This is a genomic window from Streptomyces sp. NPDC003034 (genome assembly GCF_053591375.1).
Map to the genome: position 1 here is coordinate 1 of NZ_JBSFTS010000007.1, position 111,872 is coordinate 111,872.

Here is a 111,872-nt window from a genome sequence, read left to right on the forward strand (position 1 = left end):
ACCACCGTCCAGACCCTGCCCGCCCATCTGAAGCGGTCCCTGACCTGGGACCAGGGCAGCGAGATGAGCCGACACGGCGAGTTCACCGTCGCCACGGACATCCCGGTCTACTTCTGCGACCCGGCCAGCCCCTGGCAGCGCGGCTCGAACGAGAACACCAACGGCCTGCTGCGGCAGTACTTCCCCAAGGGCACCGACCTGTCCGCCCACACCCCCGAGTACCTCACCTCCGTCGCCGCCGAACTCAACGGCCGCCCACGCAAAACGCTCGGCTGGGAAACCCCAGCCGAGCGCCTGCATAAACTACTCGCAGCTTGATCAAACCAACCACGTGTTGCGACGACCGCTAGAAACCGCCTTCGGGGTCGCGCCCCTCACGCGTCCCCGGGGGCCGGGGTGATGGCTTGAAGTCGTCCGTCGGCCAAGGATCTTGACCTGTCTGCCGCGTGTCGAAGAGCCGCTCTGATCGTTTCTTCAGCCGTAACCCTCATATGTGCTGCGGAAACGGGAGACGCGCGGTGGTCGCTTGGCTGCACCTCACCGGGGCGGGTCTGGTCGCGGCGCTGTGCCCGCTGCACGGCCACGTGGCGGTCGCGGGCGACGGCGCCCGGGTCGACGTGTGCGTGCCGGCCGGGCCACCGCGGCCGGGCCTTGCCGCGCCGCCCTCGGTACGGCCCTCCCCGCGGCCCTCGCCGCCGATGGCCGCCCCCGGGAGCGCACGGCCGACCGTGCGCCACCCCGGCCGGACTCCCGAGCCGGAGCTTCCCGCCCGGCCGGAGCCGGCCGGGCCCGGGGCGAAGGCGGGGGCGGGGGATGCGAAGCCGCCGGCCCCCCCGCCGGCTGCCGCCGACGCGGCCGGGCCTCCGCCAAGCAGTGCACCCGCCCCGCCCGCCGCCAAGGCCGCCGCCGCGCCCGCGCGCGCCTTCCACGTGCGTCCGTACCGCGCTGTGGCCCTTGAGCGACGCGGCCCGGACGGCATGTCCACCATGATGCTCATGGTCGTCGTCACCACGCCGGCCGTCCTGGCCGCCGCCGCCCTGCGGCCGCGCTCCAAGAGTCGCGGCTGACCTCTGCGCATCCCTCCTCCACTGATCCGCAACGGAGAATCCACGTGTCCCAATGGGTGGTTCTGGCCATCGCCATGGCGCTCGTCTGCGCCCTCGTCTTCACCATCACCACGATCCGGCACCGCCGCGTCGCGGACGACGAGGACACCAGCGAAACCCCCGACGTCATCGAGTACATGACGATGATGGTGGGTGTGGTCTACGCCATCGTGCTGGGCCTGGCCATCGCCGGCGTCTGGGAGGCACGCGGCGCCGCCGAGGACAGCGTGCGCCGCGAGGCCCAGTCGCTGTACGAGGTCACCCAGCGCGCCGACGTCTACCCCGCCCCCGTCCGCGACCGCATCCGCGCCGAGGTGGACGCGTACGTCTCCCACACCCTCGCCGTGGACTGGCCGCTGCTGACCTCCGGCGAGAGCGCGTCCGCTGAAGGCGCCGAACTGCTCGGCAAGCTGCGCGGCGACCTCACGCACCAGAGCCCTGCCAACGAGCTGCAGGCGCAGGCCTATCAGCCGCTGCTCGATCACATCGCGGCCGCCGACGACGCCCGGCACGCGCGGGCGCAGAGCTCCGAGTCGACGCTGCCGGGGGTGGTCTGGTTCGGGCTGCTGGTCGGCGGGGTGGTCACCGTCGGGTTGATCTTCGCGCTGCAGATCCGCCGCTCCGGGCGGGAGTTGCTGCTCGCCGGGCTGTTCAGCGCGCTGATCGTGTTCCTGCTGTTCATGGTGTGGAGCTTCGACGCCCCCTACGGGCGCCAGGGCACCGATTCGGCGGAGCCCTTCCAGGACCTGTTCCCCAAGCCGGCGGTGGCGGCCGCGCGCTGAGCCTCGCGGGCCGTGCCCCCGGACATCCTCAGCCGGGCCCGCCGCCGCCCGACAGCACCACCTGCCGGCGCAGGGCCGCCACCACCGGTGAATGGCGCAGGGCGTGGGAGATCCGCAGCAGATCGCGCGGGCCGTCGGCGGTGTCGGACACGGTCTCCTCGGCGGCCGCCCCGATGACCGCGCCCTCGGGGTCGGCCGACCGGGCCCGTACGGCGGCCGCGACCATCGCCGCGTCGGCGACCGCGCGGGCGGTCTCCTCGTCCGAGCCCTCCGCGACGGCCCGCTCGTACGCGTCGTCGCGGTGGTGGCGGTCGAAGTACGGGCCGAGGTGGAGGAACCCGTCGTGGATGTCCGACTCCCGCTGGATCACCCGCAGTTCGGCGGCGGACCACCAGGACATCCGCACGCCGGGGGCGGCGCCGCCGGGCGCGGAGATCCGCACCTCCTGCCAGAGCGTGCCGAGCCGCCGGTACGTCGTCCAGCTCTGCCAGTTGTCCGACAGCCGCTGGCAGACCAGCGGGAGGACGAAACCGATCGCGCTGATCAGCGCGCCCACGGCGGCGAGCGGCGGGGCCACGAAGGTGCTCAGGCCGTCGAGGTTGTGGCCCGTCCAGCGGGCGACGACCGCGGAGATCTTGGTGGCGTCGTAGCTGAGGTTGAACATGTAGCCGCAGACGATGATCACCAGGCCGACCCGGAGCCAGCCGCGCACCTGGAGGGACCAGCGCCAGCACATGGCCACCATCACGACCGCGGCCACGTGGTGCGCCAGCAGGTACAGGCCGATCATCTGGCCGATGTAGGGCGTGTTCGCGTAATGCGTGTCGAAGTCGCGCAGCCGCTCGACGGGGGCCTCGCCGAGGACGAAGAGCACGATCAGAACCACGATGACGGCGCTGTAGCCGAGGATCCAGCGCCGCGAGACCCGCCGGGTCTGTTCGGGCGGCCCGCCCCGCCAGTTGACGACCAGCACCAGGCAGGAGGCGCTGAAGGCGGTGATCAGGCAGTAGACGAGGGGAGCGGAGACGTTGACGATGCCCGTCCAGCGGTTGACGGCCTCGATGGTGGGCGGGGCGGCGAAGGTGAACACCGCTCCGGCCAGGGTCAGCAGGGCGCAGACCGACCGCAGCAGCGGGTCGCGCCAGTTGTGCCGTAGCGCCGGCAGCTTGAAGGCGAGCGAGATCGCCATCGCGGCCGCCGGTATGTAGTAGTCCTCGCCGTTCAACGGTCGTTCCTGTGCCCCCGGTATCCGAGCGAGGCCTCGATACGGCCCGCCAACTGGTCGCGCTGGGCCGGAGCCCGGTGGCTCGCCGATCCGGCCAGCCAGGTCCGGCACCGGCTGCCCAGCAGTAAGCCGAAGGTTTCGGCCTCGGTCTCCTCCTGGACGTCGGCGCGCGTGCGCGCGGCGACGCGGCGGACCGTTTCGCCGAGATCGGCCTCGTCGGACAGCAGCCGCGCGGCGACGGCCGCCCCGTCGACGTGGTGACTGCAATGGCCGGCCTTCATGTGCCACAGCTCGTGACCCAGGATCACCAACTGGTGGTCGGGAGCGGTGCGTTCTTCGACCACCACGAGATCGCGGTCCGCCATGTCGAGCCACAGGCCGCTGGCCGTCCCCGCCGGGAACGAGGCCATCCGGAAGTCCACCCGGCGGCCGCGGTGTCTGCTCATGCCCTCGCAGAGGGCGGCGTAGAGGTCCACGGGTTCCACGGGCGCGGTCAGCCGGATGCCGGCCACCAGCTCCCCGCACAGCCGCCGCTGCTCTCTGCCTATGCTCACCGTTCTCCCCGTCGGCGCGGATCCGGATCAGGACTCAAGGATCAGACCCAGCTTTCGACTGGGTCAGGATTCATTCGGTTTGACGCTTTCGAGGAGCATGTCCAGCCATTCGGTCACCTTGTCCCGGTGTTTGTCGCTGGGCAGTTGGGCGGCGCGCCAGGCGATGCCCCGTACCCCGTGGTTCTGGAGCAGCCTGGCCAGCGGATCGCCCACCGAAGCGGCAGCGGCGGGTGCCGTCTCCCGCGTACGGCCCGCGAAGTCCTGGAGCAGCTGCTGCTCGGTCCGCTGGAGCGCGTCGGTGAGGGCGTCGGCGTCGTGGGCGGTGAGGAAACCGGCGTGCACCCCGAAGAAGCGCTGGATCGCGTCGCAGTGCTCCATGGTGGGCCGGCGGTCCCCGTTGATCAGGGCGCCGGCCTGCTGCCGGGACATGCCCGCGCCGTCCGCGATCTCCTGCTGCGTGTAGCGGCGGCCGTTGGGTTTGAGGCGGGTGCGCCGGAGCAGGTCGAGGCGCTGGAGGAAGCGGGTCTGCAGATCGGGCTCACCGGCCGGCCGTCCCTCCAGCAGGTTCCTGACCACGTCCGCGGGTACGCCCGAGGCCTCGGAGAGGCGCCGCAGGTCGAAGACCTGATTCAGATCGCGGCCCATCTTGCCCGCGAGTTCGGCGACACGCGTGACGGTGGCCGCCAGGGGTGCGTGGGCCACCGCGACGGGAGCCGGGAAGCCGTCTGTCACCAGTGGTTCTCCTAGATCGCGCGAAGTCGGTTCGGGCACATGGTCGGCTTCTGGAATCTAGCCGTTCTGCCTTGGAAGGGCTAGAACGTGCCACAGCTGTGGCGGGAATGAGCTGTCAAGAGGCTGGAACTGCCACAATAGTTGACACTCGAATGAAGTCGGTAGCAGGATCGCCACACGGAAATGAAGATCCAGACCGTGAGAAGGGGGAGCTCTCGGTGCCACATCTCGCAGCGGTGAGCCCGTCCGACGGCCTCGCCCCAGCCGGTGAGGACCGCCTGCCGGGCGACGAGTCCGCACGCGGCGCCGTGCGGTCGGAGCGGCGCAAGGAAATCCTGCGCCAGCGTCGGGAAGAACTGGGCCTGAGCCAGGAGGACCTGGCGGCGCGGCTGCGCATCAGCGTGCGTGCGTACGGCAATTGGGAGCGCGGCCTGGTCAAGGAATGGACCGACCGCAAACTGCTCGCCCTGGCCGAGGCGTTGGAGATGAGCGAGCGGCAGTGCTTCTGGCTCTTCCGCGTCATGGTGGACCGCGACCCGCCGCCGACCTGGCGGGCCGACGAAGGGAACCGGCTGCCGACGGACCCGGCCCAGCGCGACTACCTGTGCGACTACGCGGCGCTCATGGAGTCCCTGCCCCACCCCAGCTTCCTCGTGGACCACCGCTGGGACGTCGCGCTCACCAACTCCGCCTTCGACCAGCTGTTCCAGTCCGTACGGCCGCACCCGACGGCCCTGCCGGACGACAACTTCCTGCGCTTCGTGCTGTTCCACCCGGACGCGGCGGCCGTGCTGGAGGACCACGAACCGGCCTGGTGCGTACCGCTGCTGGCCCGCTTCGCGACCGCGCTCTCCGAGGCGCCCGAGGACGAGGGGCTGCGCAGCATCCGCCAGGAGGTGGCCCGCGATCCGTTCATGGAGGCGGCCTACCGGTACGGGGTGCCGCACTGGCTGAGTACGCACGGCGCCCACGCCGCCGAACAGGACGGGGCGGTGCGCACCGTGCGCCATCCCGACCCGCGGTGGGGCCTGGTCCGCTGCCGGATGGTGGCCGAAACCAGCCGGATGCTCGATGCGATGGGGCTGACCCGGATCACCCTGATCCTCTCCGCGCCGCAGGGCGCGCCGGTGGGTCCGGTCCGGGGCGGCGGGCTGCCGCAGCAGCAGGGGGCGCGGCTGCGCGCCGTGCCGTCGCTGGGGGAGTGAGCGGCCGGGGGACACTGGTGCCCTGAACGTGTACGCGGTGGTGCGCCCAGGGTGCGCCGCAGGGTGCGGACGCCGCGGATGCCGCGGATCGTGGCCTTTTCGCCGTGGCACGCGTCGTGGCACTGGTGAAGGGCGGTAGGGCGTGCGGCTGACGATCCTTGGCGGGGGCGGGTTCCGGGTCCCGCTCGTGTACGGAGCGCTGCTCGGGGACCACGCCGAGGGCCGCGTGTCCCACGTGACGCTGTACGACGAGGATCCCGGCCGCCTCGGCGCCATGGCCCGGGTCCTCGCCGACCAGGCGGCCGCCGCCGGAGTGCCGGACGCCCCCGTCGTCAACGCCACCGGGGACCTCCACGAGGCCCTGCGCGGAGCCGACTTCGTCTTCTCCGCCATCCGCGTCGGTGGCCTGGAAGGGCGCGCGGCGGACGAGCGGATCGCCCTGGCCGAGGGGGTGCTGGGCCAGGAGACGGTGGGCGCGGGCGGGGTCGCCTACGGGCTTCGCACCGTGCCGGTGGCCCGGGCGATCGCGCGGGCCATCGCCCGGATCGCCCCCGAGGCGTGGGTCATCAACTTCACCAACCCGGCCGGGCTGGTCACCGAGGCGATGGCCGAGGAGCTCGGGGAACGGGTGATCGGCATCTGCGACTCGCCGGTGGGGCTCGGCCGGCGCATCGCCCGGCTGCTGGGAGCCCGGCCGGAGGAGGCCTGGATCGACTACGTCGGCCTCAACCACCTCGGGTGGGTCCGCGGGGTGCGCATCGGCGGCCGGGACGAACTGCCCCGGCTGCTGGCCGACGCCGACGCCCTGGAGTCCTTCGAGGAGGGCAGGCTCTTCGGAGCCGAGTGGCTGCGCTCGCTCGGCGCGATCCCGAACGAGTACCTGCACTACTACTACTTCAGCCGCGACACCGTACGGGCCTACCAGGACGCCGGGCAGACCCGCGGCGCCTTCCTGCGCGAGCAGCAGCGCGGCTTCTACGCCGAGGCCGGCCGGTCCGGGCAGTCGGCCGGGGCGGCGCTCGCCGCCTGGGAGCGGACCAGGGCCGAGCGCGAAGCCACGTACATGGCCGAGAACCGCGAGGCGGCGGGCGTCGGCGAGCGCGACGAGAGCGACCTGGAGTCCGGGGGCTACGAAAAGGTGGCGCTCGCGCTGATGCGGGCGATCGCCCGGGACGAGCGGGCCACGCTGATCCTCAACGTGCCGAACCGCGGGACGCTGTCGGTCCTCGACGCGGAGGCGGTCGTCGAGGTGCCCTGCCTGGTCGACGCGAACGGCGCCCACCCGGTGCGCGTGGCCCCGCTGCCGCTCCACGCGGTGGGTCTGGTCACGGCGGTCAAGGCGGTCGAGCGGGAGGTACTCGCCGCGGCCGCGAGCGGTTCGCGGGCGACCGCGGTCAAGGCCTTCGCACTGCACCCGCTGGTGGACTCGGTGACGGTGGCCAGACGGCTGCTGGACGGGTACGCGGCGGCCCACCCTGGCCTGGGCTACCTGCGCTGACCTGCCTTCGCCGGGCGGCCTGGTGCCTCAGGAGCCCGTGCACGCCTCCGTGCCGGTGCCGGTGGCTGTTTCGCAGGCAGCGCTGATGTCCGTGGAGACCGGGCCGGGCGTGTCGATGTCACCGTCCGGGTGGAGGTCCGCGGCTGTGATCGGATAGTCGTACGAGGGCACGTGCGGCAGCTCCGGGTGACGTGGTCGCCATGTGCGCAGCACGGCCGCCGACGGAGGGTAGAGGGCCGAGGGGATCTCGGACGGGGAGAACCACCGCCAGTGGGCGATCTTGTGCGGCTCGGTGACGGTCGGGACGCCCTGCGCGGTGGTGGTGACGGCGGCCGCGGTCAGCCGGGGCACGTCGGACTCCGCCTCCATGTGGACGGCGAGGACCCGGATCCCCGAGGCGGCCGCCCGCAGGCCCGTTTCCTCGGTGAGCTCCCGCGCGGCGGCCTGCTCGAAGCCCTCCCCGGGGTCGACCTTGCCGCCGGGCAGCTCCCAGCGGCCGTCGTGCGCCTGGCCGAGCAGCACCCGGCCGTCCGGGGCGACGACGACGAGCCCAACGCCGACGACGGCGTTGGGCACGGGGACGGCCCGCTCGGGGCGCTCGGGGTGCTGGGGGCGCTCGTTGGGGACGGTCATGGCGATTCTTTGTTCGAGTCGAGTCGAGGCGAGTCGAGGGGGGTTGAGGCGAGTCGAGGGGGGGGTGAGTCGGGTCGGTGGCCTGGGTCAGGTGCCTGTGGTGCGGGTGGGGCTCGTGGAGCCCGAGGTGGTGGGCCTGGCCCGTACGTGGATCCGTTCGCCCTGCGGGCCGAAGAGGCTGAGGAACTCCACCGGCTGCGGACCCGCGTTCAAGAAGGCGTGCGGGGTGTGCGTGTCGAATTCCGCGGCCTCACCGGCGCCGAGGACGAGATCGTGCTCGCCCAGCAGCAGGCGGAGGCGTCCGGAGAGCACGTACAGCCATTCGTACCCTTCGTGCACCTTCAGTTCGGGCTCGGGCGGCGGGACCGCGAGGGGCGGGAGGATCTGCTTGAAGGCGTGTACCCCGCCGAAGTTGCGGGTCAGCGGGATGTACGTGCCGCCATTGCGGACGAAGGGGCGCGGGCGGATCCGCGGATCCCCGGTTTCGGGGGCGCCGACCAGTTCGTCCAGCGCCACCCGGTGGGCCTTGGCCAGCGGCAGCAGCAGTTCCAGCGTCGGCCGGCGCTGGCCGGACTCCAGCCGGGAGAGGGTGGAGAGGGAGATTCCGGTGATCTCGCTCAGCTGGGACAGCGTGGTGCCGCGCTGCTGCCGCAGGGCGCGCAGCCGCGGGCCGACGGCGGTGAGCACGTCCGCGAGTTCTTCGTCCCGCTCTTCGGTGGCCATGACTCCATTTGCCGCTTCGGCAATGACGTTTGTCAAGTGGGAGCCGAGGGGCGGAACGTGACCGGTATGGGAAACATGATGAGCGAACGGTTCGACGTCGTGGTCGTGGGCGGCGGGGCCGCCGGGCTGGCCGGGGCCCTGACTCTGGTCCGGGCCCGCCGTTCCGTACTCGTGATCGACTCCGGCAGCCCGCGCAACGCCCCCGCCGCGCACATGCACGGCTACCTCGGCAAGGACGGGGACAGCCCGGCCGGTCTGCTGGCCGAGGGCCGGGCGGAGGTCGTCGGTTACGGCGGGCAGATCCGGCCCGGCACGGCCATCGCCGCCGACCGGCTGCCCGAGGGGGGCTTCCTCGTCCGCTGCGGGGACGGCTCGACCGTACGGGCGGGGCGGCTGCTGGTCGCCACCGGTCTGGTGGACGAGCTTCCGGCGGTGCCGGGCCTCGGGGAGCGCTGGGGGCGCGACGTGCTGCACTGCCCGTACTGCCACGGCTGGGAGGTACGGGACGAGCCCATCGCGGTGCTGGCGACCGGGCCGCTCGCCGTGCATCAGGCCCAGCTCTGGCGGCAGTGGAGCGACCGCACGATGCTGCTGTCCCACACCTGGAAGCTCACCGAGGAGGACCGGGAGCTGCTGGCCGCCCGGGGCGTGGAGGTGGTCGAGGGCGAGGTGACCGGCCTCGCCGTGAGCGACGACCGGCTGAGCGGGGTGACCCTGGCCGGCGGGGTGGCCGTGGCCTGCCGGGCGCTCGTGGTCGCGCCGCGGTTCACCGCCCGTTCCGGCGTCCTGACCAGCCTGGGCCTGCCGACGGCCACGGTCGAGCGGGACGGCCAGGTGGTCGGCGTCTGCGTCCCGACCGACCCGGCGACCGGGACCACCGCGCTCGCGGGCGTCTGGGCGGCCGGCAATGTGACCTCCCCGATGGAGAAGGTCGCCGGCGCGGCGGCCCAGGGCGTGCGCGCGGCCGTCGCCGTCAACGCCGACCTGATCGAGGAGGAGACCCGGCGGGCGCTGGAGGCCCACCGCGCCGGCGCCGGCCGGCGCGACGCGGCTGACCACACCGGCTGATTCGACGGACCGGCCGATCGCACCAGCGTGCGCGGGCCGACGTACACAGGCCCGAGGTACGGGGCCCGGCCGCTCAGGTGACGGGGGGCGCGCCCAGCACCTCGGCGAGGTCGTACCGGACGGCCTCCTGCAACTGGGCGTAGGTGCAGCTGCGCGGCTCCCGGTCGGGGCGCCAGCGGCGGAACTGCGCGGTGTGCCGGAAGCGGTCCCCCTCCATGTGGTCGTACGCCACCTCCACGACCCGTTCCGGCCGCAGCGGCACCCAGGACAGGTCCTTCTTGCCGGTCCAGCGGCTCTGCGCACCGGGCAGCCGGGCGCTTTCGTGGGCGGCCTCCTCGGCCCACGCGGCCCACGGGTGGCCCTCCGGGTCGGGCATGCGGAGCGGTTCGAGTTCGTCGAGCAGTTCGGCGCGGCGCTTCATCGGGAAGGCGGCGCACACACCCACGTGCTGGAGCGTGCCGTGGTCGTCGTACAGGCCGAGGAGCAATGATCCGACAATCGGACCGCTCTTGTGGAAACGAAAACCCGCGACGACGACGTCGGCCGTACGCTCATGTTTGATCTTGTACATGAGGCGGGTGTCCGGCCGGTAGGGGAGATCGAGCGGTTTGGCGATCACCCCGTCGAGACCGGCGCCCTCGAACTGCTCGAACCACTCCTGCGCGAGCACGCGGTCGGTGGTCGCGGGCGCGATGTGAACGGGGGGACGAGCGGTGGAGAGTGCCTGGACGAGGGCGGTGCGGCGGTCGGCCAGCGGGGTGTCGAGGAGCGACTCGTCGCCGAGCGCGAGCAGATCGAAGGCGATGAAACCGGCGGGCGTCTTCTCGGCGAGCATGGTGACGCGGGACTGCGCGGGGTGGATCCGCTCGGTCAGCAGGTCGAAGTCGAGCCGGCCGCCGTGAACGATGACGATCTCCCCGTCCACGACGCACCGGGTGGGCAGGTTGGCGGTGAGGGCGGTGACCAGCTCGGGGAAGTACCTGGTCAGGCTCTTGCCCGTCCGGCTGCCGATCTCGATCTCGTCGCCGTCGCGGTGGACGATCGCACGGAAGCCGTCCCACTTGGCCTCGTACTGCATGCCCGGCGGGATCTTGGACACGGACTTGGCGAGCATCGGTTTCACGGGGGGCATCACCGGCAGATCCATACTGGAGATTCTGCGGTGGTACGTCCGGCCTCGCCCGGTATGCGCACCCGGCCAGGCGCGCCTACCGTGGCGCACATGGGTGCTGCCGGTAATGCGATCGAGCTGGAGGCGGGCGGGCGGACGGTTCGGCTGTCCAGCCCGGACAAGGTCTACTTCCCGGAGCGCGGCCTCACCAAGCGGGACGTGGCCGAGTACTATCTCGCGGTCGCGGACGGCATCACGCGAGCCCTGCGCAACCGTCCCACGACCCTGGAGCGGTATCCGGAAGGAGTGGAGGGCGAGTCCTTCTTCCAGAAGCGGGCGCCGAAGAACCTTCCGGACTGGATCCCGACCGCCCACATCGCCTTCCCGAGCGGCCGCACGGCCGACGAGATCTGCCCGACGGAACCGGCCGCCGTCCTGTGGGCCGCCAATCTTGGCTGCCTCACCTTCCACCCCTGGCCGGTGCGGCGCGATGACACCGACCGGCCCGACGAACTGCGGATCGACCTGGACCCGCAGCCGGGCACCGACTACCACCACGCGGTGGCGGCCGCCCATGAGCTGCGCGCCCTGCTGGACGAGCTCGGCTTGCGGGGCTGGCCCAAGACCTCGGGCGGGCGCGGGCTGCACGTCTTCGTGCCGATCGAGCCGCGCTGGACCTTCACCGAGGTCCGGCGGTGCGCGATCGCCCTCGGCCGGGAACTGGAGCGCCGGATGCCGGGCAGGGTCACCACGGCCTGGTGGAAGGAGGAGCGCGGCGAGCGGATCTTCGTCGACTACAACCAGACGGCGCGCGACCGCACGATCGCCTCCGCCTACTCCGTCCGCCCGCGTCCGCACGCGCCGGTGTCGGCGCCCCTGCGCTGGGACGAGGTGGGCGACGCGGAGCCGCGCGACTTCGACATCGTGACGATGCCCGCGCGCTACACCGAGCTGGGCGACCTGCACGCGGACATGGACGAGCACGCCTTCACCCTGGACGCGGTACTGGAGTTGGCGGCCCGGGACGAACGCGACCACGGCGTGGGGGACCTGCCGTACCCCCCGGACTACCCGAAGATGCCGGGCGAACCGAAGCGCGTACAGCCGAGCCGCGCGAAGCCCGAGTAGCCGCGTACGGGTGGAGTGGTTCGGTACGGAGGGCTACCGCAAGCCTGCTGGCAGGCCCGCCGGGAGCGGGCCGGCGCGTACGCCCCGGCAGGGTGTTGATCAGGCGTTGATCAGACGTCCATCGGCGGCGGCCAGGATCTCCGGCATGTCGATGAACACCGCCGCCAACGCCACCGCCACCGCCTGGTTCGACCTCGCCCTGTGCGCCCAGACGGGCCCCGGCTTCTTCTTCCCGGAGCCCGGCTCGTCACTGCGCGACGCGAAGCGGCTCTGCGGGGCGTGCGAAGGGCGGGCCGCATGCCTCGAATACGCCCTGGCCAATGACGAGCGCTTCGGGGTGTGGGGCGGCCTCTCGGAGTCGGAACGGCTCGCGCTGCGCCCTCGCCGCGGCTGACGGTCCAGCCCTCCCCCTCGGCACGACGCGAAGCCCCGGCAGAGCGGGGCTCTGCCAGGGCTTCGGTTTCACTCGCGCGGGCGGGTGGCGATCGGTCAGCCCTTGCGGGCCGCGATGCGCGCGGCGCGGGCGGCGAGGCGCTCGTCGAACTTGCGCGCCTCGGAGTCCAGCCCGTTCATGAACAGGCCGAGCTCCTCTTGGGCCTTCTGGCCGTCCGGGCCGAGGCCGTCGATGTCCATGATCTTCAGGAAGCGGATCACGGGGCTCAGGACGTCGTCGTGGTGGATCCGCAGGTTGTAGACCCCGCCGATCGCCATCTGGGCGGCCATCCGCTCGAAACCGGGCATGCCGTGTCCGGGCATCCGGAAGTTGACCACGACGTCCCGCACGGCCTGCATCGTCAGGTCCGGGGCGAGCTCGAAGGCCGCGCCCAGCAGGTTGCGGTAGAAGACCATGTGCAGGTTCTCGTCCTGCGCGATGCGGGCGAGCATCCGGTCGCAGACCGGGTCACCGGACTGGTGCCCCGTGTTGCGGTGCGAGATGCGGGTGGCGAGCTCCTGGAAGGCCACGTAGGCCACGGAGTGCAGCATCGAGTGGCGGTTGTCGGACTCGAACCCCTCCGACATGTGCTGCATGCGGAACGCTTCCAGCTTGTCCGGGTCCACCGCCCGCGAGGCGAGCAGGTAGTCCCGCATCACGATGCCGTGGCGGCCCTCCTCGGCGGTCCAGCGGTGCACCCAGGTGCCCCACGCGCCTTCGCGGCCGAAGAGCGAGGCGATCTCGTGGTGGTAGCTGGGGAGGTTGTCCTCGGTCAGCAGGTTCACGACCAGCGCGATCTTGCCGATTTCGGTGACCTTGGACTGCTTGGGGTCCCAGGCTTCGCCGTCCTCGAAGAAGCCGGGGAAGTTGCGGCCGTCGCTCCACGGGACGTACTCGTGGGGCATCCAGTCCTTGGTGACCTTCAGGTGGCGGTTGAGTTCCTTCTCGACCACCTCTTCCAGCGCGAACAGCAGCTTGGCGTCGGTCCACGCCTCCGAGCTGCCGAGGTGGGGAGAGGTGAGTGTCACGGGTACTCCTGGGTGCAAAAGCGAATTACCTACGGTTCCGTAGCCTACGGAGTCGTAGGTTAAACGCGACATCAAGGCAGAGCCAAGCCCCCACCACGCATATGTCTGGTTACCTCCAGTTATCTATGCAGTTCCGGCCCGGTTCCAGCGGCCGGCTGGGGAGGAAAGTCACGCGAGCAGGTGATCCGTCAAGCCTGCTTTGACGACCGCGTGCCCACCGCGCCGGTCGGTTACTCGTGCCACAGCGACTCCCGGACCTCCTCGGCCGTCGTCGGCCGCAGTCCGCCGTCCAGCAGCAGCCACCGCGTGATGCCGATCGACTCCAGGAACGGCACGTCATGGCTGGCCACCACGAGGGCGCCCTCGTACGACTCCAGCGCGTCCCTCAGCTGCCGCACGCTCGCCAGGTCGAGATTGTTCGTCGGCTCGTCCAGCATGAGCAGCTGCGGAGCCGGCTCCGCCAGCAGCAGAGCCGCCAGCGCCGCCCGGAAGCGCTCGCCGCCCGACAGGGTGCCGGCCGGCCGGTCCGCCCGCTCTCCCCGGAAGAGGAAGTGCGCGAGCCGCGCCCGGATCAGGTTGTTCGTGGCCTGCGGGGCGAAGCGGGCCACGTTCTCCACCACCGAGCGGCTTTCGTCCAGTACGTCCAGTCTTTGCGGCAGGTACCGCGTGGTCACGTGGCTGACGGCAGTCCCGGACACGGGCGCGAGCAGCCCCGCGACCGTGCGCAGCAGGGTGGTCTTGCCCGAGCCGTTGCGACCCACCAGCGCGATCCGCTCGGGACCCCGCAGCTCCCATTCGCCCGGCACGGTCGCCCCGTGCGCCAGGCGCAGATCGCTCAGGCTCAGGACGCGCCGCCCCGGCGGGACCTGGGTGGCGGGCAGCCGGATGCGGATCTCGTCGTCGTCACGGACCGCGTCCACGGCTTGGTCCAGCCGCTCCTTCGCCTGCGCCAGCTTCTCGGTGTGCATGATCCGGTGCTTGCCGGCCGACTCCTGCGCCGCGCGCTTGCGGGCGCCCATGACGATCTTCGGCTCGCGCTTGTTGTCGTACATCTTCTGGCCGTACCGCTTGCGCCGTGCCAGCTTGACGTGCGCGTCGGCCAGCTCGCGCTTCTGCCGCTGGACGTCTGCCCCCGCGACGCGGACCATCCGCTGCGCCGACTCCTGCTCGGCGGCGAGCATCTCCTCGTAGTCGCTGAAGTTCCCGCCGTACCAGCGGACTTCGCCGTCCCGCAGATCGGCGATCTGATCGACCCGCTCCAGCAGCTCCCGGTCGTGGCTGACGAGGACCATCACCCCGGCCCAGTTCTCGACCGCCCCGTACAGGCGGCGCCGGGCCCGCAGGTCCAGGTTGTTGGTGGGCTCGTCCAGCAGCAGGACATCGGGCCGGGCGAGCAGCAGGGCGGCCAGTCGCAGCAACGCCCCTTCGCCGCCCGACACTTCACCGACGGTGCGGTCCAGGCCGATCCGGGCGAGCCCGAGCTCGTCCAGAGCGGCCAGGGCGCGTTCCTCCACGTCCCAGTCGTCGCCGACCGCCGTGAAGTTGGCCTCGGTGGCCTCGCCCGCCTCAATGGCGTGCAGGGCGGCGCGGGTGGTGCGGATGCCGAGGGCCTCGTCCACACGGAGCGAGGTGTCGAGGGTGACGGTCTGCGGGAGGTAGCCGACCGTACCGGCGACAGACAACTGGCCGCCGGAGGGGCTCAGCTCACCGGCGATCAGCTTCAACAGGGTGGACTTGCCGCAGCCGTTGAGGCCGATCAGTCCCGTACGTCCGGGGCCGACGGCGAGCTGGAATCCGTCGAACACGGCAGTGCCGTCAGGCCAGTCGAAGGACAGGGCGGAGCAGGTGATGAAAGCAGGGGCATGACTCATGGAGGCCTCCAGGTTGCGTGAGTGGTGCGTGCAACGCGGGGAGACGGCCGACGGGGTCGGACGGTCAGGGCGCGGGGCGCTGACGGCGTGGCCGGGTCGGTGTCTCGAACCTCAGACGAGCAATGTCCTGCTCCGTTTCGACGGCGATGGGGCAGCTACGAAGTTACGGGCGGCCAAAACCGCCCGCAAGCGAATTGCGCGGCGCCAGAGCGGTCACCGGTAGCCACAGCGGTCATCGGCGGTCGCCGGGGGCGCGTCGGTCAGCAGCTGTCGCGCAGCAGCTCGGCCAGGCTGTGGTCCATGTCGAGGTAGAGGTGCTCCAGGCCGGGCGGGACCACGGTCGATGCCCGCTCCAGGAACCGGTACAGCTCGGCCGTCGCCATGAGCACGATCGCGACGCCCTCCGGCGCGTGGAATTCGATCGTGGTCCGGTCGCCGTCGTACGGGCGCACCCGGACGTCGCCGTCGCCCGAGGGGCGGTCGAGCCCGGACTCCAGCAGCTCGCGGGCGAAGGTCCACGAGACCTCCACGCCCTCCAGGGTGGCCGGCGCGGGGAAGGCCATGCGTACCGCGAAGGGATCCGCGCGATCGTAGCCGAGCGTGACGGGAACGGTCTCGACCTTCGGCGCGGCGGCGATCAGACGTGCCTGTACGGCCTGTTCGATGACAGTGATCAAGGCTCACTCCCTTGCGGCGGATCTGCTGCTGGACCTGTGGGTGGAGTCCGGCAACCCGATAGACGCGGGAATCGGCGAATCAGTGCACGCCCGCTCGCGTGAGCTGTGTCACCGACTGGCCGGAAGGTATCTGTGTGATCGCACCGAGTAACCATGTGAAGGGGTGTGCCGGAAGGGCGCCGGGTCGGCGCCCCAAGCCCCGGAGAGGACGAAGTACGGCCGGTTACCGATCACTCGACAGGCGCAAAGTCACGCTCAGCCGGCGACGGGAGGCGCAAACGCGCCCTGGACGGTCCATCGGGGGTGCGTTAGCTTCCGGCGCCATGAGACCTCTGGGAATGGGCATGTGCGCGGCGGTTCTGGCGATCGGGGTGCTTGCGGCGCCCGCCCACGCCGACTCCACCGGCGGGAGCGGACGGCCGGCCGAGGCGGACCGGGCCGGCAACCTGCGCGCGGCGGGCTGGGCGCTGAAGGAGACCGGCAAGGAGGCCCGCTTCAGGGGGCTGGCGGCGGTCAGCCGCTCGACGGCCTGGGTGGCCGGCTCCCAGGGGACGGTGCTGCGCACCGTCGACGGCGGCCGGAGCTGGCGGGACGTCTCGCCGCCGGGCGCCGTCGCGGAAGAACTGGAACTGCGGGACATCGAGGCCTTCGACGCGCGCCGGGCGGTGGCCCTGTCGATCGGGGAGGGCGAGGCGTCCCGGGTGCTGCGCACCGAGGACGGCGGCGCCACCTGGACCGAGACCTTCCGCAACCCGGACCCGCGCGCCTTCTACGACTGCCTCACCTTCTTCGACGCCCGGCACGGGCTGGCGATGAGCGACCCGGTCGACGGCCGGTTCCGCATGCTGTCCACGGACGACGGCGGGCGGAGCTGGCGGGTGCTGCCGAACGAGGGGATGCCGGAGGCGCTCCCGGGTGAGGCGGGCTTCGCCGCGAGCGGCCAGTGCCTGGTCGGTTCCGGCCCGCGCGACGTCTGGCTGGCCACGGGAGGCGGGGCCGCCGCACGGGTCCTGCACTCCGCGGACCGCGGGCTCACCTGGCGGGCCGCCGACTCCACCCTCCCGGCGGGCGACCCGGCGCGCGGCGTGTTCGCCCTCGCCTTCCGCGACCGTACGACGGGCCTCGCGGTCGGCGGTGACTACCGCACCGGGCAGGCCTCTCCGCGGGCCGCGGCCGTCTCCCGCGACGGCGGGCACACCTGGACCCAGGCGGCGACTCCGCCGCCGGCCTACCGCTCGGGGGCGGCCTGGTATCCGTACAGCCGCGGTACGGCGCTGGCGGTTGGCCCGACCGGGACGGACGTGACGACCGACGGGGGCCGCAGCTGGCGGGCGCTGGATACCGGCTCGTTCGACACGGTCGACTGCGCGGCGGACGCCGGCTGTTGGGTGGCGGGGGAGAAGGGCCGGGTGGGCCGACTGGAGCGGCGGTGATCACGCGCGGGTGCACCGACCGGATCTAGAGGACCGGGCTCTCCCGGACCGTCGACAGGTCCGCCGAGGTCTTCGTGGCGATGAACTCCGTGATGCGGTAGGTGCAGACGCCCGCCACCGTGAAGGGGTCCTCGGCCGCGATCCTCTCGATCTCCGCCCGCGAGACCCCGCCGGCCAGGATCACGCCTCCGTCCCGCGGGACCTTGCGGCCCGAGGCGAGGAAGACGCCGGCCGCGTAGTAGCCGTCCAGCCAGGCGATGTGGGCGTCCATCTCCTCTTCGACGGCTTCGACGGGCGCGGTGTAAGTGAGCTCCATGACGAACATGATCGCCAGGCTACTCTCGCACCATCATGACTCGTGAGAAGACCCCCGCCGACGAGGCCGAGGCCCGGGCGATACAGGACGAACTACGCCATCAGGTCGTGCTCACCGAGCCCGGCCCGCCGCCCGGCCGCGGGCTCGTCACGGGCGTGGACGTCGCCTACGACGACGCGCGCGACCTCGTCGCCGCCGCGGCCGTGGTGCTCGACGCCGCCACCCTGGAGGTGGTCGAGCAGGCCACCGCGGTCGGTCGCGTCAGCTTCCCCTACGTGCCCGGCCTGCTGGCCTTCCGCGAACTGCCGACCGTGCTGGCCGCCCTCGACGGCCTCACCACCCAGCCCGGGCTCGTCGTCTGCGACGGCTACGGACTCGCCCACCCCCGCGGCTTCGGCCTCGCCTGCCACCTCGGGGTCGTCACCGGCCTGCCGACCATCGGGGTCGCGAAGAATCCGTTCACCTTCACCTACGAGGAACCGGGGCCCCGGCGCGGGGACGCCGCCCCGCTGCTCGCGCCCGACGGCTCGGTCGTCGGCCGGGCGCTGCGCACGCGGGAGGAGGTCAAGCCGGTCTACGTCTCCGTGGGGCACCGCGTCTCACTGGACAACGCGTGCGCCCACGTGCTGGCCCTGAGCCCCCGCTTCCGGATCCCCGAGACCACCCGGCACGCCGACTCCCTCTGCCGCCGCGCCCTGCGCGAAGCGTCGTAGCAGGCGGCGGGCAGCCGGGGGAAGTCGTCGGTGTGCGGCCCTCAGCGTGCGTCCGCCACCCGGAAGGTGATCCCGGCCTGCTGGAGGCGGGCGATGAGGGCGTCGCCCATCGCCACCGCCGTCGTCAGCTGTCCGGCGGCCCGCGGCAGGGCGTCGTACGCGAGGCAGAGCGCCGACTCCGCCAGCATCTTCGCCGTCTCCCCGTAACCCGGGTCGCCGCCCGCCACCTCGGTGAGGACGCGCCGTCCGCCGCCCTCGCCCACGAACCGCACCGTGAACCAGCTGCGCGCCCGCCGCTCCGCGTCCGGGCCCCGGCCCGGCTCCCAGCGGTTCATGAACCACCGCCGGACCGGCGGGAGCTGGGCGAGGGCCGCCGTCGCGCCGAGCGCCGCCGTACCGCCCACCGCGACGGGGAGGTTCTCGACGGAGGCGTAGTGCCGGTAGCGGAAGTCCGGGCCGTACCGCTCCAGCGCCGCCGCGGACCGGGCCACGATCCGCGGGTCCAGTGTGGGCAGCGGCAGCGCCCAGGTGCCCGTCTCCCGGCTGAACCGCGGCGCCCCCACCGGCCCGCGCGCCCGCCGCCCCAGCAGCCGGGGCTCGTACAGCCGACGCGCCCGCGCGGCGGCCAGGGTCTGCGGGCCGCGGCTCAGCGCGGTCAGGGCGGAGGCCAGGGTGCCGCCCGAGAAGAGGGCGTTGGACCGCATGAACCCGTCCACCCTCAGCGGGACGCCCTCGGGGAGCCTGCGCACCGTGAAGTACGCCCCCAGGTCGGCCGGGATCGAGTCGAAGCCGCAGGCGTGCACGAGCCGGGCCCCGGTCTCCCGGGCGCGCGCGTCGTTCTGGACGTACATGCGGTCCACGAATTCCGGCTCGCCGGTGAGGTCCACGTAGTCCGTACCCGCCTCGGCGCAGGCGGCCACCAGCTCCGCCCCGTACCAGACGTACGGTCCCACCGTCGTGGCCAGCACCCGCGTGGAGGCGGCCAGTTCGCGCACCGCCCCGGCGTCCTGGGCGTCGGCCTTCAGCAGCGGCAGCGCGGCGCATCCGGGATGGTCCGCGGCCAGCCGCTCGCGCAGCCGCTCCAGCTTCGCCAGGTCCCGTCCGGCGAGGGCCCACCGGCAGCCCGCCGGGGCGTGCGCGGCGAGGTACTCGGCGGTGAGCGCCCCCACGAACCCGGTGGCGCCGAAGAGCACCACGTCGTATGGCCGTTCCGGATCGCTCGGGCGCGTCTCGTTGCTCATCACGGCTCCTCCAGGTGCGGTCGGAGGCTGAGGCTAGCGTGCGCTTCGGCCGGCTGTGCGAGCAGGTGCGGGCAGCGGCGCCCGTGCGGGCGCGCATCGCTTGGACGAGGTGGGCGGACCCGGACGAACCGCGCCCCGGGGACGGCCTGGACGGCCGTTCCCGGGGCGCGGTGGTCCCACCTGCCGGTGGATCAGTTCTTGTCGTAGTAGCCGAACAGGTCGACGATCAGGTCGATGTCGCCGTCGGACTGATTCCAGAAGTCGATGATGCCGTTGTCGCCCGTGCTCGCCTGGACGAGGTTCGGGACGGTCTTGCCGGCCGTGAAGTTCAGCGTGGACGAGGTCGGCGGAGTCGGCCGGACGGCCGTGCCGTTCTCGTACTGCTCGATGCTGTTGGGGTCCGGTGCGACCGCGAGGAAGCCGGGACCGTCAGGGTTGGTGACCGTGGTGTTCAGCACCATGCCCGTGATGTCGGGGTAGCCCACCGCGAAGTCCGACCCCACGTATTCGCGGCCCGGCACCTTGCCGTAGTAGCCGTCTTCGGGGTCGCGGGTGTCGAACCAGCGCAGCGGCTGCACGCTCATGTAGGAGCCCTCGCCGGCGGTGCTGTAGTAGCCGACGACGTCGACGATGACGTCGGTCGGCATCCAGGCGCCGTTGCGGATGTTGATCCGGCCGTCGGCGCCGACCGGGACGATCACCGAGTTGGCGATGGTCTGACCGGCGCTGAAGTTCACGTTGGAGGCGGTCGGCGCCTGCTGCCCGCTCGGGTAGGCGGTCAGGTGGCCGGCCTCGCGCGGGTTGGTGACCGTCACGTTGAGCGCCACGGCGGTGACGCCGGACGGCACGCCGCGGCTGCCGCCGATCTGGAGGCCGAACGAGGACTGGCCGGCGAGCTGGCCCCGGGCGGTGCCGAGTCCCTCACGGGTGTCGGCGAAGCGGACCGGCGCCATCGGGGTGTAGCCGCTGGAGGCGGTACGGGTGAAGTAGCCGGTGACGTCGGCGATGAGGTCGATCGACTCCCAGCCGCCGTTGTAGAGCTCCACGTAGCCGTCCTTGCCGACCGGCACGATGACCAGGTTGGGAACGGTCTGGCCGGGGGCGAAGTTGACGTTCGAGGTGGTCGGGCGCGTGGAGCCCGACGGGTGGGCCGTGACGTGGCCGCCGCTGGTGGTGTTGGTGACGGTCACGTTCAGGACCACGGCGGTGACGCCCGCCGGGATGCCGCCGTTCCCGCCGATCTTGACCCGGGAGGCGGAGTACGGGGCGACCTTGGCCCGCGCCGCGCCCGTGCCGTTGCGGGTGTCCAGCAGCCGGGTGGGGCCGTAGGCGGTGAAGTCCGAGCCGGCCGTGGTGACCGCGACGGAGTTGGTGGCCGAGGTGTTGTTCGCGGCGTCCGTGACGGTGACGGTGACCGTGTAGGTGCCGAGCTCCGCGTAGTTGTGCGGCGTGGCGAACTCGGCGCTGCCGACGATGTTCTGCTGGCTCGTCGTGCCGTCGCCCCAGGCGATGTGCACGCTGAGGGAAGCGCCGGGCGCGCTGTTGACGGAGACGTCCAGCTCCAGCCCGTGGGCGCTCGTGTTGTAGCCTCCCAGGCCGACCGCGAGGTCCGGGTTGCCGGCGCTCTCCGCCTGGGTGGTCGCCTTGTCCTCGGTGGCCGCGGGGGCCTTCCGGACGGAGCGGTCGGCCGGGCTCTTGAAGGTGCGGAAGTTCTCCGCTGCGGCTTCGGCGAGGTCGGGAACGCTCACTCCGCTGGGGTCGACGCGGGTCGGGTCGTCCGCGTGGGCGACACCCGGTATGAGACCAATGCCGGCCGCTATGAAGGCGGCGGAAACTGCGAGTCGGCGATTGAGCACCGGCCCCCCATTTTCTGTTGAAATGTTTGAGCAGGATTCGAAAGCCCGCTCAGGGTACATAGCCCTGGAGCCCGTGCCTTCACGGGTAGCCCCGTTGCTCCGCGGCGCGGAGGCGGGCCGCCGGGACAATTGGCGCAAGCCCGGTGCAAGCCGGGCAGCCGCCCGTGCGGCGGCCTCCCGCGCGGTGTCGGTGGCGAGGGCTAGCGTGAGGATGACTGACCGTCTGAGCAGGTCGGACCCGCGGAGTCTGGAGGTTTTCATGAAGGCCGGTGTGCGCAAGTGGGAGGCGGTGCGGGAGTTCGCTCTCGGACTGCCGGAGGCCGTGGAGGACCACCCCTGGGGGCCCGATGACTGCGTCATCAAGGTCAACAAGAAGATCTTCGTCTTCCTGGGAACGGTCGACGGGCCGCAGCAGCCCGGATTGTCCGTCAAGCTCAAGGACGAGGCGCTGCACGGGCATGCGATGACCGCACCGGGCGCCGAGCCGACCGGTTACGGCCTGGGCCGGTCGGGCTGGGTCACCGTACCGCTGGGGGAGAAGGGGGCGCCCACCGTCGAGGTGCTGAGCGAGTGGGTGGAGGAGAGCTACCGGAGCGTGGCGCTCAAGCGGCACATCAAGGAGCTGGACGCGCGGATCGCGGGAATCGAGTCAAACGGCTAAGCGCTTGCTCTTGTGCTGAGTGGAACACGTTCCTAGCATCACTGGTGTTACATCAGTTGTGTCACACAGGGTCCGGGCCGCGAAGCACCACGTGTGCACACCAGGTACACGCCGCGCACGGACGCAGACGGCGCAGACGACGCACACCAGAATGCTGGGGGCTCGATGGCAGTGACAGCGAACGGGAACGGGCACGCTAACGGGCACGACAGGGGCCGCAGCACCGGGACCGGGACCGGCCCGCTCACCGGAGTGCGCGTCGTCGAGCTGGCGGGCATCGGCCCCGGCCCCTTCGCCGCCATGCTCCTCGCCGACCTCGGGGCGGACGTCGTACGGGTGGACCGGCCCGGCGGTGGCGGGCTCGCCGTCGACCCCGCCTTCGACGTCACCAACCGCAACAAGCGCTCCGTGCTGATCAACCTCAAGGCGGCCGACGGCCCCGCCCGCGTCCTGGACCTGGCCGAGCGGGCCGACGTGCTCATCGAGGGCTTCCGTCCCGGGGTCGCCGAGCGGCTCGGCGTCGGACCGGCCGCCTGCCACGCCCGCAACCCCGGGCTCGTCTACGGCCGGATGACGGGCTGGGGCCAGGACGGCCCGCTCGCCCACACCGCCGGGCACGACATCGCGTACATCGCCGTCACCGGCGCGCTCGGCATGATCGGCCGTCCGGACGAGCCGCCGGCCGTCCCCGCCAACCTGGTCGGGGACTACGCGGGCGGCTCGCTGTACCTCGTCATCGGCGTCCTCGCGGCCCTCCAGCACGCCCGGGCCACCGGGGCCGGCCAGGTCGTCGACGCGGCCATCGTCGACGGCGCCGCCCATCTCACCGCCATGATCCACGGGATGATGGCGGCCGGGGGCTGGCAGGACCGGCGCGGGTCCAACCTGCTGGACGGCGGCTGCCCCTTCTACGGCACCTACGAGACCTCCGACGGCCAGTACATGGCGGTCGGCGCGCTGGAACAGCGGTTCTACGACGAGTTCACCGAGCTCCTCGGCATCGAGGACGGGGCCCCGGCCCGCAAGGACCTCGCCCGCTGGGGCGAGCTGCGCGAGGCCGTCACCGCCCGCTTCAAGTCCCGTACGCGCGAGGAGTGGGTGGCGGTCTTCGCCGGAAGCGACGCGTGCGTGGCGCCCGTGCTCTCGCTGCGCGAGGCCCCGCACCACCCGCACCTCGCCGCCCGCGGGACCTTCACCGACTTCGGCGGGATCGTCCAGCCGGCGCCCGCACCCCGCTTCTCGGCGACCCCGGCCGCCGTCACCAGCGGCCCCGCCCGGCCCGGCGCGCACGCCGCGGAGATCGCCCGCGACTGGGATCTGCCGAGCCTGAACGAGGCCGGAGGGGAAGGCTGATGGGAGGGTCCACGAGCCTCACCGGGCCGGCCCGCGAGGCCGGCGTCGCCCTGCCCGATCTCAGCCCGCTGGATGTCACCCTGCTCGGCGTCGCCCGGCACGATGCAACCCTGCTCGGCGTCGCCCGGCACGATTCAACCCTGCTCGACGTCGCCCTGCCGGACGTCACGCTGCTCGACGTCGCCCTGCCGGACGTCACGCTGCTCGACGTCGCCCCGCTCGACCTCAGCCCGGCCGGCCGGGAGCCGGCCCGGTTGCTGCTAACCGTGAAGAACTGGCCCCGAGGAGCCGACCGATGAAGCGCCAGATCTTCGATGCCGACCACGAGGCGTTCCGCGAGAGCGTCCGCACCTTCCTCGCCAAGGAGGTGCTGCCGCACTACGAGCAGTGGGAGCAGGACGGCATCGTCAGCCGCGCGGCCTGGCGGGCGGCCGGCCGGCAGGGACTGCTGGGCCTGGCGGTCCCGGAGGAGTACGGGGGCGGTGGGAACGCCGACTTCCGCTACGCCGCGGTCATCGCCGAGGAGTTCACCCGGGCCGGCGCCCCCGGGCTCGCGATCGGCCTGCACAACGACATCATCGGGCCCTACCTGACCTCGCTGGCCACCGAGGAGCAGAAGCAGCGCTGGCTACCCGGCTTCTGCTCCGGCGAGACCATCACCGCCATCGCCATGACCGAGCCCGGTGCGGGCTCCGACCTCCAGGGGATCCGTACGAGCGCCGAGGACCGCGGGGACCACTGGGTGCTCAACGGCTCCAAGACCTTCATCTCCAACGGCATCCTCGCCGACTTGGTGATCGTGGTCGCCAAGACCACCCCCGAAGGAGGGGCGCACGGCCTGTCGCTGCTGGTGGTCGAGCGCGGCATGGAGGGTTTCGAACGCGGCCGCAACCTCGCCAAGATCGGCCAGAAGGCCCAGGACACCGCGGAGCTGTTCTTCCACGACGTGCGGGTCCCCAAGGAGAACCTGCTCGGCGAGCTGAACGGCGCCTTCGTCCACCTGATGACCAACCTCGCGCAGGAGCGGATGGGCATCGCCATGGCGGGCATCGCCGCAGCCGAACACCTGGTGGAGATCACCACCCAGTACGTGAAGGAGCGCGAGGCCTTCGGCCGGCCGCTCGCCAGGCTCCAGCACATCCGGTTCGAGATCGCGGAGATGGCCACTGAGTGCGCCGTCACCCGGTCCTTCCTCGACCGGTGCATCGCCGACCACGCGAGCGGTGAACTGGACCACGTGCACGCCTCGATGGCCAAGTGGTGGGCCACAGAGCTCCAGAAGCGGGTCGCCGACCGCTGCCTGCAACTGCACGGGGGGTACGGCTACATGAGCGAATACCGCGTCGCGCGGGCCTTCACCGACGGCCGTATCCAGACGATCTACGGCGGCACGACCGAGATCATGAAAGAGATCATCGGCCGCTCCCTGCTCGGCTGAGCCCCCCTGACCCCCGACCCCGGCTCCCGCCCCCGACCCCAGGTCCCGACCCCAGGTCCCGGCTCCCGCTCCGCCCGCTTGCGCCCCCTTCCCTCCCGCCCAGAACCTCCGAAAGGCTTGACCAGTGAGCACCGAAGCTTACGTATACGACGCGATCCGCACCCCGCGCGGCCGCGGCAAGGCCAACGGCGCCCTGCACGGCACCAAGCCGATCGACCTGGTCGTCGGCCTCATCCACGCCCTGCGCGAGCGCAACCCCGGCCTGGACCCGGCGGCCATCGACGACATCGTGCTCGGCGTCGTCGGCCCGGTCGGCGACCAGGGCTCGGACATCGCCCGGATCGCGGCCGTCGCGGCGGGACTCCCGGACGCCGTGGCGGGGGTACAGGAGAACCGCTTCTGCGCCTCGGGCCTGGAGGCCGTCAACATGGCCGCCGCGAAGGTCCGTTCCGGCTGGGAGGACCTGGTCCTCGCCGGCGGTGTGGAGTCCATGTCCCGCGTCCCGATGGGCTCGGACGGCGGGGCCTGGTTCGCCGACCCCATGACCAACTGGGACACCGGCTTCGTCCCGCAGGGCATCGGCGCCGACCTGATCGCCACCATCGAGGGCTTCTCCCGGCGCGATGTGGACGAGTACGCGGCCCTCTCCCAGGAACGGGCCGCCGCGGCCTGGAAGGACGGCCGCTTCGCGGGGTCCGTCGTTCCCGTCACCGACCGCAACGGCCTGGTCGTCCTGGACCACGACGAGTTCCTCCGCCCCGGCACCACCGCCGATTCCCTCGCCCGGCTCAAGCCGTCCTTCGCCGACATCGGCGAACTCGGCGGCTTCGACGCCGTCGCGCTGCAGAAGTACCACTGGGTCGAGAAGATCGACCACGTCCACCACGCGGGCAACTCCTCCGGCATCGTGGACGGCGCCGCCCTCGTCGCCATCGGCTCCCGCGAAGCCGGTGAGCGCGGCGGTCTCACCCCCCGCGCCCGGATCGTCTCGGCGGCGGTCTCCGGCTCCGAGCCCACCATCATGCTCACCGGTCCCGCCCCCGCCACCCGCAAGGCCCTCGCGAAGGCCGGTCTGACCATCGAGGACATCGACCTGATCGAGATCAACGAGGCCTTCGCCGGTGTCGTCCTGCGCTTCGTCAAGGACATGGGCGTATCCCTGGACAAGGTCAACGTCAACGGCGGCGCCATCGCGCTGGGCCACCCGCTCGGCGCCACCGGCGCGATGATCCTCGGCACCGTCGTGGACGAGCTGGAGCGCCAGGACAAGCGCTACGGGCTCGTCACCCTCTGCGTCGGCGGCGGCATGGGCGTCGCCACCATCGTCGAGCGCCTCTAGGCCCTGTCGTCCCGTCCCCAGACCCCTTCTCCGTACGGACTTAACCGAAAGCAGCGACCATGAGCGAGTCCACCACGATCCGCTGGGAACAGGACGAGACCGGCGTCGTCACCCTGATCCTCGACGACCCCGGCCAGTCCGCCAACACGATGAACCAGGCCTTCAAGGACTCCATCGCGGCGATCGCCGACCGCGCCGAGGCCGAGAAGGACTCCATCCGCGGCATCGTCTACACCTCCGCCAAGAAGACCTTCTTCGCGGGCGGCGACCTCAAGGACATGATCCAGCTGCGCCCCGAGCACGCGCGGCTGGCCTTCGACACCGGCAACGCCATCAAGAACTCGCTGCGGCGGATCGAGACCCTCGGCAAGCCCGTCGTCGCCGCCATCAACGGCGCGGCGCTGGGCGGCGGTTACGAGATCTGCCTCGCCTCCCACCACCGCATCGCCCTCGACGCGCCCGGCTCCAAGATCGGCCTGCCCGAGGTCACCCTCGGCCTGCTCCCGGCCGGGGGCGGCGTCACCCGCACCGTACGCCTGATGGGAATCGCCGACGCGCTGCTCAAGGTCCTGCTCCAGGGGACCCAGTACAACCCCCAGCGGGCCCTGGAGAACGGGCTGGTCCACGAACTGGCCGCCACCCACGAGGAGATGCTGGCCAAGGCCCGCGCCTTCATCGACGCGAATCCCGAGTCGAAGCAGCCCTGGGACGTCCCCGGCTACAAGATCCCCGGTGGTACGCCGGCCAGTCCGCGCTTCGCCGCCAACCTCCCCGCCTTCCCCGCCAACTTGAAGAAGCAGCTGAACGGGGCCCCGTACCCGGCGCCGCGCAACATCCTGGCCTGCGCCGTCGAAGGGTCCCAGGTGGACTTCGAGACAGCGCTGACCATCGAGGCCCGCTACTTCACCGAGCTGGTCACCGGGCAGACCGCCAAGAACATGATCCAGGCGTTCTTCTTCGACCTCCAGGCCGTCAACGCCGGCCGCAGCCGCCCCGGCGGCGCCCTGCCGCGCCCGGTCCGCAAGGTCGCCGTCCTCGGCGCGGGCATGATGGGCGCGGGCATCGCGTACTCCTGTGCCCGCGCGGGCATCGAGGTGATGCTGAAGGACGTCTCGCCCGAAGCCGCCGCCAAGGGCAAGGCGTACTCCGAGAAGCTCCTCGACAAGGCGCTCACGCGCGGCCGTACCACCGAGGCCAAGCGCGCCGAACTGCTCGCCCGCATCACCCCGACCGCCGACGCCGCCGACCTGGCGGGCTGTGACGCCGTCATCGAGGCCGTCTTCGAGGACACCTCCCTCAAGCACCGGGTGTTCCAGGAGATCCAGGACGTCGTCGCGCCCGACGCGCTGCTCTGCTCCAACACCTCCACACTGCCGATCTCGGGGCTCGCCGAGGGCGTCAAGAGGCCCGCCGACTTCATCGGCCTGCACTTCTTCTCGCCCGTGGACAAGATGCCGCTGGTCGAGATCATCAAGGGCGAGCAGACCGGCGGGGAGGCCATCGCCCGCGCCTTCGACCTCGTCCGCCAGATCAACAAGACCCCGATCGTGGTCAACGACTCACGGGGCTTCTTCACCTCGCGCGTGATCGGCCAGTTCATCAACGAGGGCGTGGCGATGGTCGGCGAGGGCATCGAACCGGCCTCCGTCGAGCAGGCCGCCGCGCAGGCCGGGTACCCGGCCAAGGTGCTCTCCCTGATGGACGAGCTCACCCTCACGCTCCCGCGCAAGATCCGCGACGAGACCCGCAAGGCCTTCGAGGCCGAGGGGCGGACCGTGGCGGAGCACCCCGCCGACACCGTCATCGACCGGATGGTGGACGAGTTCGGCCGGCCGGGCCGCAGCGGTGGCGCCGGCTTCTACACGTACGACGAGGCCGGCAGGCGCGCCGGGATCTGGCCGGGTCTGCGGGAGCACTTCACCAAGCCCGGCTACGAGATCCCCTTCGAGGACATGAAGGAGCGGATGCTCTTCTCCGAGGCGCTGGACAGCGTCCGCTGCCTGGACGAGGGCGTCCTCACCTCGGTCGCCGACGCCAACATCGGCTCCATCATGGGCATCGGCTTCCCGGCCTGGACGGGCGGCGTGCTGCAGTACGTGAACGGCTACGAGGGCGGCCTGCCCGGCTTCGTCGCCCGGGCCCGGGAGCTCGCCGAGAAGTACGGCGAGCGCTTCACCCCGCCGGCCTCCCTCGTGGCGAAGGCCGAACGGGGCGAGACGTACGCCGACTGACGCCCCGGGGCGCGCCGCACGGTCCCTCCCGGTACGCGGGCGGCGTTCACTCCTCGCCGGAGACGAACGCCGCCCGCAGTTCCTCCTTCAGCGACCGCTGGAAAGCGGTCACCAGCGCCTGCACGACCATCGGCTGCATGTGCGCCGACAGAGCCTTCATCGACTCCACCCGCTCCGGATCGCTCTCGTCCCGGGTGAACGGCCCCCACACCTCGTCCCGGAACAGGGCCGTCAGCTCGTGCGCCGCCGACCTGGTGTGCTCCATCAGCACCGTGCGGGCCGCCAGGATCGTCTCGTGGGCGATCGGTACGTCGAGCAGCGCCACCCCCAGCCGCAGCAGCCCCACGTCCACCCGGAAACCGTCCCCCGAGGGCGCCAGCACGTTCATGGCCGTCAGCCGCCGGACATCGGTGTCGGACAGCCCGCGCCCCGCCCGCTTCTCGAGCTCCGCCCGCGAGACCTCCTGCGCCGCGTCCGGCGCCCACGTGGCCACCAGCGCCCGGTGGATCGCCAGGTCGTGGGCGCTCAGGTCGTCGGGCAGCGCGTCCAGGTAGCGCTCGATGGCGGACAGGGTCATGCCCTGGTGCTGCAACTCCTCGATCAGGGCCAGCCGGGAGAGGTGCTCCGGGCCGTAGTGCCCCACCCGCCGAGGGCCGATCACGGGAGGGGGCAGCAGTCCGCGGGTGCTGTAGAACCGCACGGTACGCACGGTGACGCCGGCCCTGGCCGCCAGCTCGTCCACGGTGAGCATCGGCTCGGGTGCCTGTTCGCCCATCGTCTGCGCCTCGCTCTCTGCTCCACGGCTTCGGTTCAACAGTATTGCTGTCGCACCAACGATGTGAAACGGCCAGGAGCTGCCCATGACCACGAACCTGCGACTGCCCGGACGACCCGAGGAGATCACACTCCCCGCCCTGCTGGCGCGCAACGCCGCCGAGTACGGAGAGCTGCCCGCCCTGTCCTGGCGCGCGGGCCCCGGCGCGGCGGAGTGGACCACCCTCAGCTGGACCGAGGTCCGCCGCCTGGTCGCCGTCCTCGCCTCCGGCTATGCCGCCCTCGGCATCGGGCGCGGCGAGCACGTGCTGCTGATGATGGGCAACCGCCCCGAGCACTGGCTCAGCGACCTCGCCCTCGTCCAGCTCGGCGCGGTCCCCGTCACCGTCTACGGAACCTCCGCGCCCGGCCAGGTGGCCCACATCGCCCGCCACAGCCGGGCCCGGGTCGCCGTCGTCGAAGGCGCCCGCGAACTCGCAGATCAAGAGGTACCGGCTGCTGACCGAGGAGTGGGGCCCCGAGTCCGGCGAGCTCACCCCCTCGCTCAAGCTGCGCCGCCGGGTGGTGCGCGACAAGTACGGCGCGCTCATCGACGGATCACGCGGTCGAGATAGCTCGGGAAGCCGCAGTTATTGCTGTGGAGACCCGCTCCGTGCGAATGCACCGCGAACTGACGAGCCTGGAGCGGGCGATGCGGCCGTGGCACGATGCCCCGGTAGGCCGGGACCTCACCGAGATCCTGGCACCCGTCAACGAGGGGAGCTGACATGGGCGTACCGACGCCACTGTCCGACGAGGAGATCAGAGAGCACCTTGCTGGGCTGCCGGGGTGGGAGCGGAAGGGTGACGAGATCACTCGCGCCTACGACATCCGCTATCACGCGGCGGTGGCGGCGATCGTGACTATCGCGGACCGGTCCCGGCGGATCCAGCATCACGCGGACCTCGACCTGCGCATCGACAGCCTGCGCGCCTCGATCACCACCCACGATGCCGGCCACCGGCTGACGGCCGCGGACTTCGACTTGGCGCACCGCATCGACGCAATCGTGGCCGCGCACCAGGCCCTCCCACTCGACTGAGCCAGGACGCACGAAAGCGCCCCCTCCGGGACCCCGAAGGGCCGAGAGGGGGCCGTGTGCGTTCAGGCGGGCATGAGTTCGCGGATCGCTGCGGTGATGCGGCGGGCCAGGTAGACGTGCCCGGCGTCGGTCGGGTGCACGTTGTCGGCGCCGTGTAGCCGGCGACGAGGCCGGAGGTGATCCAGGCCCCGTGCGTGGCGACCAGGGCGCCGGCCGAGTCGTAGCAGAAGCCGGTGCCCCTCAGCCCGGTGCCGTTCCGTGACGTCGTTCAGGGTCTCCTGGAGGAGTGGGAATGCATCAGCGTGCAGTCGAAGCGGACGATCCTCGCCTCTCTGATCAGGCGGGTCGAGATCTGCGCGCAGAAGATCGTGCGGTGGCGCCGGTGTGGGCTCCGGCGGACGGGGTGCCCGCTGAGGTGCCCACGGCGGCTGAAAGGCCTTGTTCAACTACAGGGCCGCATACCCCACAACAGGGTAGTGGTCGGAGAGGTTGGTGTAGGTGTAGGAGGTGCCCCAGCTGGAGACCGTCCAGGGGGCCGAGTCCTCCTTGAGCACGTGGTTGCCCCAGCCGCCCGGGCGGGCGTGGCCCTTGCGGTGGAGGACGTAGTCCAGGTCCTCGCGCGGGTCGCTCGGGTAGCGGTAGCTCGCTATCGAGTTCAGGGCGGTGTCGAAGGAGTACGGGTGGCCCGTGCGGGTGTCGGAGTCCGCCAGGTCGGCGGTCGCGAGCATGGCGGCGTACTCGGGTGTGCGCGAGTCCACGTTCAAGTCGCCCGCGACGATGACCTGTTCGCTCGCCGGGATGTTCTTCCCGTCCAGGAAGGCGTCGATGGTACGGAACTGGCGGGCCCGCATCTCGGCCGCCTCACCCGCGCCGCAGCCCGGGTCGGTGGACTGCGCGTGGGTGCCGACCACGTGCACCTTGCTGCCGTTCACGTCCAGCACCGCGTAGGCGAAGCCCTTGTTGGACCACCAGTCGGCGCCGCAGGCGTCCTTGTAGACGACCTGCTCCTTGCGGACGATGGGCCACTTGCTCAGGACCGTGACGCCGCCGTCCTCCGGGGTGGTGGAGGAGTACGCGCCGCCCGTGGCGTCCCAGCCGGTCTTGCCCCGCCCGACGACCGGCGTCTGGTACGGGTACCGCGCGGCCGAGTTGGCCTTCAGCGCGTCCGACGCGGCGTTGTCGAAGGCCTCCTGGATCACCACCACGTCATGCCCCTGGTAGAAGGCCGTCCGGGGGATCTGCGCGGCCCGGTGGTCCTGGCCCCAGTTCGGGTAGAGGTTCTTGCTCATGATGAACACGTTGTACGACAGGACGCTGAGCCGCGGGACGGCGGCGCTCTCCGCGGCCGTGGCGGCGGGCGCTGTGGTGAGGGCCAGCGCGCCGGCGGCCACGGCCGCGACGGCCGCGGCCGCGGCCCGGCGGCGGGAGGGCGAGGTGTGCAGCATGGAGTCTCCATCATTCCTGTGGGGGAAGATCGGCTCCGTCATCCAAGCAGCCGCGGTTACCTCTGGGTAACACCCGTGACAAGACTTTCTGTCCGTCCCGGGACATCGCGGGGCCGCGCCCGACCGCGGTCATACTGGAAGGACAGCGACAGCGACAGCGCGGCTTCAGCCGAGGGCGAGCACATGGGCACCACGCGACATCCGGCCGGGAGGCCCTCCGGGACGGCGGCACCCCGCCGGAGCGACCCGGAGCCGCCCCCGCCCGGCGGGGTGCTGTGGACCATCGCCGGTGACATCCGGGCGCTGCTGATGCTGCCCGCCGCCTTCACCCTGCAGGTCGCGCACCCGGCCGTCGCGGCCGGGGTCGACCAGTACTCCGTCTTCCGCACCGACCCCTGGGGCCGGGGCGAGCGTTCCCTGCGCTCCGTGCAGCTGTGGGTGTACGGCGGGGAGGAGGCCGCCGAGGAGGGCCGCCGGGTGCGGCGGCTGCACAAGGAGATCCGGGGTACGGACACCCGCGGGAGGCCGTACCACTCCCTCGACCCGGCCTGCTACGCCTGGGTGCACGCCACCGGATTCCCGGTCTACCTGTACGCCGGGCGCTACCTGCTGCGGCCCTTCACACCCGCCCAGGAGCGCCGGCTGTACCGCGAGTGGCTCCAGGTGGGCCGGATCCTCGGCCTCCGCGACCGCGACATGCCGCAGAGCATCGAGGAGTACTGGCCCTACTACCGCCGGATGCTCGCCGAGGAGATCGAAGCCACCGCGGTGGCCCGCGAGTTGGTCACCACCGATGTGCCGCTGCCACCGCCCGAGGGCGGGCCCGCCGCCGTCCGGCTGCTGCTGCGGCTCACCTGGCCGGTGCTGAGGGCGGCCTTCCTGCGCTTGCGGGCCTTCGTCACCGTCGGCTACATGCCGCCCGAGGCGCGCGCCGCCATCGGGCTGGAGTGGAGCCCGGCCCAGGAGCGCAGGCTCCGGCGGTTCAGCACGGTCGTACGGCTCCTCGTACCGCTGCTGCCGGAGCGGCTGCGGTACCTGCCCATCGCGCGGGCGGCGCGGGCCCGGTGGCGCGCCGCCGCCCGCTGACGGACGGGCGCCTCAGTGGCCGTGGCCGCGGTCCTGGCCGTGGTCGTGGACCGTGTCCGTCGCCGCGATCTTCTTCCAGGACCTCGGCTCCACCGGCGCGGCCGCGGAGCCCGGGGCGACCGGGGCGGCCCCCAGCGAGCGGGCCGCGGAGCGGTCGAGCGCCGGGGCGTCCGGCTTGCCCGGGGTGTAGAGCCAGGTCTCGAAGAGCTGCGCCAGCGGCTGCCCCGAGACCTGCTCCGCGTACCGGACGAAGTCGCCGACCTTGGCGTTGCCGTAGGCCCGCTCGGTCGGCCAGCCCTTGAGGATCCGGAAGAACTTCTCGTCGCCGACCTCGTCGCGCAGCGCCTGCACGGCCATGGCCCCACGGTCGTAGACGGCTCCGTGGAACTGGTTCTCCGCCCCCGGGTCACCCGGCTTGACCTGCCAGAACGGGTCCTCGGCCGGGCGGCTGGCGTAGGCCCAGGCGGCGAGCTCCGCGGCGGTGCCCTCGCCCTCCTTCTCCGACCACAGCCACTGGCTGTACCGGGCGAAGCCCTCGTTGATCCAGATGTCCTTCCAGCCGTCGACGGACACGCTGTCGCCGTACCACTGGTGGGCCAGCTCGTGCACGACGACCGAGACGTTGGCGCCGTTTTGGAACTGGCGCGGGCCGTAGAAGGGCCGCGTCTGGGTCTCCAGCGCGAAACCCGCGCTCACGTTCGGCACGTAACCGCCCAGGGCATTGAAGGGGTACGGGCCGAAGACGCCCTCCAGCCACTCGGCGACCTCGCCGGTCCGTTCCACGCTCGCCCGCGCCGCGCCCGCGTTGTCGCCGAGGTCCTTGCTGTACGCGTTCAGGACGGGGAGTCCGCTCGCCGTCCTGCTGGTGGTGATGTCGAACTTCCCGACGGCGAGGGTGGCGAGGTAGGTGGCCTGCGGCTTGTTGGAGCGCCAGTTGTACCGGGTCCAGCCGAGCCGCGAAGTCTGCGACTGGAGCACGCCGTTGCTGATGGCCTGGGTGCCGTCGGGCACGCTGACGGACACGTCGAACGTGGCCTTGTCGAGCGGGTGGTCGTTGCCCGGGAACCACCAGACCGCCGAATCGGGCTCCTGCGCCGCCACGCCGCCGTCGGGCGTACGGTGCCAGGCCGTCCACCCGTCCACCTTCAACTCGGAGGGCTTGCCAGCGTACTTGACGACGACGGTCAGTGGAGTGTCGCGCGTCAGCGGCTTCGCCGGGGTCACCTCCAGCTCGTGCGTGCCGGAGGTCGCGAAGCCGGCCTTGGCGCCGTTGACGCGCACTTCGCTGACCCGGAGGCCGAAGTCGAGGTTGAAGCGCGACAGGTCCTGCTTCGCGGTGGCCAGCAGGGTGGCGGTTCCTTCGAGGAGGTCCGTGCGCGGCTGGTACTTCAGGCGCAAGTCGTAGTGGGACACGTCGTATCCGCCGTTGCCGCTGGCCGGGTAGTAGGGGTCGCCGATACCCGGGGCGCCCGGAACGGAACTCGCCGCCGAGGCCGGGATCACCAGCAGCAGGGAGGCGGCGAGGACGCTCGGGGCGATGACTTTGCGGTGCACGCAGGACTCCAAAGGGGAAAGGGGGCGGTTCAGTTCACGGGTTCGAAGGTATTGGCCCCTGCGCTGGACGTCATGTCCATGGCTCTTTCTGTCACACGATCGCCATGCGGGCGTCGCGGGCCGGCGGCGCCGCGGGTGCCCGGTACGGGCCACGGCGGCGCCGCGCGCCAGCGGGGGGCGCAAGCCCGCACCAGGGCCCCGGAGCCGCCCGTGGCGCGCGGGACCGGCGGGGCCCGGCGACGCAGAAACGGCCGGGAACCGCCGTCGAGCCGCCCGCCCCTACCGGACATACTGAGCAGTCGGTAACCTACCCGCCATGACGCTTCCCCCGCGCGCCGCCCGCCGCTGCTGGCACACCGCCATCAACCCGCTGCACGCCACCATCTACTTCTCGCCGGACCTCGGCAAGGAACTCTCGGCCCTCGGCATCACCGACCGCGTCGCCGTCAACCTCGCCAGCCGCGCCGCCGCCATGGGCGCCGTCGGCCCCGGCACGGTGACCGCCGCGTTCTACAACTACCGTCACGACCTGATCGCCCGGCACCTGCCCGCCGTATGGGACACCGCCACCCCGGAGCAGGTCCTCGCCGCCCGGCTGCGGGCCGCCGACACCACCCTGCGCCGCCTGCTCGGCGCCGAGACCATCGAGTCCGCGGAGCTCGCGGAGGCCGCCGGCCTGGCGATACGCGCCGCCGAGGGCTGCACCCGGCACGCCCGCCCCCTCTACGCCGCCCACGCCGACCTCCCCGTACCCGAGGAGCCGCACCTGCTCCTGTGGCACGCCACCACCCTGCTGCGCGAGCACCGCGGCGACGGCCACCTCGCGGCGCTGCTCATCGCGGACCTCGACCCCCTGGAGGCCCTGGTCAGCCACACCGCCACCGGGCGGGGCATGACCCCGAAGTGGATCAAGTCCATCCGCGGCTGGGAGCAGTCCGACCTGGACGCCGCCGCCGACCGGCTGCGCGCACGCGGGATCCTCGACGCGGACGGCGAGCTGACCGAGGAGGGCAAGGCCGTACGCGAGCGCCTGGAGGCAGACACCGACCGCCTCGACGCGGCCCCGTACGAGCACCTCGGCGCCGAGGGCCTGGCCCGTCTCGCCGAACTCGGCGGCGGTTTCGTCATGGAGGCGATCGGCGCCGGAGCCTTTCCGGGCGACCTCTTCGGCAAGGTCTGAGAAGGTCTGCGGAGGGTCCCGGCGTCCGGCACCGCCACCTGCCACAATTGGCAGCCTTCCAGTGCAAACGAAGGCAGGCGGAACCCGATCGTGACGACGTCCATCGAAGCCAGGATCGCCGAGGAGCTCGGCGTACGGGAGCGGCAGGTCAAGGCCGCCGTCGAGCTGCTCGACGGCGGCTCCACCGTGCCGTTCATCGCGCGCTACCGCAAGGAAGCGACCGAGATGCTCGACGACGCGCAGCTGCGCACCCTGGAGGAGCGGCTGCGGTATCTGCGCGAGCTGGAGGACCGGCGCGCGGCGATCCTCGACTCCGTACGGGAGCAGGGCAAGCTCGACGCCGAGCTGGAGGCGCGGATTCGCGCGGCCGACACCAAGGCCCGGCTGGAGGACATCTACCTGCCCTTCAAGCCCAAGCGGCGCACCAAGGCGCAGATTGCCCGTGAGGCCGGCCTGGAGCCGCTCGCCGACGGGCTGCTGGCCGACCCCTCGGTGGAACCGGCCGCGGCGGCGGCCGCGTTCGTCGACGCCGGCAAGGGCGTCGACGACCCGGCGGCAGCCCTGGAGGGCGCCCGCGCCATCCTCACGGAGCGCTTCGCCGAGGACGCGGACCTGATCGGCGAGCTCCGCGAGCGCATGTGGACCCGCGGCCGGCTCGTCGCCCAGGTCCGCGCGGGCAAGGAGGAGGCGGGCGCCAAATTCGCCGACTACTTCGACTTCGCCGAGCCCTTCACGGCGCTGCCCTCGCACCGCGTCCTGGCCATGCTGCGCGGTGAGAAGGAGGACGTCCTCGACCTCACCCTGGAGCCGGAGGAACCGGGCGACACCCCCGGACCCTCCACCTACGAGGGGATGGTCGCCCGTCGGTTCGGCATCAACGACCGCGGCCGGCCCGGCGACAAGTGGCTGGCCGACACGGTCCGGTGGGCGTGGCGCACGAAGATCCAGGTGCACCTCGGCATCGACCTGCGGATGCGGCTGCGCCAGGCCGCCGAGGACGAGGCCGTACGGGTCTTCGCGGCGAACCTGCGCGACCTGCTGCTCGCCGCGCCCGCCGGCACCCGGGCGACGCTCGGCCTGGACCCGGGCTTCCGTACCGGGGTGAAGGTCGCCGTCGTGGACGCCACCGGCAAGGTCGTGGCCACCGATGTGATCTACCCGCACGTGCCCGCCAACAAGTGGGACGAGTCCCTCGCCAAGCTGGCGCGGCTCGCCGAGGAGCACGCGGTCGATCTGATCGCCATCGGCAACGGCACGGCCTCCCGCGAGACCGACAAGCTGGCCGGGGAGCTCATCACGCGTCACCCCGAGCTGAAGCTCACCAAGGTGATGGTCTCGGAGGCCGGTGCCTCCGTGTACTCGGCCTCCGCCTTCGCCTCGCAGGAACTCCCCGACATGGACGTGTCCTTGCGCGGCGCGGTCTCCATCGCGCGCCGTCTGCAGGACCCGCTCGCCGAGCTGGTCAAGATCGACCCGAAGTCGATCGGCGTGGGCCAGTACCAGCACGACCTCTCCGAGGTGAAGCTGTCGCGCTCCCTCGACGCGGTGGTCGAGGACTGCGTGAACGGGGTCGGCGTGGACGTCAACACGGCCTCCGCGCCCCTGCTCTCGCGGGTGTCGGGCATCAGCGGCACGCTCGCCGAGAACATCGTGGCCCACCGCGACGCCAACGGCCCCTTCCGCAGCCGCAAGGGGCTCAAGGACGTGGCCCGGCTGGGCCCGAAGGCGTACGAGCAGTGCGCGGGCTTCCTGCGGATCCGCGGCGGGGACGACCCGCTGGACGCCTCCGCCGTGCACCCCGAGGCCTACCCGGTGGTCCGGGCGATGGGCAAGGCGGCAGGCGGTGAGGTGGCGGCCCTGATCGGCAACACCGGCGTACTGCGCTCCCTGCGGCCGGAGCAGTTCGTCACCGAGGCCTTCGGCCTGCCCACGGTCACCGACATCCTGCGGGAGCTGGACAAGCCGGGCCGCGACCCGCGACCCGCCTTCAAGACGGCCGCCTTCAAGGAGGGCGTGGAGAAGATCGGCGACCTCGCCCCCGGAATGATCCTGGAGGGCGTGGTCACGAACGTGGCCGCCTTCGGCGCCTTCATCGACATCGGCGTCCACCAGGACGGCCTGGCGCACGTCTCGGCACTGTCGAAGAACTTCGTCAAGGACCCCCGGGACGTGGTCAAGCCCGGTGACATCGTCCGCGTCAAGGTCATGGACGTGGACATCGCGCGCAAGCGGATCTCGCTGACGCTGCGGCTGGAGGACGAGGCCGGGGCGGAGCGCGCGCCGGGCGCTCCCCGGCAGCGCGAGGAGAGGCAGGAGCGGCGTGGTGGCGGCCGTCCTCCGCAGCAGCGTGGCGCGGGAACGGCACGCGAGGGCGGCAAGAGCCAGAGCCAGGGCCAGGGCCAAAACCAGGGCCAGCGCGGCCAGGGCCAGAGCAGGCGGCCGGCCGGCGGCGGTGCCTCCGCGCCCGCGCCCGCCCCCGCCAACAGCGTGATGGCCGACGCCCTGCGACGGGCCGGCCTCACCGGCCCCGAGGAGCGGCGCAAGAGGTAGGGACCCGGCCCGGTCCTATGCCGCCAGGCTGGCCGCGGGGCCCCCGTAGGGAATGGCCGAATAGGCACCCGCCGTTCGGCCCGGCCTTGCCATTTCCCGTACAAGATCTGTAGGCATGGTGGAACGCCCGTTCGTCACCCGGCGGACGGGCTTTCGCATTCCCCCTCAGGACCGCATTCCCCGAGGCCGCCTTGAAGGCACAGGACGCCATGCCCATGCCCACACACGCCTACCGACGCTGCCCGAGAAAGGGTCCGAAGAGGGATCACATGCCGTACCCGCAACTCAGCCTGCGCAAAAGGTGCGAGACCATTCTCGGCCATCTGGATCTGACCCATCCGTTCTCCCTCGACGGGCTGTGCAAGCGAATAGCCGAACAGCGAGGCCGCCCCATCAGGCTCCACCCGCTCCCCAAAGAGGCGGCGGAATCGGGCGTCTGCGGACTGTGGGTGGGCACCGCCAGCGTCGACTACGTCTTCTACGAGGCCCAGACCACCCCGCTGCACCGCGAGCACATCGTGCTCCACGAACTCGGCCACATCCTCTTCGGCCACCACTCGCTGGAGGGTGAGGAAGCCGACGGCGGCGCGCCCGTCGTCCTGGGGCGCACCAACTACACCACCCGCCAGGAGCAGGAGGCGGAGATGCTCGCCAGCATGATCCGCATCCACACGGCGAACACCGGCCCGCAGTCGGCAGCCCCGGCCCGCGGCACCCTGGCCCGGCTGGAATCCGCCATGGGGTACGAGCGGGGGAACCATGGCAACTGACCTGATGGCCTTCGGCAACTGGCTCGCCGTCCCCAGTGTGGTCTGCCTGTGGATCGCGGTCCTGCTCCGCGCCCCGGGGGCCCTGCGCTCCCCGCAGCAGCGCGGCCTGTGGCTCGCCGTCGCGACGGCCGCCGCCGCGATGACCCTGAACCTCCCCGCCGTCGTCGCCTACGCCATGCGCGACCCCGGCCATTCGCACACCGTGGGCCTCGTCCGCAACCTCATCGGCGTGCTGTCGGCGGGCGCCGTCATCTATTTCGTGGCCGCCGCCACCCGTGGCCGCCGGCTCCAGCTCGCCGCCTGGATCGCCACCGCGGGCTGGCTGATCACGCTGGTGGCTCTGGACGTGGCCGCGCCCGAACACGGCACGCACACCATGCCGCCCGTCGGCGAGCCCGTGCCCTCCCTCGCCTACTGGCTCGTCCTGATCTCCGCGCACGTGCTCGCGAACATCATCTGCGTCTCCCTGTGCTGGCGCTACAGCCGTCGCACCGAGAGCCGCGGCCTGGCGGCCGGGCTGCGCCTCTTCGGCCTCGGCACCGCGCTCGCCGGAGTGTTCTGGTTCGCGTACCTGCTCAAGGCCCTCTTCGACAGCACCTGGGCGATGCCCGCCCTGCCGCTGCTGATGAACTTGCACGGCTTCCTGCGTGCCGCCGCGATCCTCGTGCCGACCCTCTTCACCTTCCGCCGCACCGCCGCCGACATCGCCACCGCATGGCGGCTGTGGCCGCTGTGGCGCGACCTGGTCCACGCCGTCCCGCACGTCGCCCTCAACAAGCCCCGCGCCGGCCGCTTCCTGGAACTGCTGTGGCCCCCGGTCCCGCGCAACCTGCTGGTGTACCGGAAGGTCATCGAGACGCGCGACGCCATCCTGATCCTGGGCGAGTACGTCGCCCCGGGCGTCCCGGAGCGCGCCCGCAGCCACGTCGCCGGGAGCGGGGTCCCCGAGCAGCGGCGCACCGCGGCGGCGCTGGCCTGCGTACTGAAGGAGGCGCGGCAGGCGAAACTGGCCGGACGGGCCGGGCAGCCGGGCGAGGCGGCCGCGCTGGAACTGCCCGCCGCGATGCAGACCTCGGCGGACGGCGGAGACCTGGCGGACGAGGCCCGCTTCCTCGTCGACGTGGCGCACGCCTACGCCTCGCCGGCGACCACCGCCTTCAGGCCGTGACCCGTTCGACAAGCTGGGAAGTGACGCGCTCTTGACCACCGTTCTGATCACCGGGGCCAGTACCGGGCTGGGTGCGGCCTTCGCCCGCGGCTTCGCCGCCAAGGGCTGCGACCTGGTCCTCGTCGCCCGTGACGAGGACCGGCTCGCCTCGCTCGCAGCCGAGCTCGGCCGGGAGTTCGAAGCGGCCGCCGAGGTACTGGCGGCCGACCTGCTGGACCCCCGGGGGTGCGCCTCGGTGGCCGAGCGGCTCGCCGACCGGGCCCGGCCGGTGGACGTCCTCGTCAACAACGCGGGCTTCGGGCTCGCCGCGCCCTTCCCGTACAGCCCGGTCGAGGACGAGGAGCGGATGCTCGACCTGCTGGTCAAGGTGCCGCTCCGGCTCACCCACGCGGCGCTGCCTGGCCTGCGCGAACGCCGCCGGGGCGCGGTGGTCAACGTCTCCTCGGTGGCCGGACTCCTGCCGACCGGGACCTACGGCGCCGCCAAGGCCTGGATCACCGCCTTCAGCGAGTCGCTCCGCGTGGACATGGAGCCGTACGGGGTGCGGGTCCTGGCCGTGGTTCCCGGCTTCACCCGCACCGAATTCCAGCAGCGGGCCGGCATGGATGTCAGCGCGCTGCGCGAAGCGGTCTGGCTGCGGCCCGAGGAGGTGGTGGCCAAGGCCCTGCGCGACCTCGCGCTGCGCCGCCCGCTCAGCATCACCGGCCGCCGCTACCAGGCGTACGCCCTGGCCGCACGCCACCTGCCGCGCGGTTTCGTGGCCCGCAGGATGGCCCGCACGCGCCGGCCGCCGGCCGACCCGCAGGCCTGAGCGGCCGGGTTTGCCGGGCGCTCGCCGGGGCAGCCGCTGGCCGAGGGAGGGCCGCACGGGTGCAGACGGGTGCAGAGGAGGTTGCCATGGACGACCAGGGTGGCGCCGGAGGCGTTCCGCTGGACGAGGAGGGCGAGGAGGCGCAGCGCCGCAAGCCGCACACGGCACGGCCCGAGGCCGAGCCGGGACCGGTCCGGGCCGCGGACACCGACGAGGCCAGCCGCCTCGACCGGCCGCAGGACCCGGAGGAGCCCCGCAAGCACCGCAGTGAGGGCAAGGGCCCCGACGAGTACTGAGCCGCGGGCCCTCAGCGGAGCCGTTAGACCTCGGTGACCTTGCCGTCCGCCACTTCCAGGCGCCGGGTCACGTGGACGGCGTCCAGCATGCGGCGGTCGTGGGTGACCAGCAGCAGGGTGCCCTCGTACGCGTCCAGAGCCGCCTCCAGCTGCTCGATCGCGACGAGGTCGAGGTGGTTGGTGGGCTCGTCCAGCACCAGCAGGTTCACCCCGCGGCCCTGGAGGAGTGCCAGGGCCGCTCGGGTGCGCTCGCCGGGGGAGAGGGTGGCCGCGGGGCGCAGTACGTGCGCCGCCTTGAGGCCGAACTTGGCCAGCAGGGTGCGCACTTCGGCCGGTTCCGTTTCCGGGACCGCCGCACAGAAGGCCTCCAGCAGCGGCTCCTCGCCCAGGAAGAGCCCCCGGGCCTGGTCCACTTCCCCGACCAGCACGCCCGAACCGAGCGTGGCCGCACCGGAGTCCGGCGCCAGCCGGCCGAGGAGGACGGCCAGCAGGGTGGACTTGCCGGCGCCGTTGGCCCCGGTGATCGCCACCCGGTCCGCCCAGTCGATCTGCAGACTGGCGGGGCCGAGCACGAAGTCACCGCGCCGGACGGCCGCCTCGCGCAGGGTCGCCACCACCGAGCCGGAGCGCGGCGCCGCCGCGATCTCCATCCGCAGCTCCCACTCCTTGCGCGGCTCGTCGACGACTTCCAGCCGTTCGATCGCGCGCTGCGTCTGGCGGGCCTTCGACGCCTGCTTCTCGCTCGCCTCGCTGCGGAACTTCTTGCCGATCTTGTCGTTGTCCGTCGCCTTGCGGCGGGCGTTCTTGACGCCCTTGTCCATCCAGCCGCGCTGCATCTGGGCCCGGCCTTCGAGCGCCGCACGCTTGTCGGCGTACTCGTCGAACTCCTCGCGGGCGTGGTTGCGGGCGCGTTCGCGCTCCTCCAAGTAGGCCTCGTAGCCGCCGCCGTAGAGGTTGATCTGCTGCTGGGCCAGGTCGAGTTCGAGGACCTTCGTGACCGTCCGGGTCAGGAACTCCCGGTCGTGACTGATGACGACCGTGCCCGCGCGCAGCCCCTTGACGAACTGCTCCAGCCGCTCCAGACCGTCCAGGTCCAGGTCGTTGGTGGGCTCGTCGAGGAGGAAGACGTCGTAGCGGGACAGGAGCAGCGAGGCCAGACCCGCCCGGGCCGCCTGACCGCCCGAGAGCGCGGTCATGGGGAGGTCCAGGCCGACGGAGAGGCCGAGGTCGTCGGCGACTTCCTGGGCCCGTTCGTCGAGGTCGGCGCCGCCCAGGTTCAGCCACTGGTCGAGCGCGGTCGCGTACGCGTCGTCCGCGCCCGGGGTCCCGTCCACCAGGCCCTGCGTGGCCGCGTCCAGTTCCGCCTGCGCGGCGGCCACGCCCGTACGGCGGGCCAGGAAGTCCCGCACCGACTCGGCGGGGCGGCGCTCCGGCTCCTGCGGCAGGTGGCCGACGGCGGCGGTGGGCGGAGACAGCCGCAGCTCACCGGTCTCGGGCGTGTCCAGCCCGGCGAGCAGGCGCAGCAGCGTGGACTTCCCGGCGCCGTTGACGCCGACCAGGCCGATGACGTCGCCGGGTGCGACGACGAGGTCGAGATCGGCGAAGAGCGTGCGCTCACCGTGCGCGGCGGTGAGCTTCTTGGCGACGAGGGTTGCAGTCATGATGTGCCGATCCTATCCGCGCCCCGGGGCCGCCCCGGCTGGCGGACGGCCGGATAGGTGGGAAGTACGGCATTGCGGCCACCGGCGCCGGCGTCACACCATGAGGCCATGTCGTTGCCGCGCGTGCTCGTCGTCCTCTACGACGGGGTTCAGAGCCTGGACGTGACCGGACCCGTCGAGGTCTTCGCCGCCGTGGCGCACTTCCCCAGCGGACCGGGTACGAGAGCTGTCCCGTGATCTTCCCCGACCGGGGCCGCGATCCGGCCGCCCCGAGGGCGGCCACCGCCGCCACCCGTCCTGGACTGGCTGCGGGCCGTCGACGCCACCAGCACCTGGACCACCTCCGTGTGCACGGGCTCGCTGCTGCTGGCGGCCGCCGGGCTGCTCGACGGGCGGCGGGCGACCAGCCACTGGCTCTACCTCGACCGGTTGCTCCCCTTCGGCGCGACCCCGACCGGTGAGCGCGTGGTGTCCGACGGCAAGTACGTCACCGCCGCCGGGGTCTCCTCCGGCATCGACATGGGGCTCACGCTGCTCGGCCGGATCGCGGGTGACACGTACGCGCAGACCGTGCAGCTCATGACGGAGTACGACCCGCAGCCGCCCTACGACGCCGGTTCGCCGGCCAAGGCCCCCGCCGAGCTCGTCGCCCGGCTCAGGGCGCGGAGCCCGCTGGGCTAGCGCCCGGGGCCGAACCGCCCGCCGGTGTCCAGCCGAAGGCCGGAGCGCGGCGTTCCAGGAAGGCGGCGACGCCCTCCGCGGCGTCGCCGCTCGCGCCCGCCTGTTCGGCCCAGTAGCCGTCCCGGTCCGTCCTGCCGTCCGCGAACTCCTTGGCCGCCGCCTGCGTCAGCTGCGAGCGCGAGGCCAGGACGCGGGTGAAGGCGGCGACCCGCTGGTCCAGTCGGCCGGCCGGCAGCAGCTCGTTCAGGAACCCGGCGCGCAGCGCCTGCTCGGCGTCGATCAACTCGGCGGAGAACAGCAGGTACTTGGCCCAGGCCGGTCCCACCAGCCCGGTGAGCCTGCGGGTGGCGGACGCAGGGTAGACGATGCCCAGCTTGGCCGGGGTCACCCCGAACGAGGCGCCCTCCTCCGCGAAGCGCAGGTCACAGGCGGCCGCCAACTGGCTGCCGCCGCCCACGCAGAAGCCGCGGATCGCCGCCAGTGTCGGCTTCGGGAAGGCGGCCAGGGCCTCCTCAGCCGTCACCGCCGCCGCCCGCGGGTCGTCGTCCCCCGTGAGCGAGGAGATGTCAGCCCCGGCGCAGAAGGTCGGGCCGGCGCCGGTCAGCACCAGCACCCGTACCAGAGGATCCGCCGCCAGCGCGGTCAGCAGCTCCGGCAGCGCCCGCCACATCGCGGCCGTCATGGCGTTGCGCTTGGCGGGATGCGAGATGACGACGGTGGCGACTCCGTCGGCCACCGTGTGCAGGAGGGCCCCGTCCGGTGCGGGGTCGTGTGCGGCGCCTGGTGCGGTGTCCCGTGCGGCATCCCGTGCTGCGTCCATGCGCCGGATGCTATCCGGCGCCGCCGATCCTATGATCGGGGAGTCCGACCCCGGGGTCGCTGAGAGGTGGCATGTCCATGGGCGCAGACCGTACCGAGGCGCAGAGCGAGGGAAGGGACCCGGCGAGGGGCCGGGCGTGGAGCCGGCCGGGCGGGCCGGAACCGCAGCGCGAGAAGAAGAAGCTCAGCCGCGACTTCGGACTGCTGGCCCTGCTCGGGGTGATCCTCGTACTGGCCGGCCTGGTGGGTCTGGTCTACACCGGCACGGCCACCCTGACCTCGATGTTCCTCTTCGGCTGGCTGCTGCTGGCGGGCGGTGTGGTGGGCCTGCTCCACGCCGTGCAGTCGCGCCGGAGCAACTACTTCTGGCTCGCCGTCATCGTGGCGGCGATCAACCTCGCGGCCGGCTTCGTCATCCTGCGCCGCCCCGAGGCGAGCGCCGAGGCGCTGACCATGTTCGCCGCGCTGCTCTTCCTCACCGGCGGGCTGTTCCGGCTGGCCGGATCGCTGGTGGTGCGCGGGGCCAACTTCGGGCTCTCCCTGGTCCAGGGTGCCTTCGGGGTGCTGCTGGGCATCCTGATCCTCGCCAGCTGGCCCGGCAGCAGCCTGTACGTGATCGGAACCTTCTTCTCCCTCGCCCTGTTGTTCGACGGCCTCAGCCTGGTGGCGCTGGGCGTGGGCGCCCGGCGCATTCTGGGTCTGGTCAGGGAGGACGAGGTGGCGGCAGAGGCGGGCGCGCGGGACGAGGTGCGCGGGACGGCCGAGAACCGACCGGTAGAAGAGCAGGAATAGTCCAACAACTGACTCTGTCATAAGCCAGCGGTCAAAAAGTGTCCGATTGACGCTGACTTCTGGTCAGTGGTCCGGCCCGGACGACCCCGTTCCCCACTCTTGACGCGTGGAGACGATCGAGCGTGAAGACGGGGGACTGAAGATGGATGTCAGCGGGAGCGTCCCATCGGTCACGGGAGGTGAGCAGGAGGCTCCGGCCGACCCTCTCGCGTACGAGGGAGTCTGGCGGTTCACCGCTCCCGCCGTAGAAGAATCCGTTCCGCAGGCCCGCCGGGCGGTTCGCGAGCTGCTCGGGCGCCAAGGCGTGCCGGCCGATCAGGACGTGGTGTACGCGCTGCTCCTGATCGTCTCCGAGCTGGTGACGAACTCCGTCCGGCACGCCGCCCTGCTCTCCCCCGAGGTCGCGGTCGAAGTGGCGATCGGCCGCGAGTGGGTACGGGTGGCCGTCGAGGACAACCATCCGTACCGCCCCAAGGCGCTGGAAGCGGATTTCGGCCAGACCGGCGGCCGGGGCCTGCTCCTGGTGCGGGAGGTCACGCTGGAGGCCGGCGGGGTCTGCGACGTCGAGCACACCGCGAGCGGCGGCAAGGTCATCTGGGCGGCCCTGCCCCTGCGACCGTCCGGCCCCGCCGCCCCGCTCCGCGCCGTCTGACCGGCGGGCGCCGGCTACCAGCCCGCCGCTTCGCCCGTCAGCTCGCGGATCGCGGGCCGCGCCGCGTCCAGTACGGTCATGAACCAGGCCGAGAACGGGGCCTCGGCGTGCCGCTTCGCCAACTCCTCGGCGGTCACGAAGGCGGTGTCGCCGACCTCCTCCGGATCCGGCCGGAGCGCCGCCTGCGCGAGTCCCACGAACAGGTGGTTGTACTCCTGCTCCACCAGGCCCGACGCGGGGTCCGGGTGGTTGTAGCGCACCGTCCCCGCTTCCGCGAGCAGCGAGGGGGACAGCCCCAGCTCCTCGTGGGTCCGCCGGGCCGCCGCCGCGAAGGGCGACTCCCCCGGATAGGGGTGACCGCAACACGTGTTCGACCAGACGCCGGGGGAGTGGTACTTCCCGAGGGCGCGCCGCTGGAGCAGCAGGCGGCCCCGCTCGTCGAAGAGGAACACGGAGAACGCCCGGTGCAGCAGCCCGGGCGCCTGATGGGCGGAGAGCTTCTCCGCCGTGCCGATGGTGCTGCCGGACTCGTCGACCAGTTCGAGCATGATCGCTTCTTGAGTACCGGTGCCGTTGGACGCGCTGCTCGCGGCGGTGGCTGGTGTGGTCGGCATACCCATCCTTCGCTTCGGACTTCGGCCTTCAGTCTGCCGTACAAAAGAGGCTTGTCCGCACTTCGGTGATCCGCGCATGTCTGCCCTCCGCCGCGTGATAAGCGACGGGGGGCAGACCGCGACCAGGCCGCCGCACGGGCACCGGCACCGGGCCCGTCAGCGCGTCAGACCCCGAAGGGCGCCGGGTACCTGACCGTGCCCGCCGGGACCGGGACGGAAGCGTCCAGCACCAGCGCCATCATCACCTCGTCCGGGACCTCGAAGGGCGCCCGGATCCCGAAGCGCGAGGCGGGCAGGAAACCGAAGCGGGGGTAATACTCCGGATGGCCCAGTACGAGGACCAGCGCCTCCCCGCGCTCGCGGGCCGCCGCCAGCAGGGCCCGTACGACCGCGCTGCCCGCCCCCGCACGCTGGAGCGCGGGATCGACGGCCACCGGGGCGAGCGCGAGCGCCCGTACCCCGCCGGCCTCGCACACGGTGAGCAGGGCGTGGGCGGCCACCGAGCCGTCGGGGCCCTCGGCCACGTACGACAGCCCCGGCACCCGGGAGGGGTCCGTGCGCAGCGCGTCCACGAGGTTCGCCTCCAGCGGGGTCCCGAAGGCCGCGAGGTGGACCGCCCTGACGGCGGCCGCGTCGGCCGCGGTCTCCGGGCGGGCCGTCCAGGCGCCGCCCTGCCCGGCGCTCACCGGGCGCAGGACGTATCCGGTGTACCGGTACTCGTGCCCGTGCCGCTTCCGTACGTCGATCTCCTCTCGGGTGGCGGCCAGCGCGGCCGCCATCGCGGGATCGCCGCTCGCGGCGTGGTCGCGCACGCGCTCGGCGAGCGGGCCGTAGTACTCGGCCCAGTCGGAGTCGGGCAGGTGGTGCACGCCCAGCACCCGGTAGCCGGCGGCCTGGGCGGCCGCGAGGTTGCGCGCGGTGGAGCGCAGCGCGTAGTGGGCGTCCCAGAAGGCGCGGGCGCCGGCGGACGGCTCGTCGACGCTCCACTCGCACTCGGTCAGCACGAGGGCGCCGCCGGGTGCGAGCAGGGGCTTCCAGCGCGCGAGCGCGGTGTCGAACCCGATGGCGTAGGCGGAGCCCTCCGCCCAGACGAGGTCGAAGGACCCGTCCGCGCAGGGCGGTGCGTCCATGTCCGCCCGGACGGCGTGGACCCGGCCGGCGAGACGGCGGGCGGCCGCGGCCGTGCGCAGCTCGTCGAGGAAGGGGGTGTGGAGGTCGACGGCGGTCACCTCGCCGCCGGCCCGGCCCGCCTCCGCGGCGAGGAGCAGGGCGCTGCGGCCCGGACCGCAGCCCAGGTCGAGGACGCGCGGCCGCTCGGGCAGCGGTCCGCACAGCGAAAGCAGGTGCCGGGTGGTCGCGTCGGAACCGGGAGCCTGCCGGGGCAGGCTGTGGTGGAGGGCGAAGAAGGCCCGCAGGAAGCCGTCGGAGATGTGGTCGGTCAACGTGAACCCTTGAACGGGGGCTCCGGCCGACGAGGCGGATCGGGTGGGATCAGGCCTGGCCGGATGCCGGGAAGGAACGGGGGACGTACCGGAGTTCGCCGCGCGTGGCCGCGATCACTACGACGGTCATCGACCCACCTCTTCCTGGTCCGGTCCCCGCCCGGCTTTCCCGCCGGGTTCCCTCGCCCGCTGTCCCGCTCCATCGACGGCGGGCGTACCCGTACGACCGCGGGCGGACCCGTACGACCCGCGTACGGCTCCGCGCCCACCGTAACACCGGCGGTTTGTGGTCCCTCGGTGTGATCACCGATGATGACCACACCCAGGGGGTGTTTCTCGGATCTCCGTGGAGGCGGCGCGCGTGGCCGTCGCCGCGGCGCCGTCCCCGGCGCCCTCGCGCACAGGAATACCGGCTCATCGGGGTGCAAACGGGCGGTGAACCCCCGCTTCCATTCATCCGATAGCCTCTGCCGACGTGCCGCCGCCCCACCTGGCGTACGTCCCGTGTTCGTCCGCAAGGAGTGAGTTCGTCTGCCGACCGTCATCCTTACCGGCCTGCCGGTCCCCGGATCACCGCTCGCGGACGAGCTGCGCTCCCTCGGCTTCGACGTCCGCCCCGCGGCGGGACCCGAGGAGGCCGCCGCCGCGCTGGCCGCCGTACCCGCCGGCCAGCGGGTGGCCTTCGTGGACAGCGCGTTCGTCGGCCACGTGCACGCGCTGCGGCTGGCCCTGACCGACCCGCGCTACGACGCCTGCGCCGTCCCCGGCGCCCTCGCCGTCCAGCCGGGCGCCCGCGCGGCCCTGGACAAGGCCGCCGCCCAGGCGCAGGGCGGCCCCTCCGACGCCGCCGAGCCCACGGGGTCGCACGCCACGGGGCCCGACGCCGCCCAGCCCTACGCCGACCGGCTCGCCGCCGCCGTCGAGGACGCCGGGACCCCCGTCCAGCGGCCCGAGCTCGGCACGCTCGTCGCCGCCGTACCCGCCACCGCCGCGGACCGGGAGGCGGCGCGCGCCGCCGTCGCCGCCGTGGACGAGGAGGCCGTGCGCCTGCGGACCGCCGTGAAGTCCCGCGACGGCTTCTTCACCACCTTCTTCATCAGCCCGTACTCGCGCTACATCGCCCGCTGGTGCGCGCGCCGCGGACTGACCCCGAACCAGGTCACCACCGCCTCGCTGATCACCGCGCTCGTCGCGGCCGGCTGCGCCGCCACCGGCGACCGCTGGGGCTACGTCGCGGCCGGTGTGCTCCTGCTCGTCTCCTTCGTGCTGGACTGCACCGACGGACAGCTCGCCCGCTACTCGCTCCAGTACTCCACGATGGGCGCCTGGCTCGACGCGACCTTCGACCGCGCCAAGGAGTACTCCTTCTACGCGGGCCTGGCCCTGGGAGCGGCCCGCGACGGGGACGACGTATGGGCCCTGGCCCTCGGCGCGATGGTCCTGATGACCTGCCGCCACGTGGTCGACTTCTCGTTCAACGAGGCGAACCACGACGCCACGGCCGCCGGCACGTCCGTCACCGGAAGCCCGACGGCGGCGCTCTCCGTCAAGCTCGACAGCGTCGGCTGGACGGTCTGGCTCCGGCGGATGATCATCCTGCCCATCGGTGAACGGTGGGCGATGATCGCGGTCCTGACCGCCGTCACCACCCCGCGGATCGTCTTCTACGCCCTGCTCGTCGGCTGCGCCTTCGGCGCCCTCTACACCACCGCGGGCCGTGTCCTGCGGTCGGTGACCCGCAAGGCGAAGCGGACGGACCGGGCCGCCCGCGCCCTGGCGGACCTGGCCGACTCCGGCCCCGTCGCCGAGCTCGCCGGCCGGCTGCTGGGCCGGATGGCCCCCGGCGCCGGGATCGCCGCCGCCGTCGTCGGCTCGGCCGCCCTGCTCGCGGCGGCCTGGGCCTACGAGTTCGGCAGCCGCCAGGTGGTCATCGCCGCCGCCGTCTACGCCCTGCTCGCCGGAGCCGCCGTCGCGCGTCCCCTCAAGGGCGCCCTCGACTGGCTCGTCCCGCCCGTTTTCCGGGCCGCCGAATACACCACCGTGCTGATCCTCGCCGCCAAGGCGGAGGTCCCAGGAGCCCTTCCGGCGGCATTCGGCCTGATCGCGGCGGTCGCCTACCATCACTACGACACGGTCTACCGCATCCGCGGTGGCACCGGCGCGCCCCCGCACTGGCTGGTGCGGACGATCGGCGGCCATGAAGGCCGGGTGCTGCTGACCGCGGTACTGGCCGCCGTCCTGGTGACGCGCCCAACGGACTTCCCCGTCGCGCTCACGGCCCTGGCCGTGTTCGTGGCACTCGTGGTGCTCGTGGAGAGCATCCGTTTCTGGGTCTCCTCCGGAGCACCCGCCGTACATGACGAAGGAGAACCAGCATGATCGGCCTTGTCCTCGCTGCCGGTGCCGGACGCCGCCTGCGTCCCTATACCGACACCCTGCCCAAGGCCCTCGTGCCCGTCGGTCCCGAAGGCCGGGAGGACAGCCTGACGGTTCTCGACCTGACGCTCGGCAACTTCGCCGAGGTCGGCCTCACCGAAGTCGCCGTCGTCGTCGGCTACCGCAAGGAAGCCGTCTACGAGCGCCGGGAGGCGCTGGAGGCCAAGTACGGCGTCACGATCACGCTGATCGACAACGACAAGGCCGAGGAGTGGAACAACGCCTACTCCCTGTGGTGCGCGCGTGACGTCCTCAAGCGGGGTGTGATCCTCGCCAACGGCGACACCGTGCACCCGGTCTCCGTCGAGAAGACCCTGCTCGCCGCCCGCGGCGACGGCCGGAAGATCATCCTGGCCCTCGACACGGTCAAGAGCCTGGCCGACGAGGAGATGAAGGTCGTCACCGCCGACGGCAAGGGCGTCCGGAAGATCACCAAGCTCATGGACCCCTCCGAGGCGACCGGCGAGTACATCGGCGTCACCCTCATCGAGCCCGAGGCCGCGGTGGAGCTGGCCGAGGCGCTGAAGACCACCTTCGAGCGCGACCCCGACCTCTACTACGAGGACGGCTACCAGCAGCTCGTCAACGACGGTTTCACCATCGACGTCGCCCCCATCGGCGACGTGAAGTGGGTCGAGATCGACAACCACGACGACCTCGCCAAGGGCCGGACGATCGCATGCCAGTACTGACGAGGCTGATCCCCTCGCCCGTCGTCGTCGACATCAGCCGCGGGGCGATGGACGACCTGGCCGGCCTCCTCGCCGACCAGCGGATCTCCGCGTCGGGCAAGCTGGCCATCGCGATCAGCGGCGGCTCGGGCGCGGCGCTGCGGCTGAAGCTGGAGCCCGTACTCCCGCACGCCGACTGGTATCCGGTGGTCGACGGCACCATCGACTCCGCCGTCAAACTGGCCGACGACATGAAGGGCCGCCGCTACGACGCCGTCGTGGGCCTCGGCGGCGGCAAGATCATCGACGTCGCGAAGTACGCCGCGGCGCGGGTCGGACTGCCCATGGTGGCCGTCGCGACCAACCTCTCGCACGACGGCATCTGTTCGCCGGTGTCCATCCTGGACAACGACAACGGCCGCGGCTCCTACGGAGTCCCCACGCCGATCGCGATGGTCATCGACCTCGACGTGATCAAGGACGCCCCCATCCGGTTCATCCGCGCCGGCATCGGCGACGCGATCTCCAACATCTCCGCGATCGCCGACTGGGAGCTCTCCCACCGGATCACCGGCGAGGCCGTGGACGGCCTCGCCGCCGCCATGGCCCGCACGGCCGGCCAGTCCGTCCTGCGCCACACCGGCGGGTGCGGCGACGACGAGTTCCTCACCGTGCTCTCCGAGGCGCTCGTCCTGTCCGGCATCGCCATGTCGATCAGCGGGGATTCCCGCCCGTCGTCCGGCGCCTGCCACGAGATCAGCCACGCCTTCGACCTGCTCTACCCGGGGCGCTCGGCGCTCCACGGCGAGCAGGTCGGCATCGGAGCCGCCTTCGCCATGCACCTGCGCGGCGCCGAGGAGCAGTCCGCCCTCTTCACCGAGGTGCTGGTCCGCCACGGCCTGCCGGTGCTGCCCGAGGAGATCGGCTTCAGCGTCGACGAGTTCGTCGCGGCCGTCGAGTACGCACCTCAGACCCGCCCGGGACGTTTCACGATCCTGGAGCACCTCAACCTGTCCGCAGCCGAGATCAGGGACGCTTACGCCGACTATGCCAAGACCATCCGTAGCTGAACTCCGGCCCGTCGTTCACCCGGCGGGCGTCAAGGACCGGCGCAGTGGGGAGCACTGGGGCGGCCGCCTGTACATGCGCGAGGTCTCCCTGCGCATCACCCGGTTCCTGGTCACCACCAAGGTCACGCCCAACCAGCTGACCTACGTGATGACCGTCGCCGGGTTCCTCGCCGCGCCCGCCCTGCTGGTGCCGGGAGTCTGGGGCGCGGTCCTCGGTGTGGTGATGGTCCAGCTGTACCTGCTGCTCGACTGCGTGGACGGGGAGGTGGCGCGCTGGAAGAAGCAGTTCTCGCTCTCCGGGGTGTACCTGGACAGGGTCGGCGCCTACCTGTGCGACGCCGCCGTCCTGGTCGGCTTCGGCCTGCGCGCCGCGGACCTGTGGGGCAGCGGGCGGATCGACTGGCTGTGGGCCTTCCTCGGCACCCTCGCCGCGCTCGGCGCCATCCTGATCAAGGCCGAGACGGACCTGGTCGGCGTCGCCCGGCACCAGGTCGGCAAGCCGCCGGTCCAGGAGGCGGCCTCGGAGCCGCGCTCGTCCGGCATGGCGCTCGCCCGCCGGGCCGCCGCCGCGCTGAAGTTCCACCGGCTCGTCCTCGGCATCGAGGCGTCGCTGCTCATCCTGCTGCTGGCCGTCCTGGACACCGTCCGCGGCGACCTGTTCTTCTCCCGGCTGGGTGTCGCCGTACTGGCCGGCATCGCGCTGCTCCAGACGCTGCTGCACCTGGTGTCGGTCCTGGCCTCCAGCAGGCTCAAGTGACCGCCCCGATGCGGCTGGGCGCCGTGATCATCACCATGGGCACCCGGCCCGACGAGCTCAAGGCGCTCCTCGACTCGGTGGCCCGCCAGGAGGGCGACCCCGTCGAGGTGGTCGTCGTGGGCCAGGGCGTCAAGGTCACCGGGCTGCCCGAAGGGATCCGCACGGTCGAACTGCCCGAGAACCTGGGCATCCCCGGCGGGCGCAACGCCGGCATCGAGGCCTTCGGCCCCGGCGGCCGCGAGGTGGACGCCCTGCTGTTCCTGGACGACGACGGACTGCTGGAGCGGACCGACACCGCGGAGCTGTGCCGCCAGGCCTTCGCCGAGGACCCCAGGCTCGGGATCGTCAGCTTCCGGATCGCGGATCCGCAGACCGGCGAGACCCAGCGCCGGCACGTGCCGCGGCTGCGCGCTTCCGATCCGATGCGCTCCTCCCGTGTGACCACCTTCCTGGGCGGCGCCAACGCCGTCCGCACGACGGTGTTCGAGCAGGTGGGAACGCTGCCGGGGGAGTTCTTCTACGCGCACGAGGAAACGGACCTGGCGTGGCGGGCGCTCGACGCGGGGTGGCTGATCGACTACCGCGCGGACATGGTGCTGCTCCACCCGACGACGTCGCCGTCCCGGCACGCGGTCTACCACCGTATGGTGGCCCGTAACCGGGTGTGGCTCGCCCGCCGCAACCTGCCCGCTCCGCTGGTCCCGGTCTACCTGGGCGTCTGGCTCCTCCTGACGCTCCTGCGCAGGCCTTCCGGTCCGGCGCTGAAGGCATGGTTCGGGGGGTTCAAGGAGGGCTGGACCACTCCCTGCGGTCCCCGGCGCCCCATGAGGTGGCGTACGGTCTGGCGGCTGACCCGGCTCGGCAGACCACCTGTCATCTGACCCGCTCGCGTCTGGGAACATGGCGCGATCACGGGCCTCGCGCCACCGGCCCGATGTCCCCTCCTGCCGCATCTTGAAGACGGAAAGTTTCAACTTGTGAGTGACACAACCCACAACGGCGCCCTCGCCACGAGCAAGCCGCCGTCCGAAGACGCGGGGCTCAGCCCCGCGGAGCTCGCCAGGAAGTACGGCCTGTCCGTCAGCGGCGCCCGACCGGGCCTGCGGGACTACGTGCGGCAGCTCTGGGGTCGGCGCCACTTCATCATGGCCTTCTCCCGGGCCAAGCTGGTGGCGCAGTACAGCCAGGCGAAGCTCGGCCAGGTCTGGCAGGTGGCGACCCCCCTGCTCAACGCGGCCGTCTACTGGCTGATCTTCGGCCTGATCCTCGGCGCGGGCCGGGAGATGCCCAAGGGCGTCTACGTCCCGTTCCTGATGATGGGCATCTTCGTCTTCACCTTCACCCAGAGTTCGGTGATGGCGGGCGTCCGGGCGATCTCCGGGAACCTCGGGCTGGTGCGGGCCCTGCACTTCCCGCGCGCCGCCCTGCCGGTGTCCTTCTCGCTCCAGCAGCTCCAGCAGCTGCTGTACTCGATGGTCGTCGTGTTCGTGATCGCCGTCAGCTTCGGCAACTACCCGCGGCTCTCCTGGCTGCTGGTGATCCCGACGCTGGCGCTGCAGTTCGTCTTCAACACCGGCCTCGCCATGATCTTCGCGCGGATGGGCTCCAAGACCCCCGACCTGGCGCAGCTGATGCCGTTCGTGATGCGTACGTGGATGTACGCCTCCGGCGTCATGTTCCCGATCGGGATCTACCTCAAGGACCAGCCGCAGTGGATCAGCGACGTGCTGCTGTGGAACCCGGTGGCGATCTACATGGACCTCATCCGGTTCGCCCTGATCGACGACTACGGCAGCAGCAACCTGCCCCCGCACGTCTGGCTCTTCGCAGTGGGCTGGGCCGCCGTGATCGGCCTCGGCGGCTTCGTGTACTTCTGGAAGTCTGAGGAGCGTTACGGCCGTGGCTGACAACACCAAGGGGCGCGTCCCCACCGTGATCGCGGACGACGTCCACATCGTCTACCGGGTCAACACCGGCGGCGTCGGCAAGGGCGCGGCCACCGCCGCGCTCAGCAAGATAGTGCGCCGGGGCAAGGGCGACGCACCGGGCGTCCGCCGCGTCCACGCCGTGCGCGGCGTCTCCTTCACGGCCTACCGCGGCGAGGCGATCGGCCTGATCGGCTCCAACGGCTCCGGCAAGTCGACCCTGCTGCGCGCCATCGCGGGCCTGCTGCCCTGCGAGTCCGGCAAGGTCTACACCGACGGCCAGCCCTCGCTGCTGGGCGTCAACGCCGCCCTGATGAACGACCTCACCGGTGAGCGCAACATCGTCCTCGGCGGGCTCGCCATGGGCATGACCCGGGAGCAGATCAAGGAGCGCTACCAGGGCATCGTCGACTTCTCGGGCATCAACGAGAAGGGCGACTTCATCTCCCTGCCGATGCGCACCTACTCCTCGGGCATGGCGGCGCGTCTGCGCTTCTCCATCGCGGCGGCCAAGGACCACGACGTCCTGATGATCGACGAGGCCCTGGCCACCGGCGACCGCAGCTTCCAGGTGCGCTCCGAGAACCGCATCCGCGAACTGCGGGAGAAGGCGGGCACCGTCTTCCTGGTGAGCCACAACAACAAGTCCATCCGGGACACCTGTGACCGGGTGCTGTGGCTGGAGAAGGGCGAACTCCTGATGGACGGGCCCACGGAGGAAGTCGTCTCGGCCTACGAGAAGGCGACCAACGGCTGACCGGCCGGCCGCGCCGCACCGCCTCGTGCGCGGTCCACGGGCCCTCCACGGTTACGGCGGACTCCCGCAGGCCCCTGCCGCTCAGCGCGGTGGGGGCCTCGGTGCGCCGGGTGCGGCGGGCGGAAGACATGCGGGGGCGGGCGAATACCCCAGAGCTCCCCGCGGCGTTGTACAGCGTAAGCTGAGCCCGTTCTGAATCGCGGCAAGAGGGGACGATTCCCCACAGGTGGCCGCAGGTGAACGGCCCTGGGGCAGCCCGGGCAAAGCCCGGCGGCGTGTCCGAAATGGGATGTATTGGGTCGGCAGTGTAGAACGGGAGATGTGACGGCAATGGCTACGGGAATCCTCCGGCCCCCAGGCACGACGGCCGTCCCCGCCGCGGGCGGCGGGCGGTGACCCCGGGGCACGGCATCCGCTCCCGATCCGCCACGGTCCACGCGAGCGCCACCCTCGGCAAAGCGGCGACGGAGAACTTCCCCGTCGCCCCCTTCTTCCTGCCCCGCGCCTGGCGCGACGGCCTGATGGCGGTCTACGGTTTCGCCCGCCTCGTCGACGACATCGGCGACGGCGACCTCGCCCCCGGCGGACGGGACGCCGTACTCCTCGGCCTCGACCCCGCCGCCGTGGACGACCGGCTCGCCATGCTCGACGCCTTCGAGGGCGACCTGCACCGCGTCTTCCGTGGATCCGGCGGCGCCGACGGTACGCCGCGCCACCCGCTGCTGCTCGCGCTCCAGCCCGTCGTCCGTGCCCACGGCCTCACCCCCGAGCCCTTCCTCGGGCTCATCGAAGCCAACCGCCTCGACCAGCGGGTCACCCGCTACGAGACGTACGAGGACCTCCTCGGCTACTGCCAACTCTCCGCGAACCCGGTGGGCCGCCTCGTGCTCGCCCTCACCGGCACCAGCACCCCCGAGCGGATCCGCCACTCCGACGCCGTCTGCACCGCCCTGCAGATCGCCGAACACCTCCAGGACGTCGCCGAGGACCTCGGCCGGGACCGGATCTACCTCCCCGCCCAGGACATGCGCCGCTTCCACGTGACCGAGGCCGACCTCAAGGCCCCGGCCGCCGGCGCGTCCGTACGCGCCCTGATCGCCTTCGAAACCGAGCGCGCACGCGAGCTCCTCGATGAGGGCGCGCCCCTCGTGGGCAGTGTGCACGGCAGACTCCGGCTGCTGCTCGCGGGCTTCGTGGGAGGAGGGCGCGCCGCCCTGCGAGCCGTCACCGCCGCCGGCTTCGACGTCCTCCCCGGCCCGCCCAAGCCCACCAAGAGCGGCCTGCTCCGCGAGGTCGCCGCCGTCCTGCGCTCAGCGCCGAGAAAGGGGTGAGCCCCACCGTGGAGGGCCCCACACACGCTTCCGCACCCACCGCGGACGGCGCTCTGTCCGCACCGGTCGCGGCGGCATACGGCTACTGCGAGGCCGTCACCGGCTCACAGGCGCGCAACTTCGCCTACGGCATCCGGCTGCTGCCCACCGACAAGCGGCACGCGATGTCCGCGCTGTACGCCTTCTCCCGGCGCGTCGACGACCTCGGCGACGGCACGCTGGCGCCCGAGGTCAAGCTGGCCCGGCTGGAGGAGACCCGCGCCCTGCTCGGGCGCATCCGCGCCGAGGAGGTCGGCGAGGACGACACCGACCCGGTCGCCGTCGCCCTCGCGCACGCGGCACGCCGGTTCCCCATCCCGCTCGGCGGCCTCGACGAACTCATCGACGGCGTCCTGATGGACGTGCGCGGCGAGGCCTACGAGACCTGGGACGACCTCAAGGCCTACTGCCGCTGCGTGGCGGGGGCCATCGGGCGGCTCTCGCTCGGCGTGTTCGGTACCGCGTCCGGCGCGCCCGAGGCGGCGCGCGCACCCGAGTACGCCGACACCCTCGGCCTCGCCCTCCAACTCACCAACATCCTCCGGGACGTTCGCGAGGACGCGGCCAACGGACGCACCTACCTGCCCACCGAGGACCTCGCCAAGTTCGGCTGCTCCGAAGGCTTCCAGGGCGACCGGGCCCCCGTCGGCGCCGACTTCGCGGGTCTCGTCCACCACGAAGTCCGGCGTGCCCGGGCCCTGTTCGCCGAGGGCTACCGGCTGCTGCCGATGCTCGACCGGCGCAGCGGAGCCTGCGTCGCCGCCATGGCGGGCATCTACCGGCGCCTCCTCGACCGCATCGAGCGGGAGCCCGAGGCCGTGCTGCGGGGCCGTGTCTCGCTGCCGCCGCACGAGAAGGCGTACGTCGCCGTGCGCGGCCTGTCCGGTCTCGACGCGCGGACCATCTCCCGCCAGAGCAACCGGAGGCGGGCCTGATGTCCCCCACGACGATGCGCCCGGCGACGCTCGCACCGGCGCGGGGCCGCGACGCCCTCCAGGCAACCCCCGGGCCTGAGACCGCGTCTCTCACCGCGGGACCCGCCCACGCCGGGGGCCGGGCACCGCGCACCGGACGGGCCCGGCCGACGGGCGACCGCACCACCGGGGAGGACGCATGAGCGGGGGCCATCAGCGCGCCGTCGTCGTGGGCGGCGGCCTCGCCGGCGTCACGACCGCCCTCGAACTCGCCGACGCCGGGCTCCGCGTCACCCTGCTCGAAGGCCGGCCGCGCCTGGGCGGGCTCGCGTTCTCCTTCAAGCGCGGCGAACTGACCGTGGACAACGGCCAGCACGTCTACCTGCGGTGCTGCACCGCCTACCGGTGGTTCCTCGAACGCGTCGACGGCGCCGCCCTCGCACCCCTGCAGGACCGGCTCGACGTACCCGTACTCGACGTCGCGCACCCCGGCGGGCCGCGCCTCGGCCGGCTGCGCCGCAGCGCCCTGCCCGTGCCGCTGCACCTCGCCGGAGCCCTGGCCCGCTACCCGCACCTCTCGCTCGCCGAGCGTGCGGGCGTCGGGCGCGCCGCCCTCGCGCTGCGCCGCCTCGACCCGGCCGACCCGGCGTTGGACGGCCTGGACTTCGCCACCTGGCTCGGCCGCTACGGCCAGTCCGCCCGGACCATCGAGGCCCTGTGGGACCTCGTCGGCATCGCGACCCTCAACGCCACCGCCGAGCAGTCCTCGCTGGGCCTGGCCGCCATGGTCTTCAAGACCGGCCTGCTCTCCGAGAACGGCGCCGCGGACATCGGCTGGGCCCGGGTGCCGCTCGGCGACCTGCACGACACCCTCGCCCGCAAGGCGCTCGACGCGGCGGGCGTGCGGACCGAGCTGCGCACCCGCGTCACCGCCCTGTCCCGCACCGCGCAGGGCCACTGGCGGATCGACACCGAGGACGAGTCGCTCGAAGCGGACACCGTCGTCCTCGCGGTCCCGCAGCGGGAGGCGCACGGGCTGCTGCCGGCCGGTGCCCTCGCCGACCCCGACAAGCTCCTCGACATCGGCACCGCGCCCATCCTCAACGTCCACGTCGTCTACGACCGCAAGGTGCTCAAGCAGCCCTTCTTCGCCGCCCTCGGCTCCCCGGTCCAGTGGGTCTTCGACCGTACCGACGCCTCCGGGCTCGCCGACGGCGGCCAGTACCTGGCACTGTCCCAGTCGATCGCCCAGGACGACATCGACGAACCCGTCTCGGTCCTGCGGACCAAGTACCTGCCCGAGCTGGAACGGCTGCTGCCCGCCGCACGCGGCGCCAAGGTACGGGACTTCTTCGTCACCCGGGAACGGACGGCGACCTTCGCCCCCACCCCCGGCGTCGGCCGGCTGCGCCCCGGGGCGCGGACCGACACGCCGGGGCTCTACCTGGCCGGAGCGTGGACTGCGACCGGTTGGCCCGCGACCATGGAGAGCGCCGTCCGGAGCGGACTGGGCGCGGCACACGCCGCGCTCGCCGCGCTCGGCCGCCCCCGCGTACACCCTCTGCAGGAGGCGGCATGACGACCGACATCAGCGACACCGGCACAGACACGCCGAGCGCAGCACGAACAGGAACCAGAGGAGAGCCAGTGAACCCGGGGAATCCGGCTGTCGAGAACACGGGTGCCGCCGCCGGCACAGCCGGAAGGGGAGCGGAGAAGGCTGACACCCTCGCCCTCCTGGAGCGTGGCCGCACGCTGTCGGCCCCCGCGCTCCGCGCCGCCGTCGACCGGCTCGCGGCGCCCATGGACACCGTCGCCGCCTACCACTTCGGCTGGATCGACGCCCACGGCAAGCCGGCGGACGGCGACGGCGGCAAGGCCGTACGCCCCGCTCTGGCCCTGCTCTCCGCCGAGGCGGCGGGCGTCACGGCCGAGGTCGGCATCCCGGGCGCCGTCGCGGTCGAGCTGGTGCACAACTTCTCGCTGCTGCACGACGACCTGATGGACGGCGACGAACAGCGCCGCCACCGCGACACGGTGTGGAAGGTGCACGGACCCGCCCAGGCCATCCTGGTCGGCGACGCCCTCTTCGCCCTCGCCAACGAGGTCCTGCTGGAACTGGGCACCGTCGAGGCCGGCCGCGCGGCGCGCCGGCTGACCGCCGCCACCCGCAAGCTCATCGACGGCCAGGCCCAGGACATCTCCTACGAGCACCGCGAGAGCGTCAGCGTCGAGGAGTGCCTGGAGATGGAGGGCAACAAGACGGGCGCCCTGCTCGCCTGCGCCGTCTCCATCGGCGCGGTCCTCGGCGGCGCCGACGACCGGACGGCCGACAAGCTGGAGGAGTACGGCTACCACCTCGGCCTCGCCTTCCAGGCCGTCGACGACCTGCTCGGCATCTGGGGCGACCCGGACGCCACGGGCAAGCAGACCTGGAGCGACCTGCGCCAGCGCAAGAAGTCCCTGCCGGTCGTCGCCGCCCTCGCGGCGGGCGGACCCGCCTGCGAGGAGCTCGCCGAGCTGCTCTCCGCCGACGCCAAGAGCAACGACTTCGAGAACTTCTCCGAGGAGGAGTTCGCCGCCCGCGCCGCGCTCATCGAGGCGGCCGGAGGCCGCCAGTGGACCGCGGACGAGGCGCGCCGCCAGCACGCCGTCGCGGTCCGCGCCCTGGACGAGGTCGACATGCCGCAGCGCGTGCGCGACCAGCTCGTCGCCCTCGCCGACTTCGTCGTCGTGCGCAAGCGGTGATCGCCACCCGATCGAGGATATGACTCGCGAGTCGCCGGCCGGCGCCGCTGCCCGACAGGGCGGGCGCCGGCCGACGGCAGACCCCAGTTCAGCAGAGGACACTGTTCGAAGGGGAAGCCATGACAGCGACGACCGACGGCAGCGCGGAGAGCGCTGGCGCTGGCAGCGACACCGATCCGCAGCGGCGGCCCGACCGCCCCGAACCCGGCCCGCCGGCCCGGCCGGCTCCACCGGGACCGGTCCGGGCCGATAGCGACGGGGCGGGCGGTATCCGGGTCCGGGTCAGGGGCCCGGCACAGGCCCCGGCCGAGGAGCGTGCGGCCCGCGCCCCGGCGGCGCCGGGGCCGGCAGGCTGCGCCCCGCCGGGATTCGCCCCGGACCTGGCGGAGAGCGCCGGAGACGACCGGAAGCGGGCGACCGCGCTCGCGGAGGCGCCGACGCGGCGCGGACCGCTCCCGGCGCCCCCCGGAGCCCCGCCGGGAGACCGGGCCGCGGTCGTGCGGACCGGGGCGCCGGGGGTGGGCCGGGCCACGCTGGACCTGCCGCAACCGCCGGACGGCAGAGGTCCGGCCGGGGGGCAGGGGCCGTACGGGCAGCCCGCGCCCGCCGATCCGGCCGACCGGCCCGCGTACGAGTCGGCCGTGCGGGCGGCCCGGTACCTGCTGGAGCGCCAGGACGCCGAGGGCTGGTGGAAGGGCGACCTGGAGACCAACGTCACCATGGACGCCGAGGACCTGCTGCTGCGGCAGTTCCTCGGCATCCGGGACGAGGCCACCACGTACGCCGCCGCCCTGTTCATCCGCGGCGAGCAGCGGGACGACGGCACCTGGGCCACCTTCCACGGCGGACCGCCCGAACTGTCCGCCACCATCGAGGCGTACGTGGCGCTGCGCCTGGCCGGGGACGCGCCGGACTCCCCGCACATGTCCCGCGCCTCCGCCTGGATCCGGGCCAACGGGGGGATCGCCTCGGCCCGGGTCTTCACCCGGATCTGGCTCGCGCTCTTCGGCTGGTGGCGCTGGGACGACCTGCCCGAACTCCCGCCCGAGCTGGTCTTCCTGCCCCCTTGGGTGCCGCTGAACATCTACGACTTCGGCTGCTGGGCCCGTCAGACCATCGTCCCGCTCACCGTCGTCTCCGCGATGCGCCCCGTCCGCCCCGCCCCCTTCCCCCTGGACGAGCTGCACACCGACGCCCGGGTCCCGAATCCGGCCAAGCCGATGGCCCCGCTGACCAGTTGGGACGGCGCCTTCCAGCGCATGGACAGGGCCCTGCACCTCTACCGGCGCTTCGCCCCGCGCCGGCTGCGCGAGGCCGCGATGGCCACGGCCGGCCGCTGGATCATCGAGCGCCAGGAGAACGACGGCTGCTGGGGCGGGATCCAGCCGCCCGCCGTGTACTCCATCATCGCCCTGCACCTGCTGGGATACGACCTCCGGCACCCGGTGATGCGCGCCGGGCTGGAGTCCCTGGACCGGTTCACGGTGTGGCGCGAGGACGGCGCCCGGATGGTCGAAGCCTGCCAGTCCCCGGTCTGGGACACCTGCCTGGCCGCGATCGCCCTGGTGGACGCGGGCGTGCGGCCCGACCATCCGGCCCTGGTCAAGGCCGCCGACTGGATGCTGGGCGAGGAGATCGCCCGCAGCGGGGACTGGGCGGTGCGCCGGCCCGGACTCGCGCCGGGCGGCTGGGCGTTCGAGTTCCACAACGACACCTACCCCGACATCGACGATACGGCCGAGGTGGTCCTCGCACTGCGCCGGATCAGGCACCCCGACCCGGCGAGGGTCGAGGCGGCCATCGCCCGCGGGGTGTCCTGGAACCTGGGCATGCAGTCGAAGAACGGCGCCTGGGCCGCCTTCGACGCCGACAACACCAGCCCCTTCCCGAACAAGCTGCCCTTCTGCGACTTCGGGGAGGTCATCGACCCGCCCTCGGCCGACGTCACCGCCCACGTGGTGGAGATGCTCGCCTTCGAGGGCCGGGCCACCGACCCGCGGACCCGGCGCGGCATCGACTGGCTGCTGGCCGAACAGGAGCCGGACGGCGGCTGGTTCGGTCGCTGGGGCACCAACTACGTGTACGGGACCGGGTCGGTGGTCCCGGCGCTCGCCGCCGCCGGCATCGCCACGACGCATCCCGCGATCCGGCGGGCCGTGCGCTGGCTGGAATCCGTACAGAACGAGGACGGGGGATGGGGCGAGGACCAGCGCTCCTACCAGGACCGGTCCTGGGCCGGGAAGGGCGCCTCCACCGCATCGCAGACGGCGTGGGCCCTGATGGCCCTGCTGTCGGCCGGAGAGCGGGAGGGCAGGGCCGTCGAGCGGGGCATCCGCTACCTGGTGCAGACCCAGAGGGCGGACGGCTCCTGGGACGAGCGGTACTTCACCGGTACCGGCTTCCCCTGGGACTTCTCCATCAACTACCACCTGTACCGGCAGGTGTTCCCGCTCACGGCGCTCGGCCGTTACCTGTACGGAGAGCCCCCCGGCTCCGCGCGGGCCCTTCCCGCGGAGGCCCTTGTTGCGGGGGCCCTCCACGGGGAGGCCTGATGGCCGCCCCCCGCCGGGGGGACGGCTCCGGGAGCGCCGCCCCGCTGCTGATCGCCTGCGCCCTGCGCATCGAGCGGCTCGCGCTGCGCGGCGCGGGCCGCGCCGGCGCGGGCGAAGCGCCGCATGCCGTCCTGCGTACCGGCATGGGCCCGCGCGCGGCCCAGCGGGCCGTCGCCCGGGCCCTGGACCGGCCCGAGCTGAGCGGGGCCGCGGTCCTCGCGACCGGATTCTGCGCCGGGCTGGTCCCCGGCATGCACCCCGGCGACCTGGTCGTCGCCGAGGAGACCCGCGACCCGCACGCCACCGTCACCTGCACGGGTACGGCCCTGCTCGCCGGAGCGCTGGCCCGGGCCCTTCCGGGCCGGACCGTGCACACCGGGGCACTGACCGGATCCGACCACGTCGTCCGCGGCCAGGAGCGCGCGCACCTGCGCGCCACCGGTGCCATCGCGGTCGACATGGAGTCGGCGGCCACGCTGTGGACCGCGACCCTCGGCGGCCACGACCCGGACGGACGCCGCCCCGTCGCCGCCGTCCGGGTGATCGTGGACGCTCCGGAGCACGAGCTCGTCCGCATCGGCACGGTCCGCGGTGGAATATCGGCCTTCCGTGTACTGCGTGCCGTACTGCCCGCGTTTTATGAATGGCACCGTTCTTCGCTGCTCCCCAGGAGGTGAGCCAGATGGCCATGCCGCTGCGCCAGACCGTCAGGGTCGGGACCTATCTTCTCGAACAGAAGCTCCGCAAGCGTGAGAAGTTCCCGCTGATCGTCGAGCTCGAACCGCTCTACGCCTGCAACCTGGCCTGCGAAGGGTGCGGGAAGATCCAGCACCCCGCCGGGGTGCTCAAGCAGCGCATGCCGGTCGCCCAAGCCGTCGGCGCCGTACTGGAATCCGGTGCGCCCATGGTGTCCATCGCAGGCGGCGAGCCCTTGATGCACCCGCAGATCGACGAGATCGTGCGGCAGTTGGTGGCGAAGCGGAAGTATGTCTTCCTTTGCACCAACGCAATGCTGCTGCGCAAGAAGATCGAGAAATTCACCCCGTCCCGCTATTTCGCCTTCGCCGTGCACATCGACGGGCTGCGCGAGCGGCACGACGAGTCGGTGGCCAAGGAGGGCGTCTTCGACGAGGCCGTAGCGGCCATCAAGGAGGCGAAGCGGCGCGGTTTCCGGGTGACGACCAACTCCACCTTCTTCAACACGGACACCCCGCAGACGATCATCGAGGTGCTGAACTACCTCAACGACGACCTCCAGGTGGACGAGATGATGATCTCACCCGCCTACGCCTACGAGAAAGCCCCCGACCAGGAGCACTTCCTGGGCGTCGAGCAGACCCGCGACCTCTTCAAGAAGGCCTTCGCGGGCGGCAACCGGAGGCGCTGGCGGCTCAACCACTCGCCGCTCTTCCTCGACTTCCTGGAAGGAAAGGCGGATTTCCCCTGCACCGCCTGGGCCATTCCGAATTACTCCCTCTTCGGCTGGCAGCGGCCCTGCTATCTGATGAGCGACGGCTACGTGCCGACGTACCGGGAACTGATCGAGGACACCGACTGGAGCAAGTACGGCCGCGGGAAGGACCCGCGCTGCGCCAATTGCATGGCGCACTGCGGCTACGAACCCACCGCCGTCCTCGCCACCATGGGCTCGCTCAAGGAATCCCTGCGCGCCGCCCGGGAGACGGTGGGTGGCAACCGGGGCACGTCGGCATGACGGCGCCGACGGAAGGGGCCAGGGCCTCGGCGCGGAGCGGGAAAGGCGAGGGCGGGGAAGGTGAGGGCGGGGAAGGCGAGGGCGGCCGGGGCGGCGGTTTCGACCTCGGCGCCCTGCTGGCGGCGCGCGGCAGGGAGCGGTACGAGCTGCACGCCCGCCACCTCAACCACCAGCTGCCCCGGATGCTGCACACCATCGGCTTCGACAAGGTCTACGTCCGGGCCGAGGGAGCGCACTTCTGGGACGCCCAGGGCCACGACTACCTCGACATGCTGGCCGGCTTCGGGGTCATGGGCCTGGGGCGCCACCACCCGGTGGTCCGCCGGGCCCTGCACGACGTCCTGGACGCCCAGCTCGCCGACCTCACCCGCTTCGACTGCCAGCCCCTGCCCGGACTGCTGGCCGAGAAGCTGCTCTCGTACAGCCCGCATCTGGACCGGGTCTTCTTCGGCAACAGCGGTACGGAGGCGGTGGAGACGGCCCTGAAGTTCGCCCGCTACGCCACCGGGCGAACCAGGATCCTCTACTGCGACCACGCCTTCCACGGGCTGACCACCGGCTCCCTCTCGGTGAACGGGGAGAGCGGCTTCCGGAACGGCTTCGACCCGCTGCTCCCCGACACGAGGATCGAGCTGGGCGACCTGGCCGCCCTGGAGCGGGAGCTGCGGCGGGGGGACGTGGCGGCCTTCATCGTCGAGCCGATCCAGGGCAAGGGCGTACTCGAAGCCCCGCCCGGGTTCCTCCTCGCCGCGCAGGAACTGCTGCACCGGCACAAGGCGCTGCTGATCGTGGACGAGGTACAGACCGGCCTGGGACGGACCGGTGACTTCTACGCGTACCAGCACGAGCCGGGCGTGGAGCCGGACCTGGTGTGCGTGGCCAAGGCGCTGTCGGGCGGATACGTACCGGTCGGCGCGACCCTGGGCAGGGACTGGATCTTCAAGAAGGTCTACTCGTCCATGGACCGCGTGCTCGTGCACTCGGCGAGCTTCGGGTCCAACGCCCAGGCGATGGCGGCCGGCCTGGCGGTGCTGTCCGTGATGGAGGACGAGGAGGTCGTGGCCAACGCGCGGGCGATGGGCGACCTGCTGCGCGGACGCCTCGCGGCGCTGGTGGACGGGTACGAGCTGCTGCACGAGGTGCGGGGGCGCGGGCTGATGATCGGCATCGAATTCGGCCGGCCGTCCTCGCTTGCGCTGCGCGGCCGGTGGGCCATGCTGCAGGCGGCCCGCAAGGGGCTGTTCGCGCAGATGGTCGTGGTGCCGCTGCTCCAGAAGCACCGCATCCTCACCCAGGTCTCCGGCGACCACCTCGAAGTGATCAAGCTCATTCCGCCGCTGGTGCTGGACGAGCGGGACGTCGACCGGTTCGTCGGCGCCTTCCGGTCGGTCATGGACGAGGCGCACGGCGGCGGCGCTCTGATGTGGGAGTTCGGCAGAACACTGGTGAAGCAGGCCGTCGGCAACGGCTGACGGCCTGCCCCGGCGCCCCCTGATCCGGCGCCCCCCTGCTCCGGCGCCCTCCGCTCCCTGGTTGTGGGCGCTGGACCGCCGGGGGAGGGGGCGAGCGTCGGGGGCGGGGTCAGTCGAGCAGTTGCTCGCGGAGCCGGCCGAGGGTGTCGGGCGTGAGCCCGAGACCCTCGGCCAGGTAGCGCTCGACCCCGCCCCAGTGCCCGTCGATGGTGTCGAAGGCCGCGGTCAGGTATTCGGCGCGGGCGTCGAAGAGCGGCGCGAGCAGTTCCATGACCTCGGGGGAGCGCGCCTCGGCAGCCGGGCCGCTGTGGCGCAGCACGTAACGGCGGTGCGGGGCGTTCGACTCCAGGTAGTCCGCCACGATCGCCTCGCGCTCCACACCGAGCGCCAGCAGGGTGACGGCGATCGACAGGCCTGCCCGGTCCTTGCCCGCCGCGCAGTGCATCAGGGCGGGGACGCCGTCCTCGGCGAGGGAGTGCACGACCCGGCTGTGTTCGGCGGTGCGGTGCCTGATGATCCCGCGGTAGGAGTCCGCCATGCGGGCCGCGCCCTTGCCCTCGCCGAGCACGGCGCGCAGCCGGTCCAGGTCGCTGTCGCTGACCATCTTCCAGAACTCGCGCCCGTCGGCCGGGTCGGACAGCGGGATGTTCACATTCCGTACGCCGGGCAGTTCGACGTCCGGGCCCTCCAGGGCGTGGTCGGCCTCGTTGCGGAAGTCGAAGACGGTGCGCAGCCCGAGCGCTGACAGGAACTCTGCGTCGGTTTCGGTGGCATGCGCCAGATGTCCGCTTCGGAAGAGTCGCCCCCTTCTGACCCTCCGTCCGTCCGAGGTCGGCAGTCCGCCCACGTCACGGAAGTTGCGCACCCCGGTCAGCGCGGGCTCCGGCTCCGGCCGCGCCAGTGAGGCCGGGGGTATCTGCTGGGTCACGGGAACTCCTCCGCGTAGTCCTGGGGTGTCCGAATTACACTACTTGGCCACTACTTAGCCATAACTCGCCGTTCTCAAAAGGGACATCGGGTCGCCCCCGTGAGCCAGATCATACGGTGACCGTGAGTGCCTGATCGCGGAAAGCGAATCGCCTAGCGGGGGCGGTTGTTGGCGGGCCGGAATGGACGGAGGGTGACCGTAATTCCGCCGATCCCTCATCCCTGTGATTCCGTCAGCAAATTCATGGCTTGTTCCCCGCGCCCGGACTCGATTACCTTCGCGATCGATCCCGGGTGGACCGCCAAATCCTGCCGCCGCCCGGAAACCGCACCCGACTACTCACGCGCGGCAGGAGCGGGGGAACCAGGTAAGCCGCCGTTCCGGCTCTTTGAACCGGGACGGCTCGGGGTGAAGCCGTACATGTGCCCCATGTGTACGGCCGGACATCTCCAGTCCGAACCCGACAGCTCACCTCGCAGGCGCCGGAGAGGAATTCGCCATGCCTGCAAAGGGCAAGCACCGCCGTCCCAAGTCCGGTTCGATATCCCGCGGTTTCGCCGTCGCCGGCACCGGTGGCGCGGCGCTCGCGCTGCCGCTGATGGGCGCCACTGGCGCCCAGGCGGCCGGTGCGCCGACCGTCTCGGCCGCCTCCGCCTCCACCGTGCAGGCGCCGCAGGTCCAGCTGATCCAGCAGGCTCCCGTGGCGCCGCAGGCGACGCCCACCGCCGCCGCGCAGGCCGCCCCGACCCAGTACACGGTGGTCCCGGGCGACTACCTCTCCAAGATCGCGGCGGAGCGCCGGCTGGAGGGCGGCTGGCAGCAGCTGTACGCCGACAACCGGGAGGCCGTCGGAGCCGACCCCTCGCTGATCCACCCGGGCCTGAAGCTGACGCTCGGCGGGAAGGCGGCGGCCGCGGCCCCGGCCAAGCCGGCCCAGGCAGCCCCCAAGGTCCAGCCGGCCCCGAAGGCCCCGGCGGAGAAGCCGGCCCAGAAGCGGGCCGAGAAGCCCGCCGAGAAGCCCGTCCAGAAGCAGGCCGAGAAGCCGGCGCAGTCCACCGCCCGGTCCTCGGCGGGAACCTCCGCCTCCGGCCAGACCTCTTCCGGTTCCAGCACCCCCACCGCCTCCGGTTTCGTCGCCCCGGTCAGCGGCGGCATCTCCACGCAGTACCGGGCCAGCGGAAGCATGTGGTCCTCCGGTTACCACACCGGCGTGGACTTCATGGCGAGCTCCGGCACCACCGTCAAGGCCATCGGCGCGGGCACCGTCGTCTCCGCCGGATGGGCCGGCTCGTACGGCAACGAGGTCATCATCCGGCACGCCGACGGCAAGTACTCCCAGTACGCCCACATGTCCGCGCTCTCCGTCTCCGTCGGCCAGAGCGTCACCGGCGGCCAGCGCATCGGCCTCGTCGGCTCCACCGGCAACTCGACCGGCCCGCACCTCCACTTCGAGATCCGCACCGGCCCGTCCTACGGCTCCGACATCAGCCCGGTGAGCTACCTCCGCTCGAAGGGCGTCAGCATCTGACGGCACCCGCGGCCGCAGTACGAACGGCGTCAGGCCGGGGCCTGAGGGGGGGCCCGGCCTGACGTGTACTTATTCCTTACCCGTCGGGTGGTATAGATCACGGCCCGTCAACCCCTGCTTACGTTGGCGTAAGTCGCCCGCGGGGGTGAAGGATGTCGTTCCGTGGCAGCGACGACGACGAAACTCAAGACCATCGGCTCGTACGCGGCGATCGGGGACAGCTTTACCGAGGGCGTGGGGGACCCGGGGCCCGGGGATTCGCTTCTCGGCTGGGCGGACCGGCTTGCCGTGCTCCTGGCCGACCAGCGGGACGAGCACGACTTCCGGTACGCGAACCTGGCCGTGCGCGGACGGCTCCTCGACCAGATCGTGGCCGAACAGGTTCCCCGGGCGAAGGCGCTCGCGCCGGACCTGGTGACCTTCTGCGCGGGGGGCAACGACATCATCCGGCCCGGCAGCGACCCGGACGACGTGGCGCAGCGGTTCGAGGCGGCCGTCGCCGACCTCACCGGGGCCGTGGGCATGGTCATGATCACGACCGGCTTCGACACCCGCGGTGTGCCGGTCCTGCGGCACCTGCGGGGCAAGGTGGCCACGTACAGCGCGCACGTCCGCGCCATCGCCGACCGCTACGGCTGCCCGGTGCTCGACCTCTGGTCGCTGAGGTCCGTACAGGACCGGCGGGCCTGGGACGCCGACCGGCTGCACCTCTCGCCCGAAGGGCACACCCGGGTCGCGCTGCGCGCCGCGCAGGTGCTCGGCCTGCAGGTCCCCACCGACCCCGACCAGCCGTGGCCGCCGCAGCGGCCGCGCGGCTCGGTCGACGTGACCCGGGACAACATCCAGTGGGCGCGCGAGCACCTGGTGCCGTGGATCGGCCGGCGGCTGCGCGGGGAGTCCTCCGGGGACCACGTCGAGGCGAAGCGGCCCGACCTGCTGCCGCTCTAGGGCGGGGGCGCCGCCGCGGAATCCTTCGGGGACGGTGTGCGTTGGGATGGTCGTAGACCGACGACCGTCCTGACCCCATCGTCCCAGGAGGCGCCTTGACCGGCTCCCGTCCCTTGCGTCCACGGCTGCGCGCCCTGCGGACCGAAGCCTTCGGCGCCGACCCGACCGGTGCCCGGATGGAGCGCATCCGCCGCTCGCCGAACTTCGCCGACGGCGCCTTCCAGAATCCGGTCGGGGCCCGGACCAGGCCCTCGGGCTCGACGGCGGAGTTCGCGAAGATCTACTTCGACAAGGAGCAGAGGCTGCGCAGGAGTCCGGCCGCGCCGATCCCGGTGTACCCGACGACCCTGGCCGAGCTGGCGAAGCCGCCGGCCGGCGGACTGCGCCTGACCTGGATGGGCCACTCCACCGTGCTCGCGGAGATCGACGGGCGCCGCGTGCTGTTCGACCCGGTGTGGGGCGAGCGGTGCTCCCCCTTCCCCTTCGCCGGACCCAGGCGGCTGCATCCGGTGCCCGTGCCCCTGGCCTCGCTGGGCCCGGTGGACGTCGTCGTCATCTCGCACGACCACTACGACCACCTCGACCTGCCGACGATCAAGGCCCTGGCCGGTACGGACACGGTCTTCGCCGTCCCGCTGGGCGTCGGCGCGCACCTGGAGCGCTGGGGCGTCGCCGCCGACCGGCTGCGCGAGCTGGACTGGGATGAGAGCACGAAGGTCGCGGGCCTCTCGCTCACGGCCACCCCGGCCCGGCACTTCTGCGGGCGCGGTCTGCGCAATCAGCAGCACACCCTCTGGGCCTCCTGGGTCGTCGCCGGGGACGAGCACCGGATCTACCACAGCGGTGACACCGGCTACTTCCCCGGCTTCAAGAAGATCGGCGCGGAGCACGGACCCTTCGACGCCACGATGATCCAGATCGGGGCGTACTCGAAGTACTGGCCCGACATCCACATGACCCCCGAGGAGGGCATGCGCGCCCACCTCGACCTCCAGGGCGGCGTCCCCCACGGCACGATGCTGCCCATCCACTGGGGCACCTTCAACCTGGCGCCCCACCCGTGGGACGAGCCGGGCGAGGGCACGCTGGCCGCGGCCGAGGCGGCGGGTGCGGCGGTCGCGCTGCCGGTGCCCGGGCAGCCCTTCGAGCCCGGCGCCGCCGCAGTGCCGGCCTCCCCGTGGTGGCGCCCGTTCGCGGCGGCCGGCTCCCCGGCGCCCGCGGCGGTCTCCCGCCCCGCCGGGACCGGCCGGGCCAAGACCGCGGCGCGCGAGGAGCCCGAAGCGGTCGGTTCCTAGGTCCTGGGCGGCCCTGGGCGGCCCTGGGCGTTGGTTCGCGGGGCGTGTCCGCTCAATAGGTCCCCTCGGTGGTTCCGCTCAGCGCCCCGGTGCGCGGAGGGCGCTGTCCGTCGCCGCCCGGCGGCACGGGCCGATGGCCCTCCGCCGGGGCGGTGCGGCCGTCGGCGCCGGTACGGGTGGCCCGCGCGGCCGTGGGGCCCGTACGGGGTACCTGCCCGGCCGCGGGGGCCCGTACGGGGGGATCGCCCGGCCGCGGGGGCAGTTACGGGGGATCGCCGGCGCGCCGGGTCCGCGCCGGGGCCCGGCGGTGGCGGACACGCGCCGGGGCGTGCGCGCTCCCGGCGCATTCGGGCTGCCGTACGAGCGCTCCGTCGGGAGCGGGAAGCACTCCGGCGAACTTCCCCAACTGCCCGTCCACGGCGTGAGCGTGAGGTCTAGCGTGGGTATCCGGTGATCAACACCGGCTCCGGGAACCACTGGGAGCCGGGCCCCACGTACCGAGGACGCCGATGTCCGGACTCCGCGCCGCCCGCCACGCCCCGTCGAGAAACGCCGTCACCGGTCCCAGCCGGCAGATACGCCCCCAACTGCTGCGCGCCGCGGTGCTGCCCACCCTCGCCGCCGGGCTCAGCGGGGCCGCCGCGGTGATCTTCACCCTGCAGCTCGGCGGGGGAGCGGACGAGCGCGACGCCCGGCTGTGGCCGGTGCTCGCCGGCTGCGCCTTCCTCGTCGTCGGCGCGCTCGCCGCCGCCCTGCTCGGAGCGCAGCGCGCGGCCAAGGCCGTCCGGGACCGGTGCGAAGCGCTGCGCCGCTCCAGCGCGCGCGGCCGCCAGGAGCTGCGGGCCGCCGCCGACCGGCTGGAGCGCGGCGAAACCCCGTCCCGCCCGCTGCGCGGCGGCCCCAGCGCGCCCCCGCCCGGCACCGACCCGGCCGGGGTGGACGAGTTCTGGCTGCTCTCCCAGGAACTGCGTGGCGCCCGCGAGCAGGCACACGCGACCCTCGTACGGCTGGCCGGCCCGGCCACCCCGTCCGACAGCGACCGCAAGGTGGAGGTCTTCGTCAACCTCGCGCGCCGCCTGCAGTCCCTCGTGCACCGCGAGATCTCCCTGCTCGACGGCCTGGAAGACACGGTCGAGGATCCGGACCTCCTCAAGGAGCTCTTCCACGTCGACCACCTCGCCACCCGCATCCGCCGGCACGCGGAGAACCTCGCGGTGCTCGGCGGCGCCGCCTCCCGCCGCCAGTGGACCCGGCCCATCGACCTGAGCGAAGTGCTCCGCTCCGCGGTCGCCGAGGTGGAGCAGTACACACGCGTCAAGGTGGTGCCGCCGGCGGGCGGCAGCGTCCGCGGCCACGCCGTCGCCGACGTGGTGCACCTGCTGGCCGAACTGGTGGAGAACGCCACGGTGTTCTCCGCCCCGGACACCGATGTGGTGCTGCGCGCCGAGCGGGTCACCGCCGGGATCGCGGTCGAGGTCGAGGACCGCGGGCTGGGCATGCCGGCCGAGGAACAGCACCGGATGAACGCCCTGCTCGGCGATCCCGAGCAGTTCAGCGTCCGGCATCTGCTGGCCGACGGGCGGATCGGTCTCTTCGTCGTCTCGGCGCTGGCCCGCCGGCACGGGATCGCCGTCGAGCTCAAGTCCAACATCTACGGCGGCGTTCTGGCCGTCCTCGTCCTGCCGCAGGAACTGCTGGGCGCGGAGGCGCCGAGCGCGGCCGACGCCGCGGGCGGCTCCCGGGCCACCTCGTGGGGGACCGGCGAGGGCACGGTGATGCCGCCCCTGGAGCCCGTACGGATGACCCTGCCACGGCCGGAGGCGCCCGGGGGCGGGCCGGCCGTACCGGCCTGGGCGCCGGGGCCACGTGCCTGGGGGGACCAACCGGAGGAGGCGGAGGCGACCGGGGCCTGGGAACCGGAACGCCGGCCCGAGGCACCGGAGCCCTCGCCGGCCCAGCCTCCGCCCGGGCCTTCCCATGCCCTTCGGGAGGTGCCGACCGGGCCGGCGCGCCCGACCGTACCCGCCGCGCGCGCCGCGGGGGACGGCCGGCCGCCGCTGCCACGGCGCCGGGCCCAGGAGCACCTCGCCGCCCAGTTGCGGAAGGCCCCCGCCCCGCGGCGGGCCGATGCCGCCGAGCTTCCCGTGCACGACCCGGGCCTGATGGCCGCCTTCCAACGGGGCTTCGGCCTCGCCCAGTCGGAGAAGCAGGGATGAGCCCGATGACAACCCCCATGACCCCCGTGACCCCCATGACCCCGATGAGCCCGTTGACCCCGCTGGGTCCGACCTCTCACCTCAGCAAGGAGCGCACCCCCATGGGCGGCGAAGTGGCGACGAAGACCGGGGGCGGCCGGCTCTCGGATCTCGACTGGCTGCTCAGCGGCCTCGTGCAGCGCGTCCCGTACACGCGCAGCGCCGTACTCCTCACGGCCGACGGACTGGTGACGTGCGTGCACGGGCTGGACGCGGACAGCGCCGATCACATGGCGGCGCTGGCGGCGGGGCTGTACTCGCTGGGGCGCAGCGCCGGATCGCGGTTCGCGGAGGGCGCGGAGGTCCGGCAGGTGGTGGTCGAACTCGACACGGCACTCGTCTTCGTCTCGGCGGCCGGATCCGGGACCTGCCTGGCGGTGCTCGCCGACCGCGAGGCCGACGCCGGGGTGCTCGGCTACGAGATGGCGATGCTGGTCAAGAGCGTACGTCCGTACCTGGCGGCCCCGCCGCGGCGGCCCGTCGCCGATCCGGAGCGATGAGGGAGGGCGGGGCGGGGGCATGTGCTTCGGGGGCATCCAGGACGCAGGGCCGCACGACGGGGGCGTACGGGAAGGGGGCGGGGCGGGACACACCGTGGCTCGACGAGTCGGCGGGCCGGGTGATGCGCCCGTACACGGCCAGCGGGGGCCGGACCAGGCCGGGCGTCGCGCTCGACCTGCTCTCCCTGCTGTCCGCGACCGGGGTACGGCCGCGTGTCCCGCTCGGCACCGAGCACACCCTGGCGCTGCGGATGTGCGCGGGCGCCGCGGCGGTCACGGTCGCCGAGGTGGCCGGGCAACTGCGGCTGCCGGCGGTGGTGGTGAAGGTACTGCTGTCCGACTTGATGGAACACGGGGCCGTCACGGCGCAGGCCCCGTGCTTTCCCGGCGGCGGCGGCCGGGTCGCCACCGACGACCAGTCCCTTCTGCGGGCGGTGCTCGATGGTCTGCGTAAACGACTGTGACGCCGCTGCCGGGGCCGCTGCTGCCGCTGCCGGGACCGCAGCCGGGACCGCAGCCGGCGGCGGCGCGGCCGTGCCTCCGCCGACGACGCTGAAGATCCTGGTCGCGGGCGGATTCGGCGCGGGCAAGACCACCTTCGTGGGCGCGGTGAGCGAGATCGAACCGCTGAGCACGGAGGAACTGCTGAGCGGACTGAGCGAGTCCGCCGACGCGTTGGACGGGGTCGAGGCGAAGACGGCGACGACCGTCGCACTCGACTTCGGCCGGATCACGCTGGACGAGCGTCACGTGCTCTACCTCTTCGGTACGCCCGGGCAGCACCGCTTCTGGTTCCTGTGGGAGGAGATGTGCGTGGGCGCGCTCGGCGCCGTCGTGCTCACCGACACCCGCCGCCTCGCCGACTGCTTTCCCGCCGTGGACTTCTTCGAGCGGCGCGGCATCGGCTTCATCCTCGCCGTCAACGAGTTCGACGACGCCCACCGCTACACGCCCGACGAGGTGCGCGCCGCGGTGGGGCTCGGGCCGGGCGTGCCCGTCGTACGGTGCGACGCGCGGCTGAGCAGCTCGGCGACGGGGACGCTGGCCGCCCTCGTCCGCCATCTGCTGAACACATCCACGTCTTCGTCGTCTTCATCCTCTTAGTCTTCGGAACCGGGGGAACCGCCGTGAGGTACTACGAATCGACCGGACACCTGCTGCTCACACCGGTGGACCGGGAGGCGCCCGAGCGAGTCGTCCGGCTGCGCGAACTGGGCCTGGGGGAGCGGACGGACGCGGAACTGGACGCCTTCGCGCAGCGCGTCGCGGAGGTCCTGGCCGCGCCCTACGCCGGGGTCAACTTCATCGGTGAGGAACGGCAGTTCTTCGCCGGACTGCACCGCGCGCCGCAGGTCCCGGCGAACGGCTACCCGGCGCGCGTGCTGGCCCGGGACCACGGGTACTGCCCCCATGTGGTGGTGCGGCGGCGGGCGCTGGTCCTGGAGGACGTACGGGACTTCGCGCGCTTCGCGGGCAACGCGGTGGTCGACGGGAACGGCGTGCGCTCGTACATCGGCGCGCCGCTGACGGACCGGCGGGGGATCGTCCTGGGGACCGTGTGCGCGGTGGACGTGATACCGAGGCGGTGGGGGACGGAGGGCCTGGCCACCGTCAAGGGGCTGGCGGCGGAGCTGGTGGAGCTGCTCCACGAGCGGGAGGACCGACGCGGCTGAGCGCGGAGCAGGCCCAGGCGCGGGTGCGCGGGTGCGCGGGTGCCCGGATCGCCGTCGCCCCGGCCGCCCCCGGCCCGGCGGCGATTGTCAGTGGCGCGGGCTACGGTCGTGGGACGAGGATTCACCGGTGGCTGAAGAGGGGGCTCGGGGATGGCCACAACCGCAGAGGACGTCCGTACGATCGCGCTGTCGCTCCCGGACAGCAGCGAAAAGCAGGCCTGGGGCATGCCGACCTTCCGCGTGAGCGGGAAGATCTTCGCGTCGCTCGCCGACGACGATGCCTCGATCGGGGTGAAGTGCCCCAAGGAGGACCGGGCCGAGCTGATCACGGCAGAGCCGGAGAAGTTCTTCATACGCGAGGGCCACGACGACAGCCATGCCTGGATCCGGGTCCGCCTGGCGGTGGTGCGTGACGAGGACGAGCTGCGGGCGATCCTGACGGACTCCTGGCTGCAGGCGGCTCCGAAACGGCTGTCCGCCGCCCACCCGGAGCTGGCCGGAGGCGGGGCCGGCTAGACGGCCCAGGCGGCACCGTGACCCGGGGGCCGTCGTCAGCGCGAGGAGGGGCGGAGGAAGGCGCTGATCCGCTCGTGGAGCGAGCGCGGGTCGAGGCCGTGGGCGGAGGTGTGCTCCTCGATGGTGCCGTAGCGGCGGAGCTCGGCCCGGGCCACGCCGAGCCCCAGGACCCGGTGTCGCACCTGCGCCAGGGCGCGGCCGGCCGGGGCCGTGGAGGTGCCGGCGAGGTAGGGCTCCACGAGGACCACGTCGGGCGCGCCGCGGCCGACCGCCTCGCGGAGCGCCGTGTCGTCGAAGGGGCGGACGGTGGAGGCGTACAGCACCGTCACGTCCAGCCCCTCGGTCGCGGCCAGGACGTTGTCGAGCAGCGGCCCGACGGCGACCACCACGCCCGCGCGGCCCTCCCGTACGGTCTGGAAGCGCGAGCCGTCCACCGGTCGCGGCGCGGTGTTCGACTGCTCGGAGAGCCGGACGTACACCTTGTCGTCCCCGGCGGCGTAGGCGTGGCGGAGCAGCGCCTCGGCCTCGTCCGGGTGACCCGGGACGTGGACCGTCCAGCCGTCGAGCGTGTCCAGCAGCGCCACATCGCCGGGCGCCATGTGCGTGTAGCCGCCGGACGGCCAGTCGTAGCTGGCGCTCGCGCTGACCAGGACGCCGCCGGTGCCCTGGTGTCCGAAGTCCAGCTTGACCTGCTCGAACGGCCGCTCCACCAGGAAGCTGGCGAAGGTGTGGACGACCGGCCGCAGACCGGTGAGAGCCAGGCCGCCGCCCACGCCGACGAGCAGCTGTTCCCGGATCCCCACGTTGATCACCCGCTCCGGGTGGCGCCGCTGGGCGGGGCGGAACCCGTCCATGGTGATCTCCGCCAGCACGACCGCCAGCCGGTGATCCTCATCGAGCAGGCGCGACGTGACCGAGACGAACCGTTCCCGCATGGTGTCCATGTTTTCCCTGCCCCCTACTGCTTCTTCTCGACGCGGGCGACCACGGCGTGCGGCCGACCCGGATGCGGTGCGGTGAATGCGGCGAGCAGCGCGCTGTGGTCCCGGCCGTCCACGGTGACCGCCGACCAGCCGGCCGCCTCGAAGCGGGAGGCGATCCCGCCGGGCCAGCCGTGGGTCGCGGAATCGTTGTCGATCACCACCGTGTGCAGCCGGTCCAGCCGGGCGGCGCCCGCGTAGGCGAGTGCCTCGTGGTTGCTGCCTTCGTCCAGCTCCGCGTCCCCGATCAGCACCCACACGGCCGGGTCGATCAGCCCTTGGGCCCGCAGCCCGAGCGCGCTGCCGACCGCGAGCGGCAGCCCGTGCCCGAGCGAGCCGCTGCCGATCTCCACGCCGGGGATGAGGGTGCGGTCGGGGTGATGGCCGAGGGGCGAACCGTACGAGCCGAAGCCACTCAGCCAGCCGACGGGGAAGAACCCCTTCGCGGCGAGGACGGCGTAGTAGGCCATCGGCCCGTGCCCCTTGGACAGCAGGAACCGGTCCCTCCCCATGTCGTCGGCGGCGGCGGGCCCCACCCGCAGCACCTGGTCGTAGAGCACCCACAGCACGTCGAGCGTGGAGCTGGCGGCGGGCCCGTGCTTCTCGGCCCCTGTCATGAGCGCGATGAGGCGGCTCAGATCCTCGTAGCGGAACGCTGTGTCCGCGGCTGCCTGCGTCATGCACCCACCCTGCGACCTCAAGCGGAGTTGAGGTCAAGAGCCGACGGCCGCGCAGACCCGACCGGGAAAGCCGCGCGCGACCACCCCTGGAAGTGCGGTATTGTTCTCCTGCGCGTTCAACCAGGGGAAACCCCAGGTCAGCGGGCATCGGGACGTGGCGCAGCTTGGTAGCGCACTTGACTGGGGGTCAAGGGGTCGCAGGTTCAAATCCTGTCGTCCCGACTCGTGAGAGTCGTAGGTCAGGGGCCGTTTCAGAGCAATCTGAAACGGCCCCTTGATCGTTTATGGCCCCGTTGGGGGCCGGCTGGGGAACAGGCGGTCATTGCGGGTCGGATTGCGGTGACGGCCGTGACCGGCGGGGTGGGGCGCGGCGATCGGTTCCCGCGGCGAGGGCCCGGTTGCCGTCATCGGGTCCGCCACTGGTGGTCGGGCAGGAAGCGTACGTCGTACTGCTCCGGGACACTGGCGAACTGGCGGGGTGCGGGGACGACCGGCTGATGCGGCAGGCCGAGATGCTCGGTAGGGGCGCCGAGGTTCTCGAAGAACCGCTCGAAGGTGCCTCCAGGGCCGGCGGCGACGCCGACGACCTGGCTGTGGTGGCGCTCCATGCGGTAGGCATGCCGGGAGTTCTTGGGTACGAAGCCGAAGTCGCCGGGCGTGAGCAGCTTTTCCTGCTGGTTGCCCTCGGTATCCTCGACGAACAGCCGGACCGCGCCATGGGTGATGTAGAAGACCTCGTGGGTGTCGGTGTGCACGTGGGCCGGGATGAGGTCGCCTTTGGGGCCTTCGACGGTGAAGAAGTTGAAGGTGTTCTCGGTCTGCTCACCGCCGGCGTAGACGGTGATCAGGTCGCCGAACAGATGGGCGCGGTCCCCCTCTCCCTTCTCGATGAAGTAGGGCTTGCCCGGTTCCGCGGGTATCCGTGACGCCTGCCGGTAGCGGGTGGCGTACTCGATGGTCATGTGTTCTCCAATGATCGGATTCCGTCTCTCATGTCAGGTAGCCTGACATGAGAGGGTTCGGTGATCAAGCACGGTTACGAGCCCGGCCAGGCCGCATGGTGAGGAACAGATGCAGACCACCCGCCGTAACCTCCCCCAGTTGCTCGGCAACGCCCGGCGCTGGTTCGAAGAAGGACTACAGGCGGCCCTGGAAGCAGCCGGAGCCACACCGGTTTCCCCGACGCAGGCCCAGCTCTTCGCCGTGCTGGACGACCAGGGCACCACGGTCTCCGAGCTGGCCCGGCGCATGGGCGTCACACGGCAGACCGCGCACCAGGCCGTGCATGGCCTCGTCGCCATCGGGCTGCTCGAACAAGTCCCGGACCCCGCCTCCGCCCGACAGCGATTGATTCGCCGTACCCGTGAAGGAGAACGCGCACACCGCCAGGCCGGCATCATCCTTGACCGGCTGGAAGTACAGCTCGCCGAGCGGATCGGCCGGAAGGCGGTCGATGCCCTGCGGGCGACGCTGGAAACTCCGTGGGGCCAGCCGCCCTCCCCGAGCTCGGAGTGAGGCTGCCACGACGGCACTCGCGGAATCAGACCCCGGGCACGGCGACCGGCTGGGAGCTCCAGCTGCTTGATCCTCTGGCAAAGCGGGGCGTCGGAGGTGCGTCGGAGCCATCAGAGGCGGAGCAGGCGCTCGGAGTCGAGGTGGCAGATCATGGCGCGGTCGCGTTCGCTGATCGGGCCGGTCTCGATGAAGTGGACGGCTTCCTGGTTGCTTTCCCCACGGAGGCGGGGCGGAACTCCTCAGCGGTGGACGCCGCCCGGATGGCCGGTGGCGCGGGAGGCCCGGTGGTCGAGGAGTTCGGCGAGACCTCGGCGGGTGGCGGCCAGGACGACGCGATCCTGCGGCCGGAGCACGTAGCCGGGGTGGAGGTCCCAGATCAGAGCGGGGTGTGGGCTGCTGCCCTCACCGGTGGAGGAGGCAAGATCAGGCCGGCGTTCCTGGGGCGTGGCGGTGTCGATGGCGATCACGCGCCAGGCTCCGGCACGGAAGGATTCTGTGATGGTCCGGCCTTCGAATTGAGGGTGGCCCGCTACATCGACGGCGGCGAAGAGCAGGACGCGGCGCTCAACGGGAATGGCGCCCAGGATCTGCCGTCCCATCATCGCTCCGGCGAACGCGGGAGCGGCGAGGTGGGTGACGCTGCGGCTGCGGGTGAGAGCGGTGGGGTGCGCGGCTCGCAGTGTCCGGTATACGGCGGTGGCGAATCTGTCGTCGTATAGGCGCAGGGCTGCGCGTACGTCGGCGTTGATCGAGCGGGCGTAGAGCGCGGCCTCCATGTTGGTCGTATCGGAGCTGGTTAGAGCGAGCAGTGCGTGGGCCCGGTGGATGCGGGCGGTCTCCAGTACGCCTTCTTCGGTGACGTCGCCCAGGACGACGGGTACCCGCAGACGGCGTGCGAGGGCCAGTCCGCGGGCCTCGGGGTCGCTCTCGACACACACCACCGGGATCCGCAGCTCGTGGAGCCGTACCAGGACGCGGGTCCCGATCTTGCCGAGGCCGAGCAGCACCACGTGCCCGGACAGGCCGCGCGGGGGCCGCCGAAGGGCCGTCGCCGTGCGGAAGGCTCCCAGCGCTTCCAGTGCGGCCGCCACCAGGACGGGCAGCAGGAGGAGGCCGACGAAGCCCGCGAGGATCTGCAGGACCTGGCGCTGCGGAGGCTCCTCCACCGCTGGATCGTTGATCGCGAAGATGTCCAGGAGGGTGATGTAGGCCGCGTGCAGAGGGTGATCGCCTGTCATCTGCCATGAGGCCACGGCGATGGCGGTGACGGCCGCCACGATGCCGGCCAGCGACCAGCGCAGCCGCCTTGAGAAGAGGGATCCGACGGGCAGTGCGGCGGAGCCCAGCCGGGACGTGGCCGGCGCGGGTCCTGTGTGGGACACCGCTTCCAGGGCCACGGTCCCCCGTCCTGTCGCGGCGGCTACCGCACGGTCATCGGGCAGTAGTTGCGGGCCCTGGTCCCCGCTGAGCTCTGATCCCTCGTGGCCTGCTGGATCGCTGGTCGTCGCCGAGAGCAATGCCAGTGTGCACAGGCCGGGGTCGGCCGTCTGTCCAGGCTCCGGGGGTGTGCGTTCCACCGCCCGCAGCAGCAGGCCGTCAGCCTGCACGATCTTGCTGGTGCCTGCGACTGCTGTGGCGGCCAGGGCGGGCGCGGCGGTGTCGGCGTCCGACAGCACGGTCGTCGACGAGTCGAGGACCCGCAGGTCGATGCCCGGTTCCGCGACGATCGCGGCCTGGTCCAGAAGTTCTTCCAGACGCTGGCCGAGTTTGCGATTGTAGAGCCGGATGACCAGGCGCAGGCGTGGGTTGAGCCGTCGCGCCGTCAGAGCGGCGCGCAGGTTGGTGTCGTCGTCCTCATAGACGAGTGCCAGTGCTGCGGCTCGGGCCACTCCCGCGGCGGTGAGTACCTCCTCTGTGGGCCCTTCCGCCTCCAATACGCGTTCCCCTGCTGCTGCCTCCTGCCCGTCGGCCGGGGCCGCCCGCACGGCAGGAATCCGTCCCAGCAGCCCGAACAGTCCTCCGCCGGCCCACCTGGCGGTGGATCCGGCCCCGCCCTCGCTGACGGGGGGTGCGACAAGGGTCACGTGCTCCCGGTACACATCACGCAGCTCGGCGGCCAGTCGGCGAGCGAGACCGTCGTCGCCGCATACGACCATCCCGCCTTGGCGGTCCGCCTGTTGCGGCTCTCCGTAGGTTGAAGTCACGCCCAAAGGATGCACTTTCGCTCTCCTCGCGGTGAACGTGGTTTCCGCTTGCTCACACCTCGGCTACCTGCCTCCCGGCAGGCGGCCAAGGGACGCGTGAGCAGCCAGGCCCTCTCGTCCAAGTCCCTGCTGGCAAAGCTGCTTTGACGCCAGGCCCTACTGGGCGATTTCGATCTTGCTGTTCGGTGCGGTCGCGCCGGGCATGGCGGATGTTCTCCCGGCGGTGAGGCTTCCCAGCAGCTGGGCGAGGTCGACGCCGGTGGTGGAGGAGAGGAGCTCCATGCCCTGGGCGACGTTGTCGGTGACGGTACGGGATAGCTTGCTCGCGCCGTCGGTGGAGATGACGGTCATCTTGTCGATGGCGGACAGCGGTTCCGCCGCCTTGCCCACCACGTGGGGGAGCACCTCGATCATCATCTGGATCATCGCGGCGTCGCCGTAGTTCGCGAACGCGTCCGCCCTCTTCTGCATGGCCTCCGCCTCGGCGGCGCCCTTGGCCGCGATGGCCACGGCCTCCGCGTCACCCTCCAGCCGTACCGCCTCGGCGATGGCGGCACGACGGGCACGTTCGGCCTCGCCACGCTTGGCGCCCTCGATGGCCTCGGCCTCGGCGAGTGCGGAGCGGCGCTGCTTCTCGCCCTCGCCGGTCAGACGGGCCCGTTCGGCTTCACCCTGGGCGGCGGCGATGGCCGCGAGCCGCTCGGCTTCGGCCTGTTTGACGCGGGCCACCCGGAGCGCTTCCGCCTCCTGCTCCGCCTGGTAGCGGCGGGCATCGGCGGGCTTGCGGACCTGGGTGTCGAGCTGGCGGGTGGTCAGGACCGCCTGACGTTCGGCGACCTTCTCCTGCTCGGCGAGGATCTGCTGCTGCCGGTCGGCGTCGGCCAGAGGTCCGGCGGCGTTGGCCTCAGCGGTCGCCGCGTCGGTCTCCGCCTTGATCTCGGCCTGGCGCAGGTACAGCGTCCGCTGGGCGACGGCGATTTCTTCCTCGGCCTTCAGACGGGCCTGCTCGGCGGCCTGGCGCGAGTTGGCCTCGGCGATGTCGGCCTCCTGTCTGGCACGGGCGGCTTCGGGGCGGCCGAGGTCCTCCAGGTACGAGCCCTCGGTGGTGATGTCCTGGATCTGGAAGGCGTCCAGGACCACGCCTTGCCCGGACAGGCTGGCCTCGGCCTCCTCTGCGACCTGCCCGGCGAACGCGGCGCGGTCCCGGATGATGTCCTCGACCGACATGCGCCCGACGATGGCGCGCAGCGCGCCGGACAGGACCTCCTGGGTGAAGCCGACGATGCCGTCCTGCTGCTGCAGGAACCGCTGGGCGGCGGCGCGGATGGCGTCCTCGGTCCCGCCGACCTTGACGATCGCCACTCCCTCCAGGTTGGCCTTGATACCGCGCAGGGTGACCGCGCCCCGTACGGCGATCGGGATGTGGCGGCTGGACAGTTCGAGGGTGTAGCGCTGCTGGACGAACGGGACGACGAATACCCCGCCGCCGACCACGACCTTCTGGCCGGTGTTGTCCGTCGATATCCGCCCCGTCTCGGGATCGATGGAGCGCTTGCCGCGCCGTCCGGTGATGATGAAGGCCTCGCTGGGGCCCGCGACCTTGTAGCGGGTGACCACCACGAGGGCGAGCAGAACGAGGAGTACGACCACTACTCCGACGACCGCTATGACGATTGGGCTCATGCGGAAATCCCCTCCTGCCTCCGAAGAGGCAGATCGATGACGGTTGGGCTTGGTGTGCTGAAGGAACGGGTCCGGTCAGCGTTCGACGGCGCGGACCGTGACCGAGGTGGAGGACAGCGCGGACGTCACCCACATCTCGGCGCCCCGGGCCAGCGGGGCGTCAGCCCGCGCGGCGAACTTCACGGGCTGGCCGGCCAGCCCGAGCAGGACCTCGCCGTACCCGTCGGCGGGGATGGCGGTGACGACCGTTCCTGTGGATCCAGCAGGTCGTCCTGGTGTGGGGCGACTGCGCCCCCGTGTCGCGACAGGGCCCGGCTCAGCCGCCACGCCAGCCAGCCCGCACCGAAGCCGGCCACTGCTCCCGCGGCGGCTGCCGCTCCCGTTCCCAGTCCGGTGGACCCCAGCACGATCGCCCCCGTGAAACCGAGCATCGAAATGAAGCCCGCGACCAGCGGAAAGGACAGCCAGCCGTCGAGCGGGCCGTCGACGGCGTCGAGGAACCCGTCGAACATCGATGAGGTAGCCAACAGCGCGAGCCCGGCGATGCCGAGACTCAGAAACAAGCCCATGGGCGCCTCCGCTGTCAGACCGCTGTCAGACCGCTGTCCTCGCTGGACAACGACATGGTTCCAGCCGGGAGGGCCGACACGCATTGCCGGTCGCCAGCAATCTTTACGGCGCTTTAACGCACGAACCCACGCTCCGGGCATCGGTCGCCGCTCCGTCGGGGAAGGTGACGGCTCGTTCACCCGTGGCGCGACCGTGGCCTTCGGCGGTCCGACAGCCCAGACCGGGGCGTAGCAGACAGCCGCGTTCGCTCAGCAGAGCCCCGCATCCGGATAACGATCGCATCACCGACCCTTGGGATTCCAGGACGGAGCCGCAGCCGTGTGATGCGGGTCACTAAAGATCACGTAAAGACCGTGCTATGAATGCACGACTCCGCCTCGGCCCACCCCTCGCCGACCGTGGAGCGCCGGCACGCACCGGCTTCGTACGGCCAGGGAGATCACGGTCCGAGTCCGCGGACCGCGATGCCCAGGGTCGCCGATCGGACAACGGCGTTCGCTCCATGCCCGCCCGCACTCACACCGCCGCACCGCACTGCGCCGGTTCTGAGCCATCGAGGTAAAGCCTGATGTCACTCGACACCATCACCACCTCCGTAGACGAAGCCGTCAGCGGATTCTTCGAGCCCATAGCCAAGTGGCTCGGGGACGTCGTCTTCTACTCGGTCCCCGTCGCGGGGACCGAGCTGCCGCTGATCGTCGCCTGGCTGGTCGTCGCCGGTCTCGTCTTCACGGGCTGGTTCGGCCTGGTGCAAGTGCGCAAATTCCGCCTCGCGGTGGCTGTGGTGCGCGGCAAGTACGACGAGAAGGGGTCGGCCGGCGAGGTCAACCACTTCCAGGCGCTGACCGCGGCCGTCTCCGGCACCGTGGGGCTCGGCAACATCGCCGGTGTCGCCGTAGCCGTGTCCATCGGCGGCCCGGGCGCGACGTTCTGGATGATCCTCTGCGGCCTGCTGGGCATGGCGACGAAGTTCGTCGAGGTGACGCTCGGTGTGAAGTACCGAGAGGTGCACGCTGACGGCACCGTCTCCGGTGGCCCCATGCACTACCTGCCCAAGGGCCTTGCCGAGCGCTTCGGCGCCAAGGGCCTGAATCTGGGCAAGGTTCTGGGCGTCCTCGCCTCCGCGATGATCCTCTTCTTCGGCCTCTTCGGTGGCAACCTGTTCCAGGTCAACCAGTCCTACGCCCAGCTGGTCTCGGTCACCGGCGGCGAGGACGGCATGGTCGGCTCCTCCGCGGGCGCCCTCTTCTTCGGCATCCTGATCGCCGCGCTCGTCGGCATCGTGCTCCTCGGCGGCATCCGCTCCATCGCCTCGGTCACCAGCAGGCTGGTCCCGGCCATGGCCGGCATCTACATCGCCGCCTGCCTGGTCGTCATCCTGGTCAACGTCTCGGCCCTCCCGACCGCGGTCGTCACGATCTTCGAGGGCGCGTTCAACCCCGAGGGTGTCGCCGGCGGTGTCCTCGGCGCACTGATCGTCGGTTTCAAGCGGGCCGCGTTCTCCAACGAGGCCGGTCTGGGCTCCGCCCCGATCGCGCACTCCGCGGTCAAGACCAAGCACCCCGCCAGCGAGGGCCTGGTAGCACTGCTGGAGCCGTTCATCGACACGGTCGTGATCTGCACCATGACCGCCCTGACGATCGTCATCGCCAACCCGGCCAGCTGGGCCGAGGCCCGTGCCGGTGAGTCCATCGGCGGCGTAACCATCACCTCCGACGCCTTCGCCACGGTCCTTCCCTGGTTCCCGTACATCCTGACCATCGCGGTCATGCTGTTCGCCATCTCCACCGTGCTGACCTGGGGTTACTACGGTCTCAAGGCCTGGTCCCACCTGTTCGGCCGCTCCAAGACCAGTGAGACGATCTACAAGGTGCTCTACACCCTGTTCGCGGTCGCGGGTTCCCTGCTCACGCTGCAGACCCTGATCGACATGGCCGACGCGGTGCTGTTCATGCTCGCCGTCATCAACATCATCGGCCTGTACCTGCTGGCCCCCGTGGTCAAGCGGGAGCTCAATACCTTCCTCGACTTCGTCCGCCGCCGCGACGCCGGCCAGGACACCGAAGCCAACGAGGATGAAGACCCGGAGCCGGTGAAGACCACCGTCTGACCGCCCCCGCGGCCCCGGCTCCCGAGCGGGCTCATACACACCTCGCGCCGCGGTGTGTACGAGCCCGCTCATCTGCGTTTCAGCAGGTGAGAACCCCTCTGGTGGGATCCGGTACCCCGGGATAGGGTGTAAAGAACGCGTCAACGGCAGGCATCCCGTGACGCGCGGTGTGCCGGGAAGTCTGGTCGGCGTCCTTGGGCCTGTGCGCCCATTTCCAGCCGACGCCCCCGGAAGGCCACCGCATGAGTGACCAGCGCCCGCGTATCGTCTTCGGCCTCATGCCCTGGCCCGAGCGCCAGGCCATCGCCTCCGCCCTGCGCACGGAGACCGTAGGCGGACTGGTCCTCCTGACCGCCGCCGTCATCGCACTGATCTGGGCCAACACTCCTTTCAGCGGCGCGTACGAGGCGATCCGAGAGTTCCACTTCGGCATACCCGCACTCGGCCTGGACCTCTCGGTGGGGCACTGGACCGCTGACGGCCTCCTCGCCGTCTTCTTCCTCGTCGCGGGAATCGAGCTCAAACGTGAACTCGTCGTCGGCGAGCTCCGCACCCCCGCCACCGCTGCCCTCCCGGTCATCGCCGCCGTCTGCGGCATGGCCGTCCCAGCCGGCCTCTACGCCGCCACGGCGTGGGCCGGCGGCGGCAGCCTGAACGGCTGGGCGGTGCCGATGGCCACCGACATCGCCTTCGCCCTGGCCGTGCTCGCGGTCATCTCCACGCACCTGCCCGACGCCCTGCGGGCTTTCCTGCTCACGCTCGCCGTGGTCGACGATCTGGGCGCGATCCTCATCATCGCCGTCTTCTTCACGGCCGACCTCAACCTCTGGGCTCTGGCCGGAGCCTTCGCCGGACTCGTCGTCTTCTACGGCCTGCAGCGCTGCCGCGTGCGCGGCTGGTGGTGGTACGTACCGCTCGGCATCGCCGTCTGGGCACTGATGTACAACGGGGGCGTGCACGCCACCGTCGCCGGCGTCGCCATGGGCCTCATCCTGCGCACCACCCGCGACGAGGGTGAGAAGACCTCACCGGCAAGCCGCGTCGCGCACCTGACACACCCCTTCTCCGCCGGTGTCGCGGTTCCCCTCTTCGCCCTCTTCGCGGCCGGGGTCACCGTCTCCGGCGATGCGTTGACCGAGGTCTTCACCAGCCCCGAACCGCTCGGAGTCGTCTTCGGCCTCGTGATCGGCAAGGTCCTCGGCATCTTCGCCGGCACCTACCTCGCCGCCCGCTTCACGAAAGCGGAACTCAACCCCGACCTGGCCTGGGCCGACGTCCTCGGCCTATCCGTCCTGGCCGGGATCGGCTTCACGGTGGCCCTCCTCATCGGCGAACTCGCCTTCCCCGGCGCAGCGGTCGGGGAGCACGTCAAGGCGGCCGTCCTCATCGCCTCGGTCACAGCCGCGGTCCTCGCGGCCCTAGTGCTCCGACGCCGCAACACCGTCTACAAGCGCCTGTACGAGGAGGAGAACCTCGACGCCGACGCGGACGGCATCCCCGACATCTACCAGGGCACCCCGCAGCTGGTGCCGACAGCTGACGGGAACGAGAAGTAGGGGGCGCGACCATACACCCCGGCTCAGGCCTCGGTGGCGGGCCAGCCCAGCAGGCGGGCGCCGATCACCGCCGTCTGGAGTGTGTACCGGTTCACCGCGTCGGCCGGGTCGGCGCCCGTCAGGCTGTGAATCCGCTCCAGCCGGTAGGTCAGAGCGCGCACGCTCAGCGACAGCCGGCGTGCGGCCTCGGTCGCCACACAACCGCTGTCGAAGTACGCGGTGAGGGTGTCCATGAAGGGCTGGGCGCCGCCGCGCCCGTTGCGGAGGGGGCCGAGCACGCTTTCCACCAAGTCGGCCATCGCCTGCCGGTCCCGCGTCAGGACCGGATAGACCAGCAGGTCCGCGGCGTGCAGCACGGGCCCGTCCAGGCCCATGCGCTCAGCCAGGTCAAGCGCGTTGAGGGCCTCCTCGTACGAGTGGACCACGCCGCCGGCGCCCGCGTGTGAGCGGCCTATGGCGACCTTGCCGCCATCGGTGGCCGCGTAGGCCTGCTTCGCGAAGAAGGCGAAGACGTCCGGTTGGTCGCCCGGGGCCACACAGATCAGCCGGCCGTCCTTCGTGGTCAGCAGGATCTGCCGGCCCGCGAACCGGGTCAGGACCGCTGACTCGATGCCGCGGGCCACCGGATAGCCGTCCCCTTACGGTTCCTGGCCACTGGCCACGGCGACGGCATGAGCCTGGGACAAGCGCAGCCCGAACCGCTCCGCACGCTCCGCCAGCCTCCCCAGATCACTGCGTCCGTACAGCAGATCGTCGATGAACTCGCGGTATCGTGCCTCCTCCTGACGGACCGCCTGATGCTGGGCATGTTCGTACCCTTCCACGAAGGCGTCCACCGCCTGCTCGACCGCGGCCAGGAGGGAACTCGCCGCCTTGGAGGGGACCGTCGCGAGGACCTCTTGCGACGCGGCCAGATGCTCCCGGATCAACCGGCGGAGGCTGAGTCCGTTCTCCGCCGCATGTTCCCCCTCGGCGCGGCGCGCGTCGAGTTCGGCGCGGGTCAGCCGACGTCCCGTGGCGCAGGCCTCGGCCAGATTTTCGGCGTACCCCGCCAGGTGATGCTCAGGCGCTTCCCGGTCCGTCACGCGCTTCCCCCGATCCCGACGTGTCATGGTTGGGGCGCCATCACCGAGTAGCGCCCGGACACGGCCTCACGACCGCGTCGCCTTCCCGCACTTGTCCCCGGGGGACTCACCCCGGCCGACCGGCGCGGTGCGGTCGTACGGGTCGACTTCCGGGCCGGCCGCGTCCGCGCGGCGGTCCGTGCCGAAGGGCGGGGTGAGGTAGCCCGTGGGGGCCCCGCAGCCGCCGTTGGTCATGTCGTACTTGTACGAGACGATCGAGAACGTGCCCGGCTCGGTGATCACCTTGTCGGGGTCGTCCCAGCTCAGGACCAGCTCCCGCCGGACGATCGTACGCACGATCTCGTCGTCGCCGCCCACTTCCGCGCGGGTGACCGGGTAGACGAAGGTGACGTCGGCGGTGATCTGCAGAGCCCCGTGCTCGCCCTCCCGGTAGGTGAGCCCGCCCCGGGTCTTCACGACGTCGCCGACCAAGTGGGTGCGGGAGGGCTGGAAGCGGCTGAAGAGGAGGAGGGGGTCGTTCTTCTCGTCCGGGGTTCGGAAAGCGGTTTTCAGAAGGTCCTGGACGTCCTTCTGGTGCGGGTTGACCAGTGCGATCGCCTTCTCGGGGTACTCGCCCCGCAGCACCCCGCGGTCCAGACCGGACGCGACGAGGAAGTCCCGGCTGCGGGTGAGGGCCTGCTCGACCTCGGCCGCGCTCATCCAGCCGACCGCCTCGGCCTTCGGCACGGTGATCCCCGCCGCTCCGCTCGCCCAGTCCGCCGCCGGCGAACCGCGGAACGGCTCGTCGCTGGTGGGACGTTGGGCCGCCTCTGCCGGGTGTATCCGGGTCGGGCGGGCGGTCTCTGCCGTCGGCGGCTGGGAGTCAGCGCCGGCGAACAGGTCCACTATCCGCCCCGGCGCGAAAGCCACCGCCACCAGCAGCACCAGCGAGGCCAGCAGCCCGGCCCCGTACCAGCCCGTGCGCCGCTTGGGCCGCGCGGGCGTGTAGCTGCGCCAGCCCTCCGCGCTGCGGCCGGGCTCCGCGCGCAGCCGCTTCGCCACCTCGCGGGACCGCGCCGACGGCTCCTTGGGCGAGTCGGCGGTACCCGCCACCGACTCGCGCAGAAACCGCTCCCACTCCTCGTCGGACCTGGACGAGCCGTCCGACCCCGTATCCGTGCCCATCCCCAAACCCCCTGGTCATCATTGCCCCGCGGCCCCACTCCCATGGGACATGTCGGATCATGACACAGGGCGCTGACAGCGAGGCCGGCTGGGCGGACGCTGCGTACTCATGCCCACAGCGGAGGCGTTTCCTCAGCGGAGGAACCGCTCGGAGCCGGATTGCAGCAGCCAGGACTGGAGCTGCCGGGCGGTGGGCAGTGCGGTGTCGAGGGTGACGCGCGCGACGATCAGGAGGGCGGTGACGCCGAAGGCGGCGTCGTCCGCGTGCAGGCCGGGCAGGGCGAGGGCCGCCACCGGGATCAGTGCGACCACCGTCATGCCGAGCGCGGCGGCCACGACGATGCGCATCTGAATGTAGGAGAGGTACTGGGCGGTCGGCCGCCCCGGCGGAATACCGGGGATGAATGCCCCACTGCGCTGCAAGTCCCCCGCGACCTTGTCGGCGTCGAACTCGATGAGCCCGCGGAGGAACGCGTACCCGAAAACGAGCAGGGTGTACGCCGCCAGGAGCCAGGGAGCCGGTGGCGCGGGCAGCAGGAACAGCAGGGAGGCGGGGATCATCACGGCGAACCGGCCCTGGCCGCCGCGGACCGGAACATGGGTCTGTGTGCCGCCGTACGCCCGGCGGCCGATCATTCGCTTGGCGTACTGGACCGGGATCCGCCGCTCGCTCTGGCGGACGGTGAGGACCAGGGCCGTGATGAGCGCCAGGGCGACCAGGAGGACCAGGGGGACCAGGAGGAGCAGCGGAGCCGACATGCCGGCCGGGCCGCCGCCCGGCTCCCGCGCCGCGTCCCAGACCTGCCGCGGGAAGACCGCCGCGACCTGGGCGAGGAGAAGAACCGACAGGCCCTCACCCAGTCCGCGGTCGGTGATGACCGCGCTCAGCCACATGACCACAGCGGTGCCCCCCGCCATGCAGGCCACCATGGTGATCTGCGCGAGGGCGTCGGTGCCGTACAGGACGCTCGTATCCGCCACAGCGGAGGAGGCGCCGGCGAGCGGGGGGCGGCCGTCGGCCGTCATCCTCACCACCACGATGGCGAGCGCCGCGCTCAGCAGGACGGCGACGCACCGGGTGTAGCGCGCGAGCCTGGCGTGAGCGGCCTGGTCCGCCGGCGCCAGGGCCCACAGGCGGGGGACCAGCAGGCTGCCGAGCCCCACGACGTAGTGCGCGGCGATGACCGGCAGGACCCCCAGCGCGAGCACCGACAGATTCGCCAGTCCGCCGCCGCTGAGCAGGTCGAGGAGTCCCGGCAGTTGACCGGTGGCCGGTTCGGTGGCCGCCAGTGCCGCGCTGTCGACCCCGGGCAGGGGCACGTTCTGGCCGAGTCGGAACAGCGTGATGGCGAGCAGTGTGACGAACAGCCGCCGTCGCACTTCGGGCACCTGGAATGCGCGTATGAACACCATCGAGTCCCCCTGGTTGGGCGCCCTTTCCAGCCGCCGTCCGGGCGGCCCGGTAAGCGGAAGTCGTCAAGCGGGGCCGCCCGGTTGCAGCCGGCCGGCGGGGCCGCCCGGTTGCAGCCGGCGCAGATGCGCCGCGGCTTCGCCGAGCCCTTCGCGGCTGCCTGCCGATACCACCGCACGCCTTCCTGCGGGCGGGAAGGTTCAAGCACCTCACCCAGGTTGAGCATGCCCATGGGCTCCCCCGCCTCCGCCGAGCGGCGGTACCACTGCTCGGCGTCCGCGGCGCGGTCGCTGTCCCGGAGGATGTTGCCCAGGTTGTTCATCGCCCGTGGTTCGCCCTTGTCGGCGGCCCGCCGGTACCACTGCTCGGCCTCTGCCTGGCGCCCGGCCCGCTCCACCAGACTGGCCAGGCTGAACATGGCCGAGGGATCCCCCTGGTCGGCCGCGCCGCGCAGCCACTTCTCGGCCTCCTCCGTACGGCCGCTCTGGGCCGACATCATTCCCAGCACCAGAACCTCAGCGGGCCCGGAGGGCGGGCAGCGCCGCGAACTGCCGCGCCACTACGGCGCTTTTGCGCACCGTGCGCACCCACGCCCGCGCCTTCGTCAGCGGATGACCGGGGAACTGGGCGTCCCACGCGGGGTCGTCACTCGGCTCGTACGGCAGCCGAGGGTCGTACGGGTGCCCGCCGTCCTTCTTGGAGGGTGCGCCCGTCTTCAGCCCGACCATCGACTCGCGCATGCCGCTGATCTGCCATTCCTCGAACTGACCGGTCAGCACAGCGGTGCGGCCCGCCTTGGCGAGCAGGAACGAGCCCGGAACAGGCGCCCCGTCGCGGCCTTGGGCAGCTTCTCGGCCACCAGTGTGTACAGCGCCATGGCGCCGTCGAGTAAGACTGCGTCCGCTTCGAGCAGTGTCGCGGTGGGGTTCGGTGAGAAGACGGGCGCGGGGCCCGGTATCAGGCGAGCGGCGTGGGTCCGCGCGAGCTCGCGGCGCAGCACGTCGATCGCGTACAGCCACACGGGGCTGGGGGGCAGGGCCGACTGCATGCTCAGCACCACGACGTCGCGCGTGTTCGGGTCGAATCACCGCGACCCGTCGAGGAGTTCGTCCGGTGGTGTCGAAGGTCATCGGCTGTGCTTCCCAGGTCGCATGAGCCACAAACGCGAATTTACACGCCCACCGCGAGCTACACCATGGTCATTAATCAGTCAACGACGTGGCGTCCAGCGGCCGTTCGGGGTGCGCCGGACACTGCGGCGCAATGGTCGCCCTACGTCACGGGCACGGCTCTCGCCGGCCAGCCGGGGGCACGGCAGCGGGGGCAGGCGGGTGCCTACAGGTCGATGACCACCTGCACGTCATCCCTCTGGTGTTCGAATGCGTCGGCGGCTCGGTCGAGTGCGACCCGCCGGGTGAGCAGGCGCTCCAGCCAGCTGTTGCGGGCCTGCGCCAGCGCGTCGGCCGTCTGCCGGTAGTGCCGCAGCCCAGCGGCATGAAATGCCCCCGCCGCGCCGCCGTGCGGTCGCCGATGAGCTCCGCAGGGCCGTGCAGGTGGACACAGGCTGACGCAGCGTCCCCGACCGGGCCGCTGAGGAGGTTCCGGGCCGGGATAACGGGTAGCCGCAGGGCGTGGGGAAGGCTTCTCAGTGGAAGGCAGATGCCGCGTGAAGCCGGTCATGGTGGGTGTCGAGGACGCTCCGGGCCAGCAGGATTTGGTGCTGCTGGCGGCCCGGGAGGCCCGGTTGCGGGGCTGCGCCCTGCACATCCTTCACGCGGTGCCGCTGGCGACCGGCTCCGGGCGCTCCTCGGCCGAGGCGGACCAGGCGGAGAAGGAAGCGCGTGCGCGCGAGGGCGCCGCGGTGGTGGACCGCTTCGAGGCGCTGGTCCGCGAGGAGTTCCCCGGCCTCGCCGTCCAGGGAGAACTGCCCTTCGGGAGCCCCGCCGCGACCCTGCTGGAGCGCTCCGCGCATGCCTCACTGCTGGTGGTGGGACACCGGGGCAGCGGCGGGTTTCCCCGGCTGCCGCTGGGCTCGGTGAGCTGGCAGGTGGCCACGCACGCCCGCTGTCCGGTCCTCGTCCCCAGGCCCCGTGCCGGCGGCGGCCGGCCGCGGAATCTGGTCGTGACCGGACTCGACATCAGCGACGTGTCCCGGGAAGCGCTCGATGTGGCCTACGAGGAGGCCGTACGCCGCGACGCCTCGTTGGACCTCCTCTACGCGGCCCCGCTGCCCGGCGCCCTGCCCATCGGGCCGATGGGCACCGTAGTACCCGATATCCCCCAGATGGACGCGATCGAGAGCGGCGCCCGGGAGTTCATCGAAAGGGAGATCGCCCTGCGGGTGCCACGGTATCCCCAGGTTCCCGTCAGCTGGCGGGTGGTGCACCAGCGCCCGGCCAGAGCGCTCGTCGACGCTTCGGAGGAAGCGGCCCTGCTGGTGGTGGGCTGCCATGGCCGTACGGGGCTGCGCCGGCTCTTCCTCGGCTCGGTCAGCGCCGAGGTCCTGCACCTGGCCACCTGCCCGGTCATGGTCGTCCCGCCTTCGGACGCCGGAAGTGATTAGTGCGTGTGCGGATCCGGGGCCACTGGGTGGGCTGGAGGGCGCGTGTGGTCCAGCCGACAAGGCGGACGCCCAGAGCCGCGGTGTGCAGGACGTACCCTGCTCCGGGGCGGCTGGATCATGACCGGTGAGCTGGCCGGTGAGCTGGCTGGTGCGCGCCAGCCGGTAGGTGACCGTGCGCACGCTAGGCCCGAGCCGGCGGGCCGTGGTGCGACCTCCCCGCTGCCCGCCGCAGAAGATTAGGCGCGGGCGAGCAGGAGGCCGCCCATCGTGACCATCGTCGCCGCGACGAAGCCGTCCAGGACCCGCCAGGCCGAGGGGCGGGCGAGGAGGCCGCTCAGGAGCCGCGCCCCGTAGCCGAGGCTGCTGAACCAGGTGAGGCTGGCGAGCACCGCCCCGATTCCGAAGGCCCAGCGCAGGTCGCCGCGGTCCGCCGCGAGCGAGCCGAGGAGCAGGACGGTGTCCAGGTAGACGTGCGGGTTGAGCCAGGTCATGGCCAGGCAGGTCAGTACCGCCCGGCGGCCGGAACCGGGGGAGTCGCCCTCGGTGGCGAGGGCAGCGCCCGGGGTGGGGCGCAGCACCCGGCGGGCGGCGAGGATTCCGTAGCAGATCAGGAACCCGCCCCCGGCCAGCCCGACGAGCGTGAGGGCGGCCGGCCACGCGGTGACGAAAGCGCCGACGCCGGCGACGCCGAGGGCGATGAGGAGCGCGTCGGACACGGCGCAGATGGCGACCACGGCGAGCACCGCGTGGCGGCGCACGCCCTGACGGAGGACGAAGGCGTTCTGCGCGCCGATGGCGACGATGAGGGAGAGTCCGGTTCCGAAACCGGCGAGGCCTGCCGTGATGATGCCGTGTGTCATGCATCGACCGTAGGCAGAGCCACGGTTTCAGTACAGCTAAAGATTTTTACGTACCCTTAGCGCTTGTGATGGAAGAGCTTCCTCTGGACCAGGTCCGGACCCTGCTGGCGGTGGTGGACGAGGGCACCTTCGACGCGGCGGCGGCCGCCCTGCACGTGACCCCTTCGGCGGTGAGCCAGCGGGTCAAGGCGCTGGAGCAGCGGACGGGGCGGGTGCTGCTGATGCGGACGAAGCCCGTGCGCGCCACGGAATCGGGGCAGGTGGTGATCCGGTTCGCGCGACAGCTGGCACGGCTGGAGCGGGACGCGCGGGCCGAGCTGGGCATGGCTGCCGAGGCGGGCCCCGTACGGCTGCCGATCGCCGTGAACGCGGACTCGCTGGCGACCTGGTTCCTGTCGGCGCTGACCCGGGTGCCGCAGGACCCTCCCGTCTGCTTCGAGCTGCACCGCGAGGACGAGTCGCACACGACGGCGCTGCTGCGGGAGGGGCAGGTGATGGCGGCTGTGACCTCCTCGCCCGACCCGGTCGCCGGATGCACCGTACGGAGGCTGGGGCTGGCGCGGTACCTGCCGGTGGCGAGCCCGGGCTTCGCGGCGCGGCACCTGACGGGATCGCTGGAGCGGGACCTGCGGGAGGCGCCGACCATCGTGTTCGACCGGAAGGACGACCTCCAGGACGCGTTCGTACGGTCCCTGGCGGCGGAGGCCGCGGCGGACGGGACCGGGACGGGGGCGGGGGCGGGGACCGAGGAGGGGCGCGGCGCCGCCGCGGTACGGCACTCCATGCCGACGTCGGAGGGATTCCGCGACGCGGTGGTCGCGGGGCTGGGGTGGGGGCTGGTTCCGGAACCGCAGGCCAGGCCGTTGGTGCGGTCGGGGGAGCTGGTCCTGCTGGCGCCGCGGCAGCCGATGGACGTGCCGCTGTACTGGCAGCAGTGGAAGCTCGACTCGCCGGCGCTGTCGATGGTGGCGGAGGTGATCGCGGCGGCGGCCCGCGAGGCGCTGCGCTGAACCGGCGCCGGGCCGCCCATGACCACCGCCCATGACCACCGGCCGACCACCGGCCGACCTCCGACCCGGCTCCGCGGCGTCGGGCGGGACCGCGGGAAACGGACGCCCTAGGCTGACGCCATGGAGTCCTACACGATCGGACAAGCGGCGCGGCTGCTCGGCGTCAGCGTCGACACCGCCCGCCGCTGGGCGGACGCCGAGCGCTTCCCCACCCGACGGGAGGGCACGCGGCGGATGGTGGACGGGCCGGACCTGGCGGCCTTCTGCGTGGCCGCGGCGCAGGAGGGCGCGGAGGGCGAGGAGGCCCCGTACACCTCGGCGCGCAACGCCTTCCCCGGGATCGTCACGGCGGTCAAGCTCGGTACGGTCGCGGCGCAGGTGGAGATCCAGGCCGGGCCGCACCGCATCGTGTCGCTGCTGACCCGGGAGGCGGTGGAGGAGCTCGGGCTGGAGGTGGGCGCGCGGGCCACGGCCCGGGTCAAGTCGACGAACGTGTTCATCGACCGGCCGTGACGACGACGGCGTCCACCCGCGCGCGGGCCACCGACTCGCCGTACCGACCATGGTCTGCGGGATCCGTGGCCTCTGCGGCATGAATTTCGACCACGTGCCCGAACCGCGCTGGACGTACGGGTACCCGGCGACGCTCTCCGTCACGGCGCTCGCCTGCCTCTTCATCCACCGGGGCTTCCCGCGCAACGGCCGGCTCTGAAGCCGCCGCCGATCAGGAACGGACCCGCACCGCCTGCACCGCGGAAGATCGCCGGCGGCTGACCGCGCTGAAGTCCGCATACGACGCCCGGAATACCTGCCGCCGCAACTCCGACATCCCTCCGTGCACAGGCCGGTGACGTCGACTGCTGGGAGACGTCAATGACACTGTCGTCTCCCGACCGCATCGCCGGCCGACCGCTCGCCCAAATGCGGTCCGGGCCGCGCCAGTTACTGCTCAAGCTTCCTGTGACCACCGGCAACCAAGCCCGCCGACTGCCGGACACCGCCGTCACGTTCATCAACGTCTGCAAAATATCCGCCGAACACCTCGATCAGTTCATCGCGGCGTGGGAGCGTCGCGCCGCCCTCATGGGTTCCAAGTCCGGCTTCATCGACTCCCGGCTGCACCGGGCCCGTTCCTCGGAGACCCGGTTCCAGCTCGTCAACATCTCCTATGGGGTGAGCCCAGTCACGCCGACTGCCCGCTGTGTCGGCCGTACCCGGAGGGCGGCCCGCACGGGCTGGACGAGCGAGTCCCCTCTCCCCAGCCGTCGCATTGCGATAACGATCCGGGAGTCAATGGAGCAGGCCCGGGCCGGTGGTGGCACGTGGACGCGGGCGGGGAGGTTGCGGACATCCCGAACACGGAAGCGCTCCCGCGCCCCTCGTAGGCCCCCTGCCGCCCTATTCGGTCACCCCGGGTGACCTAGTGTCACCAGTGGGTTCCAAAGGGCGCCCGGTACCGATGTGTTTGAGCCGGGAAACCGCGGAAAGCGGCCAATCCGGTGTCTTGTGAACTGGCTTGACCGCGACGTAAAGCGCGCATAAGTTCTGCCCCGGCTTGCTCCAGCAGGACGGGCCGAGATTTCCGTCCCTTGGGGGGAACGTGCACTACTACACCGACGTGCTGAAGAAGTACGCAGACTTTTCCGGCCGCGCCCGCCGCCAGGAATTCTGGATGTTCTTCCTGTTCAACCTGGCCGTTGCCGTCGTCCTTCTGATCATTGACACCGTGATCGGTGCGAACATGATCATCTACGGCCTCTACCTCCTCGCCACCCTCGTCCCGACCCTCGCCGTCACCGTGCGCCGCCTGCACGACCTCGGCAAGTCCGGCTGGTGGTACTTCATCGCCTTCGTCCCGCTCATCGGCGGCATCTGGCTGCTGGTCCTGATGGCCACCGCCGGCCAGCCGCAGCCCAACGAGTACGGCCCGGACCCCAAGGCCGTCCACGCCTGAGCAGGCCCCGCGCACAGCTGAGCGCCGCAGTCGACGGAACACGTCGGCTGCGGCGCTTTCGCCGTCCCGGGTGGGCTGAGGCGGGGGTGACGTGTGTCTCGGCAAGCTCCCGGCAGGGGGCTGTCCCCGCCGGGCCGATCACGAGATATCTTGATGTCGAGCAATGTTGCAGACGAGAGACGCAGACTGTGGAGCGGAGCATCCGGTGACTGACTCGACCATCATCTACACGCACACCGACGAGGCCCCGGCCCTGGCGACGTATTCCTTCCTGCCTGTGATCCAGGCGTACGCGTCGACGGCCGGAGTGAACGTCGAGACCCGCGACATCTCCCTGTCGGGCCGGATCATCGCCAGCTTCCCCGAGTACCTTCAGGAGAGCCAGCGGATCGCCGACGACCTCGCCGAGCTGGGCGCGCTGGCGAAGACCCCGGAAGCGAACATCATCAAGCTGCCCAACATCTCGGCTTCGATCCCGCAGCTCAAGGCCGCGATCGCCGAGCTCCAGGGCCAGGGCTACGCGCTTCCGGACTTCCCGGACGACCCGAAGACCGACGCTGAGCGCGAGGCGCGCGCCCGCTACGACAAGATCAAGGGCAGCGCCGTCAACCCGGTCCTGCGCGAGGGCAACTCCGACCGCCGCGCCCCCGCCTCGGTCAAGAACTACGCCAAGACGCACCCGCACCGCATGGGCGCTTGGGTCCCCGAGTCGAAGACGAACGTCGCCACCATGGGCGAGGACGACTTCCGCTCCACCGAAAAGTCCACCGTCATCGCCGAGCCCGGCTCGCTGCGCATCGAGCACGTGGCGGCCGACGGCGCCACCACCGTCCTGCGCGAGTCCGTACCGGTCCAGGCCGGTGAGGTCGTCGACGCCGCCGTCATGCGCGCCGCCGCCCTCGACGCCTTCCTCACCCGGCAGATCGCCCGCGCCAAGGCCGAAGACGTGCTCTTCTCCGTGCACCTCAAGGCCACGATGATGAAGGTCTCCGACCCGATCGTCTTCGGCCACGTGGTCCGCGCCTTCTTCCCGAAGACCTTCGCGAAGTACGGCGAGGTGCTCATCGCCGCCGGCCTGTCCCCGAACGACGGCCTCGGCGCCGTCCTGAAGGGACTGGACGCGGTCCCGCACATCGGCGCCGAGATCAAGGCCTCCTTCGAGGCGGAGCTGGCCGAGGGCCCGGCCCTCGCGATGGTCGACTCCGACAAGGGCATCACCAACCTGCACGTGCCGAGCGATGTCATCGTCGACGCCTCCATGCCGGCCATGATCCGCACGTCCGGCCACATGTGGGGCCCGGACGGCCAGGAGGCCGACACGCTCGCCGTCCTGCCGGACAGCAGCTACGCCGGTGTCTACCAGGCCGTCATCGAGGACTGCCGCGCTCACGGCGCCTTCGACCCCTCCACGATGGGCTCGGTGCCGAACGTCGGCCTGATGGCCCAGAAGGCCGAGGAGTACGGCAGCCACGACAAGACCTTCGAGATCGCCGCGGCGGGCACCGTCCGCCTGGTCGACGCCGCGGGCAACACGGTCCTGGAGCAGGAGGTCGCCGCGGGCGACATCTTCCGCGCCTGCCAGACCAAGGACCTGCCGATCCAGGACTGGGTCAAGCTCGCCGTCACCCGCGCCCGCGCCACCGGCGTCCCGGCCGTCTTCTGGCTGGACGAGGGCCGCGCGCACGACGCGCAGCTGATCGCCAAGGTCAAGACGTACCTGGCCGAGCACGACACGGAGGGTCTGGACATCAAGATCCTTTCCCCGGTCGAGGCCACCGCCTTCTCCCTGGAGCGCATCCGCCGCGGCGAGGACACCATCTCGGTGACCGGCAACGTGCTGCGCGACTACCTGACCGACCTCTTCCCGATCCTGGAGCTGGGCACCAGCGCCAAGATGCTCTCGGTCGTCCCGCTGATGAACGGCGGCGGCCTCTTCGAGACGGGCGCCGGCGGCTCCGCCCCCAAGCACGTCCAGCAGCTCGTCAAGGAGAACTACCTGCGCTGGGACAGCCTGGGCGAGTTCTTCGCACTGGCGGCCAGCTTCGAGCACCTCGCGACCACCACCGGCAACGCCCGCGCCCAGGTGCTGGCCGACACCCTGGACCGCGCGACCGGCACCTTCCTCAACGAGGACAAGTCGCCGAGCCGCAAGCTGGGCGGCATCGACAACCGCGGCAGCCACTTCTACCTCGCGCTGTACTGGGCGCAGGAGCTGGCCCGGCAGACCGAGGACGCCGAGCTGGCCGCGGCCTTCCAGGCGCTCGCCACGGCGCTGGGCGAGCAGGAGCAGACCATCGTGGCCGAGCTGATCGCGGTGCAGGGCTCCCCGGCCGACATCGGCGGGTACTTCCGTCCCGACCCGGTCAAGGCGGAGGCGGTCATGCGGCCGTCCGCGACCTTCAACAAGGCGCTCGCGATCCTGGGCTGAGGCAGCCGGTACGGCACGTGCCGTACTCACCCCCCAGGGCCGCGCCCTCGTTTTCCGCCCCGTCCGGCAGTCGCCGGCCGGGGCGGAGCCGTTTTCCCCGAGCCGTCTTCCCGAGCAGTCTTCCCCGATCTGTTTTCCCGGAGCCGGCGGACCCGTGCCGGCTCGACGTCCAGGGGCCACCTCTCGCGCACGTCTCGGGCATGTCCCGCGCACGTCCCGGCGCATCCCCGGGGATGTGACGTTCTCCGGTCCGGGGGGTCCGGTTCCGGAGCCTCCGCTATGCACGATGAGCGCCATGACGAAGAACGACGACGCCACGGCCTGGCAGGGCAGCCGCCTCGATCTGGATGCGTACCTGCGGCGGATCGGCTACGACGGCCAGCTCACGCCCACGCTCGACGTCCTGCGGGCCCTGATCCGGGCGCACATCACCGCCATCCCCTTCGAAGTCGTCGAGATCGTACTCGGCCGGCCGCTCTCCCTCGACCTACAGGACCTTCAGGGCAAACTGGTGCACCAGCGCCGCGGCGGCTACTGCTACGAGCACAGCCTGCTCCTCGCGGCGGCCCTGGAGCGCGTCGGCTTCGGCGTGACCGGGCTGGCCTCGCGCGTCCGCATCGGCTCCGACGGCATCCGTCCCGCCACGCACGCCATGCTGCGGGTGGAGACCGCCGAGACGGCCGACACCGGCAAGGTGTGGCTCTGCGACCCCGGCTTCGGCCGCAACCCGCTGGAGCCCCTGGAACTGGTGGACGGCGGCGAGAACACCTGCGACGACTGGGGCTTCCGGCTGCGCCAGGCGGCGACCGAGGTCGGCGACGCCGTCTACGCGATGCAGACCAGGGGCGCCGACGGCTGGTTCGACCTGCACGCCTTCACGCTCGACCAGCGCTACCCGCAGGACTGGCTGGTGGCCAACCACTTCCTGTCCACCCACCCGCGCTCACCGTTCGCCGGCCGGCTGGTCGTGCAGCGGATGGGCGCGGGGGAGCACCGGTTCCTGGACGGCACGATCCTCACCACCACCCTCCCCGACGGCACGGCCACAACTCACCGCTACGCACCGGAAGAGCTGCCGGGCCTGCTCGCGGACGTGTTCGAGGTGGAACTGCCCGCCTCCGACCGTGCGCAGCTCGTTGCCCGGGTGTCCACCGCCCGCCAGGTCGAGGCGATGTACCCGGCGACCGCGAAGCAGCCCGCGAAGGCGGCCGCGCACCGCGGTGTGCGCAGGGCCGTGGCCTCCCTGGCGCGTTGAGCGTACCGGCCTGAGGCCGCTCGTACGGACCGGGGTGCGGGCACGGCTCGCGACCGGTGCGCGTACGGCTCCCGAGCGGGTGCGGGGAAAGGGCGCGGGGGCCGGTGAGGTGTCGATGATCAGGTAGACGTCTGCGCGCGGCCTGTTGAGGTCACTTGGGCCGGGGCAGCCCCGGCCCGCCCGGCCGGCGTAGTTCCCGTGGGCCCTGTGACGTACGTGTCCCCGCCCCGCCCCCTGGGAACGGTTGTCCGGAAGCCGGTATTGGGCTCTACTGCTGTGCAGCCCCTCCTCGGGGCATATTCACGGGAGGGGCCAGGATGAGACCGGACAGGCGCGCGGACCGGCGGGCGGAGCGGGCGGTGCGGCGGGCGGCCCGCCCCACCTCGCACCGGCGGCGGTCGCGCTTCCGCGGACGCAGGCCCCTGCTCGCCCTGCTGATCTCCGGCTTCCTCCTCGTCGGAGTCTGCGCCGCCACCGGTATCGCCTGGGACCCCTTCACCACTGCCTCCCCGTACGGCGGTTCGGCTTCCGGCACCGGCGGGCCGGGGCCCGCCGAGCCGGGCGCCGCCACCGGACCCGCCGCCTCCGGCCCGGCCGCCACCCCGCAGCAGCCGGGCACGACCGCCCCGACCGGCAAGGCAGGAACCGGGGCCACCGCTCAGGCGCCGCTCGACACCGGAGCCGCCCGCCCCGCCGGGGCCCTGCCCTTCGACCTGCCCCAGCCGGCCGCGCTGCGCTCGGGCGAAGCGGGCCGCAAGCTGGTGTTCGCCCACTACTTCACCCCGTACCCGCTCTCCCTGGACAACGCGAGCGCCGACCGCGACTACTACACCCGCAACTACCTGGACCCGGGCGGCGAGAGCGGCAAGCACCAGAGGTACGGCGGCCTGCTGCGGGACCGGCCGCTGCCCGTCCCGCCCAAGGACGGCGAGTGGGAGTCGGCCAACCTCCAGCAGGAGGTACGCACCGCCCGCGCCGCGGGCATCGACGGGTTCACGCTCGACATGCTCTCCCTCACCGGCAAGAACTGGGAGCGGTCCAACCTCCTGATGGAGGCGGCCCATGCGGTGGACCCGGACTTCAAGGTCATGCTGATGCCGGACATGACCTCCCTCAAGACCGACGACCCGGGCGTCCTCGCCGACGCGCTGGCGGCGCTCGGCAAGGCCCCGGCCGCCCACCGCCTCCCCGACGGCCGGCTCGTCGTCTCCCCCTTCAAGGCGGAGACGAAGAACGCCGCCTGGTGGACCGAGGTCATCGACAGCCTCCGGACCCGGCACGGCATCCGTACGGCCTTCGTCCCCCTCTTCCTCGACTTCGGCGCGCACAGTGGTGAGTTCGCCCCCATCAGCTACGGCTTCTCCGAGTGGGGCAGCCGCAGCTACGTCGGCCAGGAGGGCTCCACGCGCGATGTCCAGCGGGCCCACGGCATGGGCAAGATCTGGATGCAGCCGGTGTCGGTGCAGGACGCCCGGCCCAACCAGGGCATCTACGACGAGGCCGGCAACACCGCGACGCTGCGCTCCACGTGGACCCACGCCATCGAAGACGGCGCCGACTGGGTGCAGCTGACCACGTGGAACGACTACTCGGAGGGCAGCCACTTCGCGCCCTCACTGCACAACGGCCACACCTACCTGGACCTGACCTCGTACTACCTGACCAAGTTCAAGACGGGCAGCTGGCCGAAGATCGTCCGCGACACGCTGTACCTCACGGCGCGCACCCAGTTCGCCGGCGCCGACCCCTCGGGGGACCAGTCGCTGGTGATGTCGCCGCGCAAGGGCAGCGCCGCACCCCGGGACACGGTCGAGGTGCTCAGTTTCCTCGCCCGGCCCGCAACCGTCCGTACGACCGTCGGATCCGCCAAGGACACGCACGAGGCCCCGGCCGGGGTCCACTCCGAGCTGCTGCCGCTGAAGGCGGGCACCAGCAAGGCGGAAGTGGTGCGGGGCGGGACGGCGGCGGCGCGCGTGGAACTGCCCCGGCCCGTGGACCACACCGTGGAGGTGCAGAACCTCCAGTACCAGGCGGCGAGCAGCGGGCGGACCTCGTAGTACCCGGCGGCGCGCGGTCCTACCCGCCTGCCCGCCCCGCCCGCCTGGCCTTTTCAGGGGCGCCAGCGGCTGGTCAGCCGCGCCGAAGCAAGTAGGTATCCATGATCCATCCCTTGCGGGCCCGCGCCTCGGTCCGCAGTTCCTCGATCCGCCCGGCGACCTCCGCCAGCTTCCCCGAGACCAGGATCTCGTCGGGGGTGCCGACGTAGGCCCCCCAGTAGATGTAGAGGTCCTGGTCCAGGTGGGCGGTGAAGGCATGCCGCGCGTCCAGCATCACCACCACGTCGTCCACGTCCGTCGGCCAGCCCTCGGCCAGCCGCCGCCCCGTGGTGATCTGGACCGGACGCCCCACCCGGTTCAGAGGGGCCCGGTGGCGTGCGAGCAGCGCCGACACGCTGCTGATGCCCGGTACGACCTCGTGCTCGAAGGCCACCCGGCCCCGCTCCAGCACCTCGTCGAGGATCGCCAGCGTGGAGTCGTACAACGAGGGGTCGCCCCACACCAGGAACGCCCCGGTCTCGCCCTCCGCCAGGTCCTGCGCGATGAACCGCTCGAACAGCTCGGCCCGCGCGCTGCGCCAGCCGTCCACCGTCGGGGTGTAGTCGGCCGGGGTCCGGTCCCGGTCCGGGTCACGGCCCTCCACCAGCCGGTGGCCGGGGCGGGCGTGCGCGTCGAGCATCGCGCGCCGCAGCCCGGTCAGATCCGCCTTCTCCTCTCCCTTCTCCAGGATGAGGAATGCGTCCGCCGCGCCGATCGCCTTGACCGCCTGGAGGGTCAGGTGGTCCGGGTCGCCCGCGCCTATGCCGATCACTGAGAACTTCTTCACCCGGCTATTCTGCCCGTCATGCGTGTCGCCCTGTTCGTCACCTGCGTCAATGACGCGCTGTACCCGCGTACCGGCATCGCCGTCGTACGCCTCCTGGAGCGGCTGGGCGTCGAGGTGGACTTCCCGGCCGGGCAGAGCTGCTGCGGTCAGCCGCAGTAAACACCGGCTACCGGCGGGAGGCCGAACCCCTCGTCCGGCGCACGGCCGAGGTCTTCGCCGGGTACGAGTACGTCGTCACCCCCTCGGGGTCCTGCGCCGCGATGCTCCGCGCGCACTATCCCGGATCGGGCGCAAGGCGGCCGCGGAGGGCCGCGGCAGCGCACTCGCCGAGGCGGCGGACTCCCTGGCTCCGCACGTGTACGAGCTGACCGAATTCCTGGTCGACGTGCTCGGCGTGACCGATGTGGGTGCCTCCTATCCGCACACCGTGACCTATCACCCTTCTTGTCACGGTCTACGGGAACTCGCACTGGGGGAGCGCCCGCGGCGACTGCTGGCCGCCGTCAAGGGCCTGGACCTCATCGAGCTGCCCGACGCCGAGGAATGCTGCGGCTTCGGCGGCACCTTCGCCGTCAAGAACCCGGACGTATCCGCCGCCATGGGCACCGACAAGATCCACAACGCGGCCGCCACCGGCGCCGAGGTCCTGTGCGGCGCCGACAACTCCTGCCTCGCCCACCTGGACGGCCTCCTGCGCCGCGCCGGCGCCCCGCTGCGCACCCTGCACCTCGCCGAGATCCTGGCCGCGACCGAGGAGGAACCCCTGCGATGACGGCCACACCACTCGGCATGCCCGCCTTTCCCGCCGCCGCGCGGGAGGCCGTACGGGACGGCGTGCTCCGCGCCAATCTGCGGCACGCCACCCACACCATCCGCGACAAGCACGCCCGCGCGGTCGCCGAACTGGCCGACTGGGACCGGCTGCGCGAGGCGGGCAACCCGCCCCCTGACCTGGATCTCCGGCCCGTCCGCCACCAGCTACATCGAACTCGACCGGGTGGAAGGAGTCCACGGCCCCCGCACCCTGGAGGTCGTCCTGCTGACGGCTGCGCGAGACTGACCCCCATGCCCGCACACATCGCCCTCGCCGCTCTCGTGGTCGACGACTACGACGAGGCCATCGACTTCTACACCCGCGCCCTCGGCTTCGAGCTCGCCGAGGACACCGAGCGCCCGGACGGCTCCCGCTGGGTCGTGGTCCGCCCGCCCGGCGCCACAGAGAGCGCGCTGCTCCTGGCGCGCGCCAAGGGCGAGGCCCAGAGCTCCCGGGTCGGCGACCAGACCGGCGGCCGGGTCGGCTTCTTCCTCCACACCGACGATTTCGCCCGCGACCACGCCCGGATGACGGCCGAGGGCGTCCGCTTCCTGGAGGAGCCGCGCCACGAGACGTACGGCTCCGTCGCCGTCTTCGAAGACCTGTACGGCAACCGCTGGGACCTCCTCCAGCCGACTGCCGGCTAGGGCGGGCAACGCCTCGCCGGCCCACCGGCAGACCTTGCCGGTCACCGCGCCAGGAGCCGGGGTGCCTCGCTCGCGGCGTCGACGGCCTGGCCCGCCGCCACCCGGCCGGCGAGCTCCCGGGCCCACCGGACCAGGCCGGCCACGTCGATCCCGTACGGACCCCCGGGCAGCCCCTCGGTCCCGTACGGGACCGACGGCAGCCCCTCGATCCCCGCGGCGCCCCGGAGCAGCAGCCGGGCCCCGCCGACCGCGTTCCCGCGCGCCGCGTGCGTCAGCCCGACCGCCAGCTGCGCGAGCCCCCGCCAGAGCGGAGCCGCTTCCGGCGGGCCGGACTTCCAGGCGTCCTCGAACACCTCGTGCGCATGGAAGGGCATCCCGGCGTCGAGCAGCCGCTGCGCCTCCCGCACGGTCTGCGCGGGCGACCGCACCACCCCCTCGGGCTGGCGCTCCACGCCGCTCGCCCCGTACGGCAGCGGCCGCCCCAGCCCGTCCCTGGGCCGCGCGCTGCGCGCCCGCCCCTCGTCGTCCCGATCCCGTGCGTTCACTCCTTCATCCTGCCCGTCGCCGATCACCGGTGCGTGCGGACCCCCGGGCGTGGGGTAATGTTCTGCATGTGCCGCCGGGACAGGGAAAACCCAGTCGAAAGCACACCGAAGGCACATCGGGACGTGGCGCAGCTTGGTAGCGCACTTGACTGGGGGTCAAGGGGTCGCAGGTTCAAATCCTGTCGTCCCGACTCGGAAGAGTCGTAGATCAGGGGCTGCTTTGGAGGAATCCAAAGCAGCCCCTGATCCTTTTGTGCGCCCGGTCGGGACCGGTCGGAGACCATCGGGACCGCGGCGCCTGACCGCTTCCGTGGGGACCGGAGCATGCTGAGACGGCCGGGTGGCCTCAAGGAGAGGTCACTTCTCCGTCCTCTCGACGTTGGCGGCGCGCGGCTGGTAGGCGCCGGCCTGGAGGGTGAACATGGCGGCGTATGAGCCGCCACGGGCCATGAGCTCATCGTGGGAGCCGGCTTCGACGATGCGGCCGTCGTCGAAGACGAAGATCTTGTGGCAGTCGACGACGCTGGCCAGCCGGTGGGAGATCAGCACGGTGATCTGGTCTTCGCGCAACCGTCCGCGCAGTACGGCCTCGTACACTGCGTGTTCGGACGGCGGGTCCATGCTGGCGGTCGGTTCGTCCAGGAGCAGCAGCGGCGCCTTCTTGTACAGACCGCGGCCCACGGCGACTTTGGCCCACTGTCCGCCGGACAGCTCTTGGCCGCCTTTGAACCGCTTGGAGAGCAGCGTCTCCCACTGCCGGGGCAGGCCGGCGACGACGCGGTCGGCGCCCGAAGCCCGTGCGGCGTCCATGGCGCGTTGGGGATCGGCCTCCACGAGACTGCCCGTGGAGATGGTGATGTTCGACAGGGCGCTGAACGGGAAATGAGCCGGGTCCTGGAGGACGCAGGCGACCTGCCGGTGCACTGACTGGGCGTCCATCTCGCGGACGTCGACACCGTCCCAGCGGACACTGCCCTGCTGCGCCTCGTACAGCCCTGCCAGAAGTCTGGCGCAGGTGGACTTGCCGGAGCCGTTGAGGCCGACGAACGCGACGGTCTCCCCGGCCGAGAGGGTCAGGGTGATGCCGTTCAGCGCTGGAGTGTCCTTGCCGGGATAGGTGAAGTGCACGTCGTCAAGGGTGATGGTCTTCACCCGCCGGGGGGCCTGCACGGTGGCTGTGCGCGGCAGGAGCCGTCGGCAGCGCTCCTGGACGGTGAGGAGGTCGTCCACCCAGAGGGCATGTTCGTAGACGAGGTGGGCCACCTCGACGAGGCGGGTCAGGGAAGCTTGTCCGGCTTGGATGGCCAGGACGGCGCCGGCGCCGGCGGCCAGGGGCAGCCACCCGGCGATCAGCATGCCGCCCAGCGCGGTGTAGGTGATGCCGGTGCCGAGACCGCCGACGGCGCGCCCGGCCAGGTTGAGGACCGCGGCGGACACGCCCAGCCGCGTGTCCTCCGCAGCGATCTTGGTGGTGAGTCGCCGGTGCTCGTCCAGGAGGGCGTCCTGGGCGGTGTCGGAGCGCAGCTCGGCGGCCGCGTCCACGTCCAGCAGCAGCCACGAGAAGACCCTGACCCGCCGCTGCATGGCGTTCCACCGCTTGAAGGAGTGGAAGCGGGCACGGGCGCTGCGGACCGCGGCCGCGCCCACCGGGACGACGGACAGGATGAGGAGGGGAAGGAGCGCGGGGTGCAGGACGCTCAACACGGAGGCGGTGCCGACGAGACCCAGGGCGGCGGAGACGAGCGAGATGACCTGTCCGACGATCTGGCGGGCGTAGAACAGGCCGCGATCGTTGGCTCGGTGTACTTCGTCGTGCCATGCGGCGTCCTCCACCGCCTCCAGCCGTACGTGTGCGGTGAGTTGGAAGAACTCGCATTCCAGGGCGGTGCGGATCCTGGGCGTCACGCGGGCCTGGGCCGCCGCGACAGCCGCTTCCAGGAGAGCGCGGGCTGCGAGGAAGCCGACCACCAGAAGGATCTGCGGAATGGCCGCGCGTACGCGGCCGGGTGTGGGGCCCTGGGCGAAGAGGTGCTGGAGGACGGCCACCGAGGCGAGCAGTCCGCAGGCGCTCATGACGGCCGACGCCAACTGGCAGACCAGGACGGTCATGGTCGCGGTGCGGTCCGCCTGCCAGGCGAGCCGCCCGACCAGGGCGGTAATCCGGGGCAGCCGGGCGAGCACCTGCCGCACGGTGGCGTTGGCGGCGGCGCCGTCGTGAACGGACCAGTAGGCCTCCTCCATTTCATCCGCCACATCCCCGTCCGGGGGGCCGGCCGGGACAGTTGAGGGAGGCAGCGGGAGCGGAGCCGGCCGCTGCCCGGGGACGGCGCTCGGGGAGATCCCGGCATCGCCGGCGTCGCTCACGCCCCCCACCTCGTCCCCAGTCGCGCTGAGCTGCGGGCAGCACCACCGACGCGCTGCGCGGTGGACGCGCAGAGGAAACCGACGGGCCGTCCCTGTTCGAATCCGGTGGGCTGATGCCCGGGTGTGGGTGCAGGGCTCATGGTGTCCTCCAACGGGGCGCCGGGGTGGCACTGGTGCTCTAGAAACGCCCCGGATCTGAGGCCGTAACGGCCACGAAAGGAGGAAGCCTTCGCACGTGAATGCGATCCGGGTGGGCTGGGCGGTTCCCCCGGGGTCGGGTGCTCTTGAACTCACACGTTCGAGTGGACGGGGGATGCGCGGCACCCGATCAGGGTCTTGCGCCGGCCGTGTGCACCCCTGCCGCAAGCCGAACCCGGCTTCGTGGGCTTGTGAGGCCCCGGCGGACGCCGGGTGAGGAACGGCACCGGCCGTGGTCGGGGACGGCACGTGGGACCCGTCCTGCGTGCCGTCCCGGCGGGTGCCCACCTGACCGGCCGGTCAGCCACGAACCGTCACCTGTCGATAGCAAACCGTGACACCGTTTGATGGCCGCGCCCGACACCCGAACGGCTTAGTGATCTCGGTTTGGGGTTATAGATGGACCGCTCGGGGTGTCACCACGGGAGGCTGATGCCATGCGTGTGTCCCGATACCTGATAGCCGCGGCCTGCGCGTGCGCCTGCGTACTGTGCCCGGGTGCCGCGTCGGCCGCCCCGCCGCCCGACGCGCCGGCCTGGGTCACGCCGTCCGTCGTCGGGCCGAACGACCGGCTGCGGGTCACTGTCGTCTGTCCCGTCACCGATGGGCCGCCGGGAACCATCACCGCGGATTCGCAGTTGTTCGGGGAGGTCGTGCTCGGCCTCCAGCCGGGCGAGAAGTACGGCGGTCACACGTACGCCGGGACGACCAAGATTGGTTCCGACGTCCGCGGCAGGCCGGGTGACCCGAACTATCTGCCTGACCGGGTGCAGACCTGGGGCATCGACGGCGAGTGCCCGAACGGCTCCCGCTTCACCACGGCCGTCGCAGTCGACACGCTTAAGCCCTCCACCCAGCCGCACCACGCCCCCGAGCCGGCACCGTCCCCCTCGCGCACGTACCGCGTGGGCGACGTCTCCCCGGACACCTCCGCGCTGCCGATGTGCGGACTGCGGAGGGGCAACGCCTACGTCGTCATCGACCAGGGCCGCGCCGTCATCGTGGACGGCACGGGCCGCTACGTCCAGGCCGTCCTCACGCCGGGCCAGACGGAGGACCGCACCTACGAGGTGACGTTCAACCGGGACGGCAAGAGCATCACCTACACGCCGGACGGCTCGACCAAGCCCGTCACCGAGGTGTGTGGTTAGGCCGAGTCAGTCGCGCGCGAGAGATCAGCCGCCGGACCGCTGTCTTGGCCCGCTGCGGTGGGGGGAGGGGTCACAGACCCGGAGCGGGGGCGGGGGTGTTGGGGCCCTTGTTCTCCGCCTGGACGGTGTAGCCGGCGGTGGTGTCGGCCTGGTCGTTCTGCTCGCCGGAGAAGCCGAGGCCCAGGGCGAGGGCGAAGGTGAAGAGACCGGCCAGAGCAGCGAGCTTGCCACGCATCTTGTTCCCCTTGTGTGTTCGGATCCCGGTGTCGCTTTCGACGCCCTGAGATTCCCAACGGGCGTTCCCGGACCGGTCCCGGCGGCTTCCCACCCGGTGCGGGAACGAGGGGAACGGAGAACGCGGCCGCTGCCGGCGTCGGTCCGCTACGCGATCACGCGGAGCGCGGGGCCGTTTCCCCAGCCTGTGCCGGCCCGAGTGTTCCTCCTGGTCAGCGGCGCTCATTGGGCTTTCCGCTGAGGGGATTCGGCGTCCATGGTCGGGACAGCGCATTGCGTACAGGGGGGTTGGCGCATTGGATTGCAAGGTCAGGACGGCGGGTCGCCCGAACAGTTCGGAAGGAAGCGAATGACCACCATGCTCGACGGCTGCACGCCCTGGCCCGAGGAGCTCGCCGACCGCTACTGGGCGGCCGGGTACTGGCGCGGCAATACGCTGGACAACCTGTTGCGCGGCTGGGCCCTGCAGTACGGACCGCGGACCGCGCTCGTGCACGGCGGCGCCCGCATCACGTACGCCAGCATGAACCGGCGCGTGGGCCGTATGGCCGCCGGATTCCGGCAGCGGGGCCTGCGGCCCGGGCAACGGGTGGTCGTCCAGCTGCCGAACGTTCCCGAGTTCGTCATCACCGTGTTCGCGCTGATGCGCGCCGGCGTGGTCCCCGTACTGTGCCCGGTCTCGCACCGCGCGTCCGAGGTGTTCCACGTCGTGCGGGTCACCCAGGCCGTCGGCTACGTCGGTCCCTCGACGTACCAGGGCTTCGACCATGCGGCGATGGCCTCGGACATCGCGGCCCGAGAGCCCTTCCTGCGGCGGGTGTTCACCCTGGAGGCGCCGGGCGACTCGTCCCCGTACGGCGGCGGCCTGACGACCGATCCGTCCGGCTGCCACCACAGCCCGCTGGACTCCATCGACGCCCCGCCCGAGCCGGCGCTTTCCCAGAGCGCCGACCAGGTGGCGTTCCTCCTGCTCTCCGGCGGCAGCACCGAGGCGCCCAAGCTCGTTCCGCGCACCCACAACGACTACGCCCATCAGGCGCGCGCCGCCGCCGAGCTGGTATCGCTCACCGAGAACGACGTGTATCTCGCCGCGCTGCCCGCCGAGTCGAACTTCGCCTTCGGCTGCCCCGGCATCCTCGGCACCCTCTCCGTGGGCGGCACCGTCGTCCTGGTCGAGGACCCCGACCCTGCCGAGTGCCTTCCGGTCATCGGACGGGAACGGGTCACCATCACCTCGGTGGTGCCCGCCGTCGCCGAGCTCTGGCTCGACGCACTTCCCGCCCTCCGGGCCGACTTGAGCAGCCTGCGTCTCGTGCAGATCGGCGGCTCGCCGCCCTTGCGCCGGGAGACGGCCGAACGGATGGGCCCCGCATGGGGCTGCCGCCTGCAGCAGGTCTTCGGCACGGCCGAGGGGCTGCTCACTCTCACCCGGCCCGCCGATCCGGACGAGACCGTGCTGACCACGCAGGGTCGACCGCTCTCGCCCGACGACGAGATCCGCATGGTCGACGCCGACGGCAAGGACGTGCCCGACGGGGAGGCGGGCGAGATCCTCGCCCGCGGTCCCGCTACCCTGCGAGGCTATTACCGCGCGCCCGACCACAACGCGCGCTCCTTCACCAGCGACGGCTACTTCCGCACCGGCGTCCTCGCCCGGCGCACCCCGGACGGCAACCTGGTGGTGACCGGCCGCCTCAAGGACACGGAAAGCGCCGCACGGTGGCCCCCGGCGTGATGCTCACGCGCCGCCGGCGTCAGTGGTAGGCGTGGACCACCGCGTGGCCCTTGCCGCGGCCGATCATCCACTTGTTGACCGGAGTGGTGATCAGGAAGGCGACGGCGAAGCCCCCCAGGAGCGCGGACCAGAACAGCCCGTCGCTCAGGTGGGCGTCCATGGCGCCGGGGGTCAGGGCGATGATGGTGTTGTCGACCAGTTCCATGACCGCGATGGATACGGTGTCGGCGGCCAGCGCGGCCTTGACCGCGGCCTTCCAGCTCAGACCGGCCCTGCGGACGGCATGGAGGGTGAAGGAGTAGCCGAAGAGGAAGGCGAGCGAGATGGCCAGGATCATGGTCGGGGCGTCGTGCCAGGCGAGCGCGGTACCGATGACCATGCCGAGGATCTCGCCGATGGCGCAGCCGGTCAGGCAGTGCAGGGTGGCCTTCACGGCCACGGCCCAGGTCGCTCCAGTAGCCCCGCCCGCCTGACCGTGGTCTGCGTGGTCTGCGTGGGCCGCATGGGGCGCG

At 72.0% G+C, this 111,872-nt stretch carries 100 protein-coding genes, 2 tRNA genes, 8 pseudogenes and 1 riboswitch (1 of these 111 running past the window's edge); of the genes and pseudogenes, 71 read left to right on the forward strand and 39 right to left on the reverse strand.

All coding sequences use genetic code 11. From position 1 onward, the window contains the following. The 3 genes from ACWDX7_RS10400 to ACWDX7_RS10410 form a co-directional block, all read left to right on the forward strand. A partial coding sequence (locus ACWDX7_RS10400; RefSeq protein WP_451490052.1) for an IS30 family transposase occupies positions 1-318 on the forward strand: 318 nt, incomplete at its 5' end. A gap of 200 nt (positions 319-518) precedes the next feature. Continuing rightward, the gene (locus ACWDX7_RS10405; RefSeq protein ID WP_451490053.1) at positions 519-1,067 is read left to right on the forward strand and encodes a hypothetical protein; all 549 of its coding nucleotides are present in this window, start codon (positions 519-521) and stop codon (positions 1,065-1,067) included. Positions 1,068-1,111: 44 nt separating this feature from the next. Beyond that, positions 1,112-1,888 carry a bestrophin-like domain gene (locus tag ACWDX7_RS10410; RefSeq protein WP_451490054.1) on the forward strand — a complete coding sequence of 259 codons (777 nt, stop codon included), beginning with the start codon at positions 1,112-1,114 and terminating at the stop codon, positions 1,886-1,888. A gap of 28 nt (positions 1,889-1,916) precedes the next feature. Here ACWDX7_RS10410 and ACWDX7_RS10415 read toward each other — a convergent pair whose 3' ends face one another. The 3 genes from ACWDX7_RS10415 to ACWDX7_RS10425 form a co-directional block, all read right to left on the reverse strand. Next, entirely contained in the window at positions 1,917-3,113 is a 1,197-nt protein-coding gene (locus tag ACWDX7_RS10415; RefSeq protein ID WP_451490055.1) for an MAB_1171c family putative transporter, read from the reverse strand. Beyond that, positions 3,110-3,667, reverse strand: a complete 558-nt coding sequence (locus tag ACWDX7_RS10420) for a toxin-antitoxin system, toxin component (RefSeq protein ID WP_451490056.1) — start codon at positions 3,665-3,667, stop codon at positions 3,110-3,112. Before ACWDX7_RS10420 ends, ACWDX7_RS10415 begins: the two co-directional genes overlap by 4 nt. Positions 3,668-3,730: 63 nt before the next feature. Continuing rightward, on the reverse strand, positions 3,731-4,399 hold the full coding sequence (locus tag ACWDX7_RS10425; RefSeq protein ID WP_451490057.1) for a helix-turn-helix domain-containing protein: 669 nt from the start codon (positions 4,397-4,399) through the stop codon (positions 3,731-3,733). 218 nt (positions 4,400-4,617) lie between these two features. Between ACWDX7_RS10425 and ACWDX7_RS10430 the strand changes: the two genes are divergently transcribed. Together ACWDX7_RS10430 and ACWDX7_RS10435 are read left to right on the forward strand one after the other, a co-directional pair. After that, a complete protein-coding gene (locus ACWDX7_RS10430; protein ID WP_451490058.1) occupies positions 4,618-5,604 on the forward strand; it encodes a helix-turn-helix domain-containing protein in 987 nt (328 codons plus the stop codon). Positions 5,605-5,746: 142 nt separating this feature from the next. Beyond that, positions 5,747-7,102, forward strand: coding sequence for a 6-phospho-beta-glucosidase (locus ACWDX7_RS10435; RefSeq protein WP_451490059.1), 1,356 nt, complete (start codon positions 5,747-5,749; stop codon positions 7,100-7,102). A gap of 27 nt (positions 7,103-7,129) precedes the next feature. On the opposite strand, the gene ACWDX7_RS10440 is transcribed toward ACWDX7_RS10435, so the two are convergent. Both ACWDX7_RS10440 and ACWDX7_RS10445 read right to left on the reverse strand, forming a co-directional pair. After that, positions 7,130-7,735, reverse strand: a complete 606-nt coding sequence (locus ACWDX7_RS10440; RefSeq protein ID WP_451490060.1) for a nucleotide triphosphate diphosphatase NUDT15 — start codon at positions 7,733-7,735, stop codon at positions 7,130-7,132. Between the two features lie 87 nt (positions 7,736-7,822). Beyond that, positions 7,823-8,458, reverse strand: coding sequence for a cupin domain-containing protein (locus ACWDX7_RS10445; protein ID WP_451490061.1), 636 nt, complete (start codon positions 8,456-8,458; stop codon positions 7,823-7,825). A 66-nt stretch (positions 8,459-8,524) separates the two neighbouring features. On the opposite strand from ACWDX7_RS10445, the gene ACWDX7_RS10450 reads away from it, so the two are divergent. Further along, on the forward strand, positions 8,525-9,526 hold the full coding sequence (locus ACWDX7_RS10450) for an NAD(P)/FAD-dependent oxidoreductase (protein WP_451490222.1): 1,002 nt from the start codon (positions 8,525-8,527) through the stop codon (positions 9,524-9,526). Between the two features lie 73 nt (positions 9,527-9,599). Here the strand turns inward: ACWDX7_RS10450 and ACWDX7_RS10455 are convergent, their stop codons facing one another. Further along, entirely contained in the window at positions 9,600-10,673 is a 1,074-nt protein-coding gene (locus ACWDX7_RS10455) for an ATP-dependent DNA ligase (protein ID WP_451490062.1), read from the reverse strand. A gap of 75 nt (positions 10,674-10,748) precedes the next feature. On the opposite strand from ACWDX7_RS10455, the gene ligD reads away from it, so the two are divergent. Then, the gene (gene ligD / locus ACWDX7_RS10460; RefSeq protein WP_451490063.1) at positions 10,749-11,765 is read left to right on the forward strand and encodes a non-homologous end-joining DNA ligase; all 1,017 of its coding nucleotides are present in this window, start codon (positions 10,749-10,751) and stop codon (positions 11,763-11,765) included. Between the two features lie 145 nt (positions 11,766-11,910). Continuing rightward, positions 11,911-12,159, forward strand: a complete 249-nt coding sequence (locus ACWDX7_RS10465) for a WhiB family transcriptional regulator (protein WP_451490064.1) — start codon at positions 11,911-11,913, stop codon at positions 12,157-12,159. Between the two features lie 95 nt (positions 12,160-12,254). Here the strand turns inward: ACWDX7_RS10465 and ACWDX7_RS10470 are convergent, their stop codons facing one another. From ACWDX7_RS10470 to ACWDX7_RS10480, 3 genes are all read right to left on the reverse strand, one after another. Further along, complete coding sequence (locus tag ACWDX7_RS10470; RefSeq protein ID WP_451490065.1) at positions 12,255-13,226, reverse strand: acyl-ACP desaturase; 972 nt, start codon at positions 13,224-13,226, stop codon at positions 12,255-12,257. Positions 13,227-13,456: 230 nt separating this feature from the next. Further along, complete coding sequence (locus ACWDX7_RS10475; protein WP_451490066.1) at positions 13,457-15,097, reverse strand: ABC-F family ATP-binding cassette domain-containing protein; 1,641 nt, start codon at positions 15,095-15,097, stop codon at positions 13,457-13,459. A 260-nt stretch (positions 15,098-15,357) separates the two neighbouring features. Beyond that, on the reverse strand, positions 15,358-15,774 hold the full coding sequence (locus tag ACWDX7_RS10480) for an SsgA family sporulation/cell division regulator (protein WP_451490067.1): 417 nt from the start codon (positions 15,772-15,774) through the stop codon (positions 15,358-15,360). A 323-nt stretch (positions 15,775-16,097) separates the two neighbouring features. On the opposite strand from ACWDX7_RS10480, the gene ACWDX7_RS10485 reads away from it, so the two are divergent. Then, complete coding sequence (locus ACWDX7_RS10485) at positions 16,098-17,207, forward strand: WD40/YVTN/BNR-like repeat-containing protein (protein ID WP_451490068.1); 1,110 nt, start codon at positions 16,098-16,100, stop codon at positions 17,205-17,207. A 25-nt stretch (positions 17,208-17,232) separates the two neighbouring features. Here the strand turns inward: ACWDX7_RS10485 and ACWDX7_RS10490 are convergent, their stop codons facing one another. Further along, complete coding sequence (locus ACWDX7_RS10490) at positions 17,233-17,532, reverse strand: YciI family protein (protein ID WP_451490069.1); 300 nt, start codon at positions 17,530-17,532, stop codon at positions 17,233-17,235. 26 nt (positions 17,533-17,558) lie between these two features. On the opposite strand from ACWDX7_RS10490, the gene ACWDX7_RS10495 reads away from it, so the two are divergent. Beyond that, positions 17,559-18,236 (forward strand): endonuclease V, encoded by a 678-nt coding sequence (locus tag ACWDX7_RS10495; protein ID WP_451490070.1) that lies wholly within the window; start codon positions 17,559-17,561, stop codon positions 18,234-18,236. A 41-nt stretch (positions 18,237-18,277) separates the two neighbouring features. Here ACWDX7_RS10495 and ACWDX7_RS10500 read toward each other — a convergent pair whose 3' ends face one another. Then, entirely contained in the window at positions 18,278-19,477 is a 1,200-nt protein-coding gene (locus ACWDX7_RS10500; RefSeq protein ID WP_451490071.1) for a saccharopine dehydrogenase family protein, read from the reverse strand. Positions 19,478-19,668: 191 nt separating this feature from the next. Further along, positions 19,669-21,333, reverse strand: coding sequence for a PKD domain-containing protein (locus tag ACWDX7_RS10505; protein WP_451490072.1), 1,665 nt, complete (start codon positions 21,331-21,333; stop codon positions 19,669-19,671). 259 nt (positions 21,334-21,592) lie between these two features. Between ACWDX7_RS10505 and ACWDX7_RS10510 the strand changes: the two genes are divergently transcribed. From ACWDX7_RS10510 to ACWDX7_RS10535, 6 genes are all read left to right on the forward strand, one after another. Beyond that, positions 21,593-21,994: an MmcQ/YjbR family DNA-binding protein gene (locus ACWDX7_RS10510; RefSeq protein ID WP_451490073.1), complete on the forward strand. Its 402-nt coding sequence runs from the start codon at positions 21,593-21,595 to the stop codon at positions 21,992-21,994. A gap of 165 nt (positions 21,995-22,159) precedes the next feature. Next, positions 22,160-23,347 (forward strand): CaiB/BaiF CoA transferase family protein, encoded by a 1,188-nt coding sequence (locus ACWDX7_RS10515; protein ID WP_451490074.1) that lies wholly within the window; start codon positions 22,160-22,162, stop codon positions 23,345-23,347. Beyond that, positions 23,347-23,646 (forward strand): hypothetical protein, encoded by a 300-nt coding sequence (locus tag ACWDX7_RS10520; protein WP_451490075.1) that lies wholly within the window; start codon positions 23,347-23,349, stop codon positions 23,644-23,646. Before ACWDX7_RS10515 ends, ACWDX7_RS10520 begins: the two co-directional genes overlap by 1 nt. After that, entirely contained in the window at positions 23,643-24,785 is a 1,143-nt protein-coding gene (locus tag ACWDX7_RS10525; protein ID WP_451490076.1) for an acyl-CoA dehydrogenase family protein, read from the forward strand. The genes ACWDX7_RS10520 and ACWDX7_RS10525 overlap by 4 nt, the downstream gene beginning before the upstream one ends. A 124-nt stretch (positions 24,786-24,909) precedes the next feature. Further along, positions 24,910-26,124 (forward strand): acetyl-CoA C-acetyltransferase, encoded by a 1,215-nt coding sequence (locus tag ACWDX7_RS10530; protein WP_451490077.1) that lies wholly within the window; start codon positions 24,910-24,912, stop codon positions 26,122-26,124. A gap of 59 nt (positions 26,125-26,183) precedes the next feature. Continuing rightward, the gene (locus tag ACWDX7_RS10535) at positions 26,184-28,355 is read left to right on the forward strand and encodes a 3-hydroxyacyl-CoA dehydrogenase NAD-binding domain-containing protein (protein WP_451490078.1); all 2,172 of its coding nucleotides are present in this window, start codon (positions 26,184-26,186) and stop codon (positions 28,353-28,355) included. Positions 28,356-28,401: 46 nt separating this feature from the next. On the opposite strand, the gene ACWDX7_RS10540 is transcribed toward ACWDX7_RS10535, so the two are convergent. Then, on the reverse strand, positions 28,402-29,130 hold the full coding sequence (locus ACWDX7_RS10540; protein WP_451490079.1) for a MerR family transcriptional regulator: 729 nt from the start codon (positions 29,128-29,130) through the stop codon (positions 28,402-28,404). An 85-nt stretch (positions 29,131-29,215) separates the two neighbouring features. Between ACWDX7_RS10540 and ACWDX7_RS10545 the strand changes: the two are divergent. Together ACWDX7_RS10545 and ACWDX7_RS10550 are read left to right on the forward strand one after the other, a co-directional pair. Next, a pseudogene (locus ACWDX7_RS10545) lies at positions 29,216-29,606 on the forward strand (AMP-binding protein); the annotation flags it as partial. A gap of 290 nt (positions 29,607-29,896) precedes the next feature. Then, complete coding sequence (locus tag ACWDX7_RS10550) at positions 29,897-30,211, forward strand: 4a-hydroxytetrahydrobiopterin dehydratase (protein ID WP_451490080.1); 315 nt, start codon at positions 29,897-29,899, stop codon at positions 30,209-30,211. Between the two features lie 446 nt (positions 30,212-30,657). Here the strand turns inward: ACWDX7_RS10550 and sph are convergent, their stop codons facing one another. After that, positions 30,658-31,656 (reverse strand): sphingomyelin phosphodiesterase, encoded by a 999-nt coding sequence (gene sph, locus ACWDX7_RS10555; RefSeq protein ID WP_451490081.1) that lies wholly within the window; start codon positions 31,654-31,656, stop codon positions 30,658-30,660. 183 nt (positions 31,657-31,839) lie between these two features. Here sph and ACWDX7_RS10560 point away from each other — a divergent pair, with 183 nt between their 5' ends. Continuing rightward, positions 31,840-32,742, forward strand: coding sequence for an oxygenase MpaB family protein (locus ACWDX7_RS10560; protein ID WP_451490082.1), 903 nt, complete (start codon positions 31,840-31,842; stop codon positions 32,740-32,742). 12 nt (positions 32,743-32,754) lie between these two features. On the opposite strand, the gene ACWDX7_RS10565 is transcribed toward ACWDX7_RS10560, so the two are convergent. Beyond that, on the reverse strand, positions 32,755-34,296 hold the full coding sequence (locus tag ACWDX7_RS10565) for a M1 family metallopeptidase (protein WP_451490083.1): 1,542 nt from the start codon (positions 34,294-34,296) through the stop codon (positions 32,755-32,757). 316 nt (positions 34,297-34,612) lie between these two features. Between ACWDX7_RS10565 and ACWDX7_RS10570 the strand changes: the two genes are divergently transcribed. The 6 genes from ACWDX7_RS10570 to ACWDX7_RS10595 all read left to right on the forward strand — a co-directional run bounded on the left by ACWDX7_RS10570 (position 34,613) and on the right by ACWDX7_RS10595 (position 41,071). Next, positions 34,613-35,476 carry an SCO6745 family protein gene (locus ACWDX7_RS10570; protein WP_451490084.1) on the forward strand — a complete coding sequence of 288 codons (864 nt, stop codon included), beginning with the start codon at positions 34,613-34,615 and terminating at the stop codon, positions 35,474-35,476. A gap of 90 nt (positions 35,477-35,566) precedes the next feature. Beyond that, positions 35,567-38,026 (forward strand): Tex family protein, encoded by a 2,460-nt coding sequence (locus ACWDX7_RS10575; RefSeq protein WP_451490085.1) that lies wholly within the window; start codon positions 35,567-35,569, stop codon positions 38,024-38,026. Between the two features lie 269 nt (positions 38,027-38,295). Then, positions 38,296-38,796: a hypothetical protein gene (locus tag ACWDX7_RS10580; protein WP_451490086.1), complete on the forward strand. Its 501-nt coding sequence runs from the start codon at positions 38,296-38,298 to the stop codon at positions 38,794-38,796. After that, positions 38,786-39,964, forward strand: a complete 1,179-nt coding sequence (locus ACWDX7_RS10585) for an MAB_1171c family putative transporter (RefSeq protein WP_451490087.1) — start codon at positions 38,786-38,788, stop codon at positions 39,962-39,964. The genes ACWDX7_RS10580 and ACWDX7_RS10585 overlap by 11 nt, the downstream gene beginning before the upstream one ends. A gap of 31 nt (positions 39,965-39,995) precedes the next feature. Continuing rightward, a complete protein-coding gene (locus ACWDX7_RS10590; RefSeq protein WP_451490088.1) occupies positions 39,996-40,775 on the forward strand; it encodes an SDR family NAD(P)-dependent oxidoreductase in 780 nt (259 codons plus the stop codon). A gap of 86 nt (positions 40,776-40,861) precedes the next feature. Beyond that, positions 40,862-41,071, forward strand: coding sequence for a hypothetical protein (locus ACWDX7_RS10595; protein WP_451490089.1), 210 nt, complete (start codon positions 40,862-40,864; stop codon positions 41,069-41,071). A gap of 23 nt (positions 41,072-41,094) precedes the next feature. Here the strand turns inward: ACWDX7_RS10595 and ACWDX7_RS10600 are convergent, their stop codons facing one another. Next, positions 41,095-42,732 carry an ABC-F family ATP-binding cassette domain-containing protein gene (locus ACWDX7_RS10600; protein ID WP_451490090.1) on the reverse strand — a complete coding sequence of 546 codons (1,638 nt, stop codon included), beginning with the start codon at positions 42,730-42,732 and terminating at the stop codon, positions 41,095-41,097. A 108-nt stretch (positions 42,733-42,840) separates the two neighbouring features. Here ACWDX7_RS10600 and ACWDX7_RS10605 point away from each other — a divergent pair, with 108 nt between their 5' ends. Beyond that, positions 42,841-42,969 carry a hypothetical protein gene (locus ACWDX7_RS10605; protein ID WP_451490091.1) on the forward strand — a complete coding sequence of 43 codons (129 nt, stop codon included), beginning with the start codon at positions 42,841-42,843 and terminating at the stop codon, positions 42,967-42,969. A gap of 51 nt (positions 42,970-43,020) precedes the next feature. Next, positions 43,021-43,413: pseudogene (locus ACWDX7_RS10610) on the forward strand (DJ-1/PfpI family protein); the annotation flags it as partial. Here the strand turns inward: ACWDX7_RS10610 and ACWDX7_RS10615 are convergent. Further along, on the reverse strand, positions 43,388-44,233 hold the full coding sequence (locus ACWDX7_RS10615) for an enoyl-CoA hydratase/isomerase family protein (RefSeq protein WP_451490092.1): 846 nt from the start codon (positions 44,231-44,233) through the stop codon (positions 43,388-43,390). The pseudogene ACWDX7_RS10610 and the gene ACWDX7_RS10615 sit on opposite strands and share 26 nt — an antisense overlap. A 77-nt stretch (positions 44,234-44,310) precedes the next feature. On the opposite strand from ACWDX7_RS10615, the gene ACWDX7_RS10620 reads away from it, so the two are divergent. Next, the gene (locus tag ACWDX7_RS10620; protein ID WP_451490093.1) at positions 44,311-45,024 is read left to right on the forward strand and encodes an HdeD family acid-resistance protein; all 714 of its coding nucleotides are present in this window, start codon (positions 44,311-44,313) and stop codon (positions 45,022-45,024) included. 142 nt (positions 45,025-45,166) lie between these two features. Next, positions 45,167-45,676, forward strand: a complete 510-nt coding sequence (locus ACWDX7_RS10625; protein WP_451490223.1) for an ATP-binding protein — start codon at positions 45,167-45,169, stop codon at positions 45,674-45,676. A gap of 14 nt (positions 45,677-45,690) precedes the next feature. Here the strand turns inward: ACWDX7_RS10625 and idi are convergent, their stop codons facing one another. Beyond that, on the reverse strand, positions 45,691-46,290 hold the full coding sequence (gene idi, locus ACWDX7_RS10630) for an isopentenyl-diphosphate Delta-isomerase (RefSeq protein WP_451490094.1): 600 nt from the start codon (positions 46,288-46,290) through the stop codon (positions 45,691-45,693). A 164-nt stretch (positions 46,291-46,454) separates the two neighbouring features. Next, positions 46,455-47,732 (reverse strand): GNAT family N-acetyltransferase, encoded by a 1,278-nt coding sequence (locus ACWDX7_RS10635; protein ID WP_451490095.1) that lies wholly within the window; start codon positions 47,730-47,732, stop codon positions 46,455-46,457. A gap of 531 nt (positions 47,733-48,263) precedes the next feature. Here ACWDX7_RS10635 and ACWDX7_RS10640 point away from each other — a divergent pair. The 15 genes from ACWDX7_RS10640 (at position 48,264) to ACWDX7_RS10710 (ending at position 66,118) form a co-directional block, all read left to right on the forward strand. Further along, complete coding sequence (locus ACWDX7_RS10640) at positions 48,264-50,111, forward strand: DUF5941 domain-containing protein (RefSeq protein WP_451490224.1); 1,848 nt, start codon at positions 48,264-48,266, stop codon at positions 50,109-50,111. Beyond that, on the forward strand, positions 50,108-50,860 hold the full coding sequence (locus ACWDX7_RS10645) for a phosphocholine cytidylyltransferase family protein (protein WP_451490096.1): 753 nt from the start codon (positions 50,108-50,110) through the stop codon (positions 50,858-50,860). The genes ACWDX7_RS10640 and ACWDX7_RS10645 overlap by 4 nt, the downstream gene beginning before the upstream one ends. Then, a complete protein-coding gene (locus tag ACWDX7_RS10650) occupies positions 50,848-51,909 on the forward strand; it encodes an iron-containing alcohol dehydrogenase family protein (RefSeq protein ID WP_451490097.1) in 1,062 nt (353 codons plus the stop codon). The genes ACWDX7_RS10645 and ACWDX7_RS10650 overlap by 13 nt, the downstream gene beginning before the upstream one ends. Further along, on the forward strand, positions 51,887-52,666 hold the full coding sequence (locus ACWDX7_RS10655) for a CDP-alcohol phosphatidyltransferase family protein (RefSeq protein WP_451490098.1): 780 nt from the start codon (positions 51,887-51,889) through the stop codon (positions 52,664-52,666). The genes ACWDX7_RS10650 and ACWDX7_RS10655 overlap by 23 nt, the downstream gene beginning before the upstream one ends. Positions 52,667-52,674: 8 nt before the next feature. Further along, positions 52,675-53,547, forward strand: a complete 873-nt coding sequence (locus tag ACWDX7_RS10660) for a glycosyltransferase family 2 protein (protein WP_451490225.1) — start codon at positions 52,675-52,677, stop codon at positions 53,545-53,547. Positions 53,548-53,643: 96 nt separating this feature from the next. Continuing rightward, entirely contained in the window at positions 53,644-54,573 is a 930-nt protein-coding gene (locus tag ACWDX7_RS10665) for an ABC transporter permease (RefSeq protein ID WP_451490099.1), read from the forward strand. Beyond that, complete coding sequence (locus tag ACWDX7_RS10670) at positions 54,566-55,348, forward strand: ABC transporter ATP-binding protein (RefSeq protein ID WP_451490100.1); 783 nt, start codon at positions 54,566-54,568, stop codon at positions 55,346-55,348. Before ACWDX7_RS10665 ends, ACWDX7_RS10670 begins: the two co-directional genes overlap by 8 nt. 392 nt (positions 55,349-55,740) lie before the next feature. Continuing rightward, positions 55,741-56,679, forward strand: coding sequence for a squalene synthase HpnC (gene hpnC, locus ACWDX7_RS10675; protein ID WP_451490101.1), 939 nt, complete (start codon positions 55,741-55,743; stop codon positions 56,677-56,679). Beyond that, positions 56,676-57,653 (forward strand): presqualene diphosphate synthase HpnD, encoded by a 978-nt coding sequence (gene hpnD / locus ACWDX7_RS10680; protein WP_451490102.1) that lies wholly within the window; start codon positions 56,676-56,678, stop codon positions 57,651-57,653. The genes hpnC and hpnD overlap by 4 nt, the downstream gene beginning before the upstream one ends. Before the next feature lie 178 nt (positions 57,654-57,831). Next, on the forward strand, positions 57,832-59,211 hold the full coding sequence (hpnE, locus tag ACWDX7_RS10685; RefSeq protein ID WP_451490103.1) for a hydroxysqualene dehydroxylase HpnE: 1,380 nt from the start codon (positions 57,832-57,834) through the stop codon (positions 59,209-59,211). Positions 59,212-59,279: 68 nt separating this feature from the next. After that, entirely contained in the window at positions 59,280-60,380 is a 1,101-nt protein-coding gene (locus tag ACWDX7_RS10690; protein WP_451490104.1) for a polyprenyl synthetase family protein, read from the forward strand. A gap of 119 nt (positions 60,381-60,499) precedes the next feature. Beyond that, on the forward strand, positions 60,500-62,932 hold the full coding sequence (gene shc / locus ACWDX7_RS10695) for a squalene--hopene cyclase (RefSeq protein WP_451490105.1): 2,433 nt from the start codon (positions 60,500-60,502) through the stop codon (positions 62,930-62,932). Then, entirely contained in the window at positions 62,932-63,609 is a 678-nt protein-coding gene (locus ACWDX7_RS10700; RefSeq protein ID WP_451490106.1) for a phosphorylase family protein, read from the forward strand. Before shc ends, ACWDX7_RS10700 begins: the two co-directional genes overlap by 1 nt. A 5-nt stretch (positions 63,610-63,614) precedes the next feature. Continuing rightward, on the forward strand, positions 63,615-64,646 hold the full coding sequence (gene hpnH / locus ACWDX7_RS10705; protein ID WP_451490107.1) for an adenosyl-hopene transferase HpnH: 1,032 nt from the start codon (positions 63,615-63,617) through the stop codon (positions 64,644-64,646). Continuing rightward, the gene (locus ACWDX7_RS10710; protein ID WP_451490108.1) at positions 64,643-66,118 is read left to right on the forward strand and encodes an aspartate aminotransferase family protein; all 1,476 of its coding nucleotides are present in this window, start codon (positions 64,643-64,645) and stop codon (positions 66,116-66,118) included. Before hpnH ends, ACWDX7_RS10710 begins: the two co-directional genes overlap by 4 nt. 109 nt (positions 66,119-66,227) lie before the next feature. Here the strand turns inward: ACWDX7_RS10710 and ACWDX7_RS10715 are convergent, their stop codons facing one another. After that, positions 66,228-67,046 carry a tyrosine-protein phosphatase gene (locus ACWDX7_RS10715; protein WP_451490109.1) on the reverse strand — a complete coding sequence of 273 codons (819 nt, stop codon included), beginning with the start codon at positions 67,044-67,046 and terminating at the stop codon, positions 66,228-66,230. A gap of 322 nt (positions 67,047-67,368) precedes the next feature. Then, positions 67,369-67,543, forward strand: a riboswitch (cyclic di-AMP (ydaO/yuaA leader). Between the two features lie 2 nt (positions 67,544-67,545). Between ACWDX7_RS10715 and ACWDX7_RS10720 the strand changes: the two genes are divergently transcribed. The 9 genes from ACWDX7_RS10720 to ACWDX7_RS10760 all read left to right on the forward strand — a co-directional run bounded on the left by ACWDX7_RS10720 (position 67,546) and on the right by ACWDX7_RS10760 (position 75,761). Next, positions 67,546-68,574 carry a peptidoglycan DD-metalloendopeptidase family protein gene (locus ACWDX7_RS10720; protein ID WP_451490110.1) on the forward strand — a complete coding sequence of 343 codons (1,029 nt, stop codon included), beginning with the start codon at positions 67,546-67,548 and terminating at the stop codon, positions 68,572-68,574. A 162-nt stretch (positions 68,575-68,736) separates the two neighbouring features. After that, complete coding sequence (locus ACWDX7_RS10725; RefSeq protein ID WP_451490111.1) at positions 68,737-69,522, forward strand: SGNH/GDSL hydrolase family protein; 786 nt, start codon at positions 68,737-68,739, stop codon at positions 69,520-69,522. 95 nt (positions 69,523-69,617) lie between these two features. Next, positions 69,618-70,817 (forward strand): MBL fold metallo-hydrolase, encoded by a 1,200-nt coding sequence (locus tag ACWDX7_RS10730; protein WP_451490112.1) that lies wholly within the window; start codon positions 69,618-69,620, stop codon positions 70,815-70,817. A gap of 509 nt (positions 70,818-71,326) precedes the next feature. Beyond that, positions 71,327-73,033 carry an ATP-binding protein gene (locus ACWDX7_RS10735; protein ID WP_451490113.1) on the forward strand — a complete coding sequence of 569 codons (1,707 nt, stop codon included), beginning with the start codon at positions 71,327-71,329 and terminating at the stop codon, positions 73,031-73,033. A gap of 101 nt (positions 73,034-73,134) precedes the next feature. After that, a complete protein-coding gene (locus ACWDX7_RS10740) occupies positions 73,135-73,572 on the forward strand; it encodes a roadblock/LC7 domain-containing protein (protein ID WP_451490226.1) in 438 nt (145 codons plus the stop codon). 122 nt (positions 73,573-73,694) lie between these two features. Then, complete coding sequence (locus ACWDX7_RS10745) at positions 73,695-74,036, forward strand: DUF742 domain-containing protein (protein ID WP_451490114.1); 342 nt, start codon at positions 73,695-73,697, stop codon at positions 74,034-74,036. Then, on the forward strand, positions 74,014-74,676 hold the full coding sequence (locus tag ACWDX7_RS10750) for a GTP-binding protein (RefSeq protein ID WP_451490115.1): 663 nt from the start codon (positions 74,014-74,016) through the stop codon (positions 74,674-74,676). The genes ACWDX7_RS10745 and ACWDX7_RS10750 overlap by 23 nt, the downstream gene beginning before the upstream one ends. 23 nt (positions 74,677-74,699) lie before the next feature. Next, a complete protein-coding gene (locus tag ACWDX7_RS10755; RefSeq protein WP_451490116.1) occupies positions 74,700-75,245 on the forward strand; it encodes a GAF domain-containing protein in 546 nt (181 codons plus the stop codon). A gap of 150 nt (positions 75,246-75,395) precedes the next feature. Then, the gene (locus ACWDX7_RS10760; protein WP_451490117.1) at positions 75,396-75,761 is read left to right on the forward strand and encodes an MmcQ/YjbR family DNA-binding protein; all 366 of its coding nucleotides are present in this window, start codon (positions 75,396-75,398) and stop codon (positions 75,759-75,761) included. 35 nt (positions 75,762-75,796) lie between these two features. On the opposite strand, the gene ACWDX7_RS10765 is transcribed toward ACWDX7_RS10760, so the two are convergent. After that, positions 75,797-76,705, reverse strand: a complete 909-nt coding sequence (locus ACWDX7_RS10765) for a transketolase family protein (RefSeq protein ID WP_451490118.1) — start codon at positions 76,703-76,705, stop codon at positions 75,797-75,799. A gap of 14 nt (positions 76,706-76,719) precedes the next feature. Then, positions 76,720-77,421, reverse strand: a complete 702-nt coding sequence (locus ACWDX7_RS10770) for a transketolase (protein WP_451490119.1) — start codon at positions 77,419-77,421, stop codon at positions 76,720-76,722. 148 nt (positions 77,422-77,569) lie between these two features. Here ACWDX7_RS10770 and ACWDX7_RS10775 point away from each other — a divergent pair. Then, positions 77,570-77,643, forward strand: a tRNA-Pro gene (locus ACWDX7_RS10775). A 182-nt stretch (positions 77,644-77,825) separates the two neighbouring features. Here ACWDX7_RS10775 and ACWDX7_RS10780 read toward each other — a convergent pair. After that, positions 77,826-78,383, reverse strand: coding sequence for a quercetin 2,3-dioxygenase (locus ACWDX7_RS10780; protein WP_451490120.1), 558 nt, complete (start codon positions 78,381-78,383; stop codon positions 77,826-77,828). A 109-nt stretch (positions 78,384-78,492) separates the two neighbouring features. Here ACWDX7_RS10780 and ACWDX7_RS10785 point away from each other — a divergent pair, with 109 nt between their 5' ends. Further along, positions 78,493-78,936 carry a MarR family winged helix-turn-helix transcriptional regulator gene (locus ACWDX7_RS10785; protein ID WP_451490121.1) on the forward strand — a complete coding sequence of 148 codons (444 nt, stop codon included), beginning with the start codon at positions 78,493-78,495 and terminating at the stop codon, positions 78,934-78,936. 239 nt (positions 78,937-79,175) lie between these two features. Here the strand turns inward: ACWDX7_RS10785 and ACWDX7_RS10790 are convergent, their stop codons facing one another. From ACWDX7_RS10790 to ACWDX7_RS10800, 3 genes and pseudogenes are all read right to left on the reverse strand, one after another. Then, entirely contained in the window at positions 79,176-81,092 is a 1,917-nt protein-coding gene (locus ACWDX7_RS10790; RefSeq protein ID WP_451490227.1) for a potassium channel family protein, read from the reverse strand. A gap of 204 nt (positions 81,093-81,296) precedes the next feature. Beyond that, positions 81,297-82,823 (reverse strand): SPFH domain-containing protein, encoded by a 1,527-nt coding sequence (locus ACWDX7_RS10795; protein WP_451490122.1) that lies wholly within the window; start codon positions 82,821-82,823, stop codon positions 81,297-81,299. A 75-nt stretch (positions 82,824-82,898) separates the two neighbouring features. Further along, positions 82,899-83,392 (reverse strand): annotated as a pseudogene (locus ACWDX7_RS10800) (hypothetical protein). A 569-nt stretch (positions 83,393-83,961) separates the two neighbouring features. Here ACWDX7_RS10800 and ACWDX7_RS10805 point away from each other — a divergent pair. Together ACWDX7_RS10805 and nhaA are read left to right on the forward strand one after the other, a co-directional pair. Next, a complete protein-coding gene (locus ACWDX7_RS10805; protein ID WP_451490123.1) occupies positions 83,962-85,503 on the forward strand; it encodes an alanine/glycine:cation symporter family protein in 1,542 nt (513 codons plus the stop codon). A gap of 242 nt (positions 85,504-85,745) precedes the next feature. Beyond that, entirely contained in the window at positions 85,746-87,059 is a 1,314-nt protein-coding gene (gene nhaA, locus ACWDX7_RS10810) for a Na+/H+ antiporter NhaA (protein WP_451490124.1), read from the forward strand. A gap of 23 nt (positions 87,060-87,082) precedes the next feature. On the opposite strand, the pseudogene ACWDX7_RS10815 reads toward nhaA, so the two are convergent. The 7 genes and pseudogenes from ACWDX7_RS10815 to ACWDX7_RS10845 form a co-directional block, all read right to left on the reverse strand. Further along, positions 87,083-88,144 (reverse strand): annotated as a pseudogene (locus ACWDX7_RS10815) (PucR family transcriptional regulator). A gap of 66 nt (positions 88,145-88,210) precedes the next feature. Further along, positions 88,211-89,308 carry a hypothetical protein gene (locus tag ACWDX7_RS10820; protein WP_451490125.1) on the reverse strand — a complete coding sequence of 366 codons (1,098 nt, stop codon included), beginning with the start codon at positions 89,306-89,308 and terminating at the stop codon, positions 88,211-88,213. Positions 89,309-89,440: 132 nt separating this feature from the next. After that, on the reverse strand, positions 89,441-90,721 hold the full coding sequence (locus ACWDX7_RS10825; RefSeq protein ID WP_451490126.1) for a preprotein translocase subunit SecY: 1,281 nt from the start codon (positions 90,719-90,721) through the stop codon (positions 89,441-89,443). 254 nt (positions 90,722-90,975) lie between these two features. Beyond that, positions 90,976-91,218, reverse strand: a pseudogene (locus tag ACWDX7_RS10830) (tetratricopeptide repeat protein); the annotation flags it as partial. Positions 91,219-91,234: 16 nt separating this feature from the next. Next, positions 91,235-91,498, reverse strand: a complete 264-nt coding sequence (locus ACWDX7_RS10835; protein ID WP_451490127.1) for a hypothetical protein — start codon at positions 91,496-91,498, stop codon at positions 91,235-91,237. Beyond that, complete coding sequence (locus ACWDX7_RS10840; RefSeq protein WP_451490128.1) at positions 91,492-91,779, reverse strand: hypothetical protein; 288 nt, start codon at positions 91,777-91,779, stop codon at positions 91,492-91,494. The genes ACWDX7_RS10835 and ACWDX7_RS10840 overlap by 7 nt, the downstream gene beginning before the upstream one ends. A 275-nt stretch (positions 91,780-92,054) precedes the next feature. Beyond that, entirely contained in the window at positions 92,055-92,486 is a 432-nt protein-coding gene (locus ACWDX7_RS10845; protein ID WP_451490129.1) for a hypothetical protein, read from the reverse strand. On the opposite strand from ACWDX7_RS10845, the gene ACWDX7_RS10850 reads away from it, so the two are divergent. After that, a complete protein-coding gene (locus tag ACWDX7_RS10850; RefSeq protein WP_451490130.1) occupies positions 92,386-93,282 on the forward strand; it encodes a universal stress protein in 897 nt (298 codons plus the stop codon). The two genes, ACWDX7_RS10845 and ACWDX7_RS10850, sit on opposite strands and share 101 nt — an antisense overlap. 236 nt (positions 93,283-93,518) lie before the next feature. Here the strand turns inward: ACWDX7_RS10850 and ACWDX7_RS10855 are convergent, their stop codons facing one another. Beyond that, complete coding sequence (locus ACWDX7_RS10855; protein WP_451490131.1) at positions 93,519-94,142, reverse strand: LysE/ArgO family amino acid transporter; 624 nt, start codon at positions 94,140-94,142, stop codon at positions 93,519-93,521. A gap of 68 nt (positions 94,143-94,210) precedes the next feature. On the opposite strand from ACWDX7_RS10855, the gene ACWDX7_RS10860 reads away from it, so the two are divergent. The 7 genes and pseudogenes from ACWDX7_RS10860 to ACWDX7_RS10890 all read left to right on the forward strand — a co-directional run bounded on the left by ACWDX7_RS10860 (position 94,211) and on the right by ACWDX7_RS10890 (position 102,846). Continuing rightward, positions 94,211-95,152, forward strand: a complete 942-nt coding sequence (locus ACWDX7_RS10860; protein ID WP_451490132.1) for a LysR family transcriptional regulator ArgP — start codon at positions 94,211-94,213, stop codon at positions 95,150-95,152. A gap of 120 nt (positions 95,153-95,272) precedes the next feature. After that, a complete protein-coding gene (locus ACWDX7_RS10865; RefSeq protein ID WP_451490133.1) occupies positions 95,273-95,665 on the forward strand; it encodes a TOBE domain-containing protein in 393 nt (130 codons plus the stop codon). 34 nt (positions 95,666-95,699) lie between these two features. Then, a pseudogene (locus tag ACWDX7_RS10870) lies at positions 95,700-95,864 on the forward strand (magnesium transporter CorA); the annotation flags it as partial. An 888-nt stretch (positions 95,865-96,752) separates the two neighbouring features. Continuing rightward, the gene (locus ACWDX7_RS10875; RefSeq protein ID WP_451490135.1) at positions 96,753-97,106 is read left to right on the forward strand and encodes a DUF805 domain-containing protein; all 354 of its coding nucleotides are present in this window, start codon (positions 96,753-96,755) and stop codon (positions 97,104-97,106) included. A gap of 205 nt (positions 97,107-97,311) precedes the next feature. Further along, the gene (locus ACWDX7_RS10880; RefSeq protein WP_451490136.1) at positions 97,312-99,534 is read left to right on the forward strand and encodes an NADP-dependent isocitrate dehydrogenase; all 2,223 of its coding nucleotides are present in this window, start codon (positions 97,312-97,314) and stop codon (positions 99,532-99,534) included. A gap of 295 nt (positions 99,535-99,829) precedes the next feature. After that, on the forward strand, positions 99,830-100,789 hold the full coding sequence (locus ACWDX7_RS10885; RefSeq protein WP_451490137.1) for an arylamine N-acetyltransferase family protein: 960 nt from the start codon (positions 99,830-99,832) through the stop codon (positions 100,787-100,789). Between the two features lie 317 nt (positions 100,790-101,106). Continuing rightward, positions 101,107-102,846 carry an endo-1,3-alpha-glucanase family glycosylhydrolase gene (locus tag ACWDX7_RS10890; RefSeq protein WP_451490138.1) on the forward strand — a complete coding sequence of 580 codons (1,740 nt, stop codon included), beginning with the start codon at positions 101,107-101,109 and terminating at the stop codon, positions 102,844-102,846. A gap of 73 nt (positions 102,847-102,919) precedes the next feature. Here ACWDX7_RS10890 and cobF read toward each other — a convergent pair whose 3' ends face one another. Beyond that, positions 102,920-103,672: a precorrin-6A synthase (deacetylating) gene (gene cobF / locus ACWDX7_RS10895; RefSeq protein ID WP_451490139.1), complete on the reverse strand. Its 753-nt coding sequence runs from the start codon at positions 103,670-103,672 to the stop codon at positions 102,920-102,922. 18 nt (positions 103,673-103,690) lie between these two features. Here cobF and ACWDX7_RS10900 point away from each other — a divergent pair. The 3 genes and pseudogenes from ACWDX7_RS10900 (at position 103,691) to ACWDX7_RS10910 (ending at position 105,133) form a co-directional block, all read left to right on the forward strand. Further along, positions 103,691-104,444: pseudogene (locus ACWDX7_RS10900) on the forward strand ((Fe-S)-binding protein). 165 nt (positions 104,445-104,609) lie between these two features. Continuing rightward, a pseudogene (locus ACWDX7_RS10905) lies at positions 104,610-104,732 on the forward strand (LUD domain-containing protein); the annotation flags it as partial. A gap of 5 nt (positions 104,733-104,737) precedes the next feature. Further along, positions 104,738-105,133 carry a VOC family protein gene (locus ACWDX7_RS10910; RefSeq protein ID WP_451490228.1) on the forward strand — a complete coding sequence of 132 codons (396 nt, stop codon included), beginning with the start codon at positions 104,738-104,740 and terminating at the stop codon, positions 105,131-105,133. Positions 105,134-105,174: 41 nt separating this feature from the next. On the opposite strand, the gene ACWDX7_RS10915 is transcribed toward ACWDX7_RS10910, so the two are convergent. Further along, positions 105,175-105,678 carry a DUF309 domain-containing protein gene (locus ACWDX7_RS10915; RefSeq protein WP_451490140.1) on the reverse strand — a complete coding sequence of 168 codons (504 nt, stop codon included), beginning with the start codon at positions 105,676-105,678 and terminating at the stop codon, positions 105,175-105,177. Between the two features lie 117 nt (positions 105,679-105,795). On the opposite strand from ACWDX7_RS10915, the gene ACWDX7_RS10920 reads away from it, so the two are divergent. Then, positions 105,796-105,869, forward strand: a tRNA-Pro gene (locus tag ACWDX7_RS10920). 166 nt (positions 105,870-106,035) lie between these two features. Here the strand turns inward: ACWDX7_RS10920 and ACWDX7_RS10925 are convergent. Then, the gene (locus tag ACWDX7_RS10925) at positions 106,036-108,042 is read right to left on the reverse strand and encodes an ABC transporter ATP-binding protein (RefSeq protein ID WP_451750203.1); all 2,007 of its coding nucleotides are present in this window, start codon (positions 108,040-108,042) and stop codon (positions 106,036-106,038) included. A gap of 635 nt (positions 108,043-108,677) precedes the next feature. Between ACWDX7_RS10925 and ACWDX7_RS10930 the strand changes: the two genes are divergently transcribed. Next, entirely contained in the window at positions 108,678-109,391 is a 714-nt protein-coding gene (locus tag ACWDX7_RS10930; RefSeq protein ID WP_451490142.1) for a hypothetical protein, read from the forward strand. Positions 109,392-109,461: 70 nt separating this feature from the next. Here ACWDX7_RS10930 and ACWDX7_RS10935 read toward each other — a convergent pair whose 3' ends face one another. Then, the gene (locus tag ACWDX7_RS10935; RefSeq protein WP_451490143.1) at positions 109,462-109,626 is read right to left on the reverse strand and encodes a hypothetical protein; all 165 of its coding nucleotides are present in this window, start codon (positions 109,624-109,626) and stop codon (positions 109,462-109,464) included. Between the two features lie 348 nt (positions 109,627-109,974). Here ACWDX7_RS10935 and ACWDX7_RS10940 point away from each other — a divergent pair, with 348 nt between their 5' ends. Next, positions 109,975-111,360: a (2,3-dihydroxybenzoyl)adenylate synthase gene (locus ACWDX7_RS10940; protein WP_451490144.1), complete on the forward strand. Its 1,386-nt coding sequence runs from the start codon at positions 109,975-109,977 to the stop codon at positions 111,358-111,360. 19 nt (positions 111,361-111,379) lie between these two features. Here ACWDX7_RS10940 and ACWDX7_RS10945 read toward each other — a convergent pair whose 3' ends face one another. Beyond that, on the reverse strand, positions 111,380-111,872 hold the 3' portion of the coding sequence (locus ACWDX7_RS10945) for a DUF4396 domain-containing protein (protein ID WP_451490145.1). It continues 44 nt past the right edge of the window; the window shows 493 of its 537 coding nt (coding positions 45-537); the start codon falls outside the window, past its right edge — the gene reads right to left on this strand; its stop codon occupies positions 111,380-111,382.

Excerpts from the sequence above, each read along its gene's own strand:
- ACWDX7_RS10525 (WP_451490076.1), top strand. The coding sequence starts at position 23,643 with ATGAAGCGCCAGATCTTCGATGCCGACCACGAGGCGTTCCGCGAGAGC.
- ACWDX7_RS10585 (WP_451490087.1), top strand. The coding sequence starts at position 38,786 with ATGGCAACTGACCTGATGGCCTTCGGCAACTGGCTCGCCGTCCCCAGT.
- ACWDX7_RS10805 (WP_451490123.1), top strand. The coding sequence starts at position 83,962 with ATGTCACTCGACACCATCACCACCTCCGTAGACGAAGCCGTCAGCGGA.
- ACWDX7_RS10605 (WP_451490091.1), top strand. The coding sequence starts at position 42,841 with ATGTCGTTGCCGCGCGTGCTCGTCGTCCTCTACGACGGGGTTCAGAGC.
- ACWDX7_RS10550 (WP_451490080.1), top strand. The coding sequence starts at position 29,897 with ATGGGCGTACCGACGCCACTGTCCGACGAGGAGATCAGAGAGCACCTT.
- nhaA (WP_451490124.1), top strand. The coding sequence starts at position 85,746 with ATGAGTGACCAGCGCCCGCGTATCGTCTTCGGCCTCATGCCCTGGCCC.
- ACWDX7_RS10935 (WP_451490143.1), bottom strand. The coding sequence starts at position 109,626 with ATGCGTGGCAAGCTCGCTGCTCTGGCCGGTCTCTTCACCTTCGCCCTC.
- ACWDX7_RS10885 (WP_451490137.1), top strand. The coding sequence starts at position 99,830 with ATGACGAAGAACGACGACGCCACGGCCTGGCAGGGCAGCCGCCTCGAT.
- ACWDX7_RS10770 (WP_451490119.1), bottom strand. The coding sequence starts at position 77,421 with ATGACGCAGGCAGCCGCGGACACAGCGTTCCGCTACGAGGATCTGAGC.
- ACWDX7_RS10510 (WP_451490073.1), top strand. The coding sequence starts at position 21,593 with ATGAAGGCCGGTGTGCGCAAGTGGGAGGCGGTGCGGGAGTTCGCTCTC.
- ACWDX7_RS10520 (WP_451490075.1), top strand. The coding sequence starts at position 23,347 with ATGGGAGGGTCCACGAGCCTCACCGGGCCGGCCCGCGAGGCCGGCGTC.
- ACWDX7_RS10790 (WP_451490227.1), bottom strand. The coding sequence starts at position 81,092 with ATGGTCGTATGCGGCGACGACGGTCTCGCTCGCCGACTGGCCGCCGAG.
- ACWDX7_RS10820 (WP_451490125.1), bottom strand. The coding sequence starts at position 89,308 with ATGGGCACGGATACGGGGTCGGACGGCTCGTCCAGGTCCGACGAGGAG.
- ACWDX7_RS10825 (WP_451490126.1), bottom strand. The coding sequence starts at position 90,721 with ATGGTGTTCATACGCGCATTCCAGGTGCCCGAAGTGCGACGGCGGCTG.
- ACWDX7_RS10535 (WP_451490078.1), top strand. The coding sequence starts at position 26,184 with ATGAGCGAGTCCACCACGATCCGCTGGGAACAGGACGAGACCGGCGTC.
- ACWDX7_RS10515 (WP_451490074.1), top strand. The coding sequence starts at position 22,160 with ATGGCAGTGACAGCGAACGGGAACGGGCACGCTAACGGGCACGACAGG.
- ACWDX7_RS10745 (WP_451490114.1), top strand. The coding sequence starts at position 73,695 with ATGCGCCCGTACACGGCCAGCGGGGGCCGGACCAGGCCGGGCGTCGCG.
- ACWDX7_RS10485 (WP_451490068.1), top strand. The coding sequence starts at position 16,098 with ATGAGACCTCTGGGAATGGGCATGTGCGCGGCGGTTCTGGCGATCGGG.
- ACWDX7_RS10865 (WP_451490133.1), top strand. The coding sequence starts at position 95,273 with ATGGAGTCCTACACGATCGGACAAGCGGCGCGGCTGCTCGGCGTCAGC.
- ACWDX7_RS10910 (WP_451490228.1), top strand. The coding sequence starts at position 104,738 with ATGCCCGCACACATCGCCCTCGCCGCTCTCGTGGTCGACGACTACGAC.
- ACWDX7_RS10845 (WP_451490129.1), bottom strand. The coding sequence starts at position 92,486 with ATGTGCAGGGCGCAGCCCCGCAACCGGGCCTCCCGGGCCGCCAGCAGC.
- ACWDX7_RS10450 (WP_451490222.1), top strand. The coding sequence starts at position 8,525 with ATGGGAAACATGATGAGCGAACGGTTCGACGTCGTGGTCGTGGGCGGC.
- ACWDX7_RS10595 (WP_451490089.1), top strand. The coding sequence starts at position 40,862 with ATGGACGACCAGGGTGGCGCCGGAGGCGTTCCGCTGGACGAGGAGGGC.
- ACWDX7_RS10795 (WP_451490122.1), bottom strand. The coding sequence starts at position 82,823 with ATGAGCCCAATCGTCATAGCGGTCGTCGGAGTAGTGGTCGTACTCCTC.
- ACWDX7_RS10625 (WP_451490223.1), top strand. The coding sequence starts at position 45,167 with ATGGATGTCAGCGGGAGCGTCCCATCGGTCACGGGAGGTGAGCAGGAG.
- hpnE (WP_451490103.1), top strand. The coding sequence starts at position 57,832 with ATGAGCGGGGGCCATCAGCGCGCCGTCGTCGTGGGCGGCGGCCTCGCC.
- ACWDX7_RS10930 (WP_451490142.1), top strand. The coding sequence starts at position 108,678 with ATGCGTGTGTCCCGATACCTGATAGCCGCGGCCTGCGCGTGCGCCTGC.
- ACWDX7_RS10500 (WP_451490071.1), bottom strand. The coding sequence starts at position 19,477 with ATGAGCAACGAGACGCGCCCGAGCGATCCGGAACGGCCATACGACGTG.
- ACWDX7_RS10540 (WP_451490079.1), bottom strand. The coding sequence starts at position 29,130 with ATGGGCGAACAGGCACCCGAGCCGATGCTCACCGTGGACGAGCTGGCG.
- sph (WP_451490081.1), bottom strand. The coding sequence starts at position 31,656 with ATGCTGCACACCTCGCCCTCCCGCCGCCGGGCCGCGGCCGCGGCCGTC.
- ACWDX7_RS10860 (WP_451490132.1), top strand. The coding sequence starts at position 94,211 with ATGGAAGAGCTTCCTCTGGACCAGGTCCGGACCCTGCTGGCGGTGGTG.
- ACWDX7_RS10570 (WP_451490084.1), top strand. The coding sequence starts at position 34,613 with ATGACGCTTCCCCCGCGCGCCGCCCGCCGCTGCTGGCACACCGCCATC.
- ACWDX7_RS10700 (WP_451490106.1), top strand. The coding sequence starts at position 62,932 with ATGGCCGCCCCCCGCCGGGGGGACGGCTCCGGGAGCGCCGCCCCGCTG.
- ACWDX7_RS10645 (WP_451490096.1), top strand. The coding sequence starts at position 50,108 with ATGATCGGCCTTGTCCTCGCTGCCGGTGCCGGACGCCGCCTGCGTCCC.
- ACWDX7_RS10890 (WP_451490138.1), top strand. The coding sequence starts at position 101,107 with ATGAGACCGGACAGGCGCGCGGACCGGCGGGCGGAGCGGGCGGTGCGG.
- ACWDX7_RS10600 (WP_451490090.1), bottom strand. The coding sequence starts at position 42,732 with ATGACTGCAACCCTCGTCGCCAAGAAGCTCACCGCCGCGCACGGTGAG.
- ACWDX7_RS10650 (WP_451490097.1), top strand. The coding sequence starts at position 50,848 with ATGCCAGTACTGACGAGGCTGATCCCCTCGCCCGTCGTCGTCGACATC.
- ACWDX7_RS10940 (WP_451490144.1), top strand. The coding sequence starts at position 109,975 with ATGACCACCATGCTCGACGGCTGCACGCCCTGGCCCGAGGAGCTCGCC.
- ligD (WP_451490063.1), top strand. The coding sequence starts at position 10,749 with ATGGGTGCTGCCGGTAATGCGATCGAGCTGGAGGCGGGCGGGCGGACG.
- ACWDX7_RS10735 (WP_451490113.1), top strand. The coding sequence starts at position 71,327 with ATGTCCGGACTCCGCGCCGCCCGCCACGCCCCGTCGAGAAACGCCGTC.
- ACWDX7_RS10465 (WP_451490064.1), top strand. The coding sequence starts at position 11,911 with ATGTCGATGAACACCGCCGCCAACGCCACCGCCACCGCCTGGTTCGAC.
- ACWDX7_RS10475 (WP_451490066.1), bottom strand. The coding sequence starts at position 15,097 with ATGAGTCATGCCCCTGCTTTCATCACCTGCTCCGCCCTGTCCTTCGAC.
- shc (WP_451490105.1), top strand. The coding sequence starts at position 60,500 with ATGACAGCGACGACCGACGGCAGCGCGGAGAGCGCTGGCGCTGGCAGC.
- ACWDX7_RS10710 (WP_451490108.1), top strand. The coding sequence starts at position 64,643 with ATGACGGCGCCGACGGAAGGGGCCAGGGCCTCGGCGCGGAGCGGGAAA.
- ACWDX7_RS10780 (WP_451490120.1), bottom strand. The coding sequence starts at position 78,383 with ATGACCATCGAGTACGCCACCCGCTACCGGCAGGCGTCACGGATACCC.
- ACWDX7_RS10620 (WP_451490093.1), top strand. The coding sequence starts at position 44,311 with ATGGGCGCAGACCGTACCGAGGCGCAGAGCGAGGGAAGGGACCCGGCG.
- hpnH (WP_451490107.1), top strand. The coding sequence starts at position 63,615 with ATGGCCATGCCGCTGCGCCAGACCGTCAGGGTCGGGACCTATCTTCTC.
- ACWDX7_RS10490 (WP_451490069.1), bottom strand. The coding sequence starts at position 17,532 with ATGTTCGTCATGGAGCTCACTTACACCGCGCCCGTCGAAGCCGTCGAA.
- idi (WP_451490094.1), bottom strand. The coding sequence starts at position 46,290 with ATGCCGACCACACCAGCCACCGCCGCGAGCAGCGCGTCCAACGGCACC.
- ACWDX7_RS10655 (WP_451490098.1), top strand. The coding sequence starts at position 51,887 with ATGCCAAGACCATCCGTAGCTGAACTCCGGCCCGTCGTTCACCCGGCG.
- ACWDX7_RS10560 (WP_451490082.1), top strand. The coding sequence starts at position 31,840 with ATGGGCACCACGCGACATCCGGCCGGGAGGCCCTCCGGGACGGCGGCA.
- ACWDX7_RS10615 (WP_451490092.1), bottom strand. The coding sequence starts at position 44,233 with ATGGACGCAGCACGGGATGCCGCACGGGACACCGCACCAGGCGCCGCA.
- ACWDX7_RS10440 (WP_451490060.1), bottom strand. The coding sequence starts at position 7,735 with ATGACCGTCCCCAACGAGCGCCCCCAGCACCCCGAGCGCCCCGAGCGG.
- ACWDX7_RS10660 (WP_451490225.1), top strand. The coding sequence starts at position 52,675 with ATGCGGCTGGGCGCCGTGATCATCACCATGGGCACCCGGCCCGACGAG.
- ACWDX7_RS10495 (WP_451490070.1), top strand. The coding sequence starts at position 17,559 with ATGACTCGTGAGAAGACCCCCGCCGACGAGGCCGAGGCCCGGGCGATA.
- ACWDX7_RS10750 (WP_451490115.1), top strand. The coding sequence starts at position 74,014 with ATGGTCTGCGTAAACGACTGTGACGCCGCTGCCGGGGCCGCTGCTGCC.
- ACWDX7_RS10445 (WP_451490061.1), bottom strand. The coding sequence starts at position 8,458 with ATGGCCACCGAAGAGCGGGACGAAGAACTCGCGGACGTGCTCACCGCC.
- ACWDX7_RS10855 (WP_451490131.1), bottom strand. The coding sequence starts at position 94,142 with ATGACACACGGCATCATCACGGCAGGCCTCGCCGGTTTCGGAACCGGA.
- ACWDX7_RS10765 (WP_451490118.1), bottom strand. The coding sequence starts at position 76,705 with ATGGACACCATGCGGGAACGGTTCGTCTCGGTCACGTCGCGCCTGCTC.
- ACWDX7_RS10720 (WP_451490110.1), top strand. The coding sequence starts at position 67,546 with ATGCCTGCAAAGGGCAAGCACCGCCGTCCCAAGTCCGGTTCGATATCC.
- ACWDX7_RS10760 (WP_451490117.1), top strand. The coding sequence starts at position 75,396 with ATGGCCACAACCGCAGAGGACGTCCGTACGATCGCGCTGTCGCTCCCG.
- ACWDX7_RS10580 (WP_451490086.1), top strand. The coding sequence starts at position 38,296 with ATGCCGTACCCGCAACTCAGCCTGCGCAAAAGGTGCGAGACCATTCTC.
- ACWDX7_RS10740 (WP_451490226.1), top strand. The coding sequence starts at position 73,135 with ATGGGCGGCGAAGTGGCGACGAAGACCGGGGGCGGCCGGCTCTCGGAT.
- ACWDX7_RS10455 (WP_451490062.1), bottom strand. The coding sequence starts at position 10,673 with ATGGATCTGCCGGTGATGCCCCCCGTGAAACCGATGCTCGCCAAGTCC.
- ACWDX7_RS10785 (WP_451490121.1), top strand. The coding sequence starts at position 78,493 with ATGCAGACCACCCGCCGTAACCTCCCCCAGTTGCTCGGCAACGCCCGG.